Annotated in this window: 113 protein-coding genes, 1 tRNA gene and 2 pseudogenes (2 of these 116 cut by a window edge); 61 read left to right on the forward strand and 55 right to left on the reverse strand. The window is 69.2% G+C overall.

Annotated elements, in window-relative coordinates; all coding sequences use genetic code 11:
• From ACQUQ0_RS11550 to ACQUQ0_RS11565, 4 genes are all read left to right on the forward strand, one after another.
• A protein-coding gene (locus tag ACQUQ0_RS11550) for an acetate--CoA ligase family protein (protein ID WP_435185161.1) crosses the window boundary here: on the forward strand, nt 1–275 show its final stretch. Its footprint begins 1,819 nt before the window's first position; the window shows 275 of its 2,094 coding nt (coding positions 1,820–2,094); its start codon lies beyond the left edge, outside the window; it ends in the stop codon at nt 273–275.
• Between the two features lie 6 nt (nt 276–281).
• Nucleotides 282–1,397, forward strand: coding sequence for a phosphotransacetylase family protein (locus tag ACQUQ0_RS11555; protein ID WP_435185162.1), 1,116 nt, complete (start codon nt 282–284; stop codon nt 1,395–1,397).
• Between the two features lie 171 nt (nt 1,398–1,568).
• On the forward strand, nt 1,569–1,745 hold the full coding sequence (locus ACQUQ0_RS11560; RefSeq protein ID WP_435185163.1) for a hypothetical protein: 177 nt from the start codon (nt 1,569–1,571) through the stop codon (nt 1,743–1,745).
• A gap of 111 nt (nt 1,746–1,856) precedes the next feature.
• Complete coding sequence (locus tag ACQUQ0_RS11565) at nt 1,857–2,105, forward strand: DUF7543 family protein (protein WP_435185164.1); 249 nt, start codon at nt 1,857–1,859, stop codon at nt 2,103–2,105.
• A 12-nt stretch (nt 2,106–2,117) separates the two neighbouring features.
• Here ACQUQ0_RS11565 and ACQUQ0_RS11570 read toward each other — a convergent pair whose 3' ends face one another.
• From ACQUQ0_RS11570 to ACQUQ0_RS11645, 16 genes are all read right to left on the reverse strand, one after another.
• Entirely contained in the window at nt 2,118–2,903 is a 786-nt protein-coding gene (locus ACQUQ0_RS11570) for a CBS domain-containing protein (protein WP_435185165.1), read from the reverse strand.
• A gap of 85 nt (nt 2,904–2,988) precedes the next feature.
• Nucleotides 2,989–4,473: a DHH family phosphoesterase gene (locus ACQUQ0_RS11575; protein WP_435185166.1), complete on the reverse strand. Its 1,485-nt coding sequence runs from the start codon at nt 4,471–4,473 to the stop codon at nt 2,989–2,991.
• A gap of 794 nt (nt 4,474–5,267) precedes the next feature.
• Entirely contained in the window at nt 5,268–6,782 is a 1,515-nt protein-coding gene (locus tag ACQUQ0_RS11580; protein ID WP_435185167.1) for an NADH-quinone oxidoreductase subunit N, read from the reverse strand.
• Nucleotides 6,782–8,308, reverse strand: coding sequence for a complex I subunit 4 family protein (locus ACQUQ0_RS11585; RefSeq protein WP_435185168.1), 1,527 nt, complete (start codon nt 8,306–8,308; stop codon nt 6,782–6,784). Before ACQUQ0_RS11585 ends, ACQUQ0_RS11580 begins: the two co-directional genes overlap by 1 nt.
• Nucleotides 8,305–10,326, reverse strand: a complete 2,022-nt coding sequence (nuoL, locus tag ACQUQ0_RS11590; protein WP_435185169.1) for an NADH-quinone oxidoreductase subunit L — start codon at nt 10,324–10,326, stop codon at nt 8,305–8,307. Before nuoL ends, ACQUQ0_RS11585 begins: the two co-directional genes overlap by 4 nt.
• A gap of 1 nt (nt 10,327) precedes the next feature.
• A complete protein-coding gene (gene nuoK, locus ACQUQ0_RS11595) occupies nt 10,328–10,630 on the reverse strand; it encodes an NADH-quinone oxidoreductase subunit NuoK (RefSeq protein ID WP_435185170.1) in 303 nt (100 codons plus the stop codon).
• On the reverse strand, nt 10,630–11,004 hold the full coding sequence (locus ACQUQ0_RS11600) for an NADH-quinone oxidoreductase subunit J family protein (RefSeq protein ID WP_435185171.1): 375 nt from the start codon (nt 11,002–11,004) through the stop codon (nt 10,630–10,632). Before ACQUQ0_RS11600 ends, nuoK begins: the two co-directional genes overlap by 1 nt.
• Nucleotides 11,001–11,261, reverse strand: a complete 261-nt coding sequence (locus ACQUQ0_RS11605; protein WP_435185172.1) for an NADH-quinone oxidoreductase subunit J — start codon at nt 11,259–11,261, stop codon at nt 11,001–11,003. Before ACQUQ0_RS11605 ends, ACQUQ0_RS11600 begins: the two co-directional genes overlap by 4 nt.
• Before the next feature lie 190 nt (nt 11,262–11,451).
• Nucleotides 11,452–11,913, reverse strand: coding sequence for a NuoI/complex I 23 kDa subunit family protein (locus ACQUQ0_RS11610; RefSeq protein WP_103992160.1), 462 nt, complete (start codon nt 11,911–11,913; stop codon nt 11,452–11,454).
• Entirely contained in the window at nt 11,913–12,974 is a 1,062-nt protein-coding gene (locus ACQUQ0_RS11615; RefSeq protein ID WP_372389150.1) for a complex I subunit 1/NuoH family protein, read from the reverse strand. Before ACQUQ0_RS11615 ends, ACQUQ0_RS11610 begins: the two co-directional genes overlap by 1 nt.
• Nucleotides 12,974–14,644, reverse strand: a complete 1,671-nt coding sequence (locus ACQUQ0_RS11620; RefSeq protein WP_435185173.1) for an NADH-quinone oxidoreductase subunit D — start codon at nt 14,642–14,644, stop codon at nt 12,974–12,976. The genes ACQUQ0_RS11615 and ACQUQ0_RS11620 overlap by 1 nt, the downstream gene beginning before the upstream one ends.
• A complete protein-coding gene (locus ACQUQ0_RS11625) occupies nt 14,641–15,351 on the reverse strand; it encodes an NADH-quinone oxidoreductase subunit B (protein ID WP_435185175.1) in 711 nt (236 codons plus the stop codon). Before ACQUQ0_RS11625 ends, ACQUQ0_RS11620 begins: the two co-directional genes overlap by 4 nt.
• On the reverse strand, nt 15,348–15,761 hold the full coding sequence (locus tag ACQUQ0_RS11630) for an NADH-quinone oxidoreductase subunit A (protein WP_435185176.1): 414 nt from the start codon (nt 15,759–15,761) through the stop codon (nt 15,348–15,350). The genes ACQUQ0_RS11625 and ACQUQ0_RS11630 overlap by 4 nt, the downstream gene beginning before the upstream one ends.
• 162 nt (nt 15,762–15,923) lie before the next feature.
• Nucleotides 15,924–16,574 carry a 5-(carboxyamino)imidazole ribonucleotide mutase gene (gene purE / locus ACQUQ0_RS11635; protein WP_435185178.1) on the reverse strand — a complete coding sequence of 217 codons (651 nt, stop codon included), beginning with the start codon at nt 16,572–16,574 and terminating at the stop codon, nt 15,924–15,926.
• Nucleotides 16,575–16,590: 16 nt separating this feature from the next.
• Nucleotides 16,591–17,757, reverse strand: coding sequence for a 5-(carboxyamino)imidazole ribonucleotide synthase (locus ACQUQ0_RS11640; RefSeq protein ID WP_435185179.1), 1,167 nt, complete (start codon nt 17,755–17,757; stop codon nt 16,591–16,593).
• A gap of 88 nt (nt 17,758–17,845) precedes the next feature.
• Nucleotides 17,846–19,858, reverse strand: a complete 2,013-nt coding sequence (locus ACQUQ0_RS11645; RefSeq protein ID WP_435185181.1) for a flippase activity-associated protein Agl23 — start codon at nt 19,856–19,858, stop codon at nt 17,846–17,848.
• Nucleotides 19,859–20,001: 143 nt separating this feature from the next.
• Between ACQUQ0_RS11645 and ribH the strand changes: the two genes are divergently transcribed.
• The 4 genes from ribH (at nt 20,002) to rbcL (ending at nt 25,126) form a co-directional block, all read left to right on the forward strand.
• Nucleotides 20,002–20,406: a 6,7-dimethyl-8-ribityllumazine synthase gene (gene ribH, locus ACQUQ0_RS11650; RefSeq protein WP_435185183.1), complete on the forward strand. Its 405-nt coding sequence runs from the start codon at nt 20,002–20,004 to the stop codon at nt 20,404–20,406.
• Nucleotides 20,403–21,551 carry a pyridoxal phosphate-dependent aminotransferase gene (locus tag ACQUQ0_RS11655; protein ID WP_435185185.1) on the forward strand — a complete coding sequence of 383 codons (1,149 nt, stop codon included), beginning with the start codon at nt 20,403–20,405 and terminating at the stop codon, nt 21,549–21,551. Before ribH ends, ACQUQ0_RS11655 begins: the two co-directional genes overlap by 4 nt.
• Before the next feature lie 296 nt (nt 21,552–21,847).
• Nucleotides 21,848–23,809 carry a DEAD/DEAH box helicase gene (locus tag ACQUQ0_RS11660; protein WP_435185187.1) on the forward strand — a complete coding sequence of 654 codons (1,962 nt, stop codon included), beginning with the start codon at nt 21,848–21,850 and terminating at the stop codon, nt 23,807–23,809.
• A 45-nt stretch (nt 23,810–23,854) separates the two neighbouring features.
• On the forward strand, nt 23,855–25,126 hold the full coding sequence (rbcL, locus tag ACQUQ0_RS11665; RefSeq protein ID WP_435185188.1) for a type III ribulose-bisphosphate carboxylase: 1,272 nt from the start codon (nt 23,855–23,857) through the stop codon (nt 25,124–25,126).
• Between the two features lie 27 nt (nt 25,127–25,153).
• On the opposite strand, the gene ACQUQ0_RS11670 is transcribed toward rbcL, so the two are convergent.
• The 5 genes from ACQUQ0_RS11670 to ACQUQ0_RS11690 all read right to left on the reverse strand — a co-directional run bounded on the left by ACQUQ0_RS11670 (nt 25,154) and on the right by ACQUQ0_RS11690 (nt 28,059).
• On the reverse strand, nt 25,154–25,747 hold the full coding sequence (locus ACQUQ0_RS11670) for a hypothetical protein (protein ID WP_435185190.1): 594 nt from the start codon (nt 25,745–25,747) through the stop codon (nt 25,154–25,156).
• Between the two features lie 61 nt (nt 25,748–25,808).
• Nucleotides 25,809–26,774, reverse strand: coding sequence for a ribose 1,5-bisphosphate isomerase (locus ACQUQ0_RS11675; protein WP_435185192.1), 966 nt, complete (start codon nt 26,772–26,774; stop codon nt 25,809–25,811).
• A gap of 82 nt (nt 26,775–26,856) precedes the next feature.
• Nucleotides 26,857–27,294, reverse strand: coding sequence for a thioredoxin (gene trxA, locus ACQUQ0_RS11680; protein ID WP_435185194.1), 438 nt, complete (start codon nt 27,292–27,294; stop codon nt 26,857–26,859).
• A 95-nt stretch (nt 27,295–27,389) separates the two neighbouring features.
• Nucleotides 27,390–27,683: a DUF7521 family protein gene (locus tag ACQUQ0_RS11685; RefSeq protein WP_435185196.1), complete on the reverse strand. Its 294-nt coding sequence runs from the start codon at nt 27,681–27,683 to the stop codon at nt 27,390–27,392.
• 1 nt (nt 27,684) lies between these two features.
• Complete coding sequence (locus tag ACQUQ0_RS11690; protein WP_435185198.1) at nt 27,685–28,059, reverse strand: helix-turn-helix domain-containing protein; 375 nt, start codon at nt 28,057–28,059, stop codon at nt 27,685–27,687.
• A 120-nt stretch (nt 28,060–28,179) separates the two neighbouring features.
• Here ACQUQ0_RS11690 and ACQUQ0_RS11695 point away from each other — a divergent pair.
• Nucleotides 28,180–28,509, forward strand: a pseudogene (locus ACQUQ0_RS11695) (succinylglutamate desuccinylase/aspartoacylase family protein); the annotation flags it as partial.
• A gap of 37 nt (nt 28,510–28,546) precedes the next feature.
• Here ACQUQ0_RS11695 and ACQUQ0_RS11700 read toward each other — a convergent pair.
• Together ACQUQ0_RS11700 and ACQUQ0_RS11705 are read right to left on the reverse strand one after the other, a co-directional pair.
• A complete protein-coding gene (locus ACQUQ0_RS11700) occupies nt 28,547–28,750 on the reverse strand; it encodes a hypothetical protein (RefSeq protein WP_435185200.1) in 204 nt (67 codons plus the stop codon).
• Between the two features lie 4 nt (nt 28,751–28,754).
• Complete coding sequence (locus tag ACQUQ0_RS11705) at nt 28,755–29,270, reverse strand: macro domain-containing protein (RefSeq protein WP_435185202.1); 516 nt, start codon at nt 29,268–29,270, stop codon at nt 28,755–28,757.
• 97 nt (nt 29,271–29,367) lie between these two features.
• Here ACQUQ0_RS11705 and ACQUQ0_RS11710 point away from each other — a divergent pair, with 97 nt between their 5' ends.
• The 5 genes from ACQUQ0_RS11710 (at nt 29,368) to ACQUQ0_RS11730 (ending at nt 33,758) form a co-directional block, all read left to right on the forward strand.
• Nucleotides 29,368–30,234, forward strand: coding sequence for an inositol monophosphatase family protein (locus tag ACQUQ0_RS11710; protein ID WP_435185204.1), 867 nt, complete (start codon nt 29,368–29,370; stop codon nt 30,232–30,234).
• Nucleotides 30,235–30,307: 73 nt separating this feature from the next.
• Nucleotides 30,308–31,003 carry a YqjF family protein gene (locus tag ACQUQ0_RS11715; RefSeq protein WP_435185206.1) on the forward strand — a complete coding sequence of 232 codons (696 nt, stop codon included), beginning with the start codon at nt 30,308–30,310 and terminating at the stop codon, nt 31,001–31,003.
• 85 nt (nt 31,004–31,088) lie between these two features.
• Nucleotides 31,089–31,547: a CopD family protein gene (locus ACQUQ0_RS11720; protein WP_435185208.1), complete on the forward strand. Its 459-nt coding sequence runs from the start codon at nt 31,089–31,091 to the stop codon at nt 31,545–31,547.
• Between the two features lie 5 nt (nt 31,548–31,552).
• Nucleotides 31,553–32,020, forward strand: a complete 468-nt coding sequence (locus ACQUQ0_RS11725; protein ID WP_435185210.1) for a PH domain-containing protein — start codon at nt 31,553–31,555, stop codon at nt 32,018–32,020.
• Between the two features lies 1 nt (nt 32,021).
• The gene (locus ACQUQ0_RS11730) at nt 32,022–33,758 is read left to right on the forward strand and encodes a PH domain-containing protein (RefSeq protein WP_435185212.1); all 1,737 of its coding nucleotides are present in this window, start codon (nt 32,022–32,024) and stop codon (nt 33,756–33,758) included.
• 104 nt (nt 33,759–33,862) lie between these two features.
• Here the strand turns inward: ACQUQ0_RS11730 and ACQUQ0_RS11735 are convergent, their stop codons facing one another.
• From ACQUQ0_RS11735 to ACQUQ0_RS11760, 6 genes are all read right to left on the reverse strand, one after another.
• The gene (locus ACQUQ0_RS11735) at nt 33,863–36,361 is read right to left on the reverse strand and encodes a DUF2309 domain-containing protein (RefSeq protein ID WP_435185214.1); all 2,499 of its coding nucleotides are present in this window, start codon (nt 36,359–36,361) and stop codon (nt 33,863–33,865) included.
• Complete coding sequence (locus ACQUQ0_RS11740) at nt 36,351–37,844, reverse strand: proton-conducting transporter transmembrane domain-containing protein (protein ID WP_435185216.1); 1,494 nt, start codon at nt 37,842–37,844, stop codon at nt 36,351–36,353. Before ACQUQ0_RS11740 ends, ACQUQ0_RS11735 begins: the two co-directional genes overlap by 11 nt.
• A 289-nt stretch (nt 37,845–38,133) precedes the next feature.
• A complete protein-coding gene (locus ACQUQ0_RS11745) occupies nt 38,134–38,598 on the reverse strand; it encodes an Lrp/AsnC family transcriptional regulator (RefSeq protein ID WP_435185218.1) in 465 nt (154 codons plus the stop codon).
• Nucleotides 38,599–38,656: 58 nt separating this feature from the next.
• Nucleotides 38,657–39,316, reverse strand: coding sequence for a bifunctional 4-hydroxy-2-oxoglutarate aldolase/2-dehydro-3-deoxy-phosphogluconate aldolase (locus ACQUQ0_RS11750; RefSeq protein ID WP_435185220.1), 660 nt, complete (start codon nt 39,314–39,316; stop codon nt 38,657–38,659).
• Between the two features lie 47 nt (nt 39,317–39,363).
• Nucleotides 39,364–40,125: an ABC transporter permease gene (locus ACQUQ0_RS11755; protein WP_435185222.1), complete on the reverse strand. Its 762-nt coding sequence runs from the start codon at nt 40,123–40,125 to the stop codon at nt 39,364–39,366.
• Nucleotides 40,122–41,078 carry an ABC transporter ATP-binding protein gene (locus tag ACQUQ0_RS11760; RefSeq protein WP_435185224.1) on the reverse strand — a complete coding sequence of 319 codons (957 nt, stop codon included), beginning with the start codon at nt 41,076–41,078 and terminating at the stop codon, nt 40,122–40,124. Before ACQUQ0_RS11760 ends, ACQUQ0_RS11755 begins: the two co-directional genes overlap by 4 nt.
• 89 nt (nt 41,079–41,167) lie before the next feature.
• Here ACQUQ0_RS11760 and ACQUQ0_RS11765 point away from each other — a divergent pair, with 89 nt between their 5' ends.
• Complete coding sequence (locus ACQUQ0_RS11765) at nt 41,168–42,592, forward strand: PQQ-dependent sugar dehydrogenase (protein ID WP_435185226.1); 1,425 nt, start codon at nt 41,168–41,170, stop codon at nt 42,590–42,592.
• Nucleotides 42,593–42,601: 9 nt separating this feature from the next.
• On the opposite strand, the gene ACQUQ0_RS11770 is transcribed toward ACQUQ0_RS11765, so the two are convergent.
• Together ACQUQ0_RS11770 and ACQUQ0_RS11775 are read right to left on the reverse strand one after the other, a co-directional pair.
• Nucleotides 42,602–43,513, reverse strand: coding sequence for a DUF7547 family protein (locus tag ACQUQ0_RS11770; protein WP_435185228.1), 912 nt, complete (start codon nt 43,511–43,513; stop codon nt 42,602–42,604).
• A gap of 46 nt (nt 43,514–43,559) precedes the next feature.
• Nucleotides 43,560–44,642 carry an NADH:flavin oxidoreductase/NADH oxidase gene (locus tag ACQUQ0_RS11775; RefSeq protein WP_435185230.1) on the reverse strand — a complete coding sequence of 361 codons (1,083 nt, stop codon included), beginning with the start codon at nt 44,640–44,642 and terminating at the stop codon, nt 43,560–43,562.
• Between the two features lie 136 nt (nt 44,643–44,778).
• Here ACQUQ0_RS11775 and ACQUQ0_RS11780 point away from each other — a divergent pair, with 136 nt between their 5' ends.
• Nucleotides 44,779–44,946 carry a hypothetical protein gene (locus ACQUQ0_RS11780; protein ID WP_372389215.1) on the forward strand — a complete coding sequence of 56 codons (168 nt, stop codon included), beginning with the start codon at nt 44,779–44,781 and terminating at the stop codon, nt 44,944–44,946.
• Nucleotides 44,947–45,010: 64 nt separating this feature from the next.
• Here the strand turns inward: ACQUQ0_RS11780 and dpsA are convergent, their stop codons facing one another.
• Nucleotides 45,011–45,559 (reverse strand): DNA starvation/stationary phase protection protein DpsA, encoded by a 549-nt coding sequence (dpsA, locus tag ACQUQ0_RS11785; protein ID WP_435185232.1) that lies wholly within the window; start codon nt 45,557–45,559, stop codon nt 45,011–45,013.
• Nucleotides 45,560–45,760: 201 nt separating this feature from the next.
• Nucleotides 45,761–46,552, reverse strand: coding sequence for a GTP cyclohydrolase III (locus ACQUQ0_RS11790; protein ID WP_435185235.1), 792 nt, complete (start codon nt 46,550–46,552; stop codon nt 45,761–45,763).
• A 120-nt stretch (nt 46,553–46,672) separates the two neighbouring features.
• On the opposite strand from ACQUQ0_RS11790, the gene ACQUQ0_RS11795 reads away from it, so the two are divergent.
• The 3 genes from ACQUQ0_RS11795 to ACQUQ0_RS11805 all read left to right on the forward strand — a co-directional run bounded on the left by ACQUQ0_RS11795 (nt 46,673) and on the right by ACQUQ0_RS11805 (nt 48,369).
• Entirely contained in the window at nt 46,673–47,479 is an 807-nt protein-coding gene (locus ACQUQ0_RS11795; protein WP_435185237.1) for an HAD-IIA family hydrolase, read from the forward strand.
• A gap of 45 nt (nt 47,480–47,524) precedes the next feature.
• Nucleotides 47,525–48,115, forward strand: a complete 591-nt coding sequence (locus ACQUQ0_RS11800; protein ID WP_435185239.1) for a DJ-1/PfpI family protein — start codon at nt 47,525–47,527, stop codon at nt 48,113–48,115.
• Nucleotides 48,116–48,195: 80 nt separating this feature from the next.
• A complete protein-coding gene (locus ACQUQ0_RS11805; protein ID WP_372389223.1) occupies nt 48,196–48,369 on the forward strand; it encodes a hypothetical protein in 174 nt (57 codons plus the stop codon).
• A gap of 62 nt (nt 48,370–48,431) precedes the next feature.
• Here ACQUQ0_RS11805 and ACQUQ0_RS11810 read toward each other — a convergent pair whose 3' ends face one another.
• Both ACQUQ0_RS11810 and ACQUQ0_RS11815 read right to left on the reverse strand, forming a co-directional pair.
• Entirely contained in the window at nt 48,432–48,830 is a 399-nt protein-coding gene (locus ACQUQ0_RS11810; RefSeq protein WP_435185241.1) for an OsmC family protein, read from the reverse strand.
• 131 nt (nt 48,831–48,961) lie between these two features.
• Complete coding sequence (locus ACQUQ0_RS11815) at nt 48,962–49,678, reverse strand: metal-dependent hydrolase (protein WP_435185423.1); 717 nt, start codon at nt 49,676–49,678, stop codon at nt 48,962–48,964.
• A gap of 118 nt (nt 49,679–49,796) precedes the next feature.
• Here ACQUQ0_RS11815 and ACQUQ0_RS11820 point away from each other — a divergent pair, with 118 nt between their 5' ends.
• The 12 genes from ACQUQ0_RS11820 to ACQUQ0_RS11875 all read left to right on the forward strand — a co-directional run bounded on the left by ACQUQ0_RS11820 (nt 49,797) and on the right by ACQUQ0_RS11875 (nt 58,275).
• Nucleotides 49,797–50,528 (forward strand): fumarylacetoacetate hydrolase family protein, encoded by a 732-nt coding sequence (locus ACQUQ0_RS11820; RefSeq protein WP_435185243.1) that lies wholly within the window; start codon nt 49,797–49,799, stop codon nt 50,526–50,528.
• Between the two features lie 52 nt (nt 50,529–50,580).
• Nucleotides 50,581–50,970 carry a DUF1648 domain-containing protein gene (locus ACQUQ0_RS11825; protein WP_435185245.1) on the forward strand — a complete coding sequence of 130 codons (390 nt, stop codon included), beginning with the start codon at nt 50,581–50,583 and terminating at the stop codon, nt 50,968–50,970.
• Nucleotides 50,971–51,051: 81 nt separating this feature from the next.
• Nucleotides 51,052–51,660, forward strand: a complete 609-nt coding sequence (locus tag ACQUQ0_RS11830) for a gluconate 2-dehydrogenase subunit 3 family protein (RefSeq protein WP_435185246.1) — start codon at nt 51,052–51,054, stop codon at nt 51,658–51,660.
• Nucleotides 51,653–53,266, forward strand: coding sequence for a GMC family oxidoreductase (locus tag ACQUQ0_RS11835; protein WP_435185248.1), 1,614 nt, complete (start codon nt 51,653–51,655; stop codon nt 53,264–53,266). Before ACQUQ0_RS11830 ends, ACQUQ0_RS11835 begins: the two co-directional genes overlap by 8 nt.
• Before the next feature lie 189 nt (nt 53,267–53,455).
• Complete coding sequence (gene hisC / locus ACQUQ0_RS11840) at nt 53,456–54,553, forward strand: histidinol-phosphate transaminase (protein WP_435185249.1); 1,098 nt, start codon at nt 53,456–53,458, stop codon at nt 54,551–54,553.
• The gene (locus tag ACQUQ0_RS11845) at nt 54,550–55,077 is read left to right on the forward strand and encodes an adenylate kinase family protein (protein WP_435185251.1); all 528 of its coding nucleotides are present in this window, start codon (nt 54,550–54,552) and stop codon (nt 55,075–55,077) included. The genes hisC and ACQUQ0_RS11845 overlap by 4 nt, the downstream gene beginning before the upstream one ends.
• Before the next feature lie 2 nt (nt 55,078–55,079).
• Complete coding sequence (locus ACQUQ0_RS11850) at nt 55,080–55,700, forward strand: CDP-alcohol phosphatidyltransferase family protein (protein WP_435185252.1); 621 nt, start codon at nt 55,080–55,082, stop codon at nt 55,698–55,700.
• A gap of 49 nt (nt 55,701–55,749) precedes the next feature.
• Nucleotides 55,750–55,974 (forward strand): zinc ribbon domain-containing protein, encoded by a 225-nt coding sequence (locus ACQUQ0_RS11855; RefSeq protein ID WP_435185254.1) that lies wholly within the window; start codon nt 55,750–55,752, stop codon nt 55,972–55,974.
• Nucleotides 55,974–56,138 (forward strand): hypothetical protein, encoded by a 165-nt coding sequence (locus ACQUQ0_RS11860; RefSeq protein ID WP_435185255.1) that lies wholly within the window; start codon nt 55,974–55,976, stop codon nt 56,136–56,138. The genes ACQUQ0_RS11855 and ACQUQ0_RS11860 overlap by 1 nt, the downstream gene beginning before the upstream one ends.
• Nucleotides 56,139–56,215: 77 nt before the next feature.
• The gene (locus tag ACQUQ0_RS11865) at nt 56,216–56,767 is read left to right on the forward strand and encodes a multiprotein bridging factor aMBF1 (RefSeq protein WP_435185257.1); all 552 of its coding nucleotides are present in this window, start codon (nt 56,216–56,218) and stop codon (nt 56,765–56,767) included.
• A 61-nt stretch (nt 56,768–56,828) separates the two neighbouring features.
• The gene (gene tpiA / locus ACQUQ0_RS11870) at nt 56,829–57,473 is read left to right on the forward strand and encodes a triose-phosphate isomerase (RefSeq protein WP_435185258.1); all 645 of its coding nucleotides are present in this window, start codon (nt 56,829–56,831) and stop codon (nt 57,471–57,473) included.
• Between the two features lie 40 nt (nt 57,474–57,513).
• Nucleotides 57,514–58,275 carry a DICT sensory domain-containing protein gene (locus ACQUQ0_RS11875; RefSeq protein ID WP_435185260.1) on the forward strand — a complete coding sequence of 254 codons (762 nt, stop codon included), beginning with the start codon at nt 57,514–57,516 and terminating at the stop codon, nt 58,273–58,275.
• Between the two features lie 32 nt (nt 58,276–58,307).
• Here ACQUQ0_RS11875 and ACQUQ0_RS11880 read toward each other — a convergent pair whose 3' ends face one another.
• From ACQUQ0_RS11880 to ACQUQ0_RS11910, 7 genes are all read right to left on the reverse strand, one after another.
• Nucleotides 58,308–60,107 (reverse strand): helicase HerA domain-containing protein, encoded by a 1,800-nt coding sequence (locus ACQUQ0_RS11880; protein WP_435185262.1) that lies wholly within the window; start codon nt 60,105–60,107, stop codon nt 58,308–58,310.
• Nucleotides 60,108–60,202: 95 nt separating this feature from the next.
• Complete coding sequence (locus ACQUQ0_RS11885) at nt 60,203–61,552, reverse strand: DNA polymerase Y family protein (RefSeq protein ID WP_435185264.1); 1,350 nt, start codon at nt 61,550–61,552, stop codon at nt 60,203–60,205.
• A gap of 203 nt (nt 61,553–61,755) precedes the next feature.
• Complete coding sequence (gene lrpA1 / locus ACQUQ0_RS11890) at nt 61,756–62,184, reverse strand: HTH-type transcriptional regulator LrpA1 (protein WP_435185266.1); 429 nt, start codon at nt 62,182–62,184, stop codon at nt 61,756–61,758.
• A 159-nt stretch (nt 62,185–62,343) separates the two neighbouring features.
• Nucleotides 62,344–63,279 carry a thiamine pyrophosphate-dependent enzyme gene (locus tag ACQUQ0_RS11895; protein ID WP_435185268.1) on the reverse strand — a complete coding sequence of 312 codons (936 nt, stop codon included), beginning with the start codon at nt 63,277–63,279 and terminating at the stop codon, nt 62,344–62,346.
• A gap of 2 nt (nt 63,280–63,281) precedes the next feature.
• Nucleotides 63,282–65,177: a 2-oxoacid:acceptor oxidoreductase subunit alpha gene (locus ACQUQ0_RS11900; RefSeq protein ID WP_435185269.1), complete on the reverse strand. Its 1,896-nt coding sequence runs from the start codon at nt 65,175–65,177 to the stop codon at nt 63,282–63,284.
• Between the two features lie 323 nt (nt 65,178–65,500).
• Entirely contained in the window at nt 65,501–66,652 is a 1,152-nt protein-coding gene (gene aroC / locus ACQUQ0_RS11905) for a chorismate synthase (protein ID WP_435185271.1), read from the reverse strand.
• Nucleotides 66,653–66,754: 102 nt separating this feature from the next.
• Entirely contained in the window at nt 66,755–68,353 is a 1,599-nt protein-coding gene (locus ACQUQ0_RS11910; protein ID WP_435185273.1) for an aldehyde dehydrogenase family protein, read from the reverse strand.
• A 104-nt stretch (nt 68,354–68,457) separates the two neighbouring features.
• On the opposite strand from ACQUQ0_RS11910, the gene ACQUQ0_RS11915 reads away from it, so the two are divergent.
• Nucleotides 68,458–69,801: an aspartate aminotransferase family protein gene (locus ACQUQ0_RS11915; protein WP_435185275.1), complete on the forward strand. Its 1,344-nt coding sequence runs from the start codon at nt 68,458–68,460 to the stop codon at nt 69,799–69,801.
• 15 nt (nt 69,802–69,816) lie between these two features.
• Here ACQUQ0_RS11915 and aroA read toward each other — a convergent pair whose 3' ends face one another.
• Together aroA and ACQUQ0_RS11925 are read right to left on the reverse strand one after the other, a co-directional pair.
• Nucleotides 69,817–71,115: a 3-phosphoshikimate 1-carboxyvinyltransferase gene (aroA, locus tag ACQUQ0_RS11920; protein WP_435185276.1), complete on the reverse strand. Its 1,299-nt coding sequence runs from the start codon at nt 71,113–71,115 to the stop codon at nt 69,817–69,819.
• A 163-nt stretch (nt 71,116–71,278) separates the two neighbouring features.
• Nucleotides 71,279–72,406 carry a PGF-CTERM-anchored ABC transporter substrate-binding protein gene (locus ACQUQ0_RS11925; protein ID WP_435185278.1) on the reverse strand — a complete coding sequence of 376 codons (1,128 nt, stop codon included), beginning with the start codon at nt 72,404–72,406 and terminating at the stop codon, nt 71,279–71,281.
• A 62-nt stretch (nt 72,407–72,468) separates the two neighbouring features.
• Between ACQUQ0_RS11925 and btuC the strand changes: the two genes are divergently transcribed.
• The 3 genes from btuC to ACQUQ0_RS11940 all read left to right on the forward strand — a co-directional run bounded on the left by btuC (nt 72,469) and on the right by ACQUQ0_RS11940 (nt 76,069).
• Nucleotides 72,469–73,494 (forward strand): vitamin B12 ABC transporter permease BtuC, encoded by a 1,026-nt coding sequence (btuC, locus tag ACQUQ0_RS11930; RefSeq protein ID WP_435185279.1) that lies wholly within the window; start codon nt 72,469–72,471, stop codon nt 73,492–73,494.
• Nucleotides 73,491–74,855: a heme ABC transporter ATP-binding protein gene (locus ACQUQ0_RS11935; RefSeq protein WP_435185281.1), complete on the forward strand. Its 1,365-nt coding sequence runs from the start codon at nt 73,491–73,493 to the stop codon at nt 74,853–74,855. Before btuC ends, ACQUQ0_RS11935 begins: the two co-directional genes overlap by 4 nt.
• 155 nt (nt 74,856–75,010) lie before the next feature.
• A complete protein-coding gene (locus ACQUQ0_RS11940; protein ID WP_435185283.1) occupies nt 75,011–76,069 on the forward strand; it encodes a transcription initiation factor IIB in 1,059 nt (352 codons plus the stop codon).
• A 52-nt stretch (nt 76,070–76,121) separates the two neighbouring features.
• Here the strand turns inward: ACQUQ0_RS11940 and ACQUQ0_RS11945 are convergent, their stop codons facing one another.
• Entirely contained in the window at nt 76,122–76,667 is a 546-nt protein-coding gene (locus tag ACQUQ0_RS11945; RefSeq protein WP_435185285.1) for a halocyanin domain-containing protein, read from the reverse strand.
• 101 nt (nt 76,668–76,768) lie between these two features.
• Here ACQUQ0_RS11945 and ACQUQ0_RS11950 point away from each other — a divergent pair, with 101 nt between their 5' ends.
• The 3 genes from ACQUQ0_RS11950 (at nt 76,769) to ACQUQ0_RS11960 (ending at nt 78,575) form a co-directional block, all read left to right on the forward strand.
• The gene (locus tag ACQUQ0_RS11950; RefSeq protein ID WP_435185287.1) at nt 76,769–77,071 is read left to right on the forward strand and encodes an Htur_1727 family rSAM-partnered candidate RiPP; all 303 of its coding nucleotides are present in this window, start codon (nt 76,769–76,771) and stop codon (nt 77,069–77,071) included.
• Nucleotides 77,068–78,282, forward strand: coding sequence for a TIGR04347 family pseudo-SAM/SPASM protein (locus ACQUQ0_RS11955; protein ID WP_435185289.1), 1,215 nt, complete (start codon nt 77,068–77,070; stop codon nt 78,280–78,282). The genes ACQUQ0_RS11950 and ACQUQ0_RS11955 overlap by 4 nt, the downstream gene beginning before the upstream one ends.
• A 107-nt stretch (nt 78,283–78,389) precedes the next feature.
• Entirely contained in the window at nt 78,390–78,575 is a 186-nt protein-coding gene (locus ACQUQ0_RS11960; protein ID WP_435185291.1) for a hypothetical protein, read from the forward strand.
• A gap of 30 nt (nt 78,576–78,605) precedes the next feature.
• On the opposite strand, the gene ACQUQ0_RS11965 is transcribed toward ACQUQ0_RS11960, so the two are convergent.
• The 4 genes from ACQUQ0_RS11965 to ACQUQ0_RS11980 are packed head-to-tail and all read right to left on the reverse strand — an operon-like array spanning nt 78,606 to nt 82,706.
• Nucleotides 78,606–79,160, reverse strand: a complete 555-nt coding sequence (locus ACQUQ0_RS11965) for a hypothetical protein (protein ID WP_435185293.1) — start codon at nt 79,158–79,160, stop codon at nt 78,606–78,608.
• Nucleotides 79,161–79,205: 45 nt separating this feature from the next.
• Nucleotides 79,206–80,903: a b(o/a)3-type cytochrome-c oxidase subunit 1 gene (locus ACQUQ0_RS11970; protein WP_435185294.1), complete on the reverse strand. Its 1,698-nt coding sequence runs from the start codon at nt 80,901–80,903 to the stop codon at nt 79,206–79,208.
• Nucleotides 80,900–81,424: a cytochrome c oxidase subunit II gene (locus ACQUQ0_RS11975; RefSeq protein WP_435185296.1), complete on the reverse strand. Its 525-nt coding sequence runs from the start codon at nt 81,422–81,424 to the stop codon at nt 80,900–80,902. The genes ACQUQ0_RS11970 and ACQUQ0_RS11975 overlap by 4 nt, the downstream gene beginning before the upstream one ends.
• A gap of 7 nt (nt 81,425–81,431) precedes the next feature.
• Nucleotides 81,432–82,706 carry a halocyanin domain-containing protein gene (locus ACQUQ0_RS11980; protein ID WP_435185298.1) on the reverse strand — a complete coding sequence of 425 codons (1,275 nt, stop codon included), beginning with the start codon at nt 82,704–82,706 and terminating at the stop codon, nt 81,432–81,434.
• Nucleotides 82,707–82,983: 277 nt separating this feature from the next.
• On the opposite strand from ACQUQ0_RS11980, the gene ACQUQ0_RS11985 reads away from it, so the two are divergent.
• The 13 genes from ACQUQ0_RS11985 to ACQUQ0_RS12045 all read left to right on the forward strand — a co-directional run bounded on the left by ACQUQ0_RS11985 (nt 82,984) and on the right by ACQUQ0_RS12045 (nt 94,184).
• The gene (locus ACQUQ0_RS11985; protein ID WP_435185299.1) at nt 82,984–83,166 is read left to right on the forward strand and encodes a hypothetical protein; all 183 of its coding nucleotides are present in this window, start codon (nt 82,984–82,986) and stop codon (nt 83,164–83,166) included.
• A gap of 7 nt (nt 83,167–83,173) precedes the next feature.
• A complete protein-coding gene (locus ACQUQ0_RS11990) occupies nt 83,174–83,953 on the forward strand; it encodes a sulfite exporter TauE/SafE family protein (protein WP_435185300.1) in 780 nt (259 codons plus the stop codon).
• A gap of 18 nt (nt 83,954–83,971) precedes the next feature.
• A complete protein-coding gene (locus ACQUQ0_RS11995) occupies nt 83,972–86,362 on the forward strand; it encodes a heavy metal translocating P-type ATPase (RefSeq protein ID WP_435185301.1) in 2,391 nt (796 codons plus the stop codon).
• 87 nt (nt 86,363–86,449) lie between these two features.
• Nucleotides 86,450–86,938, forward strand: a complete 489-nt coding sequence (locus tag ACQUQ0_RS12000; RefSeq protein ID WP_435185302.1) for a hypothetical protein — start codon at nt 86,450–86,452, stop codon at nt 86,936–86,938.
• 75 nt (nt 86,939–87,013) lie between these two features.
• Nucleotides 87,014–87,868 carry a universal stress protein gene (locus tag ACQUQ0_RS12005; RefSeq protein ID WP_435185303.1) on the forward strand — a complete coding sequence of 285 codons (855 nt, stop codon included), beginning with the start codon at nt 87,014–87,016 and terminating at the stop codon, nt 87,866–87,868.
• Nucleotides 87,869–87,944: 76 nt separating this feature from the next.
• Complete coding sequence (locus tag ACQUQ0_RS12010) at nt 87,945–88,943, forward strand: class I SAM-dependent methyltransferase (protein WP_435185305.1); 999 nt, start codon at nt 87,945–87,947, stop codon at nt 88,941–88,943.
• Between the two features lie 47 nt (nt 88,944–88,990).
• A tRNA-Thr gene (locus ACQUQ0_RS12015) sits at nt 88,991–89,063 on the forward strand.
• A gap of 177 nt (nt 89,064–89,240) precedes the next feature.
• Nucleotides 89,241–89,693, forward strand: a complete 453-nt coding sequence (locus ACQUQ0_RS12020) for a hypothetical protein (RefSeq protein WP_435185306.1) — start codon at nt 89,241–89,243, stop codon at nt 89,691–89,693.
• Nucleotides 89,693–90,169: a metal-dependent hydrolase gene (locus ACQUQ0_RS12025; protein ID WP_435185308.1), complete on the forward strand. Its 477-nt coding sequence runs from the start codon at nt 89,693–89,695 to the stop codon at nt 90,167–90,169. The genes ACQUQ0_RS12020 and ACQUQ0_RS12025 overlap by 1 nt, the downstream gene beginning before the upstream one ends.
• Nucleotides 90,170–90,325: 156 nt before the next feature.
• A complete protein-coding gene (locus ACQUQ0_RS12030; protein ID WP_435185309.1) occupies nt 90,326–91,633 on the forward strand; it encodes a sensor histidine kinase in 1,308 nt (435 codons plus the stop codon).
• A gap of 63 nt (nt 91,634–91,696) precedes the next feature.
• A complete protein-coding gene (locus tag ACQUQ0_RS12035) occupies nt 91,697–92,557 on the forward strand; it encodes a geranylgeranylglycerol-phosphate geranylgeranyltransferase (protein ID WP_435185311.1) in 861 nt (286 codons plus the stop codon).
• A 250-nt stretch (nt 92,558–92,807) separates the two neighbouring features.
• The gene (locus ACQUQ0_RS12040) at nt 92,808–93,419 is read left to right on the forward strand and encodes an RAD55 family ATPase (RefSeq protein ID WP_435185313.1); all 612 of its coding nucleotides are present in this window, start codon (nt 92,808–92,810) and stop codon (nt 93,417–93,419) included.
• A 96-nt stretch (nt 93,420–93,515) separates the two neighbouring features.
• Nucleotides 93,516–94,184: an AIM24 family protein gene (locus ACQUQ0_RS12045; protein WP_435185315.1), complete on the forward strand. Its 669-nt coding sequence runs from the start codon at nt 93,516–93,518 to the stop codon at nt 94,182–94,184.
• Nucleotides 94,185–94,246: 62 nt separating this feature from the next.
• On the opposite strand, the gene ACQUQ0_RS12050 is transcribed toward ACQUQ0_RS12045, so the two are convergent.
• The gene (locus tag ACQUQ0_RS12050; RefSeq protein ID WP_435185316.1) at nt 94,247–95,272 is read right to left on the reverse strand and encodes a CPBP family intramembrane glutamic endopeptidase; all 1,026 of its coding nucleotides are present in this window, start codon (nt 95,270–95,272) and stop codon (nt 94,247–94,249) included.
• Between the two features lie 218 nt (nt 95,273–95,490).
• Here ACQUQ0_RS12050 and ACQUQ0_RS12055 point away from each other — a divergent pair, with 218 nt between their 5' ends.
• Complete coding sequence (locus ACQUQ0_RS12055; protein ID WP_435185318.1) at nt 95,491–95,931, forward strand: hypothetical protein; 441 nt, start codon at nt 95,491–95,493, stop codon at nt 95,929–95,931.
• An 18-nt stretch (nt 95,932–95,949) separates the two neighbouring features.
• Here ACQUQ0_RS12055 and ACQUQ0_RS12060 read toward each other — a convergent pair whose 3' ends face one another.
• Both ACQUQ0_RS12060 and ACQUQ0_RS12065 read right to left on the reverse strand, forming a co-directional pair.
• Nucleotides 95,950–97,359, reverse strand: coding sequence for a class II fumarate hydratase (locus ACQUQ0_RS12060; RefSeq protein ID WP_435185319.1), 1,410 nt, complete (start codon nt 97,357–97,359; stop codon nt 95,950–95,952).
• Nucleotides 97,360–97,439: 80 nt separating this feature from the next.
• Nucleotides 97,440–97,700 (reverse strand): BolA family protein, encoded by a 261-nt coding sequence (locus ACQUQ0_RS12065; protein WP_372389319.1) that lies wholly within the window; start codon nt 97,698–97,700, stop codon nt 97,440–97,442.
• Between the two features lie 133 nt (nt 97,701–97,833).
• Between ACQUQ0_RS12065 and ACQUQ0_RS12070 the strand changes: the two genes are divergently transcribed.
• The gene (locus ACQUQ0_RS12070) at nt 97,834–98,082 is read left to right on the forward strand and encodes a hypothetical protein (RefSeq protein WP_435185322.1); all 249 of its coding nucleotides are present in this window, start codon (nt 97,834–97,836) and stop codon (nt 98,080–98,082) included.
• 12 nt (nt 98,083–98,094) lie between these two features.
• Here ACQUQ0_RS12070 and ACQUQ0_RS12075 read toward each other — a convergent pair whose 3' ends face one another.
• On the reverse strand, nt 98,095–98,418 hold the full coding sequence (locus ACQUQ0_RS12075; protein WP_435185324.1) for a hypothetical protein: 324 nt from the start codon (nt 98,416–98,418) through the stop codon (nt 98,095–98,097).
• Between the two features lie 167 nt (nt 98,419–98,585).
• On the opposite strand from ACQUQ0_RS12075, the gene ACQUQ0_RS12080 reads away from it, so the two are divergent.
• From ACQUQ0_RS12080 to ACQUQ0_RS12115, 8 genes and pseudogenes are all read left to right on the forward strand, one after another.
• Nucleotides 98,586–99,536, forward strand: a complete 951-nt coding sequence (locus ACQUQ0_RS12080; protein ID WP_435185326.1) for an A/G-specific adenine glycosylase — start codon at nt 98,586–98,588, stop codon at nt 99,534–99,536.
• A gap of 649 nt (nt 99,537–100,185) precedes the next feature.
• A pseudogene (locus ACQUQ0_RS12085) lies at nt 100,186–100,326 on the forward strand (A/G-specific adenine glycosylase); the annotation flags it as partial.
• 356 nt (nt 100,327–100,682) lie between these two features.
• Nucleotides 100,683–101,180 carry a plastocyanin/azurin family copper-binding protein gene (locus ACQUQ0_RS12090; RefSeq protein ID WP_435185327.1) on the forward strand — a complete coding sequence of 166 codons (498 nt, stop codon included), beginning with the start codon at nt 100,683–100,685 and terminating at the stop codon, nt 101,178–101,180.
• Nucleotides 101,181–101,197: 17 nt separating this feature from the next.
• Complete coding sequence (gene nosZ / locus ACQUQ0_RS12095) at nt 101,198–103,216, forward strand: TAT-dependent nitrous-oxide reductase (RefSeq protein ID WP_435185329.1); 2,019 nt, start codon at nt 101,198–101,200, stop codon at nt 103,214–103,216.
• 116 nt (nt 103,217–103,332) lie between these two features.
• Complete coding sequence (locus ACQUQ0_RS12100) at nt 103,333–104,121, forward strand: hypothetical protein (RefSeq protein ID WP_435185332.1); 789 nt, start codon at nt 103,333–103,335, stop codon at nt 104,119–104,121.
• A 12-nt stretch (nt 104,122–104,133) separates the two neighbouring features.
• Entirely contained in the window at nt 104,134–105,525 is a 1,392-nt protein-coding gene (locus ACQUQ0_RS12105) for a right-handed parallel beta-helix repeat-containing protein (RefSeq protein ID WP_435185334.1), read from the forward strand.
• Nucleotides 105,512–106,483 (forward strand): ABC transporter ATP-binding protein, encoded by a 972-nt coding sequence (locus ACQUQ0_RS12110; protein ID WP_435185336.1) that lies wholly within the window; start codon nt 105,512–105,514, stop codon nt 106,481–106,483. The genes ACQUQ0_RS12105 and ACQUQ0_RS12110 overlap by 14 nt, the downstream gene beginning before the upstream one ends.
• Nucleotides 106,480–107,457 carry an ABC transporter permease gene (locus tag ACQUQ0_RS12115; protein WP_435185338.1) on the forward strand — a complete coding sequence of 326 codons (978 nt, stop codon included), beginning with the start codon at nt 106,480–106,482 and terminating at the stop codon, nt 107,455–107,457. The genes ACQUQ0_RS12110 and ACQUQ0_RS12115 overlap by 4 nt, the downstream gene beginning before the upstream one ends.
• An 80-nt stretch (nt 107,458–107,537) precedes the next feature.
• Here ACQUQ0_RS12115 and ACQUQ0_RS12120 read toward each other — a convergent pair whose 3' ends face one another.
• Together ACQUQ0_RS12120 and thiD are read right to left on the reverse strand one after the other, a co-directional pair.
• On the reverse strand, nt 107,538–108,911 hold the full coding sequence (locus ACQUQ0_RS12120; RefSeq protein WP_435185340.1) for a geranylgeranyl reductase family protein: 1,374 nt from the start codon (nt 108,909–108,911) through the stop codon (nt 107,538–107,540).
• Between the two features lie 80 nt (nt 108,912–108,991).
• A protein-coding gene (gene thiD / locus ACQUQ0_RS12125) for a bifunctional hydroxymethylpyrimidine kinase/phosphomethylpyrimidine kinase (protein WP_435185342.1) crosses the window boundary here: on the reverse strand, nt 108,992–109,682 show its final stretch. It continues 707 nt past the right edge of the window; the window shows 691 of its 1,398 coding nt (coding positions 708–1,398); the start codon falls outside the window, past its right edge; its stop codon occupies nt 108,992–108,994.

Here is a 109,682-nt window from a genome sequence, read left to right on the forward strand (position 1 = left end):
AGACGCTCGAAGACACGACCTTCCGCGTCGCGCCCGTCTCCGAGGCCGAGGCCGAGACGATGACCGAAGAGATCGACGCCGCGCCGCTCCTCCGGGGTGCGCGCGGCCGCGACCCCGTCGACGTCGCGGGCGTCGCCGAGACGATCCAGCGGCTCTCACAGCTCGCCACCGACTTCCCCGCGATCTTGGAACTGGACATCAACCCCCTCGTCGCCACGCCCGACGGGGTGAAAGCCGTCGACGTGCGGCTCACCGTCGACCCCGAGGAGCTCTGATCACCGATGCACGAACACACCCTACTCGTCACCTCGACCGCAGAAAGCACCGGCAAGACCGCAATCACCCTCGCGCTCGGCCGCCTGGCACAGGCGCGCGAGAAGCGCGTCGGCTACATGAAGCCGAAGGGGACCCGGCTCCAGTCGAACGTCGGCAAGACCCTCGACGAGGACCCGATGCTCGCGCGGGAGCTCCTGGGACTCGACAGCGAGATGCACCAGATGGAGCCGATCGTCTACTCGCCGACGTTCATCGACGGCGCGATCCGGGGACAGGAAGACCCCGACGAACTCGGCGCCATCGTCGAAGAGCGCTACGCGGAGCTGGCCGCCGACGCCGACCTGATGCTCGTCGAGGGCGGCGGCAGCTGGACCACCGGCGGCATCGTCGACCTGACCGACCCCGAGGTCGCCGACCGGCTCGACGCCGAGGTCCTGCTCGTCGCGGAGTACGAGCAGCCCGGCGACCTCGACGACGTCCTCGCGGCCGCGGACGCCTTCGGCGACCGCCTCGCGGGCGTGCTGTTCAACCGCGTGGCCGACGCCGCCTTCGACGAACTCGAACAGGAGGGCGTCCCGTTCCTCGAAGGCCGGGGCGTCCCCGTCGTCGGCGTCGTCTCCCGCGAGCGGGAACTCGCGGGCGTGACCGTCGACGCGCTGGCGGCAGAACTCGGCGCCGACGACCTCGTCTCCGGCGACCGCGACGCCTACGTCGAGCGGTTCCTCGTGGGCGCGATGGGCGGCGACGCCGCGCTGCGGTACTTCCGCCGGACGAAGAACGCCGCGGTCATCACCGGCGGCGACCGCTCGGAGATCGTCACCGCCGCGCTCGAAGCCCCGGGCGTCAACGCGATCATCCTCACCGGCGGCCACCGCCCGACGCCCGCCGTGCTCGGCAAGGCCGAGGAGAAGGGCGTGCCCGTGATGCTCGTCACCGGCGACACGCTGTCGGTCGTGGACCGCGCGGAGGCCGTCGTCAACACCGGCCGCGCCCGCGACGCCGAGACGATCGATCGGATGAGCGAACTCCTCAACGACCACGCGGACGTCGAGTCGCTCATCGGCGGGACCGGAAACGAACCCGACACGGAGGGCGACGCCGGGGACGACGCGGGCGCGTAGCCGTCGACGGGCTCGAATCTCGCTCCCTTCGCCGATTCTGTATCACCGAGTGTGAATCGATAGACCGCGGCGCCTACCCCGCCAAAACTGCCCTCTCGCGTCGGTCAGAACCCCGATACCGACGCCGCGTAACAGGTCATTAACTAATACCGTAGCGTCAGACATTGGGGTATGGACTTCGACTGGCCGACGTACTTCGAGTGTGCCGCCTGCGACGCTGAAATCCCGGCCGATGCGGTCCAGTACGACGATCTGGGCTACCCAGAGTGTCCGGAGTGCGGTGCGCGCACCGGACCGCTCGCGCGTCTCGAAGCCGTCGAGACGGTCGAGCGCGGGCTGGCGGACTGAGGTCCCGTCCGACGCCGGCCCGCAGTCGATCCACGATCGATCCGCGAGTCGGACCGACGCTTCCGTCCACCGATCCGGAAGATACAGGCCCGCGACCCGCGAGGAGTGACTATGGACTGGTCGCGCACGCGCGAGGAGGCGGGGTTCGTCGAGTGGACGCGCACGGACGGGTACGTGACGATCCGGCGGCGACGTCGCCCCGACGGGGACTGGGTGGTCCGACTCGATCGGCTCTATCAGGCCCCGGAAGGCAGCGCCTACCGCCGGGAACGCGTCGACGGCGAGGAAAGGGCCGAAGCGCTCGTCGAGACGTGGAAAACGGAAGCCGATCCCGACGCGGATGCCGACCCGCGGGACTGACGGCGTCGGTCGCTACTCCTGGAGGCGCTGGGTGGTCTCGATCAGCGGATGTCTGCCGTAGTCGGCGATCTCGATGTCGCCGATCGACGAGAGGCCCTCCTTGTCGGCGGTGCGTTGCATCCCGAGTTCGACCTTCTCGTCGAGGACGATGACCGAGGCGTCCATCTCCTCGATCCCCAGTTTGTAGGCGGCCATCACCCGGTGGTGACCGTCGGCCAGCAGCAGGTCGCCGCCGTTGTCGATGACGACGAGCGGCTCCGCGAGCCCGCGTTCGAGCTCGTACTGGCGGCCTTCGAGTTCGTCGGCGTAGACGCGGGCCTGCGTCGGCGTGAGGTCGTCGAGCCTGACCGTGCGCGAGTCCTGGTGGACCGTGATCTCGTGGATCTGTTCGAGGGTCCGCATCAGTTTGCCGACCTTCTCGGGGGTGGCGCGCTCGATCTGCGAGCGGACGACGTCCGTGTTCGAGATGATCCCGACGAGGTTGTCGGCGTCGTCGACGACGGGCAGCTTCTGGATCCCCGAGCGCAGCATCACGCGCGCGGCGTCGATCATATCCATCTCCGGGTCGGCGACGATGATGTCCTCTGTCATCACCGTGAATATGGGGTCCTCGTCGCCGACCAAGAGCAGGTCCCTGGCGGTGACAAAGCCCTCGACTTTCCGTCCCTCCGAGACGGGAAACCCGTTGTGACCCTCCGTCTCCTTGATCCGACGGGCGACGTCGGCGACGGTGTCGGACGGCGAGACCGTCTGTACCTCGCGCGTCATATACTCCTTTACCTGCGGTCTCCCGCTCATCGTGAGTCGATATGCGGCGCCCGGGCAAAAGCGTCCCGACCGTGGGGAAAATAACAGTGAACAGCGCGGCCGAACGGGCGTCGGCTCACTCCGAGTCGTCCCGGTCCCACGTCCCGAAGGGATACTCCGCGGACCAGCCGGCGTCGTCCTCGCCGATCCCCAGGAGCGTCGTCGCGTCGGCTAGGGTCTCGAACAGGCGACTCGCGATCACGTCTGTGACGATCCGTTCGAGATCCGCCGCCGAGTCCCCGTCGCTCTCGGCGAGGATCCCGAGCGGGACCTGCGCGCCGGCCATGTCCGCGTGCCCGCCCGCGCTGCCGATGGCATCGAACGCGTCCCGGAGCGTCTCGCCGAGGTCGACGTCGGTCCCGCGGGCGCGCCCCGAGACGTAGACGGTGCCGTCCTTGAAGCCGTAGATGACGGCGATCCGGATCCCCTCCATGTTCAGCAGGCGATCGGCCGCCTGCGCGAGGGCGTCCCGGTCGGAGATCGCGCCGACGTTCGACGCGAGGGCGTCGCCGCGGACGTCGCGGTTGCGGATCGCCCGCGCCAGCGTCTCCAGCACCGCGGAGGTCATACTCGGCGACTCGACGCGGTCCAAAAGCGAGAGGTTCGCGTGCGAGAGGAGCCACGCGGCCGCGCCGAAGTCGGCCGGCGAGACCTCCCGCGAGAAGTCGTTTGTGTCGACCCGGATGCCGAAGAGGAGTGCGGTCGCCAGCGACTCGTCGGGGTCGATCCCCGCCCGTCTGAGGTAGTCCGTCACGAGGGTACTCGTCGCGCCGATATCGTGTCTGAGGTCGACGAATTGCGCCTCGACGGGGGCCCGCGGCGGATGGTGATCGACGACGACGTCGACGGTCGTGTCCTCGGGGAGGCCGTCGTTGACGCCGGGGCGGGAGTGGTCGACGAGCGCGACGCCGGCGTACTCATCGAGTTCCGAGCCGGATTCCAGTTCGACGAGGTCCAATCCGAGGAGGTTCACGAGCGCGCGGTTCTCCTGGTGGGAGATGTCGCCGAAGTAGCACGCGTCGGCGGGGACGTCGAGCGTCGCGGCGATCCGCGCCACCGCGAGCGCGCTCGCGATGGCGTCGGGGTCGGGGTTGTCGTGCATCACGACCGCCAGCCGGCCGTCGATCCGACGCAGCGTCGCGAACAGGCGCTGCAGTTGTTCGGCGCCGGGGCCGACCGCCAGCTCCTGCACGCGGTCGACGAGCGTCTCCCGCACGTCGACGACGCGGTCGGCGGCGGCATCGAGGCGGTCTCGCGTGGTCGGGTCCGCCGACGTGCTCGCCAGGCCGACGATCTGCGCGTCGGGGTACGCCGCCCGCGCCCGCTCGGCCGCTTCGGCGTTCGCGGCGTCGTCGTCGCTGGCGACGTAGACGAGGTCTGCTCGCGAGGGCAGCGCGTCGTCGTCGATATTGGTGTGCTCGACTGACACACCGCTCCCGACGCCGTCCGGGACTGTCTCGTTCTCGCCAGCGACGATCGTCAACTCCCCGGGCCAGGAGGCGAGGCGCTCGACGGTCTCGCGTGCGATCGATCCGCACCCGAGGACCAGCCGCCGTTGCATACGCGGACGTCCGGACGCGGGCGCTAAAAACACCCCACCTTTTTGCTGACTCGGGTGCGCCTCCGGCGCACCGCTCGTTGCAAAAAGCTGGACCAACAAACGTCCGACTCGCCGCCTTCGGCGACGTCGTCGGTGAACCGCTCGCTCCGCTCGCGGATCCATTTTAGACAAATAATTTACACATTTCGCGGGGACGCTCCGTATGCCTCTCCTCAAACGACGTCAGCTCCTCAGTGTGGGTGCTACTCTCGGCTCGACAGCAATCCCGTTCTGGTGAAGAGGGTGGCAGATACGGCTCCCGTCCATTCGCAGACTGGGCGTACACGAAGGGTGCGTCAGTAAGCGCGAGCGCAGTATCGGATCGTCTTCGAGAGCGAGTCTCCGCAGAAGATGCGCTCTCTGTTGGGACATCGTCACAACCCAGTGACTGCCGTCGTGTGATGATCAGATTAGGGACGACCACGAACAGAAGTGGGGACGTACTCACAGAGCTGTCGGTCTCACAACCGTCCGTTGTTGATGTGACGCCCTCAAGTGTCACAGCTACGGTTCTCCTCGCCCATCAAGAAGCCGTCAAAACCTACCCGGTCTATGTGACGCAATTGACTCGGCAACAAGTGTAGTGCGATATCCCTGCCAAGGCTATTCAGAAAATCACCCCAGCAACGGCAGTAAGGAAAAGAACAGCGTATGTCAGCAAATAGACGAACTTACAAATTGGACGCTTTTTCGTCCGGATTTTTGCAAGGGAGCGGTCGCGCGAAGCGCGACCCGACGCAGCAAAAAGGTGGGTTCTAGAACAGCGCCGCAGCGACCGACTGCGCGGTCTCGATGACCGGCCCGAAGCCGGGCAGCAGGAGCAGCGTCCCGACCCCGGCGAACAGAACCGCGGCGTAGAGGCCGACCGGACGGCTTCCGATCTCGAAGTCGCCCGCCGGCTCTTCGATCCACATCGCCTTCACGACGCGGCTGTAGTAGAACAGCGACAGCGCGCTGTTGATCGCGCCGACGGCGGCGAGCCACCAGAACCCGGCCTCGATGGCCGAATAGAAGAGGGCGTACTTCGAGAGGAAGCCGCCGAACGGCGGCAGACCCGCGAGGCTGAACATAAACACCGTCATCGCCACGGCGGCGACCGGTGCGGCCGACGCGAGGCCGTTGTAGTCCTCGAACGTGCGGCCGACGCCCCAGTGTTCGACCAGGGCGATGAACAGGAACGCGCCCGTGTTCATGAAGCCGTAGACGAGCAGGTGGGCCATCGACGCCCCCAGGACGTCACCGTTGGGGCCGCCCGCCGACAGCGCCGCCAAGCCGATGAGCGCGTAGCCCGCGTGTCCGATCGAGGAGTACGCGAGCATCCGCTTTACCTTCTCCTGGGTGGCCGCGGCGAAGTTCCCGAGCGTCATCGTGACGACCGCGAGCACCTGGAACGCGAGCACCCAGTCGACGCCCGCCGGGATCGCTCCCAGCGGGAAGGCCTCGACGAAGACGCGGAACGCGACCGCGAAGCCGGCGGCCTTCGACGCCGACGAGAGGAAGCCCGAGACCGGCGCGGGCGCGCCCTCGTAGGCCTCCGGCGCCCAGAAGTGGAACGGCACGGAGGCGGTCTTGAACGCGAACCCGCCGACGATCATCAGGACGCCGATGCCGAGGACCCCGACCATCTCCGAGCCCTCGACCGCGCTCGCGACGTCGCCGAAGATCATCGAGCCGGAGGTGGCGTACACCAGGCTGATCCCGAAGGCGAACACGGCCGACGACACCGCCCCGATCAGGAAGTACTTGAGTCCGGCCTCGACGCTCCCCTTGTCCTCCTTGAGGTACGCGACGAGCGCGTAGGAGGGGATCGACGCGAGCTCCAGGCTCACGAACGCGGTCGCGAGCGAGTTCGCCGTCGCCATCAGGGTCATCCCCGTGGCGGCGAACAGCACGAGGGCGTAGAACTCCGCCCGGTGGCGCTGCTCGCGGAGGTAGTCGTAAGAGGCGACGACCACCATCGCGGTGACGATCGTGAAGATGAGCGTGAAGAACAGGCTCATCCCGTCGACGACCAGGGCGTCACCGTACAGCGTGATCTCGCCGCCGGTCCGCGTCTGGCCGGTGCCGGCGACGAGGAACCACGCCGTGACGCCGAAGGCCAGCAGCGAACCGACCGCCGAGGTGACGGCCAGGACCGTGTTGCTGGTCTCGTCGGGCCACAGCATATCGATGCCGAGCAGGACCAGCCCGGTCACGCCGAGCAGGATCGTGGGCGCGAGCGCGGACCACATCGGGGTGCCCGCGTCCGCGGACTGGAGGAGGAGCGACATCACAGCCCACCTCCCTGCAGGATCGGATTAACAGCGTCTTGGATCATCCCGAAGAAGAGGTCGGGGGCGACCCCGAGGACGATGACCAAGAGCAGGAGGACGGCCAGCGGCGCGACGTCGTGGGTCGGCGCCTCCGTGATCTCGTACTCGCCGTCGAAGCTGAACGGGCCGAACAGCGTCCGCTGCATCGCGAAGAGCAGGTAGCCCGCGACGATCACGATGCCGAACATCGCCGCCCCGGTGAAGAGCGGCATCGCCGAGTGGACCGTGGAGGCGAACGAGCCCTTGAAGATGAAGAACTCGCCCGCGAAGCCGGCCATCAGCGGCAGGCCCATATAGCCGAACGCGCCGGCGACGAAGATGCCGGCGGTGACCGGCATGCGGTCGGCGATACCGGACATATCGCCCACCATCCGCGTGTGGGTCGTGTTGTAGATCACGCCGACCGCCATGAACATCAGCCCCGAGATGAGGCCGTGGGCGATCATCTGGAACGTCGCGCCGCCGACCCCGTAGGTCGTGTACGCGACGAGCCCGAGGATGACGTAGCCCATCGAGGACACAGACGAGTAGGCGACGATGCGCTTGAGGTCCTGCTGGGCGAGCGCGAGCAGCGCGCCGTAGATCACGCTGATCACGGCGATCCCCGCGATGGGGACGACGAGCGCGGTCGCGACGTCGGGCATCATCGTGAAGTTGAACCGGAGCAGGGCGTAGGTCCCCATCTTCAGGAGGACGCCCGCCAGCATCACGGACACCGGCGTCGGCGCCTCGACGTGGGCGTCCGGCAGCCAGGTGTGCAGCGGCGCGACGGGCACCTTCACCGCGAAGCCGAGGAACATCGCCACGAAGGCGACCGTCTTCAGCGTCGCGGCGTTCAGCCCCGCGAAGCCGCCGAGTTCGCCGGCCCGAAGCGCCTGGGCGATCTCCGGCAGCCGCATCGACGACACCGAGTCGCCGAGGCCGAAGACCAGGGCGATGAACCCGATGAACATCACGAGCGACGCGATGTTCGTGTACACGAAGAACTTGATCGCGGCGTAGCGGCGATTGGGACCGCCCCAGACGCCGATGAGGAAGTACATCGGGACCAGCACGGCCTCCCAGAAGACGAACCACGCGAAGAAGTCCAAGGCGGTGAACACGCCGAGGAGGTTCGCCTCCATGAAGAGCATCAGCCCGTAGAACTGGGACTGGCGCTCGGAGATCGGCGTCCACGCGCTGACGATCGCGAGCGTCGAGAGGATCGTCGTGAGGACCAAGAGCGGGAGGCTGATGCCGTCGACCCCCACGAACCAGTGGAGGTCGAGGCCGCCGAGGGTCAGCCAGACGAAATCGGTCTCGAACGCGATCGAGCCGCCCAGCAGGGCGTTGCCGCTCGCGTCGTACTGTGCCCACATCCAGAGGCTCCCGAGGACCGGGAGCACGCTGAGTGCCGCCGCGAGTCGACCGGCGTACTCGTCGGGGGCGACGAACACGACCAGCGCGGCGAGGAACGTGACAGCGATGAGCGCTTCAATGATCATACGAACCACCCTCCGAAGATCCCGAAGGCGACGAGCAGTGCCGTCAGGCCGAGCGTGAGGAGCGCCGCGTAGTTACTCACCACGCCCGTCTGGACGCGACGGATGCGACTCCCCGAGAACAGGCTGACGCTGGAGACGCCGTTGACGACGCCGTCGACGACGCCGCCGTCGAACTTGTTTGCGACGCGCGCGACCGGACGCGTGACGCCGTTCGCCAGCCAGACCTGGTACTCGTCCTGGTAGTAGTTGTTGTACAGCAGCGACTTGATGCGCCCGAGCCGGTCGGTGTACCGGATCGGCTCGGGGACGTCGTACAGGAGGTACGCGACGCCGGAGCCCGCCAACGCGAGCCCGAGCGAGACGGCGCCCGGAATGAGCGGACTCAGGTGGACGCCCTCGGCGCCGTAGCCCGCGAAGTCGTGCAGCAGCGTCGAGTAGTGCTCGACGGTCACGCCCTCGATGCCGTGTTCGAGCCACTTGTGCAGGTACTCGATGTGGAGTCCCGTCAGCTCGGCGACCGGCGTCATGTTCACGAAGCCGGCGACCGCGGCCAGGATGCCGAGCACGACGAGCGGGCCCTTGACGTTCCAGCGGACCCCGTGGGGGTCGCGGGCCGTCCGGGTTCGCGGCTTGCCGTGGAAGGTGAGAAACACCATCCGGAACGTGTAGAAGCCGGTGAAGAACACGGCCAGGAGTCCCATCGCGTACGCGCCGAGCAGGATCGGGTTCCCGTCGAGGCCGTGAAGCAGCGTCTCGTAGAGGACCTCGTCCTTCGACCAGAAGCCGGCGAACGGGAAGATGCCGGCCAGCGCCAGCGACCCCGAGAGGAAGGTGTAGTAGGTCACGGGCATCTTGTCCTTCAGACCGCCCATGTCCCACATATTCTCGTTGTGGTGCATCGCGATGATCACCGAACCCGCACCCAGGAAGAGCAGCGCCTTGAAGAAGGCGTGCGTCATCAGGTGGAAGGTCGCGGCGACGTAGCCGCCGCCGCCGAGGGCGAGCATCATATAGCCGTACTGCGAGATCGTCGAGTACGCGAGCACCTGCTTGATCTCGCGCTTGACGACGCCCATCGTCGCGGCGAAGAGCGCGGTGAAGCCGCCGATGAACGCGATGATCGCCAGGGCGTTCGGCGACAGCGCGTAGAAGCCGTACATCCGCGCGACGAGGTAGACCCCGGCGGCCACCATCGTCGCGGCGTGGATGAGCGCCGAGACCGGCGTCGGGCCTTCCATCGCGTCCGGCAGCCAGGTGTGCAGCGGGAACTGTGCGGACTTACCGATCACGCCGCCCAGGACGAGCAGGCCGACGATCGTGAACCACGTCTGCGGCGCGAAGCCGAACGTGTTGACCGCGGGCGCGCCGCCCCGGAGCGCCGACTCGGCGAGCGCCGGGAACGAGCCCCGTCCGGCGAACTCCGCCGTGCTGAACGTCGCGAAGACCGCGACGACGCCGACGAGGAAGAAGTAGTCGCCGAAACGGGTCACGAGAAACGCCTTCTTGGCCGCGCTTGGCGGCCCCGGCTCCCGGAAGTGGAAGCCGATGAGCAGGTACGAGCAGAGCCCGACCAGCTCGAAGAACATGAACGCCATCAGCAGATTGTCCGCGACGACGAAGCCGAGCATCGACGCCGTGAACAGGCCGAGGCCGGCGTAGTACCGCGGGAGGCCGGTCTCGCCCTCGTCGTTCATATAGCCGAGGCTGAAGACGTGGACCAGGAAGGCGATGAGCGTCACGATGAGCAGCATCATCGCCGACAGCGGGTCGATCAGGAGCCCGAAGCTCAGGTCGACCGCGTTGATGCCGTCGGCCCACACGTAGATCGTTTGCTCGTACGTCCGTCCCCCGGACACCGTCAGGAACGTCGCGGCGGCCAGGAGGAGAGAGCCGGCCGTCGCGGCGATCCCGGCGAGCGCGCCGCCCTTCGGCAGGCGGTCGCCCACCGCGAGCGCGACGAGGAACGAGACGAACGGCAACAACACGATCGCGGGTGCGAAGTCGAATATTCCTGCCATCTTACCACCTCATCGTTGTCGCTTTGGTGACGTCGACGTCGTCGAAGTCGCGGTACAGGACCAGGATGATTCCGACGCCCACCGCGACCTCGGCGGCGGCGATCGCCATCAGGAACAGCCCGAACGTCTGCCCCGTGAGGTTCCCCCAGACGTAGGAGAACGCGACGAGGTTGATGTTCGCGGCGTTCAACATCAGTTCGACCGACATCAGGAACAACAGCGCGTTGCGGCGCGTCAGGATCCCGAACAGGCCGATACAGAAGACGGCCGCCGAGAGCAGCAGGTAGTACTGCGGCGGGACCATCAGTCGTCCACCTCCTCGCCGTCGCTGTCGGTCGTGAGCGTCTCACGCAGCCGCCGACCGCCGTCCGTGAGGACCGTCATCGTCCGGTCGCCGGACTCGCGACGCGCGAGCATCACAGCGCCGACGAGCGCGGCCACGAGCAGGATGTCGATGGTCTCGAACGCGATGAGGAAGCTCTCGGCCGCGACGTCGCCGAGGTCCAGATTGAACATCGCATACCCGATGCTGGCGGTGATGTTCGCGTCCTCGGCGAACCCCTGCGGAGCGGGGAGGGTCGCCGAGAGGAACGCGGCGCCCATCACGACGAACAGCGCCGCAGCCGCGAGACCGGGAACCAGATGCGATCCGAGTTTCAGTTCCGGCTTCGTTGTCATGTGCTACTCACCTCCGGTTCTGCACGCGTCAGCATCACGGCGAACGTGATGAGGATGAGAACCCCGCCCACGTAGACGAGGATCTGCATCGCGGCCAGAAATTCGGCCTGCAACATCACGTAATGCACCGCGACGCTCAAGAGCGCGCCCCCGAGCAGGAGTGCGGAGTGCCAGACGTCCCGCACGAGGACGACGCCCAGGCTGCAGCCCACAGTCACGAGGGCGAACAGCGCGAACGCGATGGTCTCATAAACCATTGTGTGTGTCTCCTTGAGGAACCCCTTTGAAGATTTCGAGAAGTCCGCGAACGGCCGTCGGCGACCGACGGGACTTCGATCCGATTCCGCGGACGAGGGGCGTCACGTCATAATGTCTATTGTCAGTCATTACCGCCGGTTCGCCACCCCATTCCGGCGACCCAGCGGTAACCAGTGACAATAGACATTATCACTGGTAGTCCACCTCGCCCTCCCCCTCGCCGATCCACGCATCGCGGTCGGGCTCCCGGGAGTTGAGCGGGTCGATGTCCTTGTACCACGGGACGTTCTTCAGCTGTTCTTTGTTGTACACGAAGTCGTCCTTCGTGTCGGCGGTGAACTCGAAGTTCTGGGTCAGCAGGATCGCGTCGACGGGACAGACCTCCTCGCAGAGCCGGCAGTAGATGCACTGACCGATGTGGAGGTTGTACTGCTCGCCGTTGCGCTGGTCGTCCTGCACGATCTGGATGGTGTCGTTCGGACAGACGTTCTCGCACTGCCGACACCAGATGCACCGCTCTTGGCTGAACTTGTGGACCCCGCGGAACCGGGGGCTCACTTCGGGCGCGACGTCCGGGTACTCGACCGTGAACGTCTCGCCGTCCAGCGCGTGCTTCATCGTCGTCGCCATCGATTTGAGTACGCCGATCATTATGCGATCACTCCCACGATGATGGCCGTGAGCGCCAGGTTCGCGAAGGAGAGCACGAGCATCCCCTTCCAGCCGATGTCGAGGAACTGGTCGATCCGGAGCCGGGGCACCGCAGAGCGGGCCCACTGGGTGAACAGGTAGAACGCCCAGATCTTGATCGTGAACCACACGAAGCCGGGCAGGAACGGCCCGGCCGGTCCGCCCAGGAACAGCGTCGCGGCGATCGCGCCGCCGAGGAAGATGTGGATGAACTCCCCGAGGTAGATCAGGACGAAGTACACGGAGGAGTACTCGGTCTGGTACCCGGCGACGATCTCGGTCGGCGCCTCCGGCACGTCGAACGGGTTGCGGCCGACCTCAGCGAGGTTCGCGATCACGAACAGCACGAAGGCGAAGGGGTTCACGAACGCGAACCACTGCGGAATCGTGACGCCCGCGATCGACAGGAGCGGCTCCGTCTGCTGTGCGACGATCTCGCTCATCTGGAGTGTGCCCGTGAAGACGACCACCGACGCCGCGGTGACGACGAGCGGGATCTCGTAGGCGATGTTCGAGGCGATCGCCCGCAGGCCGCCCAGGAGCGAGTACTTGTTGTTCGAGCCGTAGCCCATCATCACCAGGCCGAGCGAGGCGATCGACGACGCCGCGAAGGCGAAGACGAGCCCCGTCTCCGGGTCGGCCAGGTGGATGCCGTTGCCCATCGGGATCACCGCGAACCCGAGCAGCGCCGAGAAGGGCACGAAGAGCGGGCCGAGGTCGTAGGTCGGTCGGTCGACGCCCTCCGGGATCACGAGCTCCTTCGAGAGCAGGCGGACGGCGTCGGCGACGATCACGACCAGGCCGAACGGCCCCACGCGGTTGACCGCAATGCGGTCTGTGAACGCGGCGGTGATCTTCCGCTTGGCCCACGGGCCGGCGACGGCCGTCTGGACCAAGAGGAGGTTCGCGATGATGAACGCCCCGATCAGGCCGCCGACGATCTGCCCGACCGTCCCCGACAGACCCAGCAGGCCGGCGATCGTGTCGGGCAGCGGCGTGGTCGACTGCAGCGGCGCGACCATCAGCGATCCACCTCGCCGAGGACGATGTCGAGGCTACCGAGCGATGCGATCATATCCGGGATGTACTCGCCGTTGCTCATCTCCGGAAGGGTCTGGAGGTTCGAGAAGCACGGGCTGCGGATCTTGAAGCGGCCGGGCTTTTCGGTGCCGTCGCCGCGGATGTAGATACCCAGTTCGCCCTTCGCGGCCTCGACGGCGCGGTAGATCTCCTTGTCGTCGGCCGGCCGCAGGGTCCGCGGGACGTTCGACTGGATCTCCCGTTCGTCTTCGGGCCAGTCCTCCAGCAGGTCCGCGCACTGCTCGATGATCTTCGCGGACTCTTCGACCTCGCGGAGCCGCACGAGCAGCCGGCTGAAGTTGTCGCAGCCGTCCTCGGTGACGACGTCCCACTCCAGCTCGTCGTAGTAGCCGTAGGGGTCGTCGCGGCGGAGGTCGTAGTCGATGCCGGAGCCGCGGGCGACCGGTCCGGTCGCGCCGTAGGACTTCGCGACCTCCGGCGGCAGGACGCCCGTGTCGATGGTGCGGGCCTGGAGGATCTCGTTGGACGTGATGAGGTCGTGGTACTCCTCCAGCGCCTCCGGGAGGTCATCGAGGAAGTCGCGGACCGTCTCGAAGAAGTCCTCGCGGGGCTCGGGGAGGTCCCAGACGACCCCGCCCAGCCGGAAGTAGTTGAACATCATCCGCTGGCCGGTGAGGTCTTCGAGGATGTTCTGGACCTTCTCGCGGTCTCGCATCGCGTACATGAAGATCGCGGTGAAGTCGCCGTAGACGTCCAGCGCGAACGTCCCGACCGCGAGCATGTGCGAGGCGATCCGGCAGAGCTCGGCGCCCATTGTCCGGATGATCTGAGCGTACTCCGGGACCTCGATGTCGTTGAGGTCCTCGGCCGCGCGGGCGTAGGCCCACTCGTTGAGGAGGCCGGAAGAGGCGTAGTCCCAGCGGTCCGGGTACGGCATAATCTGGTGCCGATAGGTCTTCGTCTGGCACATCTGCTCCTCGCAGCGGTGGAGGTAGCCGATGTCGGGGTCGACGTCCGCGACCTGCTCGCCGTCGAGCACCGTCTTCACGTGGAGGACGCCGTGGGTCGCGGGGTGGTGCGGCCCGATGTTGACGTACATCGTGTCGCCCTCCTCCTCGCGGTGGTCGTCGGCGAGGGGGTTCTCCCACTCGTCGAGCGTGACGATCTGCGGCCGGTCCTGGTCGTAGTTCTGCGAGAGCGGATGGCCCTGCCAGGTCTCCGGCAGGAGAATCCGACGCAGATCCGGGTGGTCGTCGTACTCGATGCCGACGAGGTCGTAGGCCTCCCGCTCGTGCCAGTCGGCCGTCCGGAACACCGGCGCGGCGGACTCGCTCACGGGGTCGTCCTTCGTCGTCGGGACGACGACGCTGACCTCTCGTTGCCGGTCGTCGTAGCTCGTGAGGTGGTAGATCGACTCGTAGCGGTCCTCACGTTCCTCGGCGGTGACACACGAGAGGTGGTCGAAGCCGGCCTCGTCGCGGAGCCGTCGGAGCGCCTCCTGGACCGCGTCGGGCCGGACGACGACGCCGGGCGCGTTGACGTGTTCTTCGGTGTCGACGACGAGGTCGCCGAGCAGGGATTCGATCTCCTCGGCGGCGGTCGGCAGCGCCTCGACGGCGCCGTCGTCGGGTGCCGGTTCCTCCAGGCTCATGGCGAATCAGCCCAGTTGTACCGCATCACCAGATCGTCCTCGTCGATCTGGTCGGCGAGCTTCTCGACGACTTCGTCGCGCTCGAGGTCGTCGAACTGTTCGAGCTCGTAGGGCTTGACCGTCACCGGGCTCGACTCGCCCTCGGCGATGCGCTGCTGGAGCTTTGCGACGCCGTAGATGAGCGCCTCCGGACGCGGGGGACAGCCCGGGACGTGGATGTCGACGGGGATGACCTCCTCGGCGCCCTTGATGACGTTGTAGCCCTCCTGGAACGGGCCGCCGGAGACGGTACACGAGCCCATCCCGACGACGAACTTCGGCTCGGGCATCTGGTCGTAGACTCGCTTCATCCGCGGGGCGAACTTCGAGACGATCGTCCCGGGGACGATGATCACGTCCGCCTGCCGCGGCGACGCGCGGGGGACCCCGGCCGCGAAGCGGTCGAGGTCGTGTTTCACCGAGTAGGTGTGCATCATCTCGATGCTGCAACACGCGATCCCGAACTGCAGCATGAACATCGAGGAGCCGCGGACCCAGTTCATGAACTGGTCGAACTTCGTGAGGATGAACGGCGAGGAGCCGAACGCCTCCCGAAGCTTGGAGTTGAAGCGGTTGTCCGCGCCGCCGCCCGTCATCCGGGCGTCCCGCGTGTCGGTCTGTACTTGCGTGTCGTCCGTGACGAATGGTCTGTCTCGTTCGCTACTCATGCGTTTCTCTCCGTCTTCTCGCGGTTCGCCAGCGGGCTTTTGACCCACTTGACTGCGCCGTTGCGCCACGCCCAGACCAGGCCGACGACGAGCACGCCGATGAACACGAGCATCGGCCACAGCACCGTCATCAGTCCGACTCCCTGGTCGAGGGCGGACCGGTAGATCACGGTCCACGGGAAGATGAGGACGGTCTCGACGTCGAAGATGAGGAACAGCAGCGCGACCATGTAGTACTGGATGTTGAACTGGACGCGCGCCGTTCCGGTCGGGACCTCACCGCTCTCGTAGGTGGCGCGTTTACCTTGTTCCGGCACCGAGGGGCGAAGCAACGCTGACACCGCCATCATCCCCAGCGGGATGCCGACGGCGACGACCCCGAGGGCGCCGATTGCGATCCATTCACTCATTCCTAAGTCTCCCTGACGTTCGGCAGTTAGCAGTGCCCCCCCATAAGCGTTGATTTATACTGTCGCTCGGGCACAAGTCCGGCGCCTCGCGCCCCGAGCACTGCGAGATCGTCACACGCGTGGGATGCCCACACAGACGTCCGCGGTAAAAAGAGCGGCCCGCTACTCGTCGTTTCGGCTCTCGACGTACCCCGCGACGCCGAGATCGTGGAGGTCGCGCGAGTCGCGCGCGACGGCGCCGACGAGCGACTCGTGGTACTCCACCAACCGCTCTTCCAGTTCCTCGTGCTCGCGCGCGAGGATCTGTGCGGCCGACAGCGCGGCGTTGAAGGACTTGCCGGCGTCGACGGCGACGATCGGCGCGCCGGTCGGCATCCCGATCACCGAGTCGACGGACTTCTCCTTGACCGGCACCCCCACGACGGGGATCGGGTACGCGATCGAGGCGGTCATGTTCGGCAGGTCGGCGGACTTGCCGCCCGCGCCCGCGACGATGACGTCGAGGCCGCGGTCGGCGGCGGTCTCGCCGTAGGCGTACATCAGTTCGGGCGTCCGGTGGGCGGAGACGACGTAGGTCTCGTAGGTGAAGCGCGACTCCGGGGCGTCGTCGAAGTCCGTCTGCTCGGCGAAGCCCAGTTCGGAAAGCGCGTCGTGGGCGCCGCGCATCACGTCGAGGTCCGAGTCCGAACCCATTATGATGCCGACGTCCGGCGTCGTCGCCGGGTCGGCGTCGGCGTCGGCCTCCGCGCGGAGGCGGTCGATGAGGTCCTGTACGGTCACGTCGGCGTCGGAATCTGGCGTGTAGTCGGTCATCGGTTGGATCCGTGGGTTACTCGAAACGGAGCGCGTCGCGTGTTTTTCTCGCGTGCGCGAGGAGATCGTCGGGATCGGCTCTCGCGCCGTCGCCGCCGTCGCCGCCCGTCAGCGTCACGTGGCCCATCTTCCGGAGCGGGCGGACCTCGTCCTTGCCGTACCAGTGCAGGGAGGCGTTTTCATCTTCGAGGACGGCCTCGACGTTGCCGAGCCGGGCGGGTCGGGACTCGTCGACGGTGCCGAGGACGTTCGCCATCACGGTCGGACAGCGCAACCGGGTCGAGCCGAGCGGCCAGCCGAGGACGGCCCGGACGTGCTGTTCGAACTGGGAGGTCCGCGCGCCCTCGATGGTCCAGTGGCCGGAGTTGTGCGGCCGCGGCGCGATCTCGTTGACCGAAATCTTGCCGTCCGGGGTCTCGAACAGTTCGATCCCGAACACGCCGCGCCCGTCGAGTGTCTCCAGGACGTCGCGGGCGACCTCGTCGGCGCGGTCGAGCACCTCGTCGTCGGTCCGCGCGGGGAGGATCGTCTCCCGGAGGATCTCCTCCTCGTGGACGTTCTCGCCCGCGGGGAAAGTGCGGACCCCGTCGTCGCCCTGGACGGCGATCACCGAGAGTTCGCGGGCGAAGTCGACGAACGTCTCCGCCATCGCCGGGCCGCCGACGGCCTCCATCGCGTCTTCGGCGTCTGCGGGGTCGGTGACGGGGACGTTGCCGCGGCCGTCGTAGCCGCCGGTGCGGGCCTTCAGCATCACCTCGCCGAACTCCGCGAGCGCGTCGCGGAGGTCGTCGGCGTCGTCGACCCGGCGGAACGGCGGCACGGGCACGCCCGCCTGCTCCAGCTCGCGCTTCTGGACGAGCTTGTCCTCGATGGTCTCCAAGGTCTCGGGTGCGGGGTTCACCGAGAGCCCGAACTCCTCGGCGACCGAATCGAGCAGCTCCGCGTCCGCGAGTTCGATCTCGAAGGTCAGGGCGTCGACGCGAGCGGCGAGCTCGCGGAACGCCTCGGGGTCGTCGAAGTCGCCGACGACCTGGTCGCGGGCGACCGGCGCGGCTGGGCAGTCCGGGGTCGGATCGAGGACGATCATCTCGACGCCGAGCGGCGCGGCCGCCTCGGCGAGCATCCGGCCGAGTTGGCCGCCGCCGACGACGCCGAGCGTGGGGCCGGGTACGGTGACGGTCACGGGCGTGAGTACCGAAGGATGGTGAATAAACCTTGCCGAACGGGTCGGAGAATGTGCAGGGACGTGCGTATCCTCCCCGAGCACCCGATTATTCGACCGGCTCGCCACGCTTGGCGTACTCCGGCGCCACCTCGCGCAGGCGCTCCGTGTCGACGAAGACGACGACGCGGTCGTTCCAGAGCCGGAAGTCGTGTTCAAAAGCAGTATAGCCCGACAGCTCGGCCGCGACCTCGTCGCGGTCGTAGTCCTTCGCGATGACCACCGGCGGGGCGTCCGCGAGGACCTCCCCGAGTTCGGCGTCGGGCGCCGAACTGGTCACGTTGGCGCCGTACTGCTCCAGGTACCACGGCAACGGCAGGCGGTCGTGCCACGCCGGGCCGCCCGGCGGGGCGGTCCGCAGCGACGACTCGTTGCGGACGTAGAACACCTGGCCGTCGCCGCCCGGCGGTCGCGTCCCGACGAAGAGGACGTCCGTCCCCTCGTTTGCGGCCGCGACGTCGCCGACGACCTCCATCGTCGGCTTGAGGTCGTTGGCGGGCTGGGCCCACTGGAGGACCTGCTTGTCCTCCTCGGAGGCGGAGTTGAAGTACGCCGCGTTGGCGGCGACCACGCCGCTGAACGCCGCGAGCACGACGAGCGCGGCGAGGCCGACGCTGACCGCGTCCCGCGAGTCGAGCGCGTCGCGGGCGGACGCGACCACGAAACCGACGCCCGCGGCCGCCGGAATGGCGAGGGGGAGGACCACGTGGACGCCGGCCCAGGGCGCCTGGATGTCGGTCGCGATCGGGTAGCCGAACAGCGACGCGACGGCCCAGTAGGTCGCGAAGGTGACGATCTCGCGCGGCCCGTCGCCGCGGATCCCGTAGCGGTCGACGGCGACGCCCAGCAGACCGAACGCGATCACCGCCGGCGCGCCGTAGACCAGCGTCTCGGCGAGGTCGTGGAGGTACGGGAGGTACGGGTGGTCCTGGTGGCTCCCGCCGGCCCAGGTGTCGACGAACTTCTCCGCGGCGCCGACCGTGCCCGCGTCGACGACGCCCGGGAGCATCGACGGCGTCGCGAACGCCTGCCAGAGATCGGGCCGCGGCGCGTAGAAGAACAAAACGACACCCAGAAAGACGGCCGCGGCGCCGACGGCGGTCCCGACGACGCGCCCGAGCGACGCCCGGGGCGTCGGCCCGTGTGCCAGCAGCCGCGAGGCGGTCGCCGCACGCCACTGGCCGAACACCGCACGCGCCGACTCCCCGCGGGCCCGCGCCGCGATCAGCCGGTGGTCGGCCAGCAGCGCGCCGGCGCCGAGGAAGCAGAGGACGTAGAGGATCGCGTTCTCCTTCATCGTGAACGCGAGCCCAAGGGAGAACGCCGCGGGGAAGGCGTAACGGAGCCGCCCGGTGTCGAAGCCGCGGACGACGAAGCCGAGCGCGACGAACGAAAGCGCGGCCACGAGGACGTCGTTGCGCATAAACCGCGAGTAGTAGACCAAGAGCGGATTCAGCGCGAAGAGCGCCGCGAGCGCGACGAGCTCCGTGTTGCGGAGCCGCTCGCGGAACAGCCACACCGACAGCGGCAGGAGCGCCCCGATCACCGCGACCGGGAGGCGCGCGGTGAAGTCCGAGACGGGAAGCAGCGCGAACAGCCAGTCGTTGACGATCGGCAGGAACGGCCCGTGGACGATCGGCCGGTACTCATGGACGCCCGTCTCGTGATACCGGAGGATCCAGTAGCCGACCCGACCCTCGTCCCAGTGGAAGATCCGCCCCCCGAGCGCGACGGTCCGGAGGACCAGCGCGGCGACGGTGAACGCGACCACGCCGACGAGGGTATGCCGCCGGCCGAAGTGGTACTTCTCCCGCGTGCGTGAGACGATCCCCGAAACCGCTGTCGCCTCGCCGACCGTCGATTCGGTGCCGGCCGACGCGTCCGCGGCCGACTCGGTCGGGTCGGTCCCGGCCGGATCCGAGAGCGCGTCGTCGCCGGGGCGCGACGGCGTCCCGCGGGCTGACTGGGATTGCTCGTCGATCTCGTCGGCGGACGAGACGCCGGCGGACGAATCGCTGGAGGGCGGAGCGTCGGAGTCGCGGGGGCCCGCGTCAGGGCTCATCGTCACTGTGTGTCGGCCACGCCGTTACAACTCTTGTGTTTGGAATTCCGAGGGGTCGTGTTTCGACACCCCGGCCTCGCGGGTACGGTCTCCGGTCCGCGGCGTGCCGATACCTCTTTGACGCCGCCGTGGGACCGCCCGGTATGGTAACGCTCGGACTGGTGGTGACCGAGTTCAACGCCTCGGTCACCGATCGGATGGCGGAGGCCGCAAAGGAGGCGGCCGTCGAACGCGACGCGACGATTACGGAGACGCTGCGGGTGCCCGGCGTGTACGACTCGCCGCTGGCGGCCGATCGGCTGGCTCGGCGCGAGGAGGTCGAGGCGGTCGCCGTCGTGGGCGCGATCGTCACCGGCGACACGGACCACGACCACGTCATCGCCGACGCGGCGGCGCAGTCACTCACGGAGGTGAGCCTCGACCGCGACGTCCCGGTCACGCTCGGCGTCTCCGGGCCGGGGCAGAGTGGGGCCGAAGCGCGGGAGCGAGTCGACAAAGGTGCGGAAGCGGTAAACGCCGCGGTCGATATGGTGGAGACGTTAGCATGAGTTTCGATTTCGCAGATCGGGTCGAACAGGTGGAACCGAGCGCGACGCTGGCGATCAGCAACAAGGCGAGCGAACTGGAGGCGGAGGGGGTCGACGTCGTCGACCTCTCGGTCGGCGAACCCGACTTCCCCACGCCTGAGAACATCGTCTCGGCGGGTCAGGAGGCGATGGCCGCCGGGCACACCGGCTACACCCCCTCGAACGGGATTCCGGAACTCCGGGAGGCGATCGCGTCGAAGCTCCGCGACGACGGCATCGACGCCGAGTCCGGCGAGGTGATCGTCACGCCCGGGGGGAAGCAGGCGCTCTTCGAGACGTTCCAGACGCTGATCGACGACGGTGACGAGGTCGTTCTCCTCGACCCCGCGTGGGTCTCCTACGAGGCGATGGCGAAGCTCTCGGGCGGCTCGCTCAACCGCGTCGACCTCGCGCCCTACGACTTCCAGCTGGAGCCCGCACTCGACGACCTCGGCGCGGCCGTCTCCGACGACACCGAACTGCTCGTCGTCAACTCCCCGTCGAACCCGACCGGCGCGGTCTACTCCGACGCGGCGCTGGAAGGCGTCCGCGACCTGGCCGTCGAGCACGACGTCACCGTCATCTCCGACGAGATCTACCAGCAGATCACCTACGGCGTCGAGCCGACGAGCCTCGCCACTCTGGACGGAATGGGAGACCGGACGGTCACGATCAACGGCTTCTCGAAGGCGTACTCGATGACGGGCTGGCGGCTCGGATACCTTCACGCGCCCGAGTCCTTGGTCTCGCAGGCCGGCAAGCTCCACTCGCACTCAGTGTCCTGTGCGGTGAACTTCGTCCAGCACGCTGGGCTCGAAGCCCTAGAGAACACCGACGAGGACGTCCTGGAGATGCGTGATGCGTTCCTCGAGCGCCGCGATATGCTCTCGGACCTCTTCGCCGAGCACGGCGTCGACGTGCCCGTCGGCGATGGCGCGTTCTACATGATGCTCCCCGTCGACGAGGACGATCAGGCGTGGTGCTCGGGCGCCATCGAGGACGCCCACGTCGCGACCGTCCCCGGATCGGCGTTCGGCTCGCCCGGCTACGCGCGGATCTCCTACGCCGCGAGCGAAGAGCGGCTCCGCGAGGCGGTCGACCGGCTCGCCGAGCACGGCTACTTCTGATAGTGATTGCTCTCACTGTTTACCGCCGAACGCCGTTACCGGGAGTGGCGTTCGGCGGTAAGAGACGAGAGTAATCACTATGAGGAGCGGGCTCCGGCGTTCGCTCTCGGTCACTCTGGCGGACAACCGGCACCCCCTCGACCGAACCCACGCCGGGCGTGCCGGACACCCGCAGGCCGGCGCGGGACGCTGATTACGTCACGGGGGCTCTGCCTCCGTCATCCGGTATAAACGATCGCCTCGATGTCGGTGAGGAGCGCCGCGGCTTTTTATACGATCGCGACCCACTCGCAGACGTGTACGTTCGGGACCTGCCCGTCTCCGCGGCCGTCCGCGAGCACTACCGCGCGGCGGGGATCGAGGAGCTGTACCCCCCGCAGGCCGCGGCCGTCGACGCCGGGATCACCGAGGGCGGGAACGCCGTCGCGGCCATCCCGACCGCGTCGGGCAAGACGCTGATCGCGGAACTGGCGATGCTGACCGCCGACGGGCCGGCGCTGTACATCGTCCCGCTCCGCGCGCTCGCACGCGAGAAGTACGAGTCCTTCTCCGAACTGCCGGGCGTGAGCGTCGGCATCTCGACGGGCGACTTCGACTCGCCCGCCGAGGAGCTCGGCGAGGAGGACGTCGTCGTCGCGACCGCGGAGAAGGTCGACTCGGCGATCCGGAACAGCGCCACCTGGGTAGAGGACCTCGCCTGCGTCGTCGTCGACGAGGTCCACCTGCTCGGGCGGCCGCGACGCGGACCCACCCTGGAGGTGACGCTCGCGACGCTCCAGCGCCGGGCGCCGGGCGTCCAGGTCGTCGCGCTCTCGGCGACGATCGACAACCCCGAGGACGTCGCCGCGTGGCTCGACGCCGACCTCGTGGAGTCGACGTGGCGGCCGGTCGACCTCCGAACGGGCGTCTACTCCGAAGGTGCGGTCGCGTTCGACGACGACACGGCGCTGTCGGTCGACGTCGGCCCCGTCGGCCCGAACGACGACGAGGACACCGAGGTCACGGCCGCACTCGTCGCGGACGCGCTCGACGGCGGCGGCCAGTGTCTCGCGTTCGTCCGCTCGCGCCGCGAGGCCGAGTCGCTGGCGGCGCGGCTCGCCGAGGACGGCCGCGAGAGCGACGCGACCGCGGACCTCGCGGACGAGATCCGCGACGCGGGCGGCACCGAGACGGGACGACTGCTGGCCGAGACCGTCGAGTCGGGCGTCGGCTTCCACCACGCCGGCCTCGTGAGCGAGCACCGCGCGCTCGTCGAGTCCGGCTTCCGGGACCGGGAGGTGAAGGTGCTCTGTGCGACGCCGACGCTGGCCGCGGGCGTGAACGTTCCCGCACGGCGGGTCGTCGTCCGCGACCTCAAGCGCTACACCGGCGAGGAGATGGCGTGGCTCTCCACCCTGGAGGTCCACCAGATGTGCGGGCGGGCGGGGCGTCCACACCTGGACCCCTACGGCGAGGCGGTGCTCGTCGGCGACGAGCACACCGCCGACGAACTGTGGGACCGCTACGTCGACACCGGGCCCGAGGCCGTCGAGTCCCAACTGGCGGCCCGCGAGGCGCTGCGGACGCACGTCCTCTCGGTCGTCGCCTCCGGCTTCGCCGACTCCGAGGACGCGGTGCTGGAACTCCTGGACGCGACGTTCTTCGCCCACCAGTCGCCCGGCGTCGACCTCTCGGGCGTGCTCGCCGAGGTCGCCGACGAACTGGCGTCGATGGAGCTACTGGAGGTCGGGGCGGACGGCGGGCTCGCCGCGACCGACCTGGGCGCGACCGTCTCCCGGCAGTACGTCCGCCCGGAGACCGGCGCGCAACTGATCGAGGGCATCCGGACGATCCGAGCGATGGACGAAGACACCGTGACCCCGCTCACGGCGCTCGCGCTCGTCTGCGGCACGCCGGATATGCGCGGCACCTACCTCGGCAACCGCGAGCGCGCCGAGATCTACCGCTACGCGACGAGCCGCGCCGCGGAGTTCACTACCGGCCCGGGCGAGGCCGACGACTTCGAGGCGTGGCTCTGTGCGGTCAAGCTCGCGCGCATCCTCCGCGAGTGGAGCGAGGGCGCCGACATCGAGACGCTGGTCGAGCGCTACCGGATCGGACCCGGCGACGTCGAGTCCCACGTCGAGCGCGCGGCGTGGCTCCTCGGCGCCGGCGACGCGCTCGCGGACACCCTCGACGCCGACGTCGGGATCTTCCGGACGGCGCGCCGCGACCTCGGCGAGTCGGTCTCCGGAGGCGCGGGCGCCAGGCGCCCGTAGGGACCGGCGGCGGCCTTTATCAGACCACGGCGCGAAGATCCGGCTATGGCTGGAATCACCTACGAGGACTTCATCGACCTGTCGTACGAGCCCGCCGACTCGGACCTCGTCTGCACCTTCCGAATCGCGCCCGCGGAGGGGATGGACGTCGCCGACGCGGCCTCGCGGGTCGCCTCCGAGTCCTCGAACGGGACGTGGGCCGCGCTCCCGACGGGCGAGGGGTTCACCGATATGGGCGCGACGGCCTTCGCGATCGACGACGGCGAGGTCGCCGCGGGCGAGACGACCGAGATCAGGGTCGCCTACCCCGCGGGCCTGTTCGAGCCCGGCAGTATGCCGCAGATCCTCTCGTGCATCGCGGGCAACATCCTCGGGATGAAGGCGGTGGACTCGATCCGCCTCCTCGACTGCGAGTGGCCCGAGGGCCTCGCGACGTCCTTTATGGGTCCGCAGTTCGGCTCCAACGTACGGGAGGAGATCTTCGGCGTCTCCGACCGGCCGATCCTCGCGACCGTCCCCAAGCCGAAGGTCGGCCTCTCGACCGAGCGCCACGCCCAGGTGGGATACGAGGCCTGGACCGGCGGCGTCGACCTCCTCAAGGACGACGAGAACCTCACCGACCAGGACTTCAATCCCTTCCACGACCGCCTCGTCGAGAGCCTCGCCCAGCGCGACCGGGCGGAAGACGAGACCGGCGAGCCGAAGTCCTACCTCATCAACGTCACCGCGGGCACGAACGAGATGCTCGAACGCGTCGACCAGGTCGCCGCGGAGGGCTGTGAGTACGTGATGGTCGACGTGATCACCTGCGGCTGGGCCGCGGTCCAGGCCGTCCGCGAGCGCTGCGAGGAACTGGGGCTCGCGATCCACGCCCACCGGGCGATGCACGCCGCCTTCGACCGCCTCCCGCACCACGGCGTCTCGATGCGCGTGCTCGCCCAGATCGCGCGCCTCGTCGGCGTCGATCAACTCCACACCGGGACCGCCGGCCTCGGCAAACTGGCGAACGAGGACACGGTCGGCATCAACGCGTGGCTCCGCGACGATCTCTACGGCCTCTCCGACGTCCTCCCGGTCGCCTCCGGCGGGCTCCACCCGGGGCTCGTCCCCGACCTGCTGGACGCGACGGGCACGAACGTCTGCGTCCAGGCGGGCGGCGGGATCCACGGCCACCCCGACGGCACCCACGAGGGCGCGAAGGCGCTCCGCGCGGCCGTCGAGGCCTACGCCGAGGGCGTCTCCCTCGAATCGAAGGCCGACGAGAGCCCGGCGCTCGCGACGGCGATCGACAAGTGGGGCACCGAGACGCCGCGGTAGCGCGCCGCGCCGGTCCTTCGCTCGGCATCAGTCCGAGCGCGCGCCGCTCGCGGTTCGAGCGGCCGCGCCGTTCCGTCGCTGGTAGAGCGCCACCGCCGCCGCGAAGACGACGGCGCCGCTCGTATTGATCAGCAGGTCGACGACGGTGTCGGTGACGTAGTAGCCGAGCGACCACCGGTACCAGAACGTCTTGAAGACGAACTCGTAGACCTCGAAGCCCGCGCCGATCGCGAGGACCGCGGCGACGACCCAGAACGGCGAGCGGAGCGTCTCCTCGCGGAACGTGACGCTCAGGAGCGCGGCCACACCGAGGCCGCCCATCGCGTGAGTGAGGAGGTCCCACCAGGGATACGCGTTGTAGATGTCGTAGTAGAGACCCCCGAAGTGGAGTCCCGAAACGAGGACCGACCAGGCGGCGACGACCGCCCACGCGACGGTGAGGTGGTCGCCGCGCGGCAGTTCGCGACGGAGCCGACGCGCGAGGACGGCCGGCCACGAGCGGAGAGTGTGCTCGCGGGGATAGCCGGCGGTCGCCATCGTCGCCCACGCGCCGAGGAGCGCGAGCGCGGCGGAGCCGATCCCGACGGCGAGCTTCGCGGAGAGATGCGGGAGGGGCGCCATCGACGCGAGATGGCCGCGGCGGACGTAAAGCCTTTCTGTGGTGGGCCGGGTCGCCGCGGGACTACGCCTGCTCCCAGGGCTGGATCGGGCTCTCGCCGAACAGCTCGCGCATCAGCGTGACGATGCTCTCCGGGGGGAACTGCCCGCGCTCGGTGACGATCGCGTCGACGTACCGCGGCGGCGTCACGTCGAACGCGGGATTCAGCACCTCGGGATCGCCGATCTCTTCTGCGGTCTCGGGATCGATCACCTCCGACTCGTCGCGCATCTCGATGTCGACCGTGTGCCCGGTGAGCGTCCCCGGGTGGAGCTTGATCGTCTGGGCCGCACAGACGATCGGCGTGCCGCGGTCGCGGGCGTTGACCGCGAGCCCGCTCGTCCCGATCTTGTTGATGACGGAGCCGTCGGCGGCGATGCTGTCGGCGCCGACCAGAACGTGATCGACGTCGTTGAGGTAGCGCCGCGCCGCGGAGTCGACGATGAGCGTCACGTCGACGCCCATCTCGCTCAGGGCGTCGGCGGTGATGTGGCCCTGATTCCTGGGACGGGTCTCCTTGGCGTACGCCGACAGCGACTTGCCCTGCTCGACGGCGCCCTCGACGCAGGCCAGCACGTCCGTCGAGTGGCAGTGGGTCATGATCGTGTCGCCGTCGCGGAGGCGGTTCGCCCCGACGCGGCCGAGGTCGTGCTGGGCGGTGTCCAGCCGCTCGCAGAACTCGGCGGCGCTCTCGCGGACGCTCTCGCGGAGTTCCTCGACGGTCGCGCCGCGGACGTCGCGGAAGACGTACCGGAGCGCGTTCGGCAGGCTCACCGCGGTCGGGCGGGTGTCGTGGAGGACGCGGGCGGCCGCGCGGAGCTCGTCGAGGAACGCCGACGGCGACTCGGCCTCGCTCGCGTCGGCCTGCGCCGCGAGGGCGCGCGCGGCGGCGTCGGCGATCGTGGCCGCGCCGCGGATCTCCATCGTGTCGATGTCCTCGGCGACGCGGCTGACCTCCTCGGCCACCTCGCGTTCGGGAGCGTCGGTCATACCTGACTCTTCGCGGCGACGGCTGAAAAGCGCGGGTGACGATCCGGGCGGCGCCGACGACGTCGGCGACGCGACCGCGGGGTTACAAGTACTGCTCGATCAGCGAGCGCAACGTCGACTCGTCGCGGACGCCGACGACCTGCTCGACGGGCTCGCCGTCGCTGAACAGGAGCAGCGTCGGGACGCCGCGCACCTGGTACTGCCCCGCGAGCGGCTGATTCTGGTCGATGTCGAGCTTCGCGACGGCGGCGTCGGTGTCCGCCGCCAGCGACTCGACCGTCGGTTCGAGCATCTTGCACGGTCCGCACCAGTCCGCGTAGAAGTCGACCAACACGACGTCGTGGGTCGAGACGGTCTCTTGGAGCTCCGCCGAGCCGTTCACGTGGATCGGCTCGGACGGCGCGGCGCCGGAATCCGGCTCTCTTGGCTCTTCGTCGCCCTCGATCTGGGACGCCAACTCCTCGCGCTTCTGTCGTCTGATCTCGTCGAGTTCGTCCTCTGCGCTTGGTGATTCGCTCATCGACCGTACATTGGACGCGGCCGAATAAAACAGTTTTGCAAAATTAGAACAATACAGTCGCGCGAGTCGTCTTCCTTCGGGTGACCCCGCGTCGGTCAGTCGGCGTACAGCGAGTAGGTGATGACCGCGAACCCGACGAACGTCAGCGCGGCATCGATGAGGATCCCCGTCGCGAGGCTGACCCCGAGGATGAAGTCCATCGTCCCGCCGAGGAGCGCCCCGAGCGTGATGATCCCGAACCCGACCGCGAGCGCTCGGAGCGCTCGGGTGCCGGTGTTGCGGTACGCCTTCAGTGAGAAGTACGTGATGAGTCCGCCGAGGACGAGGATCCCCGTCTTCACCACGACGATACCCGTTGCGATGCTCGCGGATGCGGTTGTGTGTGGCATATTACGTTTCCTCCCGAACGGCGGTCCAGATGTCTGCGAGCCGGTCCTCGGGGCTCTGCTCCAGTCGGACGACGTCGACGTCGAGGCGCCTGGACTCCGTCAGCGCGATGCGGACCTCCTCGAACGCGACGGCGTAGGTGGTCGTGTGGTGTCCATCGGAGCGGATTTCGGTCCCCTCCTCGAGGAGTTCGGCCTCGGTCAGCAGGTCCAGTTTCCGGTACGTGGTCGAAAGCGGGATGTCACAGTTCTCCGAGAGTTCGCTCGCGGTGTGCGGCTCGTCGAGTGCCCGGATGATGGCTCTCGCGTCCTCGTCGTCGAGCGCATCGAGGACTGACCGGAGATCGGCCGATTCCTCCGCGGACGGCTCGCGCGCCATTATCGGAAGCGAGGAACACCTGATGTATTAATCCCTCGGGATCGGCGGGCAACACCTTTTTGCCTCTCGCGCGAACGCCGGCGCGTGACAGACCCCAAACCCTTCCGGTACGACGCCGAAGTCAGGTGGCCCGGCTGGACCCGCGTCGTCGACAGCGGCGCCGACAAGGCCTGGCTCCGCGCCGACACCGGCGGTCTGGTCGAGATGCAGTACGGCCCGGTCCCGCTCGTCTACGAGGGCGACACGATCTGCACCATCTCGAACCACTTCAAGGAGCGCGAAAAGCGGGTCGCGGCGCCGTTCACGGGGCTCATCATCGGCTCGCTCCAGAACCCGGTGGCCGCGCCCGGACACCCGCTCTGTCACCTGGTGAGCGTCGACGACGCGACGCTCCGGGAGATCGAGCGGGAGGTCGGGGCCGGGGGGTTCTCCGAGCAGGCGTGGGCGTAGCGGGGACTCCCGCTCGGGCCCGCATCCGACCCGCCGTTCAGTTCGTCTCGGCCTGCTCGTGGGTGTGGTGGTAAAAGCGCACGCGGGCCGCGCCGTCGACGAGCACCGGATCGAAGCAGACTCGCTGGTATCGGTCGTTGTCGAGGAGGTTCACCATAATCCCGCGGTCGTGCTCGGAGACGGAGTCGTAGTCGGCCTCGCAGACCGGACACTGGTCGGGGGCGTCGTCGGGGACGTGCACGGCCTCACGCCCCGTCGCTTCCGACCGCGTCGACGACCCGCGAGACCGTCTCGTAGCTGTCGTCCCCGTAGGTGATGAAACGGACGTCAGCGAGGGATTCAGGCTCGAACGCCCGGATCTCCTCGACGATGAGGCGCGCGCCCTCCTCTAAGGGAAAGGCGGCGACGCCGCACCCGAGCGCGGGGAGCACGACCGATTCGCAACCGAGGTCGTCGGCGCGTTCGAGGGCGTTCCGCGTCGCGTCGCGGATGCTCTCGGCCGTGGCCCGTCCGTCGCCGTAGTGCGGCATCGCCGCCGCGTGGACGACGTACTCGGCGTCGAGGTCGTAGGCGTCGGTGACGGCGACGGCGCCGAGATCGATCGGTCCCTTCGCGACGGCGGCCTGATTCAGCGCCTCGCCGCCGGCGCTGCGGAGCGCGCCCGCGACGCCCGAGCCCATCTGGAGGCTCGTCCCGGCGGCGTTGACGAGGGCCTCCGCCGACTGCTGTGCGATGTCGCCCTGGACGACGGTGAACTCCATACCCCTCATTGTGAGTCCATCACAAAAACGTCAGCGCCGTAACGGGAACGGCCGGCGGACCGAACCGCTCTTGTCGGGGTCGGGCCCTTGCGGACGTATGCGCGAGGCATCACCCGACCCCGCGGTGCTTGAGGCGGTCGCGGCGCGCGCGGTCCGCGCCGGCGGCGACTATCTCAGGCGGGCCTTCCGCGATCAGGAGATCGAAGCCGAGTACGGCACCCACGACGTGAAGTCCGCGGCCGACGAGGCGGCCGAGGCCCGGATCGCCGACGTGATCGAAGACGCCTACCCGGACCACGCGATCCACGGCGAGGAGTCCGGCCGCAACGGCGAGGGCCGCTACGAGTGGGTCGTCGACCCGCTCGACGGCACCAACAACTTCGCCGCGGGGCTCCCCTCGTTCGCGTCGGCGGTCTGTGTCCTCCGCGACGGCCGCCCCCTCGTCTCGGCCGTCTACGAGCCCCTCCCGGACACGACCTACCTCGCGCGGCGCGACGGCGGCGTGACCGTCGACGGCGAACCGACGCGCGCCGAGAGCGACCGCTCGCTTCCACAGGGCACCGTCTCGTTCGTCGTCGGCCTCCCCGCCGTCCGCGACGAGACCCACCGCGCGACCGCCGAGCGCGTCGAGTGCGCGGTCAGCGCCGAGTGCAAGCGCGTCATCAACACCTGGTCGCCCTGCGTCGACTGGGGGCTCCTCGCCACCGGCCACATCGAGGGCCTCGTCGCCTACCGCCCCGACGTCTACGAGCACTACGCCGGCACGCTGCTCGCCCGCGAGGCCGACGTCGAACGCCGGGTCGTCGATCTCGACGGCGAGGGCGACGACGGCGCCGCAGAGCCCGACCCGGCCGACGAAATCGGCGTCGACGGCCTCTACGTCGCCGCGCCCGACCGCGAGAAACTGGACGACCTCCTCGCGGCCGCGACGGGCGCGATCGACGGCGTCGACCGCTCGGGGTAGGGCGTCGCGGTCGCGCCGACCGTGCGGGCTATTCTCAAGGAAGCCGAAAGTGCGTGTGGGCCCTCGATCCGTTATGGACCTGCTCCAGATGCGGTGGCGCGACGCGCTGTTCGCCCACTGGCCGGTTGACCCCGCGGTCGTCTCCGCGCGGCTCCCCGAGGGGCTCCGCGTGGCTACCTACGACGGCGACGCGTGGCTCGGCGTCGTCGGCTTCGTGATGGCGGACATCCGCCCCTGCGGGGCGCCGCTGGGGCTGTCGTTCCCGGAGCTGAACCTCCGGACGTACGTCACGCGCCCCGGGAGCGACGACCACGGCGTCTACTTCTTCAGCCTCGACGCCGACGACCGCCTCGGCGTGTCGGTCGCGCGGCGGTTCTTCGAGCTCCCGTACTACCGCGCCGAGCTCCGCGTCGACCGAACAGAAGGCGACGACGGCCCGGAACTGACGCTACGGCACAGGCGGACCCACCCGGACGTCCCGCCCGCGCGGTTCGTCGGGACCTACCGCCCGGTCGGCCCCGAGTCCGTCCCCGAGGCGGGGTCGCTGGAGGCGTTCCTGACCGAGAACTACCGCTTCTACACCGACGGCGGCGGCCGGCTCTACTACGGCGACATCGACCACCCGCCCTGGCCGCTCGCGCCGGCCGAGGCCGAGATCGAATCGAACACGCTGTTCGCCGCGAACGGCTTCGAGGCGCCCGAGGGCGACCCGATCGTCCACTACTCGCCCGGCACCGAGGTCACGGCGGGTCCGCTCCGCCGGGTCTGAGGGCGGCGGATCGGCCGACCGCGACGGCGCGCCGCGAGGAGCCGAACCGCCGGGTTTCAAGCGCCGCCGGTCCCTGCCGTTCGCTATGGTACTCGACACTGTGATGCAGACGCTGCACGTCCTCGTCGGAGCGCTGTGGGTCGGAAGCGTCGTCTTCGTCGCCGGGGCCGTCCTCCCGTCGGCGGTCGAGGGCGCGCTCGACGCCGCGCCGCTGGAATCGATCGCCGATCGGCTCGTCTACCTCTCCCGCGGCGCCTCCGTGGTGATGCTTCTCACCGGCGGCCACCTCGCCGGGACGGGGTACACGGTCGCGAGCCTCACCGGGACCTGGCAGGGCCACCTCGTTCTGGCGATGCTCGCCCTGTGGCTCGTCCTGACCGCGCTCGTCGAGATCGGTCGGAGCCGACTCGTCGACGGCCTCCGCGAGAAGCGGGTCCGGACGCCCGCCGAGGAGACGGCGACGATCTTCCGAGCGGCCGCGGTCGTCGGCGTGTTGCTCCTCGTCGACGCCGGCCTGCTTGCCTCCGGGTTCGTCCTCTACTGAGTCAGATGAACCGCCTCCACCCCCGCACCCGGCTGCTCTGGATCGCGCGCGCCCTGATCACGGCGGCGGTGCTCTCCGGCGTCGCGCTCGCCGCTCGCCTGACCGTCGCCCCGCCGTGGGTTCCGGCCTGGACCCCGGCGGCCGTCTTCGTCGCTTTGGCTACCCTGGGGGTCGCAAGCGCGGTCCTCCGGTACCGCGTGTGGCGCTACGAGGTCCGCGAGGACTCGCTGTACCTAGAGCGGGGCGTCCTCACGCGCGTCCGGACGGTCGTGCCGTTCGTGCGGGTCCAGCACGTCGACACCTCCCGGTCGCCGACCGAGCGGGCCGTCGGCCTCGCGAGCACCGTCGTCTACACGGCCGGCTCCCGCGGCGCCGACGTGTCGGTGCCGGGGCTCGCGCTCGACGACGCCGACGACCTCCGCGAGCGGCTGAAGCGCCTGGCGATCCGCTCGGAGGGCGAAGACGCGGTCTGAGATGGCACGGAGCCTCTCGCCGCTGTCGGTGCCGTACCGGGTGTTCCAGCGCGGGAGCGGCGTCGTCGTCGCCCTCGCGTTCGCGCTCGTCGGCGGCTTCGACCTCCCGGGGATCGGTCCCGCGGGCCCGCTCTTCGTGGCCGCGCTCGGGCTCCTCGCGGCCGGCGTCCTCGTCGGGTACGAGGTCGCCTACGTCCGGCGGTTCAGCTACGCGCTCTCCGCGGACTCCCTCGACATCGAATCCGGCGTGCTCTCCCGACGGAGCCGGGAGATCCCGCTCCGGCGGATCCAGAACGTCGACATCTCGCGGAACGTGCTCCAGCGCGTCCTCGGCATCGCGGTCGCGTCCTTCGAGACCGCCGGCGGCGGCGAGACGGAGGCCGAACTCCGGTTCGTCTCCTTCGAGGAGGCGAAACGGCTCCAGCGCGAACTCGGCCGGCTGAAGCGCGGCGAGCCCGAGCCGGGTGAGGAGGGCGAAAGCCCACAGAGCGGCCCGGAGACGACGGAGCTGTTCGCACTCGACCGGGGCGAGCTGGCCATCTTGGGCGCCTTGTCGGTCGACCTCCGCGTTCCCGGGCTCCTCTTCGTCGCCGTCTCGACCCTCGGATCCAGCGTCGTCGCGGGCTATCTCTCCGCGCTCCAGGGGGTCGCGTTCGCCGCCGTCACCGGCGTCGCGCTCGTCGGGCTGGCGCTCGCCTCGTGGGTCGTGGGCGCCGCCGCCTCCGTCGTCGAGTACTACGACTTCCGGCTCGTCCGCTCCGGCGACGAACTCCAGTACGAGCGCGGGCTGCTCCAGCGCTACGACGGGTCGATCCCGTTCGACAAGATACAGACGCTGACGATCAGGGACAACCCCCTGAAGCGGCGGTTCGGCTACGCGACGCTGTACATCGAGACCGCCGGGTACGCGGCCGGCGGCTCGGACGGGCGCTCGCGGGGGTCGGAGGCGGCGATCCCGATCGCCGAGCGCGACCGCATCCTCGATCTCGTGGAGGCCCTAGAGCCCGTCGGCGACGTGGACTTCGAGCGCCCGCCGACCAGGGCGCGGCGGCGCTACCTCGTTCGGTACCTCCTCGTCGTAGGCGTCCTCGCGGCCGCGCTGTACGGGGCGCAGGCGCTGCTGTCGCTTCCCGTTCCCTGGTGGCCGCCGCTCCTCCTGGCGCCGGTCGCGGTGTGGTTCGCGCACGCGACCTGGCGGCACCGGGGCCACTGGCTGGGCGACACCCACGTCGTCACGCGGAACGGCGTCCTCCGGCGGGAGACGAAGATCGTTCCCTACTACCGGATCCAGACGGTCATCGACTCGCGGAACGTCTTCCAGCGCCGCCTCGACCTGGCGACGGTGACGATCGACACCGCGGGCTCGCTGTCTTTGACCGGACAGGACGCCGCCGCGGTCGACGTCGCGGGCGCGCGGGCCGACTGTCTCCGGGCGGAGCTGGAAGCCCGACTCGGCCGCGCCGTCGACGCCTACCGGGCCGGCCGGGCGGGGATCGGCTTCGAAGACGAGGACCCCGCGGAATCGACGACGGAAGACGGGAACCCTGAGAGGAAAGACAGTAGACCGACAGGCGACAGTGGAGACGACAGGCCGACAGACGACAGTGGGGACGACAGGCCGACAGATGACGACGACAGATCGACTGACGACAGCGAGGACGTCAGTTCGCCGAACGGCGCCGACGACTCGGTGCCGAGTCGCGATCAGAACGGAAGCGGCGGGCCCGACGTCGAATAGTCTCTTCGGGCCGCGTCGGCCTCATAGTGATTACTCTCACTGTTTACCGCCGAACGCCACCCCCGGTAACGGCGTTCGGCGCTACGAAACGGGAGTAATCACTATCAGTCGTCGGCGGCCATCGGCGTCTGTACCGCCGCGGGCGACTCTTCGACGGTCGGCTCGCTCGCGTCCGCGAGGCCCGTCCATTCGAGGTTCTCCTCGTACTGGAAGGCGTCGTGGCCCCGCGTGGGGTCGACGACCGTCAGGGAGAGCCAGTCGTTGTCGAGCAGTTCGGCGAGGGTCTCGTGCTCGGCGAGGATCTCGGTGACGCGCTCGACCGGCGCGTGGATGACCGTCGAGAGCCGGAGCGGCTGGTGGTAGGGGTCGTGGTCCGCGGCCATCACCGACTGGAGCGGCAGGCCGCGCATCAGGTCGCCGCCGTTGCCCTGGTAGACGCCGACGTTTCCGACGGGGTTGTGGGTCACCTTCGAGCCGCTGCCGTAGACGCCGGTGTCGACGGTGGCGAAGTAGTACTGGGCGTTGATCCACTGGGTGACGACCATCGGCCCTGTGAGGATCGCTTCCAGCGCGTCGCCGGCGTCGTCCGTGCGCCAGTCGTAGGAGTGCAGGAACGAGCGGCCGTCCAGGTCCAGGTCGGCGGTGAGCTCCCGCGGGCCGATCACGAACCCCGCGTTGCCCGCGAGGCCCCACTCCGGGCGCGTCTCGGCCCAGTCGGCGGCGCGGCGCTTCGTCTCGCTTTCTGCGGCGCCGGCGTCGCCCCCCATCGTCTCGACGCGCTCGGCCGCGGCGTCGGCGGTGGCGTCCGCGAGGTCCGCGCGCAGGCGTTCGAGGTCCTCCGCGTGGCTCTCGGGCACGCCGGAGTCGAACAGCGTGATCTCGTCGGTCGTGGTGTTGTGCTCGGCGGCGACGAAGACGGTGTCGTCGGGGACGTCGACGCCGCGCTCGGCTAACGCCTCGCGGACCTCGTCGTCGTTGCAGATCGACGCCAGGACGCGGGCGTTCGGGCCCCCGGGGTTGCCGGCGCAGGCGCCGCAGTCGAGGCTCGATCCGAACGGATTGTTCGCGGTCTCGCTGGCGTGGCCCGCGAACACGACGACGCGTGCGAACTCCTCCCAGCCCATCAGCTCGAAGGCCGCGGCCGCGTACTCGACGCGCTCGTCGAAGCTCAGCCCGCTCGGCAGCCCGCCGTCGGTCGCCGCGTGCATATCGCGGTCCAGGACCGGACTGCAGAACTCGTGGGCGCTCGGGATCCGCGCGTCGAGCGCGTCGAGCGCTTCGTGGACGCGACCGGGCGACAGCGTCCGCGCGGTGAGCGCGGCGCCGTACCCGCTTCCGGCGGTCTCGACGAGGCTGAACGCGGTCGCGGCGTTTGACTTCAGGGTTTCGAGGACCGTCTCGCCGGCTTCGAGCACGCTCGTCCACCGCTCGTGGTCCGCGTGCCGGTGGTCGTGGCCGTCCGCCGGCCGCTCTTCGATGCGGTGGGCGGCGTCGACGATCGGGGGGCAGGCGTCGCTGCCGACCTCGGAGCCGTAGCCCTCGTACTGCATCGGGACGCCGAAGAAGCCGGCGTAGCCGTGGGTCTCGTAGTCGCCGGCGGACTCGACGTGCCGGCGGATGATCTCCGAGCGCGTGTCGATGCAGAAGACGAGCTGGGCGTCCGGCCGGCCGTCGCTGTCGCCGCTCTCGCTGTCGCCGCTCTCGCTGTCGGCCTCGCGGGCGGCGCTCTCGGCGGCTACGGCCTCGACCAGTTCCTCGCGGTAGGTCGCCTCCCAGGCGTTCAGCCACGCCTCGGCCAGCGGGACGTCGGCGTCTTCGCTCCCGCTCGCAGTCGTCGACGCCGCGTCGACGTCCGCCTCTGCGGGAGCGATCGGCGCGCCGAACTGCTCTGTGAGCGTCAGCCGGGCGGCCAGGTAGCCGACGAGCGTGATCGGGTGCTCCGACTGCCAGACGTCGCCGTCGTCGATGCGCTGTCTGATCAGGCCGGTCCAGCCCGGCAGCGCCGTGAGGTGGTGCTCGAAGATCGCCGGCCAGCGGTCCCGCGGGAACGCCTCGAGCCGCGCTTCGAGCGCGTCGATCGGGTCCTCGGGGAGGTCGGCGATCGCTCCCGGATTCGGGATCTCGCGGTCGTGGCGCGCGATCGCCCGGAACGCCCGGTAGAACCCCGCAGAGCGGTCCGGCATCGACCACTCCGCGCTCCCCTGGTCGAGGAACGCCGCGAGCCACTTCGTCAGGACGGCGTCGACCCGGTCCGACGGCGACTCTCCGGGTGCGTCGCCGCCCGATCCGGTGCTGTCGGCTTCGGCGGCCGCCAGCCGCTCCAACTGCGCTTCGGGATCGGCGTCGTAGCCGCGCTCCGATAGCTCCTCGCGGAGGATCTCGCCGTCGATCTGACCGCCTTCCCAGGCGCGGCGGAAGACCTCCGCGCTCGGGTAGCCGCCCCCGCCGTAGAGCCGCTCGCCGTGCTTCACGGCCTCGTGGAAGGGGCGGTCCTCGAACCCGGCGAGGGGGTTCGCGGTCACGAACGAGTGGAGCGGCCAGACCCGCCCCACGGCGCTTTCTGCCTGTTCGATGCTGTCGCGGATCGCGGTCTCAGTACTCATTGTAGTCCTCCGTTGAAGTAAGCACGGTCGTCGACGGTGGCTGTGCGGCGTTCACGAGCGCCACGTAGAGGCGCCGGCTGTGCCGGTACGCGCCCGATTCGATCGCGGCGTAGGTCGCGAGGAACGCGGCGGCCACGAGGAGGTGCCCGACGGTCAGTTCGGCCGCCGCGGTGACGATCGGCAGGCCGTACAGGACCTCCTTGACGGCGAGGTAGACGGCGCCGTAGAGGGCGATCGCGGGGAGGAACACGAGCGGGATCGCTCCGATCCGGGCCCACGCGGGGAGATCGGTGTGGGCGATCGTCGTCCGCGCCGCGTGCAGGGTGGTGACGACGACGACCAGCGTCAGGACGAGCCCGCTGTTCAGCCCCGCGCCCTTGCCGGTGATCGCGACGAAGACGCCGCCGCCGGCGACCGCCGACAGGAGCGTGACCGCCCCGCCGACGGCGCCGAGCGAGCCGGCGTCGGACCCGGATTTCGGCCCCGTGTGCTCGATCCGGCTCCCCGACGAGAGGAACTTGTAGGCCTTGTAGAAGCCGTGGAGGATCAGGTGCGTGATCGCGGCGCCGAAGAAGCCCAGGCCGGCCTGCATAATCATGAATCCCATCTGGCCGACCGTCGAGCAGCCGAGCCGGCGCTTGACGTCGGGCTGGACCGACTTGAGGAGCTTCCCGCCCAGGGCGCTGACGGCCCCGACGAGCACGATCGCGAGCATCACCGACGGCTCCGCGGTGACGACGGGGGCAAAGCGCAGCAGGAGGATCCCGCCGGCGTTGACGAAGCCCGCGTGCATCAGCGCCGAGGCCGGCGTCGGCGCCGTCATCGACCCCAGGAGCCAGCCGTGGAACGGCAGCAGCGCCGACTGGACCATCGCCGCCAGGACGAGCGCGCCGGCGACGACGAACACGGTGGTCGAAGAGAGCGAGCCCGCGGCCGCGACCGCGCCGGAGACGGTCGTCGCGCCCGTCTGCCACCACAGGACAGCGAGGGCGACGCCCAGGAGCGCGGTGCCGCCGACGAAGTACCGGCGGGCGAGGCTCGCGGCGGCCTGAGCCTGCGGCCAGCCGCGGACGTGGCCGATCAGGTCGGCCATCGCGAGGCCCATCCCGAGCCAGGCGGCCGCGAAAAGCAGGAGGTGATCGGCCGCGACCAGGACCATCACGGTCCCCACGAAGCCGAGGACCCGGCCGAAGAAGCGGTCGATCCCGCGCGTGCCGGCCATGTACCGCCGCGAGTAGCTGGCGACGATGCCGCCGAAGAAGGTCACGACGACCCACAGGAGCAGGGTCAGCCCGTCGACGGCGAAGAGCCCGAACGCCGTCCCGGTCGGGGCCCACCAGCCGAGCAGTCGGCCGGCGAGCACACCGAGGGACGCGACGAACAGCGCCCACGTGAGTCGGGTGACGGCCGTCGGCACCGCCGTCGACTCCGATTCGCCGCTCGGTAGCTCTCCGATCGCCGTAGACTGCAACTTCCCTGACATTCTTTGATCCGTCTCGGTCGGACGCCCGCCCCCGACGTCGCCGCCGCGCGGACGATGCCCGACCATCTCACCCGTTCCAAGAACAGAATAGGTAATAAATCCATCTATCTCGAACGTATCGTTCGATCTAATCCGAATTATAGAACATTATGTTCCCGATATCGCGGAGGCGCCGGCGGTCGCCACGACAGTCCGCGTACTGATCGTATCCGAGATGGCGAAACGGAAACGAACGGGACGAGAAGCCGCGCTGATGCGGGCGGGGACTGGCCCGCGACAGTCCGAGGGGCTACGCCGAGTCGAACTCGCCGAACGGCTTCGTCTCGTGGCTGCGGACGAGCACCTCGTCGGCGACGGTCAGCCCCATCTCCAGCAGTTCCTGGGCGACCGGCGTGATGTCGTCGTCGGTCTGTCCGACCACGGTGACGAGCAGATTCTGCTCGCCCGTGACCAGTTCCTGGACGGAGACGACGCCGTCGATCTCCAGGATCTCGGGGATGAGTTCGCCGCGCTCGGGGATCGAGGCCGTACAGAACAGCAGCATCCGGAGCGGATAGCCCGAGGCCTGGTAGTCGACCTCGGCGCTGTACCCCTTGATAATGCCGTCGGACTCCAGCCGCTGGAGCCGCTTGCGGACGGTGCTGTCGGACGTCCCGGTCCGCTCGGCGATGTCGCCCGACGACATATTTCGGGCGTCCTCCTGGAGGGCGTGGAGGATCGCTCTGTCGACGTCGTCGATCTCGGAGTCGGCCATAGCGGATTCACGCGGGTCAGCGACTAAGGAACTTCGGCTGTTCGGCGCTCCGGGGCGCTCAGTCGCCTCGCGCGTCCTCGATGATCCGGGTGAACTCCCGCGCGGTCTCGGTGATCGACTCGAAGTCGCCCGCGGCGATGGCCTCGGCGTCCATAATCGCGCTCCCGGCGCCGACGACGGCCGCGCCGGCCTCGATGTAGTCGGCGACGTTGTCGGAGTCGATGCCGCCGGTCGGCATCAGCGGGATCTGGGGGAGCGGTCCGGCGATGGCCGAGAGGTGGCCCGGCCCCATCGACGCCGCGGGGAACACCTTCGCGACGTCAGCGCCGGCCTCGTAGGCCTCGATCGCTTCGGTCGGCGTGAGGACGCCAGGGGCGACGAGCGTCCCGTAGCGGTTGCAGGTCTCGACGACGCCGCGGTCGAACGTCGGGCCGACGACGAACTCCGCGCCGCTTCGGATGGCCGCCTGTGCCGTCTCGGAGTCGAGGACGGTGCCCGCGCCGACGATCGCCTCCGACTCGTCGAACGAGGCCGACACCTCCGCGATGAGGTCCATCGCGTCGGGGTTGTCGGCGGTGATCTCGTAGGCCGTCACTCCGCCGTCGTGGAGCGCCGTCGCGACGTCGATGACCGTGTCCGCGTCGGCGCCGCGCATCACCGCGACGACCCCGCTTTCGGCAAGCCGCTCGAGATCGGAACTCGGATCCGAAGTACTCATACTTCGGGATCGTCGCGAGGGAAAATAAAAGTCCGCGCTCCGGCCCGTCAGTCGGTCCGCGGGACCGCGTACGCGCCCGCGAGGAAGAACACGAACGCGACCGCGACGACGACGGCGAGATTCGGCGCCGCCGCGGTCGTCGCGTCCGGATACGTCACCGCGCGGATGCCGCGCGCGACGTAGGTGAGCGGCGAGAGCCCGAGCGCCGGGCGGAACCACGCCGGCAGCAGATCGGGCGTGACGAACGTCTCCGAGAGGAAGAGGAGGGGAAGCGCGACGGCGTTCGACGCCGCGATGACGCCGTCCTGGGAGTCGGCGACGCGGCCGATGACCGCACCCAGCCCGCAGAAGAGCACGACGCCGAGCGCGACGAACGGCACGACGAGAAGCGTCGCGGGCTCGAGCGGGACCGCCGTCCCGGTGACGAGCACCGAGAGCGCGAGCAGCAGGAGCGCCGCGGCCCCGATGACGGCGACGTTCACGAGCGACTGCGCCAGCAGCCACTCGCCCCGGGTGAGCGGCGTCGTCGCCAGCTTCTCGAAGCGGCTGCCCTCGCGGTGGCGCGCGACCGTGCTGCCGACCCGCGACAGCGGCGTGAACAGGACGACGACGGCGAGGTAGCCCGCGACGTAGTAGCCCTTCGGCTCGGCGAAGAGCCCGCCGCCGGTGGGCTGGGTCTGGACCAGGGCGCCGAAGATCACCACGATGATCGCGGGGAAGAAGAACGTGAAGAACACCGCGGTCCGCCGGCGGAGGAACGCGTGCCAGGCGGCGACGAACTCCGCGCGGATCCGACTGAGACGGCTCACCGCGCGTCACCTCCCCGCGTCGCCTGGGCCGTGCCGGAGTCTACTTCCGATCCGCCGCCGGCGAACGCCTCGCCGGTGAGTTCCAGATAGACGTCTTCGAGGTCGGGCTGTTTCCAGGTCAGCGACTCGAACCCGACCCCCGCCTCGTCCAGTGCGTCGACGACGGCGCCGATGTCGCGGGGGCCGATCCCCTCGACGACGAGGTCGTCGCCGCGGGTCGACGTCTCGTAGGCGAGCCCGACGTCGCCGAGCGCCGACGGGTCCGCGTCGGTCGCCACGAGGAGCCGGCTCTCGCCGCCGTGGGTCGCCACGAGCTCCCGCGGCGCCCCGACGGTGACGAGCCGCCCCGCGTTCAGGAAGCCGACGCGGTCCGAGAGCCGCTCGACCTCGGCCATCGAGTGGCTGGTGAGAAAGACCGTCGTCCCGCCGGCCGCGAGGTCTTCGAGCAGTTCCCACAGGGCGCGTCGCCCGGCGGGGTCGATCCCCGTGGTCGGCTCGTCGAGGAAGAGCACCTCGGGGTCGTTGACGAGCGCGATCGCGACGCAGACGCGGCGCTTCTGGCCGCCGGAGAGCTCCTCGTACCACTGCTCGGCCGCGCCCCCGTCGATCCCGACGTCCGCGAGGACCGCGTCGGGGTCGCGGGCCGCGTCGTACCGTCCGGCATATTGCGCGAGCAGTTCCCGCGGCGTGAGCCGCGAGGCCGGCGCGAACGACTGCGGGAGCAGTCCGATGCGGGCGGGGTCGACCTCCGTCGGGTCCTCGCCGAGGACCGAGGCGCTCCCCTCGACCGCGGTCGTCCCGGTGAGCGCGCGGACGAGCGTGGTCTTTCCGGCGCCGTTCGGTCCCACGAGCCCGAACACTTCGCCCGGATCGACGGACAGCGAGACCCCATCGAGGGCCGTCGCGTCGCCGTAGGATTTCCGCACCGAGTCGGCGACGAGTGCGGCAGTCATACGCAGGACTGCGACCCCTCGGGTGGTAAGCGGTTCGGATTCCACACGTCCAGGGGGTGATACTTGTGCGTCCGCGCCCAACCGACGGTATGGAACGCCTCCGCAGACGACGACTCCTCCGCGCGGGCGGGCTGGCAGCGCTCGCGTCGGTGGCCGGCTGCAGCGCCCCGTCCGGTTCGGCCGGCGACGGCGACGCGGGCGACGCGAGCGGATCCGACGACGCAGACGTGACGAGCACCGACGGGCGCGACGCGGGGACTCGGGTCCCGACGCCGACGGAGACCGGCGGGCCGCGGCCCGACCTCGACGGCGCCGACGTCGCGCTCGAACCGATCGCCTCGGGGTTCGCCGCCCCGGTCGATTTCGTCGCGCCGACGGACTCGGACCGCCGCTTCGTCGTCGACCGCGACGGGCGGATCTGGGAGATCGGAGACGACGGCCGCCGCGAGACGCCCTTCCTCGACCTCTCCGATCGGATCGTGCTCGGGAGCGAGCGGGGGCTGCTCGGCGCCGCGGCCCACCCGGAGTTCGCGAGCAACGGCCGGCTCTACGTCCGGTACAGCGCGTCGCCGCGGGCGGGAACGCCCGACGGGTACAGTCACACCGCCGTCCTCGCGGAGGTCACCATAGACCCGGACGCCCGCGTCGCCGCCGACCCACAGGAGCGGACGGTACTGGAAGTCCCCCAGCCGCAGGGCAACCACAACGCCGGCGCGGTCGCGTTCGGCCCCGACGGGTACCTCCACGTCCCGTTCGGGGACGGCGGCGCCGCCAACGACGTCGGGCGCGGCCACGCCGACGACTGGTACGACGCCGTCGACGGCGGCAACGGCCAGGACACGGCGGCGAATCTGCTCGGCAGCGTCCTCCGCATCGACGTCGACGGGCGCGGCGGCGTCCCTGGGAGCGATGCGGGCGCGGACAAGCCGTACGCGATCCCCGCGGACAATCCGCTCGTGGGTCGGTCGGGGCTCAGCGAACAGTACGCCTGGGGGTTCCGCAACCCCTGGCGGCTCTCCTTCCACGGCGCGGACTGCTACGTCGCGGACGTGGGACAGGGCGCCTGGGAGGAACTGAATCTGCTCGAAGCGGGCGGCAACTACGGCTGGAACGTCCGCGAGGGCGCTCACTGCTTCCGGCGCGACTCCTGTCCGACGACGGCGCCCGGCGGCGAGCCGTTCGTCGACCCCGTCGCGGAGTACCCGCACGACGGCGGCGACGTCTCCGGCATCTCGATCATCGGCGGTCACGTCGCGACCGGCGACGCGGTCCCGGCTCTCCGCGGCGCGTACGTCTTCGCCGACTTCGTCGCCAGCGGCCGCCTCTTCGCGGTGGATCCGAGCGCCGACCCGCCGTGGGGGATCCGGACCATCCCGGTCGTCGGCGAGACCGATCTCGCACGGTACGTCCTGGGGTTCGGCCGCGACTCGGCCGGCGACGTCTACGTGTTGACGACGGCCGAGACCGGCGGCGGGGGGAACGGGGGGCGCGTCTCGCGGCTCGTCGCGCCCTGAGGGAGACGGCTACGACGTCCCCGACCCGCCGCTCTCGTCCGTATTCTCCCCGTCCCCGTCGTCGTCTGCGCTCTCGTCGTCGGTTCCGTCCCCGTCGGCCGCCGATTGGTCCGCCGACCGTCGCTCCACCTCGTCCTTGATCGACGCCAGTTCGGCCTCGACGTCGACCTCGGGCGGCTCGGCGTCCGAGGTTTCTGTGTCGTCCGTCGCTCCGTCGGCGCCCGAGTCCTCGCCCGCGCCGGTGACGTCGATCTCGACCGCACCCGACCGAGGGGACGAGCCCTCTGATGCGCGGGCGTCGCGGCTCTCGCGTTCTCCGCGCCGTCCGCCACCGCGTTCGCGGCCCTCCGCGGTCTCCGAGAGCCGACCGGAGACCTCCTCGGAGAGGCGTCGGGCGTCTTCGAGCAGTTCGCGGGACGTCTCGTCTTCGGGCAGTTCTGTTTCGGAGAGCGCGGTCTGGAGCTCCGAGAGCGCGCGCTCGACCCCCGAGACGGCCCCGCGGCCGAAGCCCGACACGCCGCTGCCGAGCCGTGCTGCGGTCGACGCGTCGCGCGCGCCCCGGCCGTCGCGGTCGAACGCCGACCGGTCCGGGTCGGCGAGCCGGAGCATCCCCCGGAGGAGCTCCAGGGACTGGATCGCCGCTTCGAGCGTCGCGACGACGGTCGGGATCGTGTACTGCTCGGTGAAGCGGAACAGTTCCGAGACGGACGGCGGCCGGGGCGATCCGGGCGGGCGGAACGGAGTGCGGTCGCGACGTCGTCGACCCTCTCCCCGTCGGTCGACGTCGCTCCGAGACGCGCTCTCGTCGCGCCGTTCGAGCTCCGTGCGGAGCTCAGAGAGCGTCCGATCGAGGTCGTCCAGGAGCGCCGGGAGGTCCTCGCGGTCGCGGTCGTCGCGGTCGTCGGGGCTGCGGGGAGCCATAGTCGGTGTTTGGCGCGAACGGGCAAAAGTGTGCGCCGGAGGTCGGCTATCGGAAGCGCCCGCGCTCGTACTGCTTGGGCCACTCGACGCCGGCGCCGAGTTCGTGGGCCGCTTCGAGCGCGAAGTAGGGGTTCCGCAGGTGTTCGCGGGCGAGGAACACCAGGTCCGCGCGGTCGTTCCTGATCAGCTGGTCGGCCTGTTCGGGCTCTGTGATCCCGCCGACCGCCCCGACGGCCGCGTCGGTGGCCGACTTCACGCGCTCGGCGTAGGGGACCTGATAGCCCGGGCCGCTCTCGGGCACCTGCTGGTCGGGGTGGATGCCGCCCGAACTGACGTCGATCAGGTCCGCGCCCGCCTCGGCCAGCAGCGGGGCGAGTCGGGCCGAGTCCTCGACGGTCCAGGAGTCCCGCTCGGGCAGCCAGTCGGTCGCGGAGATGCGCACGAACACCGGGGCGTCGTCGGGCCACACCTCCCGGACGGCCTCTGTCACCTCCCCGACGATGCGCGCGCGGTTCTCGAAGGAGCCGCCGTACTCGTCGGCGCGGTCGTTCGTCACGGGAGAGAGGAACTCGTGGAGCAGGTAGCCGTGGGCGGCGTGGACCTCGGCGATCCGAAAGCCGACGTCGCGGGCGCGCTCGGCGGCGCGGCGGAACTGCTCGATCACGCGCTCGATGTCGTCGCGGGTCATCCGCCTTGTCGGGACCTCGCCCGACTCGTGGGGGTACGGGATCGCACTCGGGGCCAGGGTCTCCCAAGCCTCGTCGGTGGCGACGGGCCCGCCGCCCTCCCAGGGCGGTTTCGTGCTCGCCTTCCGGCCCGCGTGAGCCAGCTGAATCCCGGGGACGCTCCCGCGCTCGCGGATGAATTCCACCGTGTCTCGGAGCGCGTCGGCGTGCTCGTCCGACCAGATGCCCAGGTCCTGCGGCGTGATCCGGCCGACCGGAGAGACCGCCGTGGCCTCGCTCATCACCACGCCCGCGCCGCCGACGGCCCGGCTCCCGAGGTGGACGTGGTGCCAGTCGGTCGCGTAGCCGTCCGGCGCTGAGTACTGACACATCGGCGACACCGCGATCCGGTTCGGGAGCTCCGTCTCCCGGAGCGAAAGCGGCGTGAACAGCGAATCCGTCATCGAGGTACCTTCCGGGCCCGACAGCCATATACTGCCTGTTCCCGGTCCGTTCGTCCGCGTCTTCTATCTGGTATGTGACACGTGTGGTTTAGGCGTACCAAAAACGTTATGTCCGGCTGGCGATCACTGGCGGGTGATGGACGCGAACAACGCCGGCGAGCGAGTCGCGGTCGAGGACGGCGAGGCCCGAGAGCGGGTCTCGGCGCACCTGTCCTCGCCCGACCGGGTCGTCTTCACCGAGGCCGACAACCGCGACGGGTGGATCGCGCTCGACGCGGACGCGGCCGTCGCTGTCGAACGGTAGCTTCCGAAAGCCGAATCGAATCAGATCGAAAGGAGTCGGGATCGGTTTCCGTGCGGGGTGTCCCTTACTGCGTCGCCGAGTCGAGGACGAGCGTGTCGTCTTCGAGGTAGTGCTCGATGTGGTGGGCGGCGTCTTCGACCTCGATGAGGTTCTCACGGAGCATGTGGGCCGTGGCGTGGTCGCCGAGGTTCTCCGCGAGCTCGACGTGATCGCGGAGCGTCTCGATGATGTCGCCGTACATCTCTATGTCGTTCCGCAGCGACGTCCGGATGTCGTAGACGTCCTCGTCTTCGGGCTCGACTGTAGCCTGTTCGAGCAGTGCGTCCATCCCCGAGACGGGGACGCCGCCGAGCGCCTGGGCGCGCTCTGCGAGCTCGTCGGCGAACGCCTCGGCCTCTCCGGCGGCCTCGCCGAGGAAGAGGTGGAGGTCACGGAACTCCGAGCCCTCGACGTTCCAGTGGTGCTTCTTCAGTTGGTGGTAGAGGACGTACGTCGAGGCGAGATCCGTGTTCAGCGCGTCGACGATCTGGTTCGCCTTCTCGGCGTCCATCCGGAGCGCTTCGCTACCTTCGACTTCGCCGGCACGCTGTCGGACTGTCTCTTGGGTACTCATTGCGCTCTAGTATTGCTCGGCAGGCAACTTAGTTCTTTTCACGAAAAGATATCTTTCTCATATCGAAAAACCTCTCGGAAAACTGTCTCCCTGAGAGGGGCTCGCACGACCGTCGGTCTCACAGTGATTACTCTCACTGTTTCCCGCCGAACGCCACCCCTGGCGACGGCGTTCGGCGGTAAGAGACGAGAGTAGTCACTATCAGTCGGTCGCGACCCCGACGTCGTCGTGGGGGACGCCGAGCTCGACGGCCGTGCCGCGGTGCCGACACGCTTCGAGCGCGTGTTTGGCGTCCATCCCGGCCTCGTGGGGCGTTTCGGCGACGCCCACGCCGACTTTCAGCTCCACGCCGGCGTCGGCCTCGACGTGCGCGATCGACTCGTGGTAGTCGTCGGCGCTCATCGCCGGACAGATCGAGATGATGTTGTCGCCGCCGACGAAGAAAGAGAGCGCGCCGTGTTCCTCGCGGAGGTACCGCATCAGCGTCGCGTACCCCTGTTCGATCTGGATGAACGAGTCGAACTCGTTGAGCTGGTCGGTGTACTTCCCGGTCGCGTCGTTGACGTCGAAGTGCGCGATCTGGACGTCCTCGGGGGTCCGCTCGGCCTCCGAGAGGTAGTCGCCCGAGAGCACCTCCCGGCGGTCGCCGTCCTGGGCGGAGCCGGCCCGCTGGAGCCCCGCCGTCGCCGATTCGAGCGCCACGATCGGCGAGGCGTCGATGCCCGTCCCGAGGCTGATCGTCACCGGGTAGCGGTTGCCGATCGTCTCCTGGAGGAGCTCGTGCTCCGTCCGGTCGAGGCCGTTCGTGATCGCGACCATGTTGTCGAACCGCGTGAAGAAGACGTAGCCCCCTCGGCCGCCGATGAACTGCGCCAGGTCGGCGAAGAGCCGGGACTGCATCGTCTGGAGGTCCATCTCGCGCCGCGGATCGGGAGTGACCGTCCACGGCCCGTAGTTGTCGATCTGAACGAGAGTGAGCTGGGCGTTCGTCACGTTTGGATCCTGGGACCTGTTGTATATGCCTCTTTCCGTATCAGATGAGTTTTGCGTCTCAGTTTCGTTATGGAGGCGTCGCCCGCTACGTTCAACAGGCCGCCGTCCCACCATCACCCAATGGACGTTCGCGGCGTCATCTTCGATGTCGACGGCACGCTAGTGCGGGGCGACGAACCGATACCGGGCGCGGCGGCGGGACTGGACGCGGCCGAAGCGGCGGGCCTCCGTCGTCTCTTCGTCTCGAACAATCCCACGAAGCCGCCCGAGGCCTACGAGGCGCGGCTGGCCCGGGCGGGCATCCACGCCGACGCCGACGAGGTACTCACCGCGGGGACCGTCACCGCGCGGTACCTCCTGGATCGACACGCCGCCGATTCGATCGCGGTCGTCGGTGAACCGGGACTCGTCGATCTGCTCGGTGAGGCCGGCCTGTCGGTCGAGCGCGTCGGCCGCGACGGCGACCTGCGCGTCGATCCCGCGGTGCTCGTCGCCTCGCTCGACCGGCGGTTCGGCTACGAAATGCTCCGCGCGTGCCTGGACCTCCTCGCGGACGGCGACGTCGCCTTCGTCGGCACCGATCCGGACGTCGTCATCCCCGCCGCCGAGGGCGACGTCCCCGGTTCCGGGGCCATCGTCGACGCCATCGCGAACGTCGCCGGGCGCGAGCCCGCCGCCGTCCTCGGGAAGCCGAGCGAGACGGCCCGCGAGATGGCGCTGAACCGCCTGGACCTCCCGCCCGAGGACGTCCTCGTCGTCGGCGACCGGCTCGATACCGACATCGCGCTCGGCGCGCGCTCGGGGATGACGACGGCGCTCGTCACCACGGGCGTGACCGCGGCGGAGGACGTGGCGTCGTCGCCGATCACGCCGGACTACGTCCTCGACTCCCTGGCCGAACTGGAGCCGCTGCTCGCCGAGCCCTGACTAGTCAATAAATTCATCATTCTCGCCGCCGACTTCCTAGATGGTATGGGGAAAAAGATCCTGATGATCGTCGGCGACTTCGGCGAGGACTACGAGACGATGGTACCGTATCAGGCCCTGGAGATGGTCGGCCACGACGTCGACGCCGTCTGTCCCGAGAAGGAGGCGGGCGAGACGGTCAAGACTGCCATCCACGACTTCCGGGGCGATCAGACCTACCTCGAAGAGCGCGGCCACGACTTCGAGGTCACGGCCACCTTCGCGGAGGTCGATCCGGCGGACTACGACGCGCTCGTCGTGCCCGGCGGGCGCGCGCCGGAGTACCTCCGGACCTACGAGGAGGTCCTCGATGCGGTCCGGCACTTCTTCGAGGCGGACAAGCCGGTGGCGGCGCTCTGTCACGGCCCGCAGATCCTCGCGGCCGCGGGCGTCCTCGACGGCTACGAGATGACGGCCTACCCCGCGGTCCGCCCGGAGGTCGAAGCCGCCGGGTGCTCGTGGGTCGACGAGGTGACCGTCGACGACAACCTCGTCACCGGCCAGGCGTGGCCGGACCACCCCGAGTGGCTCGCGGCCTTCCTGGACCTCCTGGGCACCGAGATCGACGCCGGCGCGCCCGCGGCCGCCGGCGAGTAATCCGGCTCGTCCGGCCCCGATTATGGGGTGTGATACCGTCTAACAAAACTTTATATACGACCGTCGCGTCCCTTACTCGTATGGAGAATCAGCCGAACAGTCCATACGTGTACTCGGAGGAGATCTCCGAGCCCGCCGACCCGTACGTCTCCCACGACGAAGTCGAAGAACCGGACGTCCCGGACCCCGAAGGGCGGGACGTCGTCATCGCCGACGGCCGGGCGATGAGCTACCGGGCGTACCACCGGCGATAGCGGGTCGCCCCCGCCGACCGCCGGCGGTGATGTGGTTCGCTACTCGCTTGCTCGCCGCTCGCTCAGAACGCGTCGCCGTGGGCGGTGATCTCGGCGCGGAGCCCCTCGCGGAGCGCGCTCTGGACGTGGCAGATGTCCTTGGCGCGCTCGACGATCTCCGCGAGCTCCCCGTCGTCGACGTCGGCCTCGACGTAGACGTCGAAGCGGATCGCTTCGAGGTCGTCGTCGTCGTCGAGATCGGCGTCGGCGTCGATCTGGATCGTTCCGAGGTCGTCGTGGCCGCGCTGTTGGCCGCCGACGCGGAACGCCGGCAGGTAACAGGAGGCGTACGTCGCGACCAGCGCGGCGTTCGGGTTCGGGCCCTTTTCGTCTGTCGCGTCGATCGTGAGCTCGAAGTCGCCGACCTGGCTCGTGCTCGCGAAGCCCTCTTCGCTGACCGTGGAGGTTTCGATGTCGCTCATTCCGCTTGCACGGTCGGTCGCGGGCGTCCTAAAGGTTGCTCACCCGGACGGCTGGGCGGGTGATCGGGGTCGGGTCGACCGCGGAAAAACGGATCCGCCGAGCCGCTACGCCGCCGGGCGTCGCGCCCCGATCACTCCAGCGTGAACGTCTCGTCGCCGTCGAGGACGTGGACCTCGGCGTCCGAGCCGGTCGCCTTCACCTCGCGGACGACGTCGTCGGTGTCGATCTCGATCGGCGGGAAGGAGTCGTAGTGCATCGGCAGGACGTGGTCGACGTCGAGCCAGTCGGCCGCGATGGCGGTCTGGGTCGGCCCCATCGTGTAGTGGTCGCCCACCGGTAGCGCGGCGGCGTCGGGTTCGAGGTACGGGCCGATGACGTCTTTCATCTCGGACATCAGTCCGGTGTCGCCCGCGTGGTAGAACGTCGTCGCGTCGGGGTCGGCCTCCTGGGTCGGCTTCTTGTCGCTGATGACGAACCCGACGGGCATCCCGAGGCTGTACTCGTAGTCCGTGTTGAGGCCGTTCGTGTGGTCGGCGCGGTGCATCGTCACGAACGCCTCGCCGCACTCGACGGTGCCGCCGATGTTCATCCCGATCGCCGACTCGAAGCCGACGTCTTCCTCCATATAGGTCGTCAGCTCCGGGACAGAGACGACCGTCGCGTCGGTGAACGCGCCGGCGTCGGCGACGTGGTCGGCGTGGCCGTGCGTCAGGAGGACGAAGTCGGGCGTCTCGACGTCCTCGGCCGACAGCTCCGTCTTGGGGTTCTGGAAGAACGGGTCGATCAGGAAGGTCGTGCCGTCGACGTCGACGTGCCACGTCGAGTGGCCGTGCCAGGTGAGTTCCATCGTCATCGTCCGGCCGCATCTTCTCCCGGATCGACAATAAAGCGTGCTATCGAGAGAGATTCACACGCGGACGACGGAGATGGAAAAAACGAAGCGCCGTGGCTCCGAGGGGCCGCGTATGCACACCGTCAGATTCAGAGATCCCGCCGGATCGGTCCGCACGGGCGAGTGGCACGGCGACGCGGTCTCGTTCGCCGGCGAGACCTACGACCTCGACGCGGTCGACGTGCTCGCGCCCTCGGAGCCGACGAAGATCGTCTGCGTCGGCCGCAACTACGCGGACCACGCCGCGGAGATGGACAACGAGATCCCCGACCGGCCGCTGCTCTTCCTGAAGCCGCCGAACGCGGTCGCGGGCCACGGCGACACGGTGACGCTTCCGTCCGGCAAGGAGCGCCTCGACCACGAGGCCGAGATCGCGGTCGTGATCGGCGAGCAGGCAAAGCACGTCGACGCCGCCGACGCGATGGACTACGTCGCCGGGTTCACCTGCCTGAACGACCTCTCGAACCGCGACGACCAGCGCCAGGAGACGAACTGGGTCCGCGGGAAAGCCTTCGACAACGCCGCGCCGATGGGGCCGGTGCTCGCGACGCCCGACGAGGTGCCCGCCGACGCGTCAATCGAACTCCGGGTGAACGGCGAGACGCGGCAGTCGTCCTCCAGGGACCACCTCGCCTTCTCCGTGCCCGACCTTATCGAGGAGATCACGACCTACCTGACGCTCGAACCCGGCGACGTCGTCGCGACCGGCACGCCCGGCGGCGTCGCGCCGCTCGAAGACGGCGACCGGATCGAGGTCGAACTGGAAGGCGTCGGCGTCCTCGAACACGACGTCCGGATCCCGTAGGCCGGCCTGGGAGAACACACGCTTTTTGCAGTCGGCGGTACAGGGCTCGCGTATGCGGTACTCCCGCTTCGACGCCCTCTCGGCCGCCGTCCTCGTCGGCGCCGCCGTCGTCGGTATCGCCCTCCTCCCGTCGCTCCCGGACCGCATCGCCGTCCACTTCGGCGCGGGCGGGTCGCCGGACGACTATTTGTCGGCGACGCTCGGCGTCGTCCTCGTACCGGCGATCGGTCTCGTCGCGCTCGCGGCCGTCCGCGGGCTGGTGTCCCTCGGCAACGACGTGCCGGCGCCGCCGTGGTTCGGCCTCGCGCTGGCCGGATTCTTAGCGTACGTTCACGGCGTCGTGCTCGCGTGGAACCTCGGCTACCGGATCAACGTCACCCTGCTCGTGCTCCCGGCGGTCGCCGTCATCGTCGTCCTCTCGTTCGCGACGAGGCGAACGTGATCCCGGCCGGGCGACAAAGCGGAGCCGCCGTCGACGACCCGAAAGGCAACCCATAAGTTTAGGTGTGCCTAATTCGAGTGCGTGGAATTGACGCGACGCGACGCGCTGGCGGCGCTGGCGGCCGCCGGCGTGACGGTCAGTGGTGGGGCCCTCGCGGGGCGCCTCGAACCGCCGACGGCGGACGGGGACGCCGGAGGAATCCCGTCTGCGAAAGCACCCGGGACAGCCCTCTCGACGCCGCTCTTGGACCTGCTCGACGGCGTCGCCGAGGTCCTGTACCCGAGCGGCGTCGACGGACGCCGCGAGTTCGTCGGGTCGTACGTCCTCGGCCGGATCGATGACCGACCCGACTACCGCGACGGGATGCGCGAGGCGGCCGCACAGCTGGACGCCGTCGCCCGCGACTGGCGCGGCGATCCCTACGCCACACTCGGTGTGGACGAGCGCGACGCTCTCCTCCGGGATCTCGGCGTCGATACGGCCGATCCCGAGCCCGACGGAACGATCACCGAGCGAATCCGGTTCTACCTCGTCAACGACCTGCTGTTCGCCTTCTACGCCTCGCCGACCGGGGGCCGACTCGTCGGCATCGAGAACCCGATCGGCCACCCCGGCGGGATCCAGAGCTACCAGCGCGGATCGATGCCGAGCGCCGCCGACGCCTCCCGGGAGCGATTCGACGATGGCTGAGGCGAGCGACGGGGGCGTTGGCGACGGGCGAGACCGGACTCCGGCCGCGCGCGCGGACGTCTGCGTCGTCGGGTCCGGTCCCGCGGGCGCGCTCGTCGCGCATCGACTCGCCGCGGCCGGCGCCGACGTCGTCGTCCTCGAAGCGGGCCCGCGCTTCGACTTCGACCGCCGGGTCGAACAGCAGGAGGCGTTCATCCGTCCGGGGATGGACGGCCCGTGGGAGATGGGCGGGCCGCGCGACGCGTACACGACCGGCGGACGCGGCTACCCGCTCAACGCGGCGCGCGTGAAGGGAATCGGCGGCTCGACGCTCCACTGGCAGGGGATGGTGATGCGGCTCCACGAGCGCGACTTCGAGATGGAGTCCCGGCACGGCGTCGGCGTGGACTGGCCGATCGCCTACGACGACCTCCGACCGTACTACGCCGAGGCCGAGCGCGCCCTGGGGGTCGCGGGCGCGATGGACAACCCCTACGCGCCGCCGCGCGAGGAGCCGTTTCCCCTCTCGGCGTTCCCGCCTTCGCACTCGGACTCGCTCTTCGCGGCCGCCTGCGAGCGTCTGGGGATCGATATGCACTCCGTCCCGAACGCGCGCAACCCCGAACCGTACGACAGTCGCCCGGCCTGTCAGGGGTACGGCACCTGCAAGCCGATCTGTCCCTCGGGCGCGAAGTACACGGCCGAGTCGCACGTCGAGAAGGCCGTCGAGGCGGGCGCACGCGTGATCGACCGCGCGCCGGTCCAGCGGCTCGAACACGACGCCGACGGCGAGCGGGTCGAGACCGCGGTGTACGCGATCACGGACGGGGAGGAGCACCGGCAGTCGGCTCGGCGCTTCGTCCTCGCCTGCGGCGGCGTCGAGAACGCCCGACTGCTGTTGCTCTCGGCGTCGGACCGGTACCCCGACGGCCTGGCGAACACCTCCGGCGCCGTGGGTCGCTTCTTCATGGACCACCTCTTCGCCGGCGCCGGCGGCCGCCTGGACGAGCCGACCAGACAGAACCACGTCGGCTTCAACACCAGCGAGTGTCACCAGTTCTACGACGACGCGGACCCGGTCGAGGGGCTGAAGCTGGAGTTCCTCAACTACGCCGGGCCGTCGCCGGTGATGGAGGCGCTCTCCGCGGAGACGTGGGGCGACGACCTCCTCGACCGACTGCGCGAGTCCTACGGGACCCACATCGCGATGGGGGCGCTCGTCGAGCAGCTCCCGAGCGCGGAGAACCGCGTGACGCTCGATCCGAGCCGGCGCGACGACCACGGCAACCCGGTCCCGCACGTGGAGTGGTCACTCGACGAGCGGACCGAGCGCGCCATCGAGCACGCCAACGCGATCCAGCACCGGATCCTGGAGGAACTCGGCGTCGATATCGAGTGGACGGTCGGCCCCGACGCCACCGGTCCCGCGTTCCACCAGATGGGGACGACGCGGATGGGCGCGGATCCGGAGGCGAGCGTCGTCGACGCCGACGGCCTGACCCACGACCTCTCGAACCTCTGGATCGTCGGCTCCTCGACGTTTCCCACCGGCGGCGCGATGAACCCGACGCTCACCATCGCGGCGCTGTCGCTGCGGACGGCCGACGCGCTGGAGGCGTCGCTGTAACGGGCGAGCAGTCGGCACGCTTCCCTCCCGCGCCGGTGCGCCGAGCAACCGCTGGGCGGCGCGGGGCCGCTGTCAGATCACGGCGTCGCTGGCCTCGCGTTCGTATATAAACGCTCGGGGCGGAGCCGAAGCCCCCTCTTCCGGCTCCGAGACGCACCCTTCAAGACCCGCGGGCGACTGCGTACGCGTATGCAACCGAGGGATCTCTCCGCGCACAAGGCCTACGTCCCCGGACGGGGAGCCGAGGAGGTGGCCCGCGACCTCGGGATGGACCCCGAGGAGCTGACGAAGCTCTCGTCGAACGAGAATCCGCACGGCCCGAGTCCAGAGGCCGTCGCCGCCGTCGAGGCCGCCGCACCGGACGTGAACATCTACCCGAAAGCCTCCCACACGGACCTCACCGAACGGATCGCCGAGAAGTGGGGCCTCGATGACGCACAGGTCTGGGTGAGCGCGGGCGCCGACGGCGCGATCGACTACCTCTCGCGGGCCTTCCTCGAATCCGGCGACGAGATCCTCGCGCCCGCACCGGGCTTTTCGTACTATCCGATGTCGGCGCGCTACCACCACGGCGAGGCGTCGACCTACCGGATCTCGAAGGACGACGACTTCGATCAGAGCGCCGCGGGCGTCCTCTCGGCGTACGACGGCGAGCGCATCGTCTACGTGACGACGCCGCACAACCCCACCGGCTCGGTCCTCGACCGCGCGGAGATCCGCGCGCTCGCGGAGGGCGTCCACGACCAGACCCTCGTCGTCGTCGACGAGGCCTACGCGGAATACCACGACGCCCCCTCCGCGATCGACCTCCTCGACGAGTACGAGAACCTCGCGGTCCTCCGGACGTTCTCGAAGGCCTACGGCCTCGCCGGGCTCCGGATCGGCTACGCCGCCGTCCCCGAGGCCTGGGCGGACGCCTACGCGCGGGTGAACACCCCCTTCGCCGCCAACGAACTCGCCTGCCGCGCCGCCCTCGCCGCGATCGACGACGACGACCACCTCGAACGGTCCGTCGAGACGGCCCGCTGGGCGCGGGAGTACTACCGCGAGAACCTGGAGGTGCCGACGTGGCCCTCCGGCGGCAACTTCGTCCTCTGTGAGGTCGGCGACGCCACCGCCGTCGCCGAGGCGACCCAGGAGCGCGGCGTCATCGTCCGCGACACCTCCAGCTTCGGACTGCCGGAGTGCGTCCGGATCTCCTGCGGCACCCGCGAGGAGACCCAGAGGGCCGTCGAGGTCCTCAACGAGGTCGTCGCCGACCTCCGGCCGGAGGCGACCGAGCCGTGAGGACGATCGCGCTCACCGGGACGCCGGGGACGGGCAAGACCACCGTCTCGGAGCTCGTCGCAGAGCGGCTCGACGCCGAGGTGCTGCACCTCAACGACGCGATCCGTGAGGCCGACCTCTTCGCCGAGCGCGACGTCGAGCGCGACTCGCTGGTCGCCGACCTCGACGCCGTGCAGTCGTGGGTCGACGCGGAGGTCCCGACGGACCGGACCACGGTCGTCGAGTCCCACCTGGCGCACCTGCTCGATGTCGACGGGGCCGTCGTCCTGCGGTGTCACCCCGAAGAGCTGAAACCGCGGCTCCGAGAGCGCGGCGAGTCCGAGGGCTCGGTCGCGGAGAACGCCGAGAGCGAGGCGCTTGACGTGATCCTGGCCGAGGCGGTCGAGCGCCACGGCGAGGACTCCGTCTGGGAGATCGACACCACGGACCGCTCCCCCGAGGCCGTCGCCGACGACCTGGCGGCGGCGATCGACGGCGAGATCGAGCCCCGCGTGGGCGTCGTCGACTTCATCGACTACCTGTAACGATGACGCTCGATCAGTACCGCGACCTGGCGGACCGCCTCCTCGGCCCCTTCGTCGCCGCCGCGGACCGGCTGGGCCTGACGCCCGACGGCGTCAGCGTCGTCGCCTTCGGCTTCGCCGTCGCGGCCGGCGGCGCGTTCTACCTCGGCACGCCCGTCTGGTACTTCCTCGGTGCGGCCTTCGTCTTCCTGAACGGCTGCCTCGACCTCGTCGACGGCGCGCTCGCCCGCGCTCAGGGCGTCGACAGCGACGGCGGCGACCTGCTCGATCACGTCCTCGACCGCTACGCCGACATCGCGATGCTGGTCGGGCTGGCGGCCGGGATCGACGCCTACGGGCTCGGGCTCGCCGCGGTCACCGGCGTCCTGATGACCTCCTACCTCGGCACGCAGATCCAGGCCGTCGGCCTCGGCCGCGCGTACGGCGGCCTCGTCGGCCGCGCCGACCGCCTCGCGATCATCGGACTCGTCGCCCTCGTCTCGGCCGCGACGCTCGCCCTCCCCGCGCTTCCGGTCCGAGCGCTCGGGCTGACGGTCGTCGGCTGGCTGCTCGTCTTCTTCGCCGTCGTGGGCCACCTCACCGCGCTCCAGCGGTTCCGGGGCGCGTGGCGCGACCTCTCGTGAGGGCGGCTTCGGGACAAAACTGATTACGGTCGCGCGGGAGCCCACGAATATGGTCCCCGAACCATCCCCCACCTCCGACCGCGGCTGTCCGAAGTGCGGCCACACGGAGACCGACGTCGGGACGATCTCGACGACCGGCGGCGGCCTCTCGAAGATGTTCGACGTCCAGACGAACACCTTCAAGGTCGTCTCCTGTACGAACTGCGGCTACTCGGAGCTGTACCGCGATACGACCTCCGGCACCAGCGACATCGTCGACGTCTTCCTCGGCTGATGGCCGGGTTCGGACTCGCGTTCCTCCTCTTCGCGCTGTTCGCCCTCGTCGCCCCGCTCGGGCTCTACTACCTCGTCCGGGCCGAACGCGACGCCCGGGAGACGATGGACCGCGACGAGGCCGAGCGGGCCGCGCGGCGTGACACCCGCGACGGGCGGCGGTAGCGACGCGAATCCCTCCGCCGATCGGGTGCGTCGCCCCCAGCGTGTGCTTTATACCCCCGCCTCGACTACTGCGGGGTATGCCCCAGTGCGAGATGTGCGGCAGTAAACGGCCGTCCCTGACGACGGTCAAGGTCGAAGGGGCCGAACTCGAACTGTGCGACGACTGCAAGGAGTTCGGCACCGAGGTCCGCACTGAGTCGAGTTCCTCGCAGTCGACGAAGTACTCGACGTCGAGTTCCTCCGGGACGTCCGGATCCGGCGGGTCGTCGGGGTCGTCTTCGACGAGCGGCGGCACCGCGAGCAGTTCCTCGGGCGGGTCGAGCCGGCGCCGGCGCGATATGTTCGACGATATGGACGAGATCGCGACCGACTACGACCAGCGTATCCGCGAGGCGCGCGAGTCCCGCGGCCTGAGCCAGGAGGACCTCGCGAAGTCGCTCAACGAGAAGGCGAGCCTGATCCGCAAGCTCGAACGCGGCGACATCCTCCCCTCCGACGAGGTCCAGCGAAAGCTCGAACGCGAACTGGAGATCTCCCTCGTCGAGGGCGAAGATACCGGAGACAGCGAGTGGTCCGGCGGCTCTTCGACCACGACGACGCTCGGCGACGTGGTCAAGCGGAAGGACTGACCGGTGCCCTCGGCGTCGCGGAGAGCAACCTATTTCGGCCAGTAGCATCGTACTACGATCCGTGTTCATCCTCGTCAATCTGAAGGCGTATCCGTGTGATCCCATCGAGGTAGCGACCGCCGCGCGCGACGTCGCCGAGGCGTCCGGCGTCCGGATCGCCGTCTCGCCCCAGGCGGCCGACGTCGCCCGCGTCGCGGACACCGGCGTCGAGACGTGGGCCCAGCACGTCGATCCGAACGGCCACGGCAGCCACACCGGCAGCACCCTCGCCGAGGCGGTCGCCGAGGCCGGCGCGACGGGCACCCTGATCAACCACTCCGAGAAGCGGCAGACGCTGGCCGACATCGACGGGGCCGTCCGCGCGGCCGAACGCGCCGGCCTGGAGACGTGCGTCTGTGCGAACAACCCCGCACAGATCGGCGCCGCGGCGGCGCTCGGCCCCGACAGCGTCGCGGTCGAGCCCCCGGCGCTCATCGGCGGCGACGTCTCCGTCGCGACCGCGGACCCGGAGATCGTCGAGGACGCGGTCGCTGCGGCCGCCGCCGTCGACGACGGCGTGGACGTCTACTGCGGTGCGGGCATCTCGTCGGGCGACGACGTCGCGACCGCCGGGGAGTTGGGCGCGACCGGGATCCTGCTCGCCTCCGGCGTCGCGAAGGCCGACGACCCGCGGTCCGCGCTCGAAGCCCTGGTCGAACCACTCTAAGCGAGGCTTTACCCGTGTTGGTGACTCACATAGGTGGTGTATGACGCTCCGAGAGTTTCTCGGCGCGGCCGAAGACCCCGATCGGTCGCTCGTCGTCCTCAACCGGACGGCGCCCAATCCGGTGCAGAATATGCTCGAAGGGCTCTTCGGAGAGCATTCGATCGACGTCAGCGAGATCGAACTCCCAGACGCCGAGGCGGATCAGGTGCTCGTCGTCGAGGACGATCAGGTCCTCGCGAGCTCCCCCCTGAGCGACCTCCAGGACGCGATTTTATTCATCAACTCCGATCTGTTCATCACCGGGACCCGGGACCTCGAAGAGATCGAACTCCCCGAGGCGCTGGAACAGCTCGACGAGATCCCCTTCTACCTCCGCGGGTACCCCGAGTCGAATTCGGAGAAGCTGCTCCTGATTTTGATCTCCCGGTACATCGAACGGCGCGCCTGGGAGGAGGGCGAGGGGACGCTCCGGACGTCGTTTCAGAACCTCTCGCGGATCGAAGACGAGGTCGGGACCCACCAGGTCTACGGGCGGCTCGACGAATCGCCCGTCGACGTCCACGTCTACGGAATGCCGGGATGGCGACCGGACCCCGACTCCAGCATCACGATCCACGCGGGCTACAGCCAGGACTTCAGGGAGTCGTGGTTCGTGGTCTACACGCCGCCCGAGGACCGCGACGCCGACTCACACGTCGCGCTGCTCGCGCTCGAAGAGGCGCCGAACGAGTGGGTCGGCTTCTGGACGTTCCGCCAGTCGGTGGTCGAGGACCTGAATCGGTACATCGAGAAACATCTGTGAGCCGCGGTCGCGTCACGGTCGCGGCCGCGGACTCACTTCTCCGCGACCGGCGTGTCGAGCGTCGGTTTCGACGCCTCCTCGTCGTCGTCCATCTCCTCGCTCTCGTCGGCGGCCGCTGAGTCGTCGCTCCCGTTCCGCCCCTCGTCGAGGTGATCCGACAGATCGGGGCGGAACGCCGCTTCGACCGCGGTCACGACCTCCCGGAGCTCCGATTCGGAGAGCCGATCGGCGAACTCCGACCGGACGAGGTCGGGCAGCGCGTAGGCGTAGCGGCCCCGCCCGACGTGTTCGACGAAGCCGGCGCGACGGAGCGGGCCGTTCCGGCTGTACGCGAGCTGTTTGTCCCCGACCTCGCCGGCCGCGACGTGGGCGTCGACGGGGTCGCAGGATTCGATCTCGCGGTAGAACGCGAGCATCCGGCGCGAGGCGGGCGGCAGCGACGCGATCACGTTGCGGAGGCGCTCGATGACGTCCTCGCGGCCGGTCAGCCCCGCGGTGTGCTCGTGGGCCCGCTCGGGCTCGACACCCGCGTCTGTGGGACCGACGTGACCGTCGTCGCCGACCTCGATGTCCGTATCGAGTCCGGGATACGCGGCCGCCGCGGCCGTGGTGACCGCTTCCTCCTCGTCGGCGTCGGCGTCGGTCTCGGCCGCGTCAGCGGTCGCCGCCGACTCCTCGACGGCTCCGTCCGCGGCGGCCGCGTCGTACTGATCGAGCGCCGCCTGGCGCTCCTCGGGGCGGTTCAGATTCCGCCCGTCGCCGCCGCGATACGGCGCTTCGGCCGTCTGGAACATCGCCTGGGCGAACTGTTCGGCCATCTGTGAGAGGTCCCTGGCCTCTTCGAGTTCCCGTTCCAACTGCTGGATTCGCTGTTCTTTCTTCTCCAGTTCCTGTTTGAGGTCTGCGATCTCGCTCTCGCGACGCGCCTTCTCGTCGGAGATGTCCTGCAACTCGGAGACGAGGTCGCCGTCCACGGACTTCAGATCCGGGCGCTCGAAGTCTTCGAGTCCCGGCGTCGCGCCCGCGTCGAAGGTCTGCTTCTTGTGGAACTTCACCCGGCGGAGGGACTCGGACCAGTCGGTGACGAGGAACGCCTCGCCGTCGTCCATCTCCTCGATCGCGTCGGCGTACTCCGAGCCGAGGATCCGACCCACGACCTTGGTGTCGTTGTTCCAGGTGAGCCGGTGCCAGACGAGCCAGTCGCACTGCGTGATGAAGTCCTTCTTGACGTCGGCGGGCCGCTGGGAGATGCCGACGATCCCGAGGCCGTGCTTGCGGCCGCGCTTGCCGATCTTGATCAGCATCTTGCCCGCTTCGGTCATCCCGCCGCCCTCGGGGATGTACTCGTGGCACTCCTCGACGAGCATCAGGAAGGGCTTCTTGAGCTTCTTCTCCTTCGCGAAGAGGTGGCGCGCGACCGCGGTCAGGAGCTCCTGGGCCTCGTCGTCGTCGAGGTAGCCCGAGACGTCGAGGATGATGGGGACGTTCTGTTCGAGGGCGAGGTTCGCCAGCTTCTCGGCGTGCTCGGGACTGACGACGATGTCGCACTCCTCGTCGGCGCCGGCGTGGAGCAGCTCGAACTGCTCTTTCAGTCCGTAGTACTCGCCGTCGGTGTCGACGATCAGTACCGGAAAATTGTTCGAGAGGAGGTTCTCGATCACCACCGAGGCCGTGTTCGACTTCCCGGACCCGGACTTTCCGGTGATGAAGCCGCGTCCGGTGAGGATGTCGACGACGGGCAACTCGACGGGCGTCCCCGGCGCCGATTGCCCGTCGCCGCCCGGCCCCTCGCTGACGTTCGCGACGGCGATCGTCTCGGTGTCCTCGGTCATCTATCGGGTCGTCGCCCTCCCGCGGCATAGTTCCTTCTCCCCGTGTGACGCACGTCTGACGCCGCGGAGATCCGAGAGCGCGTCGCCGGCGGCGACTACTCGCCCTCGTCGAACTGATCGAGCGAGGCCTGGCCCCGACCCGACGGCCGTCCTGTCCGGCGCCGACCGTCGTGCTCGTCCGACTGGCGACCGCCGTCCTCCGCGGCTTCCGCAGTCTCCGCGGTCTCAGCGCCCTCCCACCCGTCGAGCCGGGCCTGCTCGCCGTCCGCAAACGAGAGGTTCGAGACGCGGACGCCGAGCTTCCGGACGGGGTCGTCTTCGAACTCCGCGAGCAACTCCAGGGCGACCGACTCCACCAGATCGGGGTCGTCGACGGGTCCCGAGAGCGACCGCTCGCGGGTGTTGATGTCGTACGGCGGCAGCACTGCCTTGATGCCGATGGTCCGGTAGGTCGCCCCGCGATTCTGCGCCCGCGAGGCGACGTCGGCGGCCAGCGCCGCGACCCGCTCGCGCTTCTCCGCCGCGCTCTCTGTCGCCTCCGCGAACGCCGACTCCCGCGAGAGGCTCTTCGGCCGGCCCGTGGGCGTCACCTCGCGGTCGTCGACGCCGCGGGCGCGGTCGCGGAGTTCGGGCCCGCGGGAGCCGAACGCCGACCGGAGTTCGGCGGGATCCGCGTCGGCCAGGTCGCCCGCGGTCTCGATGCCCATCTCCCCGAGTCGGTCGGCCGTCACCGGGCCGATCCCGTGGACCGACTCGACCGGGAGCGGCGCGAGGAACTCCGCGACCCGTCCGGGCTCGACGACGACGAGGCCGTCGGGTTTGTCGTGGTCGGAGGCGATCTTCGCGGTCGACATATTCGGCGCGACGCCGACGCTGGCGGGCACGCCGACCTCGCGGGCGATCCGCTGTTTCACGTGGCGGGCGTACCCCTCGGCCAGCGTCCGCTCGCCGTCCGGCGCCCGGTCCCAGGAGGTGCGGTCGGTGACGTCGAGGTACGCCTCGTCGATGCTCACTTCCCGGACGACGTCGGCCGAGTCGTGGAGGATCTCTTTCACCTCACCGGCGACCTCGCGGTAGAACTCCAGGTCGACCGGGCGGTAGTGGCCGACCGCGTCGGCATCGGTCTCGGACTCTGACTCGGATCCCCACTCCGACTCGTTTCCCTCGGCCGTTGCTTCCGCCTCCGCTGCGCGCGGCAGCCGTTCGAGCGCCTGCGAGATCGGCTGGGCGCTCTCGACGCCGTACTCCCGGGCCTCGTAGCTCGCGGTCGCGACCGCCCCGAACGTCTCGCCCGCTTCGTAGCCCATCCCGACCACGACCGGCTCCCCGCGGAGTGCGGGCTCCCGCAGGCGCTCGCAGGAGGCGTAAAAGCAGTCCATATCGACGTGGAGGATGATCCGCGAGGAGGGCTCCGTGCTCACGCCGGGGAGGGTCTCGCCGCTCATCGTCGGACCTCGCCGGGGTCCACGACGGGCGCGGCCCGCGGTTCCGCGGACGACGGCGGCCGGAGTCGGTCGGGTACCATCACGGGAATCCGTTCGGACGAGCGCCCGTAGGCGGGGAGGCAACTATAGCGTTCCCAAACCGGAGTGAAAGTGGATTCGACGGATCGACGGACGTGGGGCGTCGCTCGGTCGCGCGGGCGGCCTTACTTCAGTCGCTCCTGGAGGAACGACGGGTGGGCTGCGGTGATCCCCTCGATCGAGAGGATCGTCTCGGAGATGACGTCGCCGAGGGCGTCGCCGTCGCGGGCGCGGACCTCCGCCATCAGCATGTGGTCGCCCGATGAGGTGTACAGCGACTCGACGGCGTCGAGGTCCTTGAGCTCGCGAGTCGCCTCCACGTAGCGCTCCGAGGAGACGTCGAGCCCGACGAGCGCGATCGAGGTCTCCGAGAGCTTCTTGGGGTCGACGTCGGCGGAGTAGCCGACGATGATCCCCTCTTCTTCCATCTTCCGGATGTACTTCCGAACCGTGGGCTTCGAGACGTCCGCGCGTTCTGCGATCTCCGAGTACGACGCCTGGGCGTCCTCTTCGAGCACGTCGAGGATGCGCCCCTCCGTCGATGTGGTCTCCATACTCGTACGTTTTGGTCGATAGAAAAAATACCTTCCGAATAAACAAAGCGAACTCGCGAGGATGAAATGCGTCGGCCGCGGCGCGTCAAAACGCCGGAATCCGGCCGGGAACTCTCCACGCCGGGGGGCCGCAGTCCGCCGATTTGCGGTCGCGAGGCGTTACTTGTGCTTGTCGAGGAACGTGTCGTAGACGCGTTCCCACTCGTAGTCGTCGTCGAAGTACCGCTCCGCGAGCGGCTCGTCGGGGATCTCGCCGATGCGCTGTTTCTCCTGCTGGTAGGAGGGACGGTCGTCGACGTAGTACCGGCCGGTGAGGACGGTCCCCTCGTGGAGCGCGTTCTCCGTCTCGAACATCATCTCGGAGGCCTCCGAGCGGTCGGTGTTGTCGAACTCGTAGTCCTCGGAGTCGTTGACGTCGATGTAGGGGACGTACTGCTTTGCGTCCTTGTTCCAGGTCGGACACTGGGTGAGGAAGTCGACGTGCGAGAAGCCGTCGTGTTCGATGGCCTCGACGATGATCTCCTTGGCCTGGTTCGGGTTCACGGCGGCCGTCCGGGCGATGTAGGAGGCGCCGGCGTTCAGCGACATCGACAGCGGCCGGATCGGATCCTTCGCCGACCCGTGGGGCTGGGTCTTGGACTTGTGGCCCTTCGGCGACGTCGGGGACGTCTGGCCCTTCGTCAGCCCGAAGATCTCGTTGTTGAACACGATGTAGGTGATGTCGTGGTTCTCCCGGGCCGTGTGCATGAAGTGGTTGCCGCCGATCCCGTAGCCGTCGCCGTCGCCGCCGGCGGCGACGACGGTCAGGCCGGGGTTCGCCAGCTTCGCCGCCCGCGCGATCGGGAGCGAGCGGCCGTGGATCGTGTGGAAGCCGTAGCTGTCGAAGTAGCTGTTCAGCTTGCCCGAGCACCCGATGCCCGTGCAGACGAGCATCTCCTCGGGCGAGAGGCCGAGTTCGGCGGCCGCGCCCTTCAGGGCCTTCAGGACCCCGAAGTCGCCGCAGCCGGGACACCAGGTGGGCTGGGGTTCGAGGCCGGGGGTGTACTCGTTGCGGTCGCGTTCGACGTCTTCACCGATTGCACTGAATGCGCTCATTGTTAGTCACTCGCTGCGGGGACGAATTTGGTCTCGTGGCCGGGGAGCGTCCCGTCCTCGACGATGCTCGTGACGAACCCGTCGACGATCTCGTCGGGCTCGAAGGGGTTGCCGTTGTACTTCAGCAGGCTCGAGAGCTTCTCGCCGTAGCGACCGAGTTCCTTCTGGGTCAGACCGCGGAACTGCGCGGAGGCGTTCATCTCGACGACGAGCACCTCGTCGACGCTCTCGATGAACGCCGAGACCTCCTCGACCGGGTAGGGCGCGAGCTCGGAGACGCCCAGCGACTTCACCGAGTGTCCCCGCTCGTTGAGTTCGTTGACGGCCTCCTCGACGGTCCCCTGCTGGGAGCCGAACGTCATAATCCCGTACTCGGCGTCCTCGGGGCCGTGGTGGGCGTTCGTGCCCTCGTCGGCGTCGAGGTCGGCGCGGATGGCCTCCATCTTCTCCATCCGGCGGTCGACCTGATTGACGCGGTTGTCGGGGTCCTCGGAGATGTGCCCCGCGGGCATGTGTTCGTTGCCGGTCGCGAGGTAGCGACCGCCCTCCTGGCCCGGGATCGACCGGGGGCTCACGCCGTCGTCGACGTCGTGCTGGAAGCGGTTGTACTTCCCGGAGGGGTCGTGCGGCGCGTCCGCGAGCTCAGCCTCGGTGACGACCGACCCGAGGTCGGGGTTGGGCTCCTCGTCGAAGACGCTGGCCGGAACGTTCTGGAGTTCGCCGCCGTTCTTCTGGTCGTAGAGGACGATCGCCGGGATCTGGTACTCGTAGGCGATCTGGAACGCCCGGCGGGTCTGGCGGTACGCCTCCTCCGCGCCGGCGGGCGCGAAGACGACGCGGTGGGAGTCGCCCTGCGAGGTGTAGAGGACGTGTTCGAGGTCGGCCTGTTCGGGCTTGGTCGGCATCCCGGTCGATGGGCCGGCGCGCATCGCCTCCACGAGGACGACGGGCGTCTCCGTCATCTCCGCGAGGCCCAGCGGCTCGGACATCAGCGCGAAGCCGCCGCCCGAAGAGCCGGACATCGCCTTGACGCCGGCGTGGGAGGCTCCCAGCGCCAGCGCGGCCGCGGCGATCTCGTCTTCGACCTGCTCTGAGATGCCGCCGACCTCGGGGAGGTTCTGCGACATAATGGTGAAGACCTCGGTCCAGGGGGTCATCGGGTAGCCCGCGATGAACCGACAGCCCTCGTCGAGCGCGCCGTAGGCGATGGCGTCCGAGCCCGAGATGAGGACCTGGTCCCCGTCGTGGTCGCCCTCCGGCACCGAGATGTCGGGGGCGTCGGCGTCGAACTCCTCCTGGACGGTCTCGTAGGCGTCGTCGAAGACCGACATGTTCGGCTCGAACACCTTCTCGGGCATCGTGTCCTCCATCAGGCTCTTGATGACCCGGGGCTCGATGTTCGCGATGGCGCAGGTGACGGCGACGCCCGCGGTGTTCCGCATGACCTCGCGCCCGTGTTCGCGGGCGATCGTGCGGAGGTCGATGTCGTAGACGTGCCAGCCGTTCTCCTCGACGCGCTCGTCGAAGTCCGGGATGTCCCCGGTGTCGAGGAGCCCCGAGTCGTAGACGATGACGCCGCCCTCGTTCAGCTCGTCGAGATTCTCGGACAGCGGCTTTACCTCCTCGTTGCCGTAGTAGGCGTTCTCCTGGGGGTTCCGGGCGAAGGAGTCGCCCAGCGCGAGGAGGAAGTTGTACCCGTCACCGCGGGACTTCACGGGGTCCTCGGAGACGCGGACCTCCGTGTAGGTGTGACCACCACGGATGCGCGACGGGTAGTGACGATGCGTGAATACGTGTAGGCCCGCTCGCATCAGGGCCTTAGCGAAGTTCTGGCTCGTCGAGGCGATCCCGTCTCCGGAACCACCCGCGATTCGCCAGATGAGTTCGTCGTCAGTCATATCTGAGCTCACGGCCCGCGTGGGCCACTACCGAACACTTTCGAAAGGACTCGATTAAAGCCTTTGCTATACGTTACCAAGGAAAGATGATGATAGACCAAATGTATGGACGAAAGGCGCGATATATTTGCATCTGATAGTACAATGTTGGCTGATAGTACTCATTGCAAACGTTTGTTTAGAGTAGATGTCGAGTCCCGACGGAACAGAACTACAAGCGGCCGGGGTCGCCGGGGCAATCCGAACATTGCGGACGTATTCGGTTTTTGTCCGATATTATCGTATTACCTTCTCTCCACATCGGATCCGACCGCCGCCGAGGCTTACTCGTTTTCGGGGCTGGAGGGGTGGTAGTCGGTGTCGTATTCGCCCGGCTGGTCGTCGAGCCGATCGGGGTTGATCCGCCCGCCGAGGAGCATAAAGTCGAGGATCGTGAGGTTCAGCATCGCCTCGACGACGGGGACCGCACGCGGCGGCAACACGGGGTCGTGGCGGCCGACGACCTGGATCTCCTTTTCCTCGCCGGTCTCCCAGTCGACGGTCCTCTGCTGTTTCGGGATCGACGTGGGGGCGTGCCAGGTCACCTCGCCGTAGATCGGCTGGCCTGTGGTGATGCCGCCCTGGAGGCCGCCGTGCTTGTTGCCCTCCGGGACGGGATTGCCCTCGTCGTCGAACTCCCAGTCCTCGTTTCGGTCCTTGCCGGTCCACTCGCGGGCCTCCTTCCCGAGGCCGAACTCGAACGCGGTGGTCGCCGGGATCGACATCATCGCCTGGCCGAGCCGCGAGGGGAACGAATCGAACCGCGGCGCGCCCAGACCGCGCGGGACGCCCTGCGCCTCGAAGTAGATCGAGCCGCCGATCGAGTCACCTTCCTGCTGGTACTCGTCGATCCGCTCGCGCATCTCTTCTGCGGTCTCGGGATCGGCACACCGGACTTCGTTCTCCTCTGTGTGTTCGAGCATCTCCTCGAAGGTGACCTCGGGGGCCTCGATGTCGCCGATCTGATTGACGTGCGCCTTCACCTGCACGCCCTCGGTTTCGAGGACCTTCTTCGCGATCGCGCCGGCGGCGACCCAGTTCACCGTCTCCCGCGCGGAGGAGCGCCCGCCGCCGCCCCAGTTGCGCGTCCCGAACTTCGCCGAGTAGGTGAAGTCGCCGTGGCTCGGTCGCGGGGCGGTGACGTACGGCTCGTACTTGCCCGAGCGGGCGTCCTTGTTCTCGATGACCATCCCGATCGGGGTGCCCGTCGTGTAGCCGTCCTGGATCCCGGAGTTGATCGAGACCGCGTCGGGCTCGCCCCGCGAGGTCGTGATCATCGACTGTCCCGGCTTCCGCCGGTCCAGTTCCGCCTGGACGTCGTCCTCGTCGAGTTCGAGCCCCGCCGGACAGCCCGAGACGGTCACGCCCATCGCGTCGCCGTGGCTCTCGCCGTAGGTGGTGACCTGGAAGAGCCGGCCGAATCGGTTGCCGTTCATTACCTCGCCGTCGTGGTTCCGTCCATATATACGTTGCAGAAAGTGGCGGGTCTCGGCCACGGACGGGGCGTTCGACCCCCACGGACCGTTCAGACGCCACGCTCACCACGGCCCGGCGTCGCCGACGACGGTCCGGGTCTGCTCGCGCATGAACTGCGGCAGGTACCAGTAGCCGCCCGCGAACTTGCTCGTCGTGCCCGAGGCCTTCCAGCCGCCGAACGGCTGGGCCTGCACGAGCGCGCCGGTCGTCGCGCTCTGTGACCGATTGACGTAGCACATCCCCGACTCGATCCGGTCGAGCCACGTCTCGATCTCGGCGTCGTCCTCGGAGAACAGCCCGGCACAGAGGCCGTACTCGCTGTCGTTGGACTTCCGGATGGCCTCGTCGAGACCGCCGACCGGATGGATCGTCACGAAGGGGACGAAGTGCTCCTCGCGCGCCACGTCGTGGTCGTGCGGGACGTCGACGGCGACCGTCGGCCGCACGTACCGGCCGGCGGCGCCGTCGACAGCGCCGACGACCTCGCCGCCGGTGAGCACGCGCCCGACCTCCCGGGCGGTCTCGCAGACCTCGCGGTACCGTTCCACGGCGTCCTCATCGATGAGCGGCGCGACGACGGCGCCGGGATCGTCGGGCGCGCGGTCCGGGATCTCTTCGGTGGTCTCGACGAGCCGTTCGGTGAACGCGTCGGCGACGTCCTCGTGGACGTAGACGCGGGAGGTGGCCGAGCACTTCTGGCCGCCGAAGCCGAACGCGCCGTAGCGCACGCCCTCGACGGCCTTCTCCAGGTCGGCCTCGGCCGTCACCGTGACGGGATTTTTCCCGCCGAGTTCCGCGATCACGGGCCCCGGCTTCTCCCGTTCGACGAAGCTCCGCTCGATCTCTCTGCCGACGGCGCGGGAGCCGGTGAAGGCGACGCCGCTCACGTCTTCGTGTTCGACGAGCGGCTCTCCGACGGCCCGGCCGCCGCCGGTGACGAGATTGAGGGCGCCGTCCGGGACGCCCGCGTCTGAGAGGAGCGAGACCGTCTCACGGGCGATCAGCGGGGCCGCGCTCGCCGGCTTCGCGACGACGGTGTTGCCGGTGACGAGCGCGCCCGTCGTCATCCCGACGAAGATGGCGAAGGGGAAATTGAACGGCCCGACGACCCCGAAGACGCCGTACGGTTCGAGGACGTTCCGACAGCGCTGGCCGGGCGTCGGCTCGCCGGTGTCGAGGCGGTAGCCCTCGTTGCGTTCGAGTTCGCGGGCGTAGAACCGCAGGAAGTCGATCCCCTCGTCGACGTCGGCGACCGCCTCGAACCGGTTCTTCCCCGCTCCCAGGGTGAGGATCGCCGCGAGTTCGTACCGGCGGTCGCGGGCGCGCTCTGCGGCCTCCCGGAAGATCGCCGCGCGGTCGCGCCAGTGGGTGTGCCGCCACTCGTCGAAGGCGTCGGTCGCGGCGGCGACCGCGCGGTCGACGTCGTCCTCGTCCCCGCTCGCGAACTCGCCGACGAGGAGGTCCGTCTCGCCGGGGCTCTCGACGCTGAACCGCTCGTCGCGCTCGACCGCCGCGCCGCCGATCACGAGCGGGTGCGACTCCCCGAGGTCCTCGCGCACGCGCTCGACGGCCGACTCGTAGCGGTCGTGGAATTCGTCGAGCGTTCCCTCCCGCCGGTGGGTGAACGCCGTCTGTTCGTTCTCGAAGGGCTGCGAACGCATACGGAAACTGAGGGGCCGCGGCATCATAACTGTGACACCAGCCCGCACACGACGAGTGGCGCGTCCGCCCGTGGAGTTATGCGGTCCGGCGGCGACCATCCGCTATGGACCGAGCGGTCGTCGAACCCGACGTCGATGCTGTCCCCGGACCGAAGGCCGAACGATGGGTCACCCACCACCACGAGGTCGCGGCCCCGAGCACGGCCGCCTACGAGTTCGTCTGGGACCTGACCGAGGAGGCGATCGGCCCCTTCTGCACCGACGTCGACGGCAACGTCTTCTTAGATTTCACGAGCCACGTCGCCTCGTCGCCGCTGGGGTACAACAACCCGGCCGTCCGCGAGAGGATGGCGGCGCTGGACCTCCCGTCGCCGACCAAGATCGCCGGACAGAGCTTCTACGCCGGCACGGGCTGGCCGCCCGAGGACTCGGATCTGCCGGGACCGACCCAGCTGATGGACCGGCTCACGGAGCTCGGATCGGGATACGATCTCGACACCGTGTTCCTCTCGAACTCCGGCGCCGAGGCGGTCGAAAACGCCATCAAGATCTGCTACGACCACCGGGAGGGGGCCGGACAGGCCATCACGTTCGAGGGCGCCTTCCACGGCCGGACGCTCGGCGCGCTGTCGTTGAATCGCTCGAAGGCCGTCCACCGGCGGGACTTCCCGGAAATCCCGGGCGTCCACGCCGTACCGTACTGCGAGGATCGGACTTGCACGGCCGAGTCGTGCTCGTGTGGGTTCTTCGCCGGCGACGGCTCGCGCCTGCGCTCGATGCTCGACCCCGACCGCGGCTACGTCGACCCCGACGACCTCGCGTACCTGATCATCGAACCGGTCCAGGGCGAGGGCGGCTACCGCTTCCCCAGCGAGGCGTTCGCCGAGGAGATCGCCGACGTCTGCGAGACCCACGACGTGCTCTTGATCGCCGACGAGATCCAGACCGGCGTCGGCCGGACGGGGGAGTGGTGGGGCTCGGACCACTACGCGTTCGAGCCCGACGTGATCGCGAGCGCGAAGGCGCTCCAGGTCGGCGCGACGCTCTCCCGGCGGGAGATCTTCCCCGAGGAGAAGTCGCGGCTCTCCTCGACGTGGGGGGCCGGCGACGTGCTCGCGGCGCTCCAGGGCGCTGTCACGATCGACGTCATCGAGTCCGAGGGGCTCCTGAAGAACGCCCGCGAGAGGGGCGAGCGGCTGATGGATCGCCTGCGCGAGGCCGACCTGGCCGACGTCGACAACGTCCGCGGCCGGGGACTGCTCGTCGCGTTCGACCTCCCGACGAAGGAGCGGCGCGACGCCGTGATCCGGGCGGCGCTGGAACGCGGCCTGCTCACCCTGGGCTGCGGCTACCGGTCGATTCGGCTCCTGCCGCCGCTCGACGTCACCGAGCGGGAGATCGACCTCGGCGTGGAACTGCTGATCGATGCCGTCGAAGCCGGCGAGTGAGGCGTCGGGGACCCGCTACTCGTGGCGGTCGACCGCCGCGCCCAGCGACTCCATCGCGTCGAAGAAGTCCGGGAACGACACGTCGACGTGTTCGGCGCCCTCGATGACGGTGTCGCCGTCGGCGGCGAGCCCCGCGACGGCCAGCGACATCACGATGCGGTGGTCCGCGCGGCCGTCGACGCGCGCGCCCACGAGGTCGGTGTCGCCGCCGTGGACGGTCAGCCGATCGCGCTCTTCAGTCACCGACGCCCCCATCTTCCCCAACTCCTCGGCCATCGCGCTCACGCGGTCGGTCTCCTTGTACCGGACGTGCTCGCAGTTCTCGATGACGGTGTCGCCGTCGGCGACGGCCCCGAGGGCGGCGATCGTCGGCAGCAGGTCGGGCGTGTCGCCGACGTCGACGGTGGTTCCCGACAGCGACGCCCGCGGGACGGCGATCTCGCCCGCGTCGCGGTCCCAGCCGACCGCGGCGCCCATCGACTCCAGGATCTCGACGATCGCGCTGTCGCCCTGGGCGCTCGGGCGCGCGCCCTCGACGAGGACGCGGTCGCCCTCCGCCGCGGCGACGGCGCCCGCCGAGAGCAGGTACGACATCGACGAGAAGTCGCCGGGGACTGCGTACTCGCCGCCTTCGGGAGCGTAGGACTGGCCGCCGGGGACCGAAAAGCCGTCGTCGGTCTTCGCCGCGTCGACGCCGAAGTCGTCGAGGACTTCGAGCGTGATGTCGACGTACGGCGCGGACTTCAGTTCGGTTTCGAGTTCGACGTCGATGCCCTCGTCGGTGACGGCGCCGGCCATCAGGAGCGCGGTGATGTACTGCGAGGAGACGTCGCCGGGGATCGACACCGCGCCGCCGTCGATCGACTCGCCGACCACGAGCGGGGCCTGGCCGTTCCGCCGCGTCGACTCCGCCCGCCCGCCGAGCTGCCGGATCGCGTCGAGGAGCGGCCCCTGCGGGCGCGAGCGGAGGGAGTCGTCGCCGGTGAACACGCAGAGCCCCTCGGCGAGCGCGCCGCAGGCGGTGACGAGCCGCGTGGTCGTCCCCGAGTTCGCGCAGTCGACGACGTCGTCCGGCACCTCGGGACGCCCGTCGAAGCCGGAGATCGAGAGCCGCGCGTCGCCGTCGCGCTCGACCGAGCCGCCGAAGGCCTCGACCGCGCGCATCGTCGCGCGGGTGTCGGCGCTCACGAGCGGGTCGGCGACGACCGCCTTCGCGCCGTAGCCGGCGGCGAGGGTGGCCCGGTGGGTGTAGCTCTTCGAGGGCGGCGCGCGAACGCGCCCCGCCACGCGGGACTGCGAGATGGTGACGTCCATACGGTCCGTTCGCGCTGGCTGGGGTATGATACTTACTGTCGGATCCGACCGCGAGCGTTTATATCGCAGAACGGGGGCAGGGCCGCCGTGACCTGAGTTCGGTCCCGCGTCGTGCCGCGGTTGCCCGGCACAGCGGCGCGGGCGCGGTCGTGCCGGCTGTTCGCTAGACTCGATGCCGTCGACGGACCGCCAGCAACGCGGCGGCCGCGACGGCGACGACGGCGGTCACGAGGCCGAAGCCGGGTGTGCTGGTCGCCGTCGGCGTCCGCGTGGGGAAGTCGGTGTCGGCCGGCGTGTCGACGTCCGCGCCCGCGGTCGCCGACGTCTCGGTTCCGCTCGACGCCGAGAGCGCCTGGTACTCCTCGTAGGCGTCGGGGTGGACCGCCTCCAGGATCGTCTCCGCCGCGAGCACGGAACGGGGCGCGGGCTGTTGGAGGTAGTTCGTGTTCACTCTGACGACGTTCCCCTCCTGGACCGCCGTCGTGCTGTTGTAGGCCGCGTTGTTCGGGATCGAACTGCCCTCGGGGACCACGATCCAGGCCGGGCTCATATTCGCGACCGTCTCGTCGTTGATCGGCTGAAAGCCGGAGATTCCGACCTCGGCGGCGCCGTTCCGGAGCCCCGCCGTCTCCATCACGTCGCCGATGAAGGTGTTCGCTCCGGAGGTGTACCCGTAGAAGACGTTGAGCCCGACCGGCCGCTCCTCGCCGTCGAGCGCCTGTCGCATCAGGTCCAGCGAGCGGCGCATCTCGTCGGCCCGCTCGACGCCCGCCTCGCAGTTGCCGGTGAGTCGGCCGATACGTTCGGTCTTCTCCGCGACGAACGAGAGCGAGGTCGCCTCCCCGAAGACGTAGACGGGGATTCCCGCGCGGCGGATCTGCTCGACGCGCTCGGCGGCGAAGCCGTAGGTGCTGTTCGGGACCAAGACGAGATCGGGTTCAGCGTCCAGGACCGCCTCCACGCTCGGGCCGTTCGCACCGGAGACGTTCGCCTTCTCGCTCGCGCCGTCGAGGTACGTCGCGTACTGCGAGACGCCGACGACCTCGTCCCGCGCGCCGATCTCCCACATCGTCTGGGCCGCGCTCGGATTGAGCGTCACGACTCGCTCGGGGTCTTCGGGAATCTCGACCTCGGTACCCGTCGCGTCCGTCGTCGCGTAGGGGAACTCGCAGGTCGGCGCGTCGCCGCCGTGCGATTCCAGGGGGCCGCCGTCAGCGGCGGTGGCGGCCGCCGCGGGACCGGCGGCGACGGTGACGAGTAGGACAGAGAGCACGAGCGCCTTGCGGAGCATACCGTGGGCTGGACGCCATTGCAACAAGTATTTGCCTAATCCAAGTGAGATTGGGTACAACCGTGACCGTCAGGACGCGCGCCGTCGGCTGGTCGGCCGCGCTGACGGCCGTCCTCGCGCTGACGGTCGTCCTGAGCGCCGGCGTCGGTCCGGTGTCGATCCCGGCGCCGACCGTCGCGAAGATCCTGCTTTCTGCGGATCCATCGCCGCTGGCGTTCGGGCGAGCGATCAGCCACACGAATCGGCTCATCGTCCTGAACATCCGGCTGCCGCGGATCGTCCTGGCGGCCCTCGTCGGCTTCGCGCTCGCGACTGCGGGGGTGGTGATGCAGGGGTTCTTCCGCAATCCGATGGCCGACCCCTCGATCGTCGGCGTCTCCTCGGGCGCGGCCGTCGGCGCCGTCGCGACGATCGTGCTCCCGTTCGCGTTCCCGTTCGGCCTCGAACTCCAGGGCGCGGCGTTCGTGACGGCCGTCCTGACCGCCTTCGGCGTCTACCTCATCGCCACTCACGACGGCCGGACGCCGACCGCGACGCTGCTGCTCGCGGGCGTGGCCGTCCAGACGTTCCTGGGGGCGGTCATCTCGCTCCTGCTCCTGCACAGCGGCCAGAGCCTCCGCCGGGTGGTCTACTGGCTGATGGGCCACCTCGGCGGGACGACCTGGGGCGACGTCCGCGCCATCGCAGTCGTCCTCCCGCCGCTCTTCGTCCTCTTGCTCGTGTACGCCCGCGACCTCAACGTCCTCCTCCTCGGCGAGGAGGACGCCCACACGCTCGGCATCGACGTCGAGCGGACGAAACGGGTGTTGCTGGCGGCGTCGAGCGTCGTCACCGCCGCGGCGGTCGCCGTCACCGGAGTGATCGGGTTCGTCGGGCTCATCGTGCCCCACGCGATGCGGTTGGTCGTCGGCCCCGACCACCGCGTGCTGCTCCCGACGAGCGCTCTGGCCGGGGCGTCGTTCCTCGTCGCCACCGACACGCTGGCGCGCTCTGGTGCGGCGGAGGTCCCGGTCGGGATCGTCACGGCCGCGCTCGGCGCGCCGTTCTTCCTGTATCTGCTCCGCTCGCGGGAGGTGACGGGGCTGTGAGCGATCCGCTCGTCTCCATCGAGGATCTCCGAGTCGCGTTCGGGTCGCTGACCGTACTCGACGGCATCGACGCGACCGTCGGGCCGGGGTCCTTCGTCGGTCTCGTCGGACCCAACGGGGCTGGAAAGACCACGCTCCTCCGAACGCTCAACGGAACGGTATCGCCCGACTCGGGCACCGTCTCCGTCGCGGGCGAACGCATCGCCGATCTCTCGTCGAGGGCCGCGAGCCGGCTCGTCGCGACCGTCCCCCAGGACACGATCGTCGCCTTCGAGTTCGACGTCCGGCAGATCATCGAGATGGGACGCAACCCCCATCGGTCGCGGTTCGGCGGCTGGTCCCGCGCCGACGCCGAAGCCGTCGAGCGCGCGCTGGACCGCGCGGACGTCCGTGAGTTCGTGGACCGCTCGATCACGACCCTCTCGGGCGGCGAGCGCCAGCGCGTTCTCCTGGCGCGGGCGCTCGCCCAGGAGACGCCGCTGTTGCTCTTGGACGAACCGACCGCGAGCCTCGACATCAATCACCAGGTCCGCACGCTCGAACTGCTGCGGCGACTCGTCGCCGACGGCAAGACCGCGATCACGGCGATCCACGACCTGAACCTCGCGGCCCACTACTGCGACGAACTGCTCCTCCTTTCCGACGGGAAAGTCGCCGCCCAGGGGCCGCCGGAAGCGGTGCTCACAGAACGGGCCCTGGAGGACACCTTCGACGCCAACGCGGTGGTCTCGCGGCACCCGGTCACGGGATCGGTGTACGTCACCGCCCTCCCCGACGGGAAGCCGGTCGACGGCACGGACCGCTCCGAACCCACGGGACGCGACTCCGAGCGGCCCGGCCGCGTCCACGTGATCGGTGGCGGCGGGACCGCCGCGAGGCTCCTCTACGTGCTCGATGCGGCCGGATACGAGGTCACGATCGGGGCGCTCAACGAGGGCGACACCGACACCGAGACCGCTCGGTCTATCGGGCTCGATCCCGTGACCGTCGAGCCCTTCGCCGGCGTCGACCCCGAGACGCGCGCGGCGGTCGAGCGGCGCATCGACGCCGCCGACTGCGTCGTCGTCGCGGACGTCGAGATCGGGACCGGGAACCTCCCAAACCTCCGGGCGGCCACCGCGGCCGACCGAGTGGTGCTCGTCGAGGACCGACCGTTCGACGAGCGGAACTACGTCGGCGAGGAGGCCGCGGGGGTCTACGAGCCGCTCCGGGAACGCGCTCGAACCGTCGAGTCGAAAGACGTCTCGACCGCCGTGGCGGACCTGATCGACGGCGACACGGCCGTTCACAGTGACGGTACCGGAGGCGAGACGGCGGAACCCGCGCCCCCAGATCGACGGCCGAGCGAGCGATCTCGGTAACTCTCGCCGGGGGGTCGCGTCGCTACGAGTCCCGGCGAACGTTTCGGCCCGGTATTGTGTTCGCACACGGCCGACAGATTTTTTATGCGCGGGGTATAAGTATGGGATGAGAACGAGGCGGTGGTTCGGTTCTCACCGTCCTCCCGTACCACAAAATGAGTGATGCCCTTAACGCGCGCACGCGCGAGAACGACGAAGAGCGAACGTGGCGCGACCACAGCGCCGACGAGAGCCGTCGCGACGACCAGCACGAGACGCGGGACCAGAAGCCGACCGAAGAGGAGGCGCTCCAGTGCCCCGAGTGCGGTTCGACAGACCTCGTCACCGACGACGAGCGCGGCGAGACCGTCTGTAACGACTGCGGGCTGGTCGTCGACGAGGACTCGATCGACCGCGGCCCCGAGTGGCGCGCCTTCGACAGCGCCGAACGCGACGAGAAGTCCAGGGTCGGCGCACCGACGACGAATCTGATGCACGACAAGGGCCTGTCGACCAACATCGGCTGGCAGGATAAAGACGCCTACGGCAACTCCCTGTCGTCGAATCAGCGCCAGAAGATGCAGCGGCTGCGGACCTGGAACGAGCGCTTTCGAACCAGGGACTCGAAGGAGCGCAACCTCAAGCAGGCGCTCGGCGAGATCGACCGGATGGCCTCCGCACTCGGCCTCCCCGAGAACGTCCGCGAGACCGCGTCGGTCATCTACCGCCGCGCGCTCGACGAGGACCTGCTGCCCGGCCGCTCCATCGAGGGAATCGCGACCGCGTCGCTCCACGCGGCCGCCCGGATGGCGCAGGTGCCCCGGAGCATCGACGAGGTCGCGCGGGTCTCCCGCGTCGACGAGGACGAGTTCGAACGGGCGTACCGCTACGTCGTCCGCGAGCTCTCCCTGGAGATTCAGCCGGCCGATCCCGCCGAATACGTCCCGCGGTTCGCCTCGGATCTCGAAATTCCGAAAGAGACCGAGCGGACGGCGAACGACCTCCTGGAGAACGCCAAGCGACAGAACGTCCACTCCGGGAAGTCACCGGTCGGCCTCGCGGCCGCCGCGCTCTACGCTGCCGCACAGTTGACCAACGAGGAGCTGACCCAAGCAGACGTGAGCGAGGTGACCGACATCTCGGAGGTCACGATCCGCAACCGCTATCAGGAACTGCTCGAAGCCTGGGACCTCGACTCGCCGCACGGTGGTCGAAGCGGCGCCGCCGAGGCCTAGGCCCGACGAATCCGTTTGTTGTCGACCGCGACGCGTCGAAACCGCGCGGTCGCTACCCCTCGACGACGACCACGCCCTTCATCCCGAGCTTCTTGTGCGGTTCGCAGTAGTACTTCACCGTCCCGGACTCGGAGAACGTCTGTGAGTACGTGTATCCCGCCTCCATCACCAGTTCCGAGCTAAACGAACCGTCCTTGGCGACGACGTTGTGCGAGCTGCCCTTGCCCGTCCACTTCCAGACGACCTTCGTACCCGGGGACACGCGGACGGCGGCGGGGCCGAACCCGAAGTAGCCGCCGTTGGCCTCGACGCCGACCTCGACAGTGACCTCCGATTTGCCGGTCTCGTCGACGACTCCGGTGTAGTTCGAAACCCCGGAGAGCCAGCCGTCGAACGAGGGCTTCGAGCCGCCTCCGCTGCTATCGCCACCGGAGGCAGTCGTCGCGTCGCCACCGGAGGCAGTCGTCGTCTCGCCGCCCGAGCCGGAACTCGAGCCGCCCGAGCCGGAACTCGAGCCGCCCGAACAGCCGGCGAGGCCGGCAGCCATCGCCGCAGTTACGCCCAGAAATCGCCGACGGGAAGTGCCGTTTCGTGACATCGACAGACGTTGGGATCTGATAAATAAATGGAGACCGATTCGTTCTCAGATCGCGAAAACGGACGGAACCCGTTCGGGGATGGGCCTACGTGTGTACGACGATGAGTGAAACGAGTGAGGAACGACGGATGCGCGTGACCGAACCCCGCGGCGACACGACGCCCGAGTGGGAGGTGTTCTGCCGGTCCGCGGAGCGCGAGCCGCTCAGCCACGTCGGGAGCATGTCGGCGCCGACAGCGGAGGTGGCCCGCGAGCAGGCGGAGTCGCTGTTCGGGTGGACGGCGCACACGCTCTGGCTCTGTCGCGCCGACGACGTCGCCCGATTCACCGCCCGGGATCTGGGTGCCGAATCCGACGCGGCGGCCGACCCCGACGCGGAAACCGCCGGAGGTGAGTCCCGATGATCTCGATCAGCAAGCTCCTCTGCGACCTCGACGCCGAGGGCGACGGACTCCGCTACGACGACGGCCGCGACTCCGAAAAGGAACAGATCACAGAAGAGCGGACGACGAAGCCGGTCGTCGTCTGGAACCTCACCCGGCGCTGCAACCTCTACTGCGAGCACTGCTACGCCGGGGCCGACCTCGACGCCGCGCCCGGCGAGCTCACGACCGCCGAGGGCAAGCAGCTGCTCGACGAGCTCGCGGACTACGGCGTCCCGGTCGTGCTCTTTTCGGGCGGCGAGCCGCTCGTCCGCGACGACCTCGAAGAGCTGGTCGGCCACGCCGCCGGCAACGGCATCCGCCCCGTGCTCTCGACGAACGGCACGCTCGCGACGCCCGAGCGGGCCGAGGCGCTCCGGGCGGCCGGCCTGAAGTACGCGGGCGTCTCCGTCGACGGGATGCCCGAGCGCAACGACGCCTTCCGCGGCGAGGAGGGCGCCTTCGACGCCGCGGTGCGGGGCATCGAGAACTTCCTCGACGCGGGACTGAAGACGGGGCTCCGGTACACCATCACCGAGAAGAACGCCGCCGATATGGAGTCGGTCGTCGACCTGCTCTCGGAGGTCGGCCTCGACCGCTTCTGCTTTTACCACCTCGATTACGGCGGCCGCGGCGGCGAGATCGCGGACGCGGACCTCTCGCCCGAGGAGCGGCGCCGGGCGGTCGAGCGGCTCTGTGAGATGACCCTCGACTACCACCGGAACGGAGAGGAGATCGAGACCCTGCTCGTCGGCAACTACTGCGACGCCGCGTTCCTTGTCGAGTACGCCCGCGAGCACTTCGGCCAGGCGAAGGCCGACGCCATCCGCCGGTACCTCGAAGTGAACGGCGGCGACCCGACCGGCGAGCGCGTCGCCGACGTTGACTACCAGGGCAACGTCCACCCGACGCAGTTCTGGCAGGGGTACAGCCTCGGCAACGTCCGCGACCGGCCGTTCGGCGCCATCTGGGAGGACGAGTCGAACCCCCTCCTGCGGGCGCTCCGCAACCGCGAGGCGCACCTCTCGGGGCGCTGTGCGAGCTGTCAGTACTATGACATCTGCCGCGGCGGCTCCCGGCTCCGGGCCATCGCCGCCGAGGGCGACGTCTTCGCCCCCGACCCGCAGTGTTACCTGACGCCGCGAGAGCGCCTCGGGCCCGCCGCCGATCCGAGCGGCTCCGCGGCCGACTGACGACGCCGCCGGCAAGACCCGCGGACCGTTTTCCGACCGCTCGCGAATTGCGCCAGCGCCGCCGGCACAAGACTTAGATACCGTGTTTCGGTATCACACACCAACCGATGGCCGACGGCGATCTCACCTTCCCAGAGTGCTGTTCGGTCTGCCCGTACCGGAGCGCATTCACGGCGTCCTGCACGCACGACCTCCGGCAGGCCGTCGTCGCCGAGATCGACGAGTCCCGTCCGTGTCCGATCTACGCCGAGGAGAAGACCGAGGCGATGCGGCAGTTAGCCGAGTCGCTGTGACGGGGCCGTCGGAGCGCGGTCGGGAGGCGCCTAACTCTGGACCGAAACGCTCCGAAGGCGGACCGTCTCCTCCGCCACGCTGGCCCCGGATTCGCGGTACGTGACGGCCGTGGCGACGACGGTCTCGGGTGACTCTCCCGTCGGGAGCGCCCAGGTGTTGGTCAGCGACCGTGATTCGCCCGCCGGAATCCGCCCGGTCGAGGCCCGGTTCTCGACGGTCGTTCCACTGTCGGTCGTCACCGTGCTCAGGCGGAGCTCGTAGGGCGCCTCGGCCGTGTTCTCGACGTCGACGGTCATCTCGAAAGTCCACGAGCCGTCGCTGCCGATGCGGACGACCGCGTCGGTCACGGTCTCGGTCGGCGCCGTCTCGGGCAGCAGTTCGTCCCCGATACCGACGCCCTGGGGCGGCGACGTCGTCGTGGTCGCCGTCGCCTCGCTTTCGCTTCCGTCGCCGCCGAACAGGCGCTCTCGGATCAGCCCGATGAAGGTCGTCGCCTCGATGGCGATCGGGATCCCGATCCCGAGGCCGACCAGGATACGTATCAGCCATCGCCGGCTCACCTCGTCGTCGTCAGCGTCGCTCATATATTCGGGTGGATGTGGTCTCCGAAAGCGCCTCTCGGGGGTGGATCACGTCGGGAAGGGGACGCTTCCCGGCGCGAGGATCCCGTTCTCGATCATTCCCCACAGCGGGAGCCCGTACGCGATCACGACCAGCACGACCGCGATGGCCGCCCAGAGCCGGAGGTTGTCGAGGACGCGCGGCCCGTCGCTCGCGCCCGAGAGCGGTTCGCGGAGCGTGCCGTTGACCCGGAGTTGGGCGGCGCCACGCTGGGAGAGCCACGTCCCCAGCATCACGACCAGGAACATCACCAGTCCGAGGAACAGGAGCGTTCCACCGACGGCGATCTGCGTCTGCATCTCGCTGATGCTCCCCAGGACCGGATCGAAGGGGGCCGCACCGGTATCGCCGAACAGCGGCTTGGCGGTCCGGCGCGGCACCCCCGCGAGTCCGGCGCGGTGCATCGCGTTCGACATCAGCGTCATCCCCACGAACCACACGTACGGCTGCGCGATCGCGATGCGCCGGTGCTGGAGCCGCTTGCCCGTGAGCTGGGGATACAGCCAGTAGCTCGACGCCATCGCGGTCAGGGCGAACGCGGTCCCGACGGTGAGGTGGAAGTGACCGGGGACCCACAGCGTGTTGTGAATGAGGTAGTTGATGTTCATCCCGGCGTTGATCATCCCCGAGAAGCCGCCGGCGGCGAACATCAGTCCCGCGAGCGCCATCCCCGCAAACGCGGGCTTGTCCCACGGGAGCGCGCGGAGCCAGTTGAGGTAGCCCTCGCCGCCGCGCTGACGGGCCCCGTGCTCCATCGACGCCACGACCGTGAACGCGGTCAGAAGCGAGGGGAGCAACAGCATCATCGTGTTCGTCATCGCAATGAACTTGAATCCCTCCGCGATGCCGGGATCGACGTACTGGTGGTGGAACCCGACCGGCGTCGACAAAAGCACGAACAGCACGAACACGACCCGGGCGAGCGGATCGCTGAAGAGCCGGCCGCCCGCGAGCTTCGGCAGGATCGTGTACCAGGCGACGTAGCCGGGGAGAAGCCAGAAGTACACGACCGGGTGGCCGAAGTACCAGAACAGGGTCCGCGTCAGGAGCGGGTCCACCTGGCTGATCCACCCCAGCGACCACGGGATCAGGAAGACCAGCACCTCGACGGCGACCCCGAGCGTCGAGAGGTACCACATAATGAACGTCGTCAGCACCATAAACGTCTGCAGGGGAATCCGGGAGTCGGGGTTGTCGCGCCGCCAGTCGCGGTACGTCAGGAAGTACTCGGCGCCGACGATCCACGAGCCGACGATGAGCAGCGCGGCCCCGACGTAGAACGCGGGGTGGGCTTTCAGCGGCGCGTAGAACGTGTAGAGCACGTCCGCCGATTCGAACGGGAGCCCCGGCGCGAACCCGTTCAGGATCGCGATCGCCGCGAGCGCCGTCCCAACCACCATCGAGCCGAAGCCGAGCCACGCGAGTCGCGGACTCGACATCGGTCGGTCGAGGCTCCGCGTGACCGCCCACAGGAAGAACCCGCAGATGAAGAACGTCGTGAACACGAGCGCCAGGAGCACGCCGTGGCCCGTCAGGACCGTGTAGTACTGCGTGGCGTTGATCGGGAGCAGAGAGCGTAGCGTTCCGGTGCGGTACAGCGCCTGCAGGAGCCCGAAGAACCCGCCGAGCGCGAGCGCCACGAACGCGACCGCGAAGTGCCATCTGGTGAGCTTCGCCACCTTCGGATAGTCGTCGACGAAGGTCATTGGTCGGTCACCCCCTGGGACTGCAGTTCGTACTGGCTGCGGGGGACCACCTCGATGGTCCCCTCCATCGCGTGGTGGGCCGCCCCGCAGTACTCGTTACACGCGATACGGTACGTCCCGGGTTCGTCGAAGTTGACGGTGATTTCGGCGACCTGCCCCGGGATGACCATCGTGTTGACGTTGGTCCCGACGACGTTGAAGCCGTGGGTCACGTCCGAACTGGTGACGTAGAACGTGATCTCGGTGTCGGCCGGGACGCGGATCGGAGAGCTGGACCCGGGCTGGAACGAGAACTGCTGGGCGCGCACGTAGACGTCGTAGCCGCCGTCCTGCGCCTCGTACACTCCGGGCTCTCGGAAGTTCTCGGAGGCGGTCAGGTTCGACGGTTCGACCGTCCCACCCGAGTCGTCCACCATTGCGACGCCGGGACCGACCGCGCCGTAGACGATCGTCGCGATCAGGACCACGATGAGCAGCAGCGATGCACCAAACCAGAGTTTCTCGAATCTGTGTATCTCCATACGTGTATCACCCGATTACCGTCGGCCCGTTTCCGAGGAACTCGACGAAGTACATGAACACCCAGAGCCCCAACAGGATCAGGAAGTACACGACGACGAGCGACGCCGTCCCGACGGGGTCGTACTCGTCGTGGCCGAGTTCGGCGACCGGCTCTTCCGGCGGGGCTTCGGGCGTTCCCGTGCCCGTCTCCTCGTCGTCCTCGCCGAACGACGGTTCGTACTCGACCTCCCCGGCGTCCTCGCCCCGGTAGAAGCTCGCTATGATCGGCGCGAGCATCCCGAGGAGGATCGTCCCGGAGAAGAGGACCTCCCAGAGGGAGATCCCGCCGCCGACCGTTCCCGTCGGCCCGCCGTCGCCCCCGGCGCCGCCCGGCGCCGGACCCACGACGATGGCGCCCTTCATCCCGAGCGAGAGGTGGGGCTGGCAGTAGTACTTGTAGATGCCCTTCGTCTCGAAGGTGTGGCTGTACGTGAAGCCCTGGTTCTCGATGGGCTCGTGGCCCCCCCAGCCCGCGCCGTCGGGCTGGGACTCGACGAGGACGTTGTGGGTGTTCGAGACCCACTCGAAGTTCACCGTCGTCCCCGGCGACACCCGGACGGCGGGCGGCCCGTAGGCGAATGAGCCGCCGTTGCCCTGGGAGCCGACCTGAATCGTGACCTCGTCCTGGCCGGTCCGATCGACGGTCGTCCCGTCGTAGTTCCCGACCGCGCCGCCCTTGGCGCTGCTCGTGAACCACCCGCCGTAGTTCCCGACCGCGACGCCGCCTCCGCCTCCGCCGCCGCTCCCGCCGCTCGATCCGGAGCTGACGACGATGGCGCCTTTCATTCCCAGCGAGAGGTGGGGCTGGCAGTAGTACTTGTAGGTGCCCTTCGTCTCGAAGGTATGACTGAACGAGAACCCCTGGTTCTCGATCGCCTCGTGGCCCTGCCAACTCGCGCCGTCGGGCTGGGACTCGACGAGGACGTTGTGGGTGTTCGAGACCCACTCGAAGACGACCTCGGTTCCGGGCGAGATCTCGACGGCGGGCGGCCCGTAGGCGAAGGAGCCGCCGTTGCCCTGGGAGCCGACCTGGATCGTGACCTGATCCTGGCCGGTCCGGTCGACGGTCGTCCCGTCGTAGTTGCCTACCGCTCCGCCCTTGGCGTTGCTCGTGAACCATCCGCCGTACTCCTGGGCCGTGGCCGCCCCCGAGGCCGCCGTCCCCGCGGCGACGGCCGTCGCGGATCCGGCGGCCGCACGGAGGAGCCCGCGGCGCGAAACGCTCGTGTCTTTGCCTGTCATAGTGCTATCTCGACTGATCGAAAGCGGCTACCGAAGCAGTCCGTGGCAAACGGTCGCATACAGAACACCGGCCGGACGGATCGACGACCGACGCCGCCCGTTCGGTCACGACGCGTGACCGATCCCGGCCGTCTCTGACGGCCGTAGCGACCGACTCCCGTGCTACGCTTTCGTCCACGCCCGACTTTCCTCGCGTGTGGGTTAAAAAGGGATACTATATTCTCAGTCGGTGAAAACAGCGTCAACTACTAAGCCCGCGGGCCCCACACCGGCGTGTATGAACCTCGGGCCACAGTTCGTCGCCGCAGTCCTGTTGCTCGCGCTCGTCCCGGTGGCCGCGTTCGCGCTCGCGCAGACGGGGATGGCCGCCGTGGCGCTCGTGAACGTGCTCCTGATCTTCGGCTGCCTGTACTACGTCCTCTCGGTTCGGGACGAGCCGCTCGCGCCGGTCGGGGAGTAGTCCCGCGATGACCGCGGGGACGACGGGCGCCGCGGCCCCGGACGTCGGCGTCGCGGCGCTCTTCGTCGTCGGCCTGTTCGGCGGTGCGCACTGCCTGGGGATGTGCGGACCGCTGGTGACGATGTACGGCGAACGGTTCGAGAGCGACGGCCGCGGACCGACCGCCCGGGCGCTCCGCCAACACGCGCTGTTCAACGCCGGCCGTACCCTGAGCTACGCCGCCATCGGAGCCCTGCTCGGCGCGCTCGGCGGCGCGGTCGTCGACGCGGGCGCGCTCGTGTCCGCCGGGACGCTCGTCCGGGGCGCGGCGGGAATCGTCGTCGGCGCGGTCGTGATCGCCGTCGGCGTCAGCTACGTGACGGGCGGCGGCATTGACCTCGCGAGCGGGTCCGTCCCGGTCGTCGGCGACGTCTTCGCCGCGGTCTCGGCCCGGCTCACCGCGCGCGTGGACACGTGGGCGACGGGACCGAAGATCGCCGGCCTGGGGGCGATGCACGGGCTGCTCCCGTGTCCGATCCTCTACCCGGCGTTCCTCTACGCGCTGTCGACCGGCTCGGCCGTCTCCGGCGGCCTGGCGCTCGGCGCGCTCGGGCTCGGGACGTTCCCGTCGCTGTTCGTCTACGGGACCGTGCTCGATTCGGTCGGCGCACCGCTCAGGCGACGGCTCCACCGCGGCATCGGCGTCGCCTTCGTGATCGCCGGGACGATCCCGCTCGCGAAGGGGCTGACCGCGCTCGGGTGGGCCGTGCCGCACATCCCGCTGCCGATGCCGCCGATGCCGACCTGACGACGACGAACCACACCGATGACCTGCACGCTCTGTGACCTTCCGACGCCCGATCCGCCCCTCACAGACCCCGAGGTCCCCGGCGAGTACTGCTGCCGGGGCTGTCTGGAGGTCGCGCGGACGGTCGAGGACCCGACGGACGTCGACGGCGAGACGGCCGCCGAGTCGGTCGACGCCGGCCCCGACGACGCCGAGGGCGAGACCGCCTTCCTCTCGGTGTCGGGGATGCACTGTGCGACCTGCGAGGCGTTCATCGAGTCCCGCGCGACCGACCGCGCGGGCGTCCGGTCGGCCTCGGCGAGCTACCCGACCGAGACGGTCAAGGTGACCTACGACCCCGACGAGACCGACCGCGAGGCGATCGCGGCCGCGATCAGCGGGCTGGGCTATCGCGCCGACGCCAGGGACGTCGGCGACGACGCGGACGAGACGGTCTCGACTGGGCGCCTGCTCGTCGGCGGCTTCTTCGGGATGATGACGATGCTGTGGTACCTCCTCTTCCTGTACCCCGTCTATCTGGAGGTGTCGCCGGAGCTCCTCCTGTTCGACCTCTCGGGATCGGCCGGCGCGTACCTCGTCGCGAACGTCTGGCTGATGGCGACGGTCGTGCTCGGCTACACCGGCTACCCGCTGTTCCGCGGCGCCTACGTGAGCCTCCGCGCCGGCCACCCGAATATGGACCTGCTGGTCGCGCTCGCGGCGGCCGCCGCCTACGCCTACAGCACGGTCGTCGCCCTGTTCGGCGGGACCGAGGTGTACTTCGACGTCGCCGTGGTGGTGGTGCTCGCGGTCGCCGTCGGCAACTACTACGAGGGGGCAATCAAACGCCGGGCGGCGGGGCGGCTCGCCGACCTGACCGCCGAGCGCGTCAGCGAGGCGCGACGGCGGACCGACTCGGGCACCGAGACCGTCGACGTCGAGTCGCTCACGCCCGGCGACGAGGTCGTGGCGACGGCGGGCGACCGCGTCCCCGTCGACGGGCCGGTCGTCGAGGGGCGGGCGACCGTCGACGAGTCGCTCGTGACCGGGGAGTCGACGCCCGTCGCCAAGGAGCCCGGCGACGAGGCCATCGGCGGCGCTGTCGTCGTCGACGGCCGTCTCGTCGTCGCCGTCGAAGCCGGCGAAGAGAGCACGCTCGACCGCGTCGTGCGGACGCTCTGGGACGTCCAGAGCACGCGCCCCGGCGCCCAGCGGCTCGCGGACCGCATCGCGGCCGTCTTCGTGCCGCTCGTGTTCGTGCTCGCGGGGATCGCGACGGGCTGGCAGCTCTTCGCCGGCGCCCGGCCGGGGGCCGCGCTGCTCGTCGGGCTCTCCGTGCTCGTGGTGTCGTGTCCGTGCGCGCTCGGCCTCGCCACGCCGCTGGCGGTCGCCCGCGGCGTCCGCGAGGCCCTTGACGCCGGCGTGGTGATCACGGACGCGTCGGCCTTCGAGGCGGCGCCCGACGCCGACACCGTCGTCTTCGACAAGACCGGGACGCTCACGACGGGTGAGATGCGGATCCTCGACCGCGTCGGCGACGACCGCGTGCCCGCCCGCGCGGCGGCGATCGAGCAGTACGCCGACCACCCCGTCGCGGCGGCGATCGTCGACGACGTCGACGCCGCCCTCCCGTCGGTCGCGGACTTCGAGCGCGCGCCCGGTCGGGGCGTCACGGGGCGGTTGGCCGCTCGCGCCGACGGCGCCACGCAGCGGACCGACGAGGCGGCACGGCGCGCCGACGGAGTCGCGGTCGCCGCCGGGAGCCTCGACCTCTTCGAGTCGCGGGACTGGGAGATCCCCGAGACGTACTCCGAGCGCGCCCGCGAGGCCAGCGCCGAGGGGAACGTCCCCGTCCTCGTCGGCTGGGACGGGCGCGTCGAGGGCGTGCTCGTGGCCGGCGACCGCCCGCGCCCGGAGTGGGAGGCCGTCGTCGACGACCTCGCCGCGGACAGGCGGGTCGTCGTGCTGACCGGCGACGACTCGGCGGCCGCGGCGCGCTTCCGGGCGCACGACGGCGTCTCGGAGGTCTTCGCGGGCGTGCCGCCGGAGGGCAAGACGGCCGTCGTCGAGCAGTTCGCCGGCGACGGGACCGTCGCGATGGTCGGCGACGGCGTCAACGACGCGCCCGCGCTGGCCGCCGCCGACCTGGGCATCGCCCTGGATCACACGGCGCTGGCCGCCGGCGCCGCCGACGCCGTCGTCACGACCGAGGACCTGACGGCCGCGCCGGCGGTGTTCGACCTGACCGCGGCGACGAACGGCCGCATCAAGCAGAACCTCGGCTGGGCGTTCGTCTACAACGCCGTCGCCCTCCCGCTGGCGGTCGCGGGGGCGCTCAACCCCCTGCTGGCGGCGGTCGCGATGGGGACGAGCAGCCTCCTCGTCGTCCTCAACTCCTCGCGCTCGCTCCTATCCGAGGCGGAGGAGTGACCCGGCCAACGGGCAGGGAGATAGCGGAACCCCGAACCGGGAACCGAGAGCTACAAGTCGCGAGCGCCCAAGGACCGGATAGCTCCGATGATCGAGGAGGCCCCCTCCGCGGACCTCGACGGCTTCCGCCCCGGCGACCCGTACGACCTCGACCTCCCCGAGCGGTGGTCGGCGCAGTACCGGGACCGGACGGCCGTCTACGAGAACGACCGCGGCGACCACCGCGTCCGCATCGTCGAGTTCTCGAAGGGGCTCTCGCTGTACTGGTGGGTCGACGTGTACGTCGGCGACGAGGAGTGGCGCCGTCAGGAGGTCGGCCTCGGCGAGAGCTACACCGATCCCGACGACGCCGTCGCGGCCGTCGAGTCGTACCTGGAGATCGTCGCCGAGGCGGACCCCGATTCCGGTTCCCATTCCGGACTCGATGACGCAACGGCCCCGGACTCGGACGTGCTCGCGAGGACGCACCTTCCGGGCCCCGAGGGCTGGACGCTGGCGGACGCGATCCCCGACGGTGCCGGCGAGTCGGTCAGAGAGGGACGCGACGGCCCCGACCGCACCGACTCCGAGCGGTAGCCGTCGGCGGGACGCCGCGGCGCTCTCACCGCCGGAGGGGTGGAATTTTTCCCGGTACCCGCCGAACGGTCGCGTATGACCCGAGAGCCGCCAATCGACGTCGGTCAGATCCTGGTGCCCGTCGACGGACGCGAGAGCGCGCTCCCAGCGCTCGATCACGCCGTATCGCTCGCGGACGAGTCGGGGGCGAGCGTCCACCTCCTGGCCGTGGTCGATCCGTACGGCCTGTCGAGCGTCACAGAGCGGACAGAGGTAGAAGCGGACCTCGAAGACGCCGTCGCCGACGCCGCCGCCCGGGTGCAGGACGCGGGCGTCGCGGTCCGCACCGCCGTCGAGTCCGGGTTCCCCCACGAGGAGATCCTCGGATACGTCGACCGCGAGGGGATCGACCTAGTCGCGATGGGCACCCACGGCCGCACCGGGCTGGACCGCTACCTGCTCGGCAGCGTCGCCGAGAAGGTCGTCCGCCTCTCGCCCGTGCCCGTTCTCACCGTCCGGCCGGACGCCGCCGGCGAGCGGCCCTACCGCGACGTCGTCGTGCCCACCGACGGCAGCGACGCTGCGGCCCCCGCCGAGCGCTGGGGCGTCGGCGTCGCCGCTCGGTCCGAGGCCGCCGTTCACGCCCTCTCGGTCGTGCCGCGGGAGCCGATCCGGTCGAGCGAGACGCGCGCCGCGTACGAGGACGCCGCGGAGGCGGCGATCGAACGCGTCCGGGCCCGCGCCGACGACGTCGGCGTCGCGTTCGACGGCGCGGTCGAACACGGCGTGCCGCACCGCGGGATCCTCGACTACGCCGACCGGACCGGCGCGGATCTCGTCGTGATCGGCACCCACGGCCGCACCGGCGTCGAGCGGTTCGTCCTCGGGAGCGTCGCCGAGAAGGTCGTGCGGCTCTCGGAGACGCCGGTGCTCGTCGTGCCCTCCGAGTGACGGCCCGTACGAGCCGGAGATGACCGCACTGCCGTCGAAACGTCACGCTTACTCCCGTCGCTCGCAACGCTCGGGTATGGCCGTCCCCTGCGTCCGCGTGCCGACGAGCCGGGGCGAGGAGACCCGGAGCGCCCTCGCCGAGCGCGGTCTCCTCGACCGCGACCGCGAGATAACCGCCGAGGGAGGCGCGCTCTACATCCCCGTGACGGACCCGGCGGCCGTCCCCGACGACTTCGAGGTCGTCGACTACGACGCCCCGCAGCGGGAGACACAGACCTCTCCCGCGGACCTTCTCGGCTTCGAGCCGTCCTACGAACGGCTCGGCGACATCGTCATCCTCGACGAAGACGACGACGAGCGCGCCCGCCGAATCGCCGACGCCGTCGTCGAGTCCGACCTCCGCGCGGCGACCGTCGTCAATCGCGCCTCCAAGGTCCGGGGTGAGCTCCGGGTCCGCGACTGGGACGTGCTGGCGGGCGCCTCGACCGAGACGGTCCACCGCGAGTACGGCTACGAGTTCGCCCTCGACATCGCCGAGGTGTACTTCTCGCCGCGTCTCGCGACCGAACGCCACCGGGTGATCGAGCAGGTCGGAGCCGGGGAGCGCGCCGTGGATATGTTCGCCGGCGTCGGCCCCTTCGCGGTCCCGATGGCCGGCCGCGGCGCCGCGGTCGTCGGCTGCGACCTCAATCCGGCGGCCGTCGAGTACCTGCGGGAGAACGCCCGGCGGAACGGCGTCGACGAGCGGCTCACCGCCATTCACGGCGACGTCCGCGCGCTCCCCGACGAACACGGCTACGCGGACTGGGCCGACCGCCTGGTGATGAATCTCCCGCACAGCGCCGACGACTTCCTGGACGCGGCGGTCGCGCTCGCCGGCGAGGAGTGCGTCCTCCACTACTACGACATCCAGCACGAGGACGACCCGTTCGGGCCGGGCGAGCGGGCGGTCCGGGCGGCCGCCGAGGCCGCCGAACCGACCTACGACGTCGCCGTCGAGACTGAACGCGTCGTCCGCTCGTACGCGCCCCACGAGTACAACGTCTGTCTCGACGTCCGCCTCACGGCGCGGTGATTCGGAAGCCTTTTCTTCGTCATCGAAGTACGGTCGAGTGCGTCCGCGCCGGAGTAGCTCAGCTGGCAGAGCGATTCCTTCGTAAGGAATAGGCCGAGGGTTCAAATCCCTCCTCCGGCTCTTCTGACGAACGTAGTGAGGCTGAACGCCCAGAGGGATTTGAATCGGGGAGGAGGTGTGCTGACCGTGGTTCAGACCGCCTCCTCCGGCTCTCTCTGCGCCGACGTGACAGCGTGAATCCGCGGCCGTCACGTCAACGATCGAAACGTACAGGTCCTCGCCCGAGTACGGCGAACTGTGCGCCGTCTCTCGATCGCGTTCGTACTCGTCATCGGGCTCTGCGCCCTGGCCGTCGGCTTCGGCGTGCAGTTCAACGGGACCGACGTATATCCCGATCCCGCGGCCATCGACGCCGACTACGCGGCTCACGTCGGCGAGCGCGCGCACCTCTGGACGGAGGCCGTCGGAACCGAGAACGGGAGGCTCGTCGTCGAGACTGAGGGGCTCTATCTCCGTGTTTCGGACCCGCCACCGGCGGCCGTCGAGGTCGGCGATCACGTCCAGATCTACGGGACGTTCGGCCCCGACCGACAGTTCGAGACCGAGGCCTACCACGTACAGTCCGCCGGCGGCGTCTGGTATATGTACGGCGTCTCGGTCGTCGGGATCGCGCTCGCGGCCGGGCTGTTCCTGCGGCGGTGGCGGATCGACCCCGACCAGTGGCGGTTCGTTCCCCGCGGAGGCGAGTGATGCCGGACCTCCTCACTCACGTCCTGCTGGCGTACGCCGCCGCCGGCCTCCTCGCCTGGCGGACGCGGTTCCCGGAGCGGTACGTCCCGGTCGTCTGCGTGGGCGCGACGATGCCCGACGCGATGAAGGCCGCCGTCGTCGCCGACGTGGCGATCGGCAGCGTCTTCGGCGTGCCGTACTCGTTCTGGGGGCTGCACACGCTCGGAGGAGTGGTGGCTCTCGGCGGGCTCGGCGCGCTGACGATCCGGAGCGCCGATCGGCGGGCCGCGCTGGGCGCGCTCGTCGCCGGCGGCATCGGCCACCTCGTCCTCGACCTGCTCGTGATCCGCGTCGACGGGCTCGGGCCGCCGTACCTGTTCCCGCTCACGGGCTGGCTGCCGCCGGCCGGCAATCTGTACGCCAGTTCGGACCTGTGGCCCGTCGCCGTCGCCCTGGCCGTGGCCGTGCCGGTCTGGATCGCCCGCGAGGTGTGGTGATCGTCGGACTGCTGGATATCGTATTTAATATTCTAGTAGACCAGTCTCACGCCTGTAGAAGGCATTTAATCGATGTTTGAGGAATATTCCACGGCCAATTATCTATTTTGATAGTACTATGCCAACACATAAACGGCATCGCGAGCAAATACCTCTATGAACGACTGGTCGGGAGCGGCGGACGCGTTCGATTCGCGCCTCCCCCAGTTTGCGCAGGGCGTCGGCGTCGCGATCGTCCTCGCCCACTTGCTGTTGTACGTCGCCGCCGTCGAGTCGCCCGGAGCCACGGCTTCGGTCGAGGGGTTTCTCGTCGGCGCGGTCACGATCTATCCCTTCGCCGCGGCGACCGTGTACGGCGGTCGGCGGCTCCAGCGCGGCGACCTCCCGCGGGAGCACTACGGGCGGATCCGGAACTGGTTTCTCGGTGGCCTCGTCGGGTTCCTGGCGCTGAATCTGGCGATGATCGCGACCTGGCCCGCCGGGTCGGTGTTCAACTACGTCGGCCGGGCGCTGTTCGCGGCGGCCGTCGGCGGGGCGGTGGGCCTGGGCGTCGGCCTCATCGAAGCGCGCCGGATCTGGCAGGCCGTTCGGGCCGATCGGCAGCGGCAGCGTCGCCGAGAGATCGAGGCGCGGAACGATCGACTGGCGGACTTCGCGGAGTCGGTCGCACACGACCTCCGGAACCCGCTCAACGTCGCCGCCGGTAATCTGGAGCTCGCGCGGCGGGAGCCGAAAGAGCGGTACTTCGCGAACATCGAATCCGCGCACGATCGGATGGCGACCCTCATCGATCAGTCGCTGAGACTGGCCCGGAGCGGCCGTGAGATCGACGAGCTGGAGTCGGTCGAACTGACGACCTTCGCCGAGCGCTGCTGGTCGAACGTCCCGACCGACGACTCCCGGCTCGACCTCGGCGCCCCGGCGACCATCGACGCCGACCCCGAGCGGCTCACCCAGCTCCTCGAAAATCTGTTCCGGAACGCCGTCGAACACAGTTCCGAAAGCCCCTCGTCGGTCTCGGGAGCGCGCGCCGGGGGCGATAGCGAGGGTCGGGGAGGCGACTTCTATCGAGGGGCCGCGAGCGCGGCTCCGAACGCCGGAGTCGACGCGGGCGAGGGCGCTGGAAGCGAGGCCGACGCTTCTGCGGCGAGCGAGGGCACCGGTACCGGAGACGAGGCCGACGCGTCCGCGGCGGACGAGGTGAGTGAGAAGCCCGGCGTGACCGTGTCCGTCGGCCCGCTCCCCGACGGCGCGGGCTTCTACGTCGCGGACGACGGCCCCGGGATCCCGGAGGCCGAACGCTCGAAGGTGCTCGAATCGGGCTACTCCCGGAGCGACGACGGGAGCGGGCTCGGGCTGGCGATCGTGAGCCGGATCGCCGACGCCCACGGCTGGTCCGTCGAGATCGGCGAGAGCGACACCGGGGGCGCGCGGTTCGAGTTCCACGTCACCGAGGACGAGTGAGTCCGGGCCCTCGGCGGGGCGACTCCGCGCCCTTTATTTCGGAGCCGCGGGCACCGAGTAGGTATGGACACCGCCGGCCGGCACGGGACTGCGCGGGGCCTCCTCGATCTCACGCGCCCCGGCAACGCGGTCGCGGCCGGGGTGCTCACGTTCACGGGCGCGTTCGTCGCCGCCGGCTTCGGCGCGGCTCCGGTCGCGGTCGCCGCGGCGGTCGCCGCCACCGTCTTCGCGACCGCCGCGGGCAACGCGATCAACGACTACTTCGATCGCGACATCGATCGCATCAACCGCCCCGAGCGGCCGATCCCGCGCGGGGCGGTCTCGGCCCGCGGCGCCCTCGCGTTCAGCGTCGCCCTGTTCCTCGGGGCCGTCGTGGCGGCGCTCGTCCTCCCGCTGGCCGCCATCGCCATCGCCGTGCTGAACCTCCTCGCGCTCGTCGCTTACACGGAGCTGTTCAAGGGGCTCCCCGGCGTCGGCAACGTCGTCGTCGCGTACCTGACCGGGTCGACGTTCCTCTTCGGCGCCGCCGCGGTCGGGATGCTGACCCACCCCGCCGCGCTCGTGCTGTTCGCGCTGGCGGGCCTGGCGACGGTGACCCGCGAGATCGTGAAGGACGTCGAGGACGTCGCCGGCGACAGGGAGGAGGGACTCCGGACGCTGCCGATCGTGATCGGTGAGAGGGCGGCGCTGTGGGCGGCGCTCGCCGTGCTCGTCGTCGCCGTCCTCGCCAGCGCGGTCCCGTATCTGATGGGGACCTTCGGGCTCGCGTACGTGGTCCTCGTCGTGCCCGCCGACGCGGTGATGTTCGACGGCGCGCGCCGCGGGTTCACAGACCCCGCGACGGCACAGCGGCGCCTGAAGCGCGGGATGTTCCTCGCGACGGCCGCGTTCGTGGTCGGGCGGGTAGTCACGGCCGTCGCCTGATTCCGGCGAATCACACGACGGCGCAGAGCTGTGACGGCCGCTCCGTGGCCGAGAGGGTCTCGGGAGACACAGCGGCCCGTCCCACGGTGTCGCGGGCGGGGACGATGCCGTCACGCGATCGACCGACGCAATCAAAAAGAATATTATCTGCACCCAATATGGTCTATTCGTCTAATGACTCCCGGCGAGTCGATACAGCAGATGACCGACGACCCCGTTCTAGCCGGCGGTTCGACGCCGAGGACCCCAGATGTATGACCTCGGCCCGGACCTCGATCGGGAGGTCCCTCCGGGAACGAACGTCCTGGTGAGCGGTCCACCGCTGTCCGGCAAGCGGTCGCTTTGTCTGGACATCCTCGCGTCCGGAACCGAGAAAGGCGAGGGCGCCATCATCGTCACCACCAAAGACGGCGCGGACCGCGTTCTGAACGACTTCGAGAAGCGCACCGCCTACGAGGACCGCCCCGTGGCGATCGTCGACTGCGTGACCCGCCAGCAGGGCGTCGGCGACGTCCGCGACAGCGACCGGATCAAGTACACGTCCTCGCCGGTCGACATGACCGGGATCGGGATCAAGCTCTCGGAGTTCCTCCAGTCGTTCTATCAGAACCAAGGGATCGAGCAGAATCGGGTGATGCTCCACTCGCTTTCGACCCTGCTTATGTACTCTGACCTCCAGACGGTCTTCCGGTTCCTCCACGTCTTCACCGGCCGCATCCAGAGCGTCGACGGCCTCGGCGTCTTCGCGATCGACGCCAGCGCCCACGACGACCAGACGATGAACACGCTGAAACAGCTGTTCGACGGGATCATCACGACCTACGAAGACGAACCGCCGTCGGTCCGTCTGGCGGGCGACTGATCCCCGCGAAACACTTCCGCCCCCGGAGCGTCGCCGAAACGGCGATTTGAGTCACCACCGGGATTTTGTCGATCCGACCGGTACCGAGACGTCACGATGGAACTCGAAGAGTTCACGCGGTCGAACGCGCCCGAGGAGGGCGGCACCGGATTCCAGAAGGAAAACGCCAGACTGCTCGACGTCCCGGTCGACGGGACGGTGATGGTGAAAGCGGGGACGATGATCGCCTACACCGGCGAGATGACGTTCACGGGGAGATCTTCGGCTGAGGGCGGCATCACCGGCTTCGTCAAGGAGGCGGTCAGCGGCGAGGGCACGCCCGTGATGGAGGCCGAGGGCTCCGGCCACCTCTACGTCGCCGACCAGGGCAAGAAGGTCCAGGTCCTCGACCTCGACGCCGACGAGTCGATCTCGGTCAACGGCAACGACGTCCTCGCGTTCGAGTCCCGGATCGACTACGAGATCAACACCATCGGGAGCCTCTCCGGCGCCGCCGCCGGCGGGCTAACGAACGTCTACCTCTCCGGCCCCGGCCAGGCCGCGCTCACCACCCACGGCGACCCGCTCGTGATGACGCCGCCGGTCTACACGGACCCCGACGCCACCGTGGCCTGGAGTACGAACCTCTCGCCGTCGATCGCGACGAACAAGGCGATCGAGATCGGCCAGACCTCCGGCGAGGGGATGCAGATGGAGTTCACCGGCTCGGAGGGCTTCGTGGTCGTCCAGCCCCACGAGGAGGGCGGCCAGACACACGGCCAGTGATCTGTTCCGCCGTCGCATTCGCCGATCGCGATATCCTCGACGCGCGCTGATCGACGCCGACGTCACTCGGCGGGCGCGTCGCCGTCTGTCTGCGCCCCCCGGAGCTCCGACTCGGCCACCGACGCGTCGATTTCGAGCCGTCCGTAGCGCCACTGCACCCACCCGGCGGTGAGGGCGGTGCCGAGGAGGATCGCGCCGACGCCGACGAGCCCGGCCTCCGGGCCGAACGCGCCGCCGGTGAACGACCGCGGCCCGGACTGCTCGATCGCGATGAGCGAGACGCCGCCGCCGGTCCCGCTGACGGGGAAGCCGTAGACGACGCCCTGGAAGAAGTTCCAGGTGATGTGTAAGCCGATCGGGATCGCCAGTTCGCCCGTCAGGACGTAGCCCGCGGCGAGCATCACCGCGCCGAGGACGATCCCGAGCACGCTCGCGACGCCGGCGTTCGGGTTCGCCGCGTGGGCGACGCCGAAGAGGAGCGACGTCGCGACGGTCGCGAGCCCGACGCCGCCGACCGGGCCGATCCGATCGAACCACCGGAACCCCTCGGCGAGGTTCGTGAGGAGGTAGCCGCGGAACAGCAGTTCCTCGTAGACGCCGACCGCGACGAAGGTGAGAAGGCCCCACGCGAACCACGGCCAGAAGGCGAACCCGGCGCGGGCGACGACGAACCGGTCCCGAACCGCGACCCAGCCGACCGAGAGCTCGAACAGGAACACGAGCGTCATCAGCAGGGCGCCGAGCGCGAGGCCGAACCCGAGGTCGAGCCACCACGCGCGGTCGGTCCGGAGCCCGAAGTCGCGGAGTCGCCGCCGGTCGACGAACCGACCGACGAGGACGACCGCGCCGGCGATCACGAGCGTCTGCGCGGCGAGCGAGGCGACGTTCCGGATCGCGACCGCCGACTGCTCGGTCGACGCGATCGGTCCCAACACGGCCCGGATCGACCCCGACGTGGCCGCGGCGAAGACGAGAGTGCCGAGATAGCCCAGGAGGACGATCGTGAGGGCCAATGCGGCGATCCGCCAGGGCAGTCGCGGCCGCCGCGCGTCGTCGTTCCAGAGAACGCGTCGTGCCCGCGAGCGCATGTCTCTCACCTCGCGGAACCGCCCGTTAACTCTGTCGCCGAGGCGTCCGAGCCGGTCCGAGCGGCGGCGCCGTCCTGTCACTTATTACCAAAGGCGTCCAAGGATCGCCATATGTCCCGGTCCTCCACCGTAGTCCCTCCGCACGCTCGCGACTCCGCAGACGGGAGAGTGAGCAAAACGACTCCCCGGCACGCGACAGCCGATCAGCCGACGGAGCGATGACTGAGCCCCGCGTCTCCGAGCACGTCCGCGTCGACGGCGACGAGCACCCGCCCGGCGTCTACCGAGTCGTCGGCGTCGGCGACGAGACGGTGACGCTCCTCCGCGTGAGCGACGCAGACGGGGCGCGCGCCCACACCGGCGAGCTGCTCACCGTCGATACGGGCGATTTCCCGGACTTCGAGCCGGCGACGGAGCCGCCGAGCGACGCGAGCGTCGCCTCCAGGCTGGCGTCGCTCGCCGAGACGGCTTACTGGTCGGTCCGCGCCTTCGGCCAGCAGGTGGCGGCGCACCCGCTTCCCGCGGCGGCGGCCGGACTCGTCGTCGCTTTCGGAGCCGTCGGGGACGCCTTCGTGTCCCTCCCGGATCCGGTGTTCGGCGGCCTCATCTTCGTCGGGAGCCTCGGGCTCGCGTACGTCGGAAACGGGCTGTCGCTGTGACGGGGACGAGGAGTCCGGTCAGTCGTCGCCGAGGATGCCGCGGTGGGTCATCGTCTCGGGGTCGAGGACCTCGTCGGCCTCGTCTTCGGTGAGGTAGCCCTTCTCGACGACGACCTCTCGGACGGTCTTGTCCTCTTTGAGCGCCGTCTTCGCGACCTCGCTGGCCCTGTCGTAGCCAATCGTGGGGTTCAGCGCCGTGGCGAGGGCCATCGAGCGCTCGACCTGCTCCTCGCAGACGTCCTCGTTGGCTTCGAGCTTCGCGACGAAGCGCTCGGCGAACACCTCCGAGGCGTTCGCGAGCAGTTCGCTCGACTGCAGGAAGTTGTGGGCGATGACGGGCTTGTAGAGGTTCAGGTCGATCTGGCCCTCGGCGGCGCCCGCGGCGACGGCGGCGTCGTTGCCGACGACCTGCTTGTGGACCTGATTCACCGCTTCGGCGACGACGGGGTTGATCTTGCCGGGCATAATCGAACTCCCCGGTTGGTTCTCCGGCTGTTCGATCTCGCCGAGCCCGTTACGCGGGCCCGACGCCAGCAGACGGAGGTCGTTAGCGATCTTGTTCAGCGATCCCGCGACGGTGCGGAGCGCGCCGTGCGCCTCGTTCATCGCGTCGTGGGCGGCCTGGGCCTCGAAGTGGCTGTCCGCCGGCCGGAAGTCGAGGCCGGTCTCCTCGGAGATGTACTCCGCGGCGCGCTCGGGGAACTCCGGATGGGTGTTGAGCCCCGTTCCGACGGCGGTCCCGCCGAGCGCGAGCTCGCCGAGGTGGTCGGTGACGCTTTCGGCGCGCGCGATGCCCTTTTCCACCTGCGTGCGGTAGCCCGCGAACTCCTGGCCGAGGCGGATCGGCGTCGCGTCCTGGAGGTGGGTGCGGCCGGTCTTGACGACGCCGTCGAACTCGTCTTCCTTCTCCGCGAGCGCGTCTTCGAGCGTTTCGAGCGCCGGGAGCAGGTCCTTCCGGACGGCTTCGAGCGCCGCGACGTGCATCGCGGTCGGGATCACGTCGTTGGAGGACTGCCCGTAGTTGACGTGGTCGTTCGGATGGACGACCCGGTCGCCGATGGATTCGCCGAGGATCTCGGCCGCCCGGTTGGCGATGACCTCGTTGGCGTTCATGTTCGAGGAGGTGCCCGAGCCGGTCTGGAAGACGTCGACCGGGAACTGGTCGTCGTGGTCGCCCGCGATGACCTCGTCGGCGGCGTCGACGACGGCGTCGGCGATCTCCTCGTCGACGAGGTCGAGGTCGCGGTTCGCCTGCGCGGCGGCCTTCTTGACGACGCCGAGCGCGCGGACGAAGCGCCGGCCGAAGCCGATCCCCGAGATGGGGAAGTTCTCGACGGCGCGCTGGGTCTGGGCGCCCCAGTACGCGTCTTTCGGTACCTGCATCTCTCCGAGGCTGTCCCGCTCGATGCGGTACTCGTCGTCGGACATACTCGGACCGACGACCGGCGCCCGCGTAAAACCCGTCGGTCTCGCTCAGTCGTCGCGGCCGCCGGGACGGACGCCCCCGCTCACTGCCGGTCCTCGTACTCCTCGGGCGTGTAGGTCTTCATCTCCAAGGCGTGGATCTCGGTCGTCATCGCCTCGCCGAGCGCGTCGTAGACCATCTGGTGCTGTTCGACGAGCGTCTTCCCCTCGAAGGCGGGCGAGACGACGACCGCCGCGAAGTGGGCGTCCTCGTGGTCCTCGTCGGGGACGCGCGGGAGCGTGACGCTGGCGTCCGCATCCTCGATCCCCGCTTCGATCAGGCGTTCGACTTCCTCGGTGTCCATACCCGTCCCCTGGGTCGGCGCGGAATAAAATGCGCCGCTTTGGGACGCTTCGGAGGGACCGCCCGACGCCGTGACTAAAACGACTGTTCGCCCTTACGGCGCTTTTGAGTCGCCGGCGGCCGTCGGATCACGTATGTCCCCGCGAACGGACGCGAGCCCCCTCCCACACCGAACCGACGCCGTCGACCCGCCCGGATTCCCGACCGGATCTGAGGGCGACCGACCGCCCGCGGCCCGACTCCGCTCGCGACTCGCTTCCGTCTCCGGACTCGTCGCGTTCGGTTGCCTGCTCGTCGTGTACGTCGCCGCGCTGGCCGCGATCGGCCTCCGCCGCGCCCTCGGAGGACTCGTCCGGTGGGCGCTCCCGAGGAACGCTCGGTGACGGCCCGGCCGGTCACATCTGGTAGCGGCGCTCGTCGTCGCGCTGCGGGTACTGGTCCTGGCCGGTCATCTCCTCGTAGGTCATCCCCGAAAGGTACTCGTCGTAGGTCACGTCGTAGTCCTGCCGGAGGTGGAAGTCGAGCGTGCCGCGGTCGACCGTGGTCTGGAACAGCAGATGCACCGCCCGGCGGAGCAGTTCGTCGGTCTCCTCGGTGCCGAAGGCGGCCTTGAGCATCGCCAGTTCGTGTCGCGTCTCCCGATCGAGCGAGACCGACTGCTCTGCGTCGATGTTGGTGTAGGCGGATTCGACGTCGCCCGTGAGTTCCTCGAGGCTCATACCACGGACTCTCGGGAGGCGCGTGCAAACGGCTTTCGCCTTCGGTCTCGCTTCGCTCCCGCTCCGCCTCTTCGGCCTTCGTCGTCGCCGTTTCTTCGGTCCCGCCGTCCGCGACGGCTTCGGTCGAGACCAGAACCCCCAAGCCGCACCGGTCCGAGAGTCCGACGATGACCGACGGCGACGCCGGGAGCGAGGGTCGGTCCGAGCCGGACGAGGCGCTCCCCGAGGACCTCGACGCCGTCCGCGACGCGCTGGTGTCGTGGTACGAGGCCGACCACCGATCGTTCCCCTGGCGCGAGACCGACGACCCCTACGAGATCCTCGTCTCGGAGGTGATGAGCCAGCAGACGCAGTTGGACCGCGTCGTCGCCGCCTGGCGGGACTTCCTCGACCGCTGGCCCACGGCCGCGGCGCTCGCGGACGCCGACCGGGCCGACGTCGTCGCCTTCTGGAGCGACCACTCGCTCGGGTACAACAACCGCGCGAAGTACCTCCACGAGGCGGCCGGACAGGTGCTGACCGAGTACGGCGGCGACTTCCCCGAGACGCCCGGGGAGCTCTCGGAACTGATGGGCGTGGGCCCCTACACCGCGAACGCGGTCGCGTCGTTCGCGTTCGACAACGGCGACGCCGTCGTCGACACCAACGTGAAGCGGGTGCTCTACCGCGCGTTTGCGGAAATCCGTAATGCGGACGACCCGGACTACGAAACAGTTGCGAACGCCCTCATGCTGCCCGGAGAGTCCCGAATCTGGAACAACGCGATTATGGAACTCGGCGGCGTGGCGTGTCAGAAGAACCCTCGGTGTGACGAGGCAAGTTGCCCCTGGCGCGAGTGGTGTCACGCGTACCAGACCGGCGACTTCACCGCACCGGACGTGCCGACGCAGCCGAGCTTCGAGGGGAGCCGTCGGCAGTTCCGCGGGCGGATCGTTCGACTCCTCGGCGAACACGACGAGATGGATCTGGACACGCTTGGTCATCGGATTCGTGTGGACTACACACCTGATGGGGAGCACGGACGAGAGTGGTTGCGAGGTCTCCTTTCGGACCTCGCCGACGACGGTCTCGTCCAGGTCGAGGAAGGGGATGATCAGATGACTGCTCGCCTCCAGTAGTCTGATTCAGATCTGCTGAACGACTCACGTACGAGAAGGCCATTTTATTTCATACTCTATAGGGTGTCATACAAGGGTTGCCACGGTGTTTATTTCACACTCACACAGCTGATTAAGCCGTAAGACCCTGCGTGCATACTGCGCTCTTTTCGAGTTATAGGATTGGATCCGACCAGTCGTGGCCGCAGTCCGTGCATTCCCAGAAGTAGACCGCCTCCCCGCCACTACTCCTTTCCCGTTCGTGTAGGCTGTCGAGCCACACTCGGGGCAAGAACTGGAGGGCATTATCTCAACTACTATTTTGGTTCCTGATGGAGTTGTTGGCCGACTATCTCTATCGCTTACCACTCTTGCGTGGTTCTATCTACGGCCACAAAGGTGAGTGCAAGAACCAAGAGAATCAAGGTGAGCGACCGTAGGAGGAACACTAAAAACCGGGCTGGAACGCCTAAGAGATAGACCGATGCGGTGAACGCGGTGAGCGAGGTTATAACTGCCGCGCTGTAAGCCCGGTGAACGGGCTTCATCATACTCGTCTATTATCAGCAAGATGGATAAACACACGGGCTGAGATGAAAATCCGTTCCTCTATACAATTCGCCTGAACTGACCGATTCTGTTTGATGTGAGGAGTGTTCTATGATACCCTTGGTGTTCCGCCTACCGGACCGGCGATTTCACTGCGCCCGACGTGCCCACACAGCCTGAGTTCGAGGGGAGTCGGCGGCAGATGCGCGGCCGCGTGATCTCGGCGCTCAAGGAGTACGACGAGCTCCCCCTGGACGAACTGTAGTAGCGTTTGCAAGTCTTCACTCACTCGATCGCACGACGCGTGCGATCGGATCGAGTAATCAGTTGCAAATGCTACTATAGCCGCTGGTGCCGAACGAAACGCCGTCGACACGGTCTCTCACCGGTCGTGGGGCGATACCGAGAAGGAAGACCCAGCGGCGTCGAACCCACGAGGGAAGTCGTGACGGTGGACGCGGCCGCACCGTCCCGTCGTGCGACCGGACGAGCAACCGGCTGCGAACGCGACGGCGCGCATAAAACACCGAGCTCGAACATATTCGTTCCGTCTTTCGTATATAGGAACGAGTTCGACGGTATATCCCGGAGAAGGGGTGACGTTCGGACGTGATCCCGATGAATCGGAGAACGTTCGTTCGTGCCCTGGCGGTGACCGGGACGATAGCGATCGCCGGCTGTTCGTCGGGCAGCGGAAGCGGCGGGTCGAGCGGAAACAGCGGCGGCGGGACCGCGACTGAAACCGCAACCGCGACCAGTGGCGGTTCCGGTGCGCAGTGGAAGCAGACCTCGACCGTCGAGATGACGGACACCCTGAAGTACGTGCCCAAGCGCATCGAGGTGAAGAAGGGCACGAAGGTCACCTGGAAGAACACAGGGAGTATCGGACACACCGTCACCGCCTACGAGGGCGAGATCCCCGACGGCGCTGCCTACTTCGCGTCGGGCGGCTTCGACTCCGAGCAGGCGGCCACGGACGGTTACTCGAACGACCAGAAGGGGAATATCCCGAAAGGCGAGTCCTACTCGCACACGTTCGAGACCACGGGGACGTACAAGTACTTCTGCATCCCGCACGAGCTGAACGGGATGGTCGGATACGTGAAAGTAGTCTGATAAAAAGGTGACCACTTATGTCAGAATCAGACACCACCGTCACTGATCCCGAAGACGTCATCGAAGCGCACGAGAGCCAGCTCGACGATCTCCTGGCAGAGGTCGAAGAGCCGCCGACCGAAGGCGAGGGCGAGACGTTCTCGCTGGATCTGCCGGGGCTCTCGCTCGACCGGCGAGACTTTATGAAGGCTGGCGCGGCCGCCGGCGCTATGAGCGGTCTCGCGGGGTGTGCCAGCCTCGGCGGCGGGGGTGGGACCGCGACGCCGCAGTCTCAGAGCGGCGGCGACAGCGACCACATCGTTCCCCCGGGGCAGAAAGACGACTACTACGGCTTCTGGTCCGGCGGCCACTCCGGCGAGGTCCGGATCGTCGGACTCCCGTCGATGCGAGAGATCCGACGGATCCCCGTCTTCCAGCGCGACGGCGCGGTCGGCTACGGCCACGACGAGAAGACGAAACAGGTCCTCCAGGAGGGGAAAGGAGAGGAGCTGTCGAACTCGATGCACCACGAGTGGGGCGACGCCCACCACCCCATCCTCTCGGAGTCCGGCGGCGACTACGACGGGAAGTACCTCTGGATCAACGACAAGGCCAACGGTCGGATGGCGCGGATCAACCTGAAGTACTTCGAGACCGACGCCATCACGGATATTCCCAATATGCAGGCCTGTCACGGCTGCGCCGTACAGAGCCCGGACACGAAGTACGTCTACGGGATCGGCGAGTTCCGCGTTCCCGTCCCCAACGACGGATCGAACGTCGGCGACGCCGAGAAGTACTGGTCAACCTTCGCCGCGCTCGACCCCGAGACGATGAACGTCGAGTGGGAAGTCCGAGTCACCGGCAACCTCGACAACGCCGACTCCGGCAAGGAGGGGAAGTGGGCGTTCGCGACCGGCTACAACAAGGAACAGTCGTTCGAGATCGAGGGGATGACCCACGACGACCGGGACTACCTGAAGGCGTTCAACATCCCCGCCATCGAGTCGGCGATCGAGGCCGGGAAGTACGAGGAAGTGAACGGCGTGAAGGTCCTCGACGGCCGGAAAGGGAAACCCCTGAACAGCGGGGACAACCCCATCGTGAAGTACGTGCCGACGCCGAAGAGCCCGCACGGCTGCGACGTCGAACCCCAGGGCCGGTACGTGACCGCGAGCGGGAAGCTCTCGCCCACGGTCACCGTCGTCGACATCGACAAACTCGAGCAGGTCTCCGACCCCTCGAAGGCCATCGTCGGCCAGCCGAAGGTCGGGCTCGGCCCCCTCCACACGTCCTTCGACGGCCGCGGCAACGCCTACACGACGCTGTTCATCGACTCCCAGGTCGCGAAGTGGGACATCAAGAAGGCCGTCGAAGCCAAGAAGGGCTCGACCGACCCCGTGCTCGGGAAAGTGGACGTCCACTACAACCCCGGACACCTGCAGGCGGCCGAAGCCGAAACCACCGACCCGGCGGGCGACTGGCTGGTGAGCCTCAACAAGCTCTCGAAGGACAGGTTCCTCTCCGTCGGGCCCATCCATCCGGACAACGACCAGCTCATCGACATCAGCGAGGATATGCAGAACGCCTCGGGCGGGATGGAACTGGTCGCGGACCACCCGGTCCACCCCGAGCCTCACGACTGCGTCATCGCCAGTGCCGACAAGATCAACCCGAAGAACGTCTGGGAGAAGCAGGACTACGCCGACGAGAAGCCGTACGTCACCTTCGAGTCGGCCGGCATCGAGCGCACCGGTGACAAATCCGTCGAGGTGCGCCTCGCGTCGAAGCGCTCGGAGTATGCGCTGCGGGACTTCACCGTCAAGGAGGGCGACGAGGTCACCCTCATCGACACCAACATCGAGGGGATCCGCGACATCATTCACGGCGTCGCCATCCCCAAGTACGGTATCAACCTCGCCGTCGCCCCGCAGGACACCCGGAAGGTCACGTTCACCGCCACCGAACCGGGCGTCTACTGGGTGTACTGCACGTTCTTCTGCAGTGCGCTCCACCTGGAGATGCGCTCGCGGATGATCGTCGAACCGCGCGAGTAGTGACCGAATCCGGACGGTCGACGCCGACCGTCGGCGGTGCCCGAGCGGGTCTCCGCCCGGGACCGTCACCGGCGACCGGTCCGCCGTCAGACCCTGACACATCGAGGTGAGACAAGATGAACTACGACTGGCCTGGAATCGACAGCTTCCGAGAGCTCAGACGGGGACTGCCCGTGGTGGCGGCGGTGCTGTTCGTCGTCGCGCTGGCGTTCCCGATGTGGCGCATCAGCGTCGACGCGGTCCAGTATCCGACCACGACGCTACACCTGAAACTGTACGCTTATCCCCGCATCGCGGGGGACTACGCCGAGATGGCGAACCTCAACAAGTACATCGGGTTCTACTACCCCGATCCGGTGTACTGGCAGCCCAACTACGAGCCCCATCCCTACGCGGTCGACGTCCCCGAGTGGTCGTTCGGTCCGCTGGCGTTCGTCGGGGTGGGACTCTTGAGCGTGTTCGTCGCGCTCGCGCCGACGACAGAGAAACTGAAGCGGGGGCTCACGGCCCAGTTCGTCGGGACGGTGGTCGTGTTCACGGTTATGCTGGCGGACATCCAGTACCGACTCTACCAGGCGGGTCACCACCTCGATCCGAACGCACCGGTGATGGGCGTTTCGGGGTTCACCCCGCCGCTGTGGGGCCGATACGAGGTCGCCAACATCACGAGCCACTCCCGGTTCGGTCTGGGGGCGTATCTGTCGATGGCGGCGGTGGGGCTGCTCCTGTTGGCGTACTACTACCGCGACACCGGCGTCACCTTCGGCGACCTCCCCGCTCGGCTCCGGGCGGGCCTCGCCGCGCTGATCGAGCGGGTGACCGGGCGACAGTCCGGAGGGCACACCGACCCGACCGAATCGGCCGGATCGACGGACGCACAGCCGAGTCAGAACATCGACCGCTGATCCACGCTCGCGATGACCGCCACCAGACTCCTCGAACGCGGGTTCGCCCTCGCCGCGGCCGCGGTGTTCGTCGTGGCTGTCGCGACAGTCGGCGTCGGGGCCGGACAGACCACCGAGAAGGGCCGGGACAGTCGGCTCGCGTTCGACACCGGGGTGCCGCAGGAGTACCAGTTCGACGTCCCGGCGACCGACGGAGTGGCACGCGTCGACGGTCGGCGGTACGAGGCGGTGGACGGGGCCCTCGCGGCGGCGGAGCCCGGAGACACCGTCCGGCTCCGCGGCCGGTTCGACGAGCGAGTCGTGATACGGACCGACGGCGTGACCCTCCGGCCCGCCGGGACGTCCCGTCCCGTCATCGACGGCGGTGGCAACGGGACCGTCGTGAACGTTCAGGCCGACGACGTCACCCTCCGCGGACTGTGGATCCGCAACGGCGGGTACGACACCTCGGACAACGACGCCGCGCTGTGGGTGAACGGGAGCGGCGTGTCCGTGGTCGACAACCGCATCACCGAGATGACGTTCGGAATCTGGCTGAACGGCGTGACCGGCGCGCGCGTGGTCGGCAACACCATCGTCGGCCGGGAGTGCATCACGCCGCTGACCCGGCGGGGCAACGGGATCCAGATCTGGAAGGTCCGGGATTCGGTAATCGCAAACAACCGCATCACCGACGTGCGAGACGGGATGTACTTCTCGTGGTCGAGTCACGTCGTCGCCCGGAACAACACGATGTGGGACCTCCGGTACGGCGTCCACTATATGTACTCCGATCACTGTCAACTCCGGAACAACACGGCGTTCGACAACGACGTCGGGTACGCGCTGATGGTGTCCGAACAGCTCCGCATCGTGGGCAACGTCGCGGTGAAAAACACCGGGCGCAGCGGTCACGGGATCCTCGTCAAGAGCGTCGACGACACGGTGATCCGCGGTAATGACCTGGTCGCGAACCACAAGGGGCTGTTCATCTACAACTCGCTGAACAACACCGTCGCGGGGAACCTCCTCTTGGGCAACGACGTCGGGGTCCACGTCACCGCCGGCAGCACGCGCGAGCGCGTGTTCAACAACAGTTTCATCCGGAACGACAGGCAGGTGCTGGCGGTGATCGAAAGGCAGGTCTACTGGAACGAGACCCGCGGCAACTTCTGGTCGGGCGCGACTACGGTCGACATCGACGACGACGGCATCGGCGACACCCGCTATCAGCCCGCCGGGGCGATCCAGCGGCTGACCGCCGAGAAGCCGGCGATGAGGGTGTTCACCACCAGCCCGGCGTTCGACGCCGTCAGGCTGGCGCAGTCGACCGTTCCGGTCGTGGAGTCGCCCGGTATCGTCGACGCGCGGCCGCTCGTCACCTCCCCGCACGACGACTGGAGGAGATACTATGAGCGAGATTGACGTGAACGACGTCTCGAAGGCGTACGGGAGCGTGCAGGCGCTCGATGGCCTCTCGCTGTCTGTCGACCGCGGGAGCTCGGTGGGCGTCTTCGGCACCAACGGGGCCGGCAAGACCACGCTGTTCAAGCTGCTCGTTGGGCTCGATCGCCCCGACGAGGGAGCGATCCGCGTCTGCGGGGCGGACCCGACGTCCGGACTGCGGGTACGCGAGCGGGTGCGGTACCTCCCGGAACAGACCGGGTTCCCGCCGACTCTGACCGGTCGAGAGATCCTCTCGTTCCACGCGCGTGTCCGATCGGTCCCGACCGGACGGCGCGACCGCCACGTCGAACGGGTCCTCCGCACGGTCGGCCTCCGCGAGGCCGCGGATCGGCGCGTCGGCGGGTACTCCAACGGGATGAATCGACGGCTCGGGCTCGGGACGGCACTCATCGGCGGCCCCGCGGTGCTGCTGCTCGACGAACCGACCGCGGGCCTCGACCCCGAGGGCATCGCCGCCTTCCACGACGTGGTGTCGTCGCTGACGGCGCAGACCGACATCACCCTCGTGTTCTCTTCGCACGCGCTCTCGGAGATCGAGCGGCTCTGCGATCGGGCGGTCATCGTGGCCGACGGCCACGTCGCGGCCGACGGGCCGGTCGAGTCGCTCCGCCGCGACGCGGCCGAGGGCGTGACGCTCTCGCTCGTCCTCTCGGACTCCGACGACGTCGCGCCGGCGGCCGAGACCGTCCGGGCCGCAGACGCGAATGCGACCGTCTCTCGGCGCGGGGCGACACTGGAAATCGAGTGTCCGCGTGAGGCCGCCTACGACCTGCTCACCGCGGTCGGCGAGCGCTCCGACCTCGATCGGTTCGAGGTCAGCGAACCCGGCCTCGAAGCCGCGTTCTACGAGGCCGTCGGGGCCGACCGATCGCCGCCGGACCGGACCAAACACGGAGCGGGAGGTGAGCTCCCGTGACCCCCGACAGCGACGGGTCGGACCGCGCGGTCGGCGGCGACGCCCCCGACCGCACGGCCGACGGCGGCACCGACACGCTCGATCGGGTCGACAGAGCGGCTGCGAAGACGGGCGGGGATCTGGAATCGGAGAACACGTCGGATTACGGCGGGCTCCCCTCTCTCTCGTTGGCCGCGGACTCTCCGACGCTCGCAGTCGCGGGCCGGGAGTACCGACTGGCCGTCCGGAGCCGCTGGGCCGCCGGGATCGTCCTGCTCTTCGGCCTGTTCACGACGGCGGTCGTCCAGTTCGGGACCTCGACCGTCGGACCCGGCCGGTTCGACGCGGTCCTCGCGACGGTGGTCGAACTCGGCGTGTACCTGGTGCCGCTGGTCGCCGTCGCCGTCGGCTACGACGTCGTCGTCGGTGCCCACGAGCGGGGGTCGCTCGAACTCCTGCTCGCGCTCCCGATCACCCGCGGTCGCGTGATCGCTGGCACGCTCGCCGGGCGGGCGGCCGTCCTGTCCGGCGCGATGCTCCTGGGGTTCGTCCCCGCCGGCGTCCTCACGGTGCTGTGGTTCGGTCCGAGCGGCGTCGGCGCGTACGCGACCGTGGCGCTCGCGGCGGCGCTGACCGGCTGTGCCGTCCTCAGTGTCGCCGTTCTGGTCTCGACCGTCGCGCCGACGAAGACGTACGCGCTCGGGGGATCGCTCGCGCTGTGGCTCTGGTTCGTCCTCCTGCACGACCTCGCCGCGCTCGGGACTGTCGCGGCCGCAGACCTCGGAGGGGCCGCCATCGCGGTCGCGGTACTGCTCAATCCGGTCGACTGCTTCCGCGTCATCGGCCTCTCGCAGGTCGACGTCGTCGCCGGCGGGTTCGGGGCGGTGATGACGCAGGCGGGGCTCTCGATGCCGCTCGCCGTCGCGGCGCTGGGCGCGTGGACTCTCGTCCCCGGCGCGGCCGCGGCTCGCCTCCTCCGCCGCCGGCGGCTCTGATACTGACTGCTCTCGTCTCGTAGTGGTGCTCACCGTTTCCAGTGCCGGTGAGCACCGGTGAAACGGTACAACAGCCAGTATCAGTACTTCGCCTCGGCGCCTGTGACCTCGTAGATCTCGTCCATCAGGCGGTCGCGTTCGTCCTGCCAGACCGACAGCGTCTCCGGGCGGGTCGGGTACCGCTGGTAGTGCCGCATCAGCTCGTCCGCGAGGCCCTTCGTCCGGTAGAAGTTCAGGATCTGGCCCCAGTACCCGAAGGAGTCTTTCACCGTCTTCGCCAGGAGCGTCGGCCCGAACGAGGTCGTCCCGGAGTACAGCGCCTCCGCGAGCTTCTCGCCGGGAAGCGACGCCAGCAGGCCCATCAGGTCGTCGACGTCGACGGCCGTCGAGAGGATGTTGTAGACGTCGAGGCCGGCGTAGCGCGCGCCGAAGTGGTCCATCACCCGCTCGTTGTAGCGCCACAGCGACGCCTCGCTCACGTCGCCCTCGGAGATGGCCTGCACCGCCTGCTCGGCCGCGTAGGTGCCGGCGTAGGCCGCACCGGCGATCCCGCCCCCGGTCGTGGGGTTGACGTGGCCCGCGGCGTCGCCCGCGGCGAGGAAGCCGTCCGCGACGGCGGAGTCGTATGGGCGGCGGGTCGGTAGCGCCGCCCCGAGTTTGTCCGTCACTTCGGCACCCCGGAACTCGGGGCGGTTCCGGAGGTCGCGCTTCAGGTCCTCGACGAGCTTCATCGGCTCCTCGTTCATCTGGAAGCCCAGCCCGGCGTTGATCGTCGTCTCCGTCCGCGGGAAGTACCAGAGGTAGCCCGCCGCGCGCTCGGTGGGCTTGAACACCAGCGCGTCGTCCCACTCGACGGGCTCGGGGACCTCGACGATCTCCCGGTAGGCGGAACAGAACTGCGAGTAAGAGACGTTCGTGTCGAAGGTCGACTCCGAGAGGTCGGCCTTGTCCTGGAGGAGCGACAGCGACCCGGCGCCGTCGAGGACGACGTCGGCCTCGTACTCGACGACGTCGCCCTTCCGCGTGCCGCGGACGCCCGTCACGGCGCCGTCGTCGTCCTGGGTGACGTCCTGGACGACGGTGTCGTAGTGGAAGTCCGCGCCGGCGTCGGACGCGCCCTCGATGATCAGCCGACCGTACTCCCAGCGGTCGATGACCGCCAGTTCGCCGGGGACCGGGATGTCGAGGACGGTGTCCTCCTGGGGGATCTCGAAGCGGCCGTGGTCGACGCCCGTGTTCGTGAACGCGCCCTCGATCCGGGACTTCGGGATCGCCTCGGGGAAGGCGTCAGCGCCCTTGAGCGCGTCGCCGCAGGCGATGTGGCCCGCCTCTTCCTCGGACTTCCGCTCGACGACGGCGACGTCGAGGCCCTCGCTGGCGACGGTGGCGGCGGCGTAACAGCCCGCCGTCCCGGCGCCGACGACGACGACGTCGTACTCGTGGGAGGTACTCATCGTTCCGTCTCTCGCGTGCGAGCGGAAAACTCTTTTTCCCTCGGAAGGCCGCGGTCCGACGGATCCAGCGGCCACGGTTCCTACTGGTCGCGGTCGGTCGCGGCCTCGCCGAGCAGGTGCTCGACCGTCGATGCGAGCCCCTCGGCGGTCTCGCCGACGACCCGGACCATCGGCTCCTTGCCGACGGCGCCCTCGTCGGCGACGGCGCGCGGCGATTCGTCCGCGCGGTCGAAGACGCGGTCGGCGGCCCAGTTCATCGTGGCGGCGTCCTCCGGCTCTGCGGTCCGGTCGAACCACGCGACGGGGGCGTCCAGCGTCTCAAGCCCGCGGCGCGTCCCCGGGGTGAGCCGGCAGTTCGTCGCGAACCGGAGGTCCGGATCGTGTTCGCGGGCAGCGAGCAGGAAGCGCGCGAGGTGGCTCGACGCGCCGAACCGGACTCCCGAATTCGGCTCGACGCCGTCCAGGGTGCGGGTGATCCGGCCCTCCACGGCCGCGACCTCGTCGACGGCCTCGGCGTACGGCGCCGCGCCGACGACGTTCATCCCGACCTCGGCCAGGAGCGGACTCACGTCGATCTCGACGAACCGCTCGACGAGGTCACGGACGGCGTCCAGCGTCGCCCGCTCTCCGGCCGCGTTGCGCGCGTCGACCAGCGGGTGGACGGCGCCCGGCCCCTCGCCGACGTCGTGCGGGTAGCGGGCGGCCCGGGCGGCGAAGTCGACCGCCTCCGCGACCGCCGCTTCGAGGTCGAGGCCGCGGCTCAGATTCGCC

Origin of the sequence: Halobellus sp. EA9 (assembly GCF_051195055.1) — an archaeon.
Lineage (GTDB): Archaea > Halobacteriota > Halobacteria > Halobacteriales > Haloferacaceae > Haloquadratum > Haloquadratum rubicundus.

Bases quoted from the DNA above. Each gene is read 5' to 3' on its own strand.
- ACQUQ0_RS11975 (WP_435185296.1), bottom strand. From the start codon at position 81,424: ATGGAGATACACAGATTCGAGAAACTCTGGTTTGGTGCATCGCTGCTG.
- ACQUQ0_RS11765 (WP_435185226.1), top strand. From the start codon at position 41,168: ATGGAACGCCTCCGCAGACGACGACTCCTCCGCGCGGGCGGGCTGGCA.
- ACQUQ0_RS11690 (WP_435185198.1), bottom strand. From the start codon at position 28,059: ATGGCGCGCGAGCCGTCCGCGGAGGAATCGGCCGATCTCCGGTCAGTC.
- ACQUQ0_RS12030 (WP_435185309.1), top strand. From the start codon at position 90,326: ATGAACGACTGGTCGGGAGCGGCGGACGCGTTCGATTCGCGCCTCCCC.
- ACQUQ0_RS11555 (WP_435185162.1), top strand. From the start codon at position 282: ATGCACGAACACACCCTACTCGTCACCTCGACCGCAGAAAGCACCGGC.
- ACQUQ0_RS11865 (WP_435185257.1), top strand. From the start codon at position 56,216: ATGCCCCAGTGCGAGATGTGCGGCAGTAAACGGCCGTCCCTGACGACG.
- lrpA1 (WP_435185266.1), bottom strand. From the start codon at position 62,184: ATGGAGACCACATCGACGGAGGGGCGCATCCTCGACGTGCTCGAAGAG.
- ACQUQ0_RS12105 (WP_435185334.1), top strand. From the start codon at position 104,134: ATGACCGCCACCAGACTCCTCGAACGCGGGTTCGCCCTCGCCGCGGCC.
- ACQUQ0_RS11825 (WP_435185245.1), top strand. From the start codon at position 50,581: ATGCGGTACTCCCGCTTCGACGCCCTCTCGGCCGCCGTCCTCGTCGGC.
- nosZ (WP_435185329.1), top strand. From the start codon at position 101,198: ATGTCAGAATCAGACACCACCGTCACTGATCCCGAAGACGTCATCGAA.
- ribH (WP_435185183.1), top strand. From the start codon at position 20,002: ATGGTAACGCTCGGACTGGTGGTGACCGAGTTCAACGCCTCGGTCACC.
- ACQUQ0_RS11910 (WP_435185273.1), bottom strand. From the start codon at position 68,353: ATGCGTTCGCAGCCCTTCGAGAACGAACAGACGGCGTTCACCCACCGG.
- ACQUQ0_RS11990 (WP_435185300.1), top strand. From the start codon at position 83,174: ATGACCGCGGGGACGACGGGCGCCGCGGCCCCGGACGTCGGCGTCGCG.
- ACQUQ0_RS12045 (WP_435185315.1), top strand. From the start codon at position 93,516: ATGGAACTCGAAGAGTTCACGCGGTCGAACGCGCCCGAGGAGGGCGGC.
- ACQUQ0_RS11570 (WP_435185165.1), bottom strand. From the start codon at position 2,903: ATGAGCGGGAGACCGCAGGTAAAGGAGTATATGACGCGCGAGGTACAG.
- ACQUQ0_RS11955 (WP_435185289.1), top strand. From the start codon at position 77,068: ATGATCTCGATCAGCAAGCTCCTCTGCGACCTCGACGCCGAGGGCGAC.
- ACQUQ0_RS11775 (WP_435185230.1), bottom strand. From the start codon at position 44,642: ATGACGGATTCGCTGTTCACGCCGCTTTCGCTCCGGGAGACGGAGCTC.
- ACQUQ0_RS11940 (WP_435185283.1), top strand. From the start codon at position 75,011: ATGAGTGATGCCCTTAACGCGCGCACGCGCGAGAACGACGAAGAGCGA.
- ACQUQ0_RS11985 (WP_435185299.1), top strand. From the start codon at position 82,984: ATGAACCTCGGGCCACAGTTCGTCGCCGCAGTCCTGTTGCTCGCGCTC.
- ACQUQ0_RS11965 (WP_435185293.1), bottom strand. From the start codon at position 79,160: ATGAGCGACGCTGACGACGACGAGGTGAGCCGGCGATGGCTGATACGT.
- ACQUQ0_RS12010 (WP_435185305.1), top strand. From the start codon at position 87,945: ATGGCCGTCCCCTGCGTCCGCGTGCCGACGAGCCGGGGCGAGGAGACC.
- ACQUQ0_RS11795 (WP_435185237.1), top strand. From the start codon at position 46,673: ATGGACGTTCGCGGCGTCATCTTCGATGTCGACGGCACGCTAGTGCGG.
- ACQUQ0_RS11810 (WP_435185241.1), bottom strand. From the start codon at position 48,830: ATGAGCGACATCGAAACCTCCACGGTCAGCGAAGAGGGCTTCGCGAGC.
- ACQUQ0_RS11670 (WP_435185190.1), bottom strand. From the start codon at position 25,747: ATGGCGCCCCTCCCGCATCTCTCCGCGAAGCTCGCCGTCGGGATCGGC.
- hisC (WP_435185249.1), top strand. From the start codon at position 53,456: ATGCAACCGAGGGATCTCTCCGCGCACAAGGCCTACGTCCCCGGACGG.
- ACQUQ0_RS11895 (WP_435185268.1), bottom strand. From the start codon at position 63,279: ATGAGCGCATTCAGTGCAATCGGTGAAGACGTCGAACGCGACCGCAAC.
- ACQUQ0_RS11620 (WP_435185173.1), bottom strand. From the start codon at position 14,644: ATGAGCCTGGAGGAACCGGCACCCGACGACGGCGCCGTCGAGGCGCTG.
- ACQUQ0_RS11760 (WP_435185224.1), bottom strand. From the start codon at position 41,078: ATGACTGCCGCACTCGTCGCCGACTCGGTGCGGAAATCCTACGGCGAC.
- nuoL (WP_435185169.1), bottom strand. From the start codon at position 10,326: ATGGCAGGAATATTCGACTTCGCACCCGCGATCGTGTTGTTGCCGTTC.
- ACQUQ0_RS11715 (WP_435185206.1), top strand. From the start codon at position 30,308: ATGGACCTGCTCCAGATGCGGTGGCGCGACGCGCTGTTCGCCCACTGG.
- ACQUQ0_RS11855 (WP_435185254.1), top strand. From the start codon at position 55,750: ATGGTCCCCGAACCATCCCCCACCTCCGACCGCGGCTGTCCGAAGTGC.
- ACQUQ0_RS11770 (WP_435185228.1), bottom strand. From the start codon at position 43,513: ATGGCTCCCCGCAGCCCCGACGACCGCGACGACCGCGACCGCGAGGAC.
- ACQUQ0_RS12055 (WP_435185318.1), top strand. From the start codon at position 95,491: ATGACTGAGCCCCGCGTCTCCGAGCACGTCCGCGTCGACGGCGACGAG.
- ACQUQ0_RS11805 (WP_372389223.1), top strand. From the start codon at position 48,196: ATGGAGAATCAGCCGAACAGTCCATACGTGTACTCGGAGGAGATCTCC.
- ACQUQ0_RS11745 (WP_435185218.1), bottom strand. From the start codon at position 38,598: ATGGCCGACTCCGAGATCGACGACGTCGACAGAGCGATCCTCCACGCC.
- ACQUQ0_RS11720 (WP_435185208.1), top strand. From the start codon at position 31,089: ATGGTACTCGACACTGTGATGCAGACGCTGCACGTCCTCGTCGGAGCG.
- ACQUQ0_RS11900 (WP_435185269.1), bottom strand. From the start codon at position 65,177: ATGACTGACGACGAACTCATCTGGCGAATCGCGGGTGGTTCCGGAGAC.
- ACQUQ0_RS11800 (WP_435185239.1), top strand. From the start codon at position 47,525: ATGGGGAAAAAGATCCTGATGATCGTCGGCGACTTCGGCGAGGACTAC.
- ACQUQ0_RS11565 (WP_435185164.1), top strand. From the start codon at position 1,857: ATGGACTGGTCGCGCACGCGCGAGGAGGCGGGGTTCGTCGAGTGGACG.
- ACQUQ0_RS11885 (WP_435185264.1), bottom strand. From the start codon at position 61,552: ATGAGCGGCGAGACCCTCCCCGGCGTGAGCACGGAGCCCTCCTCGCGG.
- ACQUQ0_RS12005 (WP_435185303.1), top strand. From the start codon at position 87,014: ATGACCCGAGAGCCGCCAATCGACGTCGGTCAGATCCTGGTGCCCGTC.
- ACQUQ0_RS11560 (WP_435185163.1), top strand. From the start codon at position 1,569: ATGGACTTCGACTGGCCGACGTACTTCGAGTGTGCCGCCTGCGACGCT.
- ACQUQ0_RS11915 (WP_435185275.1), top strand. From the start codon at position 68,458: ATGGACCGAGCGGTCGTCGAACCCGACGTCGATGCTGTCCCCGGACCG.
- ACQUQ0_RS11945 (WP_435185285.1), bottom strand. From the start codon at position 76,667: ATGTCACGAAACGGCACTTCCCGTCGGCGATTTCTGGGCGTAACTGCG.
- ACQUQ0_RS11615 (WP_372389150.1), bottom strand. From the start codon at position 12,974: ATGGTCGCGCCGCTGCAGTCGACCACGCCGCTGCCCGACACGATCGCC.
- ACQUQ0_RS11860 (WP_435185255.1), top strand. From the start codon at position 55,974: ATGGCCGGGTTCGGACTCGCGTTCCTCCTCTTCGCGCTGTTCGCCCTC.
- ACQUQ0_RS11880 (WP_435185262.1), bottom strand. From the start codon at position 60,107: ATGACCGAGGACACCGAGACGATCGCCGTCGCGAACGTCAGCGAGGGG.
- ACQUQ0_RS11875 (WP_435185260.1), top strand. From the start codon at position 57,514: ATGACGCTCCGAGAGTTTCTCGGCGCGGCCGAAGACCCCGATCGGTCG.
- ACQUQ0_RS11645 (WP_435185181.1), bottom strand. From the start codon at position 19,858: ATGAGCCCTGACGCGGGCCCCCGCGACTCCGACGCTCCGCCCTCCAGC.
- ACQUQ0_RS11740 (WP_435185216.1), bottom strand. From the start codon at position 37,844: ATGTCAGGGAAGTTGCAGTCTACGGCGATCGGAGAGCTACCGAGCGGC.
- aroC (WP_435185271.1), bottom strand. From the start codon at position 66,652: ATGAACGGCAACCGATTCGGCCGGCTCTTCCAGGTCACCACCTACGGC.
- ACQUQ0_RS11705 (WP_435185202.1), bottom strand. From the start codon at position 29,270: ATGGAGTTCACCGTCGTCCAGGGCGACATCGCACAGCAGTCGGCGGAG.
- ACQUQ0_RS12060 (WP_435185319.1), bottom strand. From the start codon at position 97,359: ATGTCCGACGACGAGTACCGCATCGAGCGGGACAGCCTCGGAGAGATG.
- ACQUQ0_RS11675 (WP_435185192.1), bottom strand. From the start codon at position 26,774: ATGACCGACGCTCCCGAACGCGAGGTGGCCGAGGAGGTCAGCCGCGTC.
- ACQUQ0_RS11685 (WP_435185196.1), bottom strand. From the start codon at position 27,683: ATGCCACACACAACCGCATCCGCGAGCATCGCAACGGGTATCGTCGTG.
- dpsA (WP_435185232.1), bottom strand. From the start codon at position 45,559: ATGAGTACCCAAGAGACAGTCCGACAGCGTGCCGGCGAAGTCGAAGGT.
- purE (WP_435185178.1), bottom strand. From the start codon at position 16,574: ATGACCGACTACACGCCAGATTCCGACGCCGACGTGACCGTACAGGAC.
- ACQUQ0_RS11850 (WP_435185252.1), top strand. From the start codon at position 55,080: ATGACGCTCGATCAGTACCGCGACCTGGCGGACCGCCTCCTCGGCCCC.
- ACQUQ0_RS11960 (WP_435185291.1), top strand. From the start codon at position 78,390: ATGGCCGACGGCGATCTCACCTTCCCAGAGTGCTGTTCGGTCTGCCCG.
- ACQUQ0_RS12065 (WP_372389319.1), bottom strand. From the start codon at position 97,700: ATGGACACCGAGGAAGTCGAACGCCTGATCGAAGCGGGGATCGAGGAT.
- ACQUQ0_RS11980 (WP_435185298.1), bottom strand. From the start codon at position 82,706: ATGACAGGCAAAGACACGAGCGTTTCGCGCCGCGGGCTCCTCCGTGCG.
- ACQUQ0_RS11735 (WP_435185214.1), bottom strand. From the start codon at position 36,361: ATGAGTACTGAGACCGCGATCCGCGACAGCATCGAACAGGCAGAAAGC.
- ACQUQ0_RS12080 (WP_435185326.1), top strand. From the start codon at position 98,586: ATGACCGACGGCGACGCCGGGAGCGAGGGTCGGTCCGAGCCGGACGAG.
- ACQUQ0_RS12000 (WP_435185302.1), top strand. From the start codon at position 86,450: ATGATCGAGGAGGCCCCCTCCGCGGACCTCGACGGCTTCCGCCCCGGC.
- ACQUQ0_RS12040 (WP_435185313.1), top strand. From the start codon at position 92,808: ATGTATGACCTCGGCCCGGACCTCGATCGGGAGGTCCCTCCGGGAACG.
- ACQUQ0_RS11600 (WP_435185171.1), bottom strand. From the start codon at position 11,004: ATGACAACGAAGCCGGAACTGAAACTCGGATCGCATCTGGTTCCCGGT.
- ACQUQ0_RS11725 (WP_435185210.1), top strand. From the start codon at position 31,553: ATGAACCGCCTCCACCCCCGCACCCGGCTGCTCTGGATCGCGCGCGCC.
- ACQUQ0_RS11585 (WP_435185168.1), bottom strand. From the start codon at position 8,308: ATGATCATTGAAGCGCTCATCGCTGTCACGTTCCTCGCCGCGCTGGTC.
- ACQUQ0_RS12090 (WP_435185327.1), top strand. From the start codon at position 100,683: ATGAATCGGAGAACGTTCGTTCGTGCCCTGGCGGTGACCGGGACGATA.
- ACQUQ0_RS12070 (WP_435185322.1), top strand. From the start codon at position 97,834: ATGTCCCCGCGAACGGACGCGAGCCCCCTCCCACACCGAACCGACGCC.
- ACQUQ0_RS11780 (WP_372389215.1), top strand. From the start codon at position 44,779: ATGGACGCGAACAACGCCGGCGAGCGAGTCGCGGTCGAGGACGGCGAG.
- ACQUQ0_RS12120 (WP_435185340.1), bottom strand. From the start codon at position 108,911: ATGAGTACCTCCCACGAGTACGACGTCGTCGTCGTCGGCGCCGGGACG.
- ACQUQ0_RS11970 (WP_435185294.1), bottom strand. From the start codon at position 80,903: ATGACCTTCGTCGACGACTATCCGAAGGTGGCGAAGCTCACCAGATGG.
- ACQUQ0_RS11605 (WP_435185172.1), bottom strand. From the start codon at position 11,261: ATGGTTTATGAGACCATCGCGTTCGCGCTGTTCGCCCTCGTGACTGTG.
- ACQUQ0_RS12100 (WP_435185332.1), top strand. From the start codon at position 103,333: ATGAACTACGACTGGCCTGGAATCGACAGCTTCCGAGAGCTCAGACGG.
- ACQUQ0_RS11575 (WP_435185166.1), bottom strand. From the start codon at position 4,473: ATGCAACGGCGGCTGGTCCTCGGGTGCGGATCGATCGCACGCGAGACC.
- aroA (WP_435185276.1), bottom strand. From the start codon at position 71,115: ATGGACGTCACCATCTCGCAGTCCCGCGTGGCGGGGCGCGTTCGCGCG.
- ACQUQ0_RS12050 (WP_435185316.1), bottom strand. From the start codon at position 95,272: ATGCGCTCGCGGGCACGACGCGTTCTCTGGAACGACGACGCGCGGCGG.
- ACQUQ0_RS11610 (WP_103992160.1), bottom strand. From the start codon at position 11,913: ATGATCGGCGTACTCAAATCGATGGCGACGACGATGAAGCACGCGCTG.
- ACQUQ0_RS11950 (WP_435185287.1), top strand. From the start codon at position 76,769: ATGAGTGAAACGAGTGAGGAACGACGGATGCGCGTGACCGAACCCCGC.
- ACQUQ0_RS12025 (WP_435185308.1), top strand. From the start codon at position 89,693: ATGCCGGACCTCCTCACTCACGTCCTGCTGGCGTACGCCGCCGCCGGC.
- ACQUQ0_RS11815 (WP_435185423.1), bottom strand. From the start codon at position 49,678: ATGGAACTCACCTGGCACGGCCACTCGACGTGGCACGTCGACGTCGAC.
- ACQUQ0_RS11655 (WP_435185185.1), top strand. From the start codon at position 20,403: ATGAGTTTCGATTTCGCAGATCGGGTCGAACAGGTGGAACCGAGCGCG.
- ACQUQ0_RS11710 (WP_435185204.1), top strand. From the start codon at position 29,368: ATGCGCGAGGCATCACCCGACCCCGCGGTGCTTGAGGCGGTCGCGGCG.
- ACQUQ0_RS12110 (WP_435185336.1), top strand. From the start codon at position 105,512: ATGAGCGAGATTGACGTGAACGACGTCTCGAAGGCGTACGGGAGCGTG.
- ACQUQ0_RS11750 (WP_435185220.1), bottom strand. From the start codon at position 39,316: ATGAGTACTTCGGATCCGAGTTCCGATCTCGAGCGGCTTGCCGAAAGC.
- ACQUQ0_RS11730 (WP_435185212.1), top strand. From the start codon at position 32,022: ATGGCACGGAGCCTCTCGCCGCTGTCGGTGCCGTACCGGGTGTTCCAG.
- ACQUQ0_RS11820 (WP_435185243.1), top strand. From the start codon at position 49,797: ATGCACACCGTCAGATTCAGAGATCCCGCCGGATCGGTCCGCACGGGC.
- ACQUQ0_RS11630 (WP_435185176.1), bottom strand. From the start codon at position 15,761: ATGAGTGAATGGATCGCAATCGGCGCCCTCGGGGTCGTCGCCGTCGGC.
- ACQUQ0_RS12035 (WP_435185311.1), top strand. From the start codon at position 91,697: ATGGACACCGCCGGCCGGCACGGGACTGCGCGGGGCCTCCTCGATCTC.
- trxA (WP_435185194.1), bottom strand. From the start codon at position 27,294: ATGAGCGAATCACCAAGCGCAGAGGACGAACTCGACGAGATCAGACGA.
- ACQUQ0_RS12075 (WP_435185324.1), bottom strand. From the start codon at position 98,418: ATGAGCCTCGAGGAACTCACGGGCGACGTCGAATCCGCCTACACCAAC.
- nuoK (WP_435185170.1), bottom strand. From the start codon at position 10,630: ATGGTCCCGCCGCAGTACTACCTGCTGCTCTCGGCGGCCGTCTTCTGT.
- ACQUQ0_RS11995 (WP_435185301.1), top strand. From the start codon at position 83,972: ATGACCTGCACGCTCTGTGACCTTCCGACGCCCGATCCGCCCCTCACA.
- ACQUQ0_RS11835 (WP_435185248.1), top strand. From the start codon at position 51,653: ATGGCTGAGGCGAGCGACGGGGGCGTTGGCGACGGGCGAGACCGGACT.
- ACQUQ0_RS11925 (WP_435185278.1), bottom strand. From the start codon at position 72,406: ATGCTCCGCAAGGCGCTCGTGCTCTCTGTCCTACTCGTCACCGTCGCC.
- ACQUQ0_RS11625 (WP_435185175.1), bottom strand. From the start codon at position 15,351: ATGAGTAGCGAACGAGACAGACCATTCGTCACGGACGACACGCAAGTA.
- rbcL (WP_435185188.1), top strand. From the start codon at position 23,855: ATGGCTGGAATCACCTACGAGGACTTCATCGACCTGTCGTACGAGCCC.
- ACQUQ0_RS11580 (WP_435185167.1), bottom strand. From the start codon at position 6,782: ATGTCGCTCCTCCTCCAGTCCGCGGACGCGGGCACCCCGATGTGGTCC.